Below are 93079 nucleotides of genomic sequence, written 5' to 3'. Positions count from 1 at the left end.
GGAAAGCTTGCTGGACGAGCACGTGGCCGATTTCCAAGCCCTCTTTGGCCGCGTCTCGCTCGATTTGGGCAGACCGAGTCTCGAGTTACTTGCCAAGAGTACCCGAGAACGTCTGGCCGACTATACGCACAACAATGTTGCGGATCCGCACCTCGAGGCGCTGTTCTGTCAGTTTGGTCGTTACTTGTTAATCAGCTGTTCGCGCCCCGGTTCCTTGCCGGCTAATCTGCAGGGTGTCTGGAACCACAGCAATCGACCCGCCTGGGCTGGAGACTACCATTCAAACATCAACGTTGAAATGAACTATTGGCCGGCTGAGGCCGCCAACCTCGCCGAATGTCATGTGCCCTTCATTGATTACGTCGATAGCCTGCGCGAAGTGTATGCCAAAAAGACCCAGAAACATTATGGTGAGGTGCGTGGATGGACGCTACAGACCATGAACAACGCCTGCGGTGTTCAAAGTTGGAAGTGGAATCCGCCGGGAAGTGCCTGGTACGCCCAACACCTATGGGAGCATTATGCCTTTGGTCGTGACATCGACTACCTGCGCGAAACCGCCTATCCCATTCTCAAAGAAATCTGTCACTTCTGGGAGGACCATCTGAAGCGGCGTCCCGATGGTACTCTCGTTACACCAGACGGTTGGTCGCCCGAACAGTACAAGTATGAACCCGAAGAGGGCGTGACCTATGACCAGGAACTCGTTTACGATCTGTTCACCAACACCATCGAGGCTGCCGATGCCTTGGGTGAGGATGAGGAGTTCCGGGACCATATTGCGGCCATGCGGGAGGATCTCTTGAAACCGGCCATTGGAAGCTGGGGACAGTTGAAGGAATGGGAGATCGAACGGGACGATCCAGAAGACAAGCACCGCCATGTCTCACACTTGTTTGCCCTGTATCCCGGGCGGCAAATCAGCATGGCCCAAACGCCAGAACTGGCCGAGGCCTGCCGCGTTTCTTTGAATGCGCGGGGCGATGAGAGTACCGGCTGGAGTCGCGCCTGGAAAATCAATTTCTGGGCCAGGCTTGGCGATGGTGATCGTGCCCATCGATTATTACGGAGCCTGTTGAATCTGGTCACTGGGACAAAGACGATCTACGGCGATAGCGGCGGGGGAGTCTACTCGAACCTACTCTGCTCCCATCCTCCCTTCCAAATCGACGGCAATCTCGGCGCAACAGCCGGTTACTGCGAAATGCTTCTGCAGAGTCACGCGGGCCAGATTCAATTGCTTCCGGCACTGCCTGCTGCTTGGCCGACGGGTTCCGTTAAAGGGCTGTGTGCACGCGGAGGATTCGAAGTGGAGATGACCTGGAAGGACAGTCGACTGACCTCGGCGGTGATCCATTCCAAGTCAGGTCATCCCTGTCGGGTTACCTATAAAGATAAGACGTGGGAATCGGACACCAAGGCCGAGGCAAGTTATCACTTGGATCAAAACTTGAATTCTCAGGAAGGTGGGATATAACTGCTGAGAAACTGAGTGCGTCTGAACTGTCTGATACACCCGTTGAAGGCTCGTTTCTTCAGTCGTAATCCAGAGAGAAATTGTTACACATGCCGCAACGCCAAAGAATATCACCAAGATAAGCACTCCATCCAAAGTCTATTGCTGAAGGTATCCGAATGAGACCGCTGTTTTTTGCATTCACCACAACGGTACTGCTATTGGCTCCGTCGCTTGCCAATGCCGACCAGCGCCCAAACATTGTCTTTTTTCTATCGGATGACCACAGGGCCGATGTGCTTGGGTGCGCTGGTCACCCGGTTGTAAAGACACCCAACATTGATCATCTCGCAGCACGCGGTGAGCGTTTTGAAAATGCCTTTGTCACGACAAGCATTTGCGCCGCAAGTCGCGCGACGCTTTTCACAGGTCTGTTTGAGCGAACGCATGGTTACACGTTCGGCAAGCCTCCGATTTCCGCGGCACACGTTTCAGATAGCTATCCTGCTCAACTGAAAGCAGCGGGCTACCGAACGGGTTTTGTTGGCAAATTCGGTGTTAAAGTGGAAGGCGACCAGCTTGCGATCAACGAGATGTTTGATTCATTCGTAACGGTTGGTCGCGGCCAACAGGGCGTCGGCGAATCGACTCAGCATTTTACGGATATCGCTGGTGACAAGGCGATCGAATTTGTGGCAACCAACGCTGCTGACAAACCGTTCTGCCTGTCAGTTAGTTTCAATGCCGCCCACGCCCAGGACGGCGACAAAACCAATCATTATCCGCACCCAGCCACAGAATCAGAATTGTATGCTGACATAAAGATGCCTCGTCCGGAACTCGATGGAGGCGTCCACTTCGATTCTCAACCAGAGTTTCTACGCGACTCCATGAACCGGGACCGCTACTTCTGGCGGTGGGATACGCCCGAAAAGTACGATCGAAATATGCGGCATTACTTTCGTATGCTTTCCGCCATGGATCGCAATGTCGGTCGTGTCATGGAGCAACTGAACAAACAGGGACTGACCGACAACACCGTCATTGTTTTCATGGGCGACAACGGATACTACATGGGTGAGCGTGGATTCGCGGGCAAGTGGTCTCACTACGAACAATCGTTACGTGTTCCGTTGATTGTTTGCGACCCACGCATCGATGAGGGCGCAGGCAAAGTAAATGAGAACATTGCACTCAATTTGGACATCGCACCAACCCTACTCGATTTGGCTGGAGTCGATATCCCGGCTCGTTTCCAGGGAAGATCGTTAGCCGACCAGAACGATGGCGTGACGCGTCGAGGTTTTTTCTGTGAACATCGTATGCAGAACGACCGCATTCCCAAATGGGAAGGATACCGCGGCACGCGATACGTTTATGCGAACTACTACGAACAAGAGTCTGGTGGTGAATTGTTGCACGATCTGAAAGAGGATCCGAATCAACTGACGAATCTTGTGGATGATCCTGAGTACAACAAGCGATTAATCGAAATGCGAGCCAGAACGGAAGAACTAAGCAAGCAATATTTCAAGGCGAGATCAGAAAGAGTCGAATAGCCAGGAATTGATCAGACGGCATCTTGCTATGATTGTGCTGGTTCAGCGAGACGAAAAAAGGGGAGACGAAAAAAGGGGAAGGGGGGACGAAAAAAGGGGAAGGGGGTAGTTTTTGTTTGATTGGGATGGTAGGTTAATGAAGTCCATGTCCTTTCTGGAGTTAATTGATCATGCCTCGAGTAAAGCGAGCGGATGAAGCCGGCGCGATCTACCATGCGATGAATCGCGGAAATCGCCGCAGCGAATTGTTTCACAAACCGGCAGACTACGAGGCGTTCCTGTGTTTACTCGGCGAGGGACTCAAAAAATACCCGCTGGAAGTGTTTGCTCTGACATTGATGCCAAATCATTGGCATCTTGTCCTGCGGCCTGCAAAAGATGGACAGATGGGGCGCCTACTTGGTTGGCTGACTGCAACGCACACCCTTCGTTATCGAGCTCATTATCACCAGGAGTATCCAAGCCATCTTTACCAGGGGCCGTTTAAGAGTTTTCCAGTTGCGGATGATGGGCACTTCTACGTTGTTTGTCGATACGTCGAGCGTAACCCTTTACGGGCCAAGCTTGTTGCCAATGCAGAAGACTGGACATATGGCTCGCTACAGAGGTGGCATTGCAATAGCGATCAAGAACCGAAATTGCTTTCACCTTGGCCAATCAAACGACTGCCAGGTTGGCTCGCGAGAGTCAACGAGCCTTTGACCACGGCAGAGCTCAAGTCGGTTCGTCAATGCATTAAACGAAATCGTCCGTTTGGCAGTGAAGAATGGGTTGAAGAGATCGCAGATCGGCATGGTTTATGGTCGAGTCTGCGTCCGATCGGTCGGCCGAGAACGAAAACAAAGTCAAAATGAATCAATGATGCAAACAACGAAACAACGACCCCCTTCCCCTTTTGTTTGGTCAACGAAACAACGACCCCCTTCCCCTTTTGTTTCACTTCCCCTTTTGTTTCATGTTTGGCAAACAACGAAACAACGACCCCCTTCCCCTTTTGTTTCACGGTATCAATGGGAACATGGGGAACATGTACCTGTTCACTGCGGATGGTTTGTTTGTGAGCACCTTGTTTCACGACATTCGCGTGCGGCCGAACTGGTCCGCGCCGGTCGCCATGCGGAATATGGACGTCACCGATGTCTCGCTTCACGACGAGAACTTCTGGCCCAGCATGACGCAAACCCCCGACGGCAAGGTATTCGTCGTCGACGGTGGTCGCAGCAGTCTCGTGCGCGTCGATGGGCTCGGCACCCTGAAACGTCTTCCCGATCAAAAGCTTACCGTTACCACAGACGATCTCGACCAAGCTCGTGACTGGTTCGCTCGCGCCGAACTTTCGCGTCAGAAAACCCGCGGTACCGGCATCCTCAACGTACCGTTACGCGCCGCAGCACCGGTTGTCGATGGAAAACTCAACGACTGGCCCGTCACTTCCGAATGGGCCATGATTGACCGGCGCGGTACCAAGGCCAACTTCGACAGCAACTCGCGCCCGTATGATACGGGCGCCTCGCTCTGCATCGTCGGCGACCGTCTGTTTGCCGCTTGGCGTACGACGGAAAAGGACCTGCTCAACAACAGCGGTGAGACGCCAGGCGCGCTCTTCAAAACCGGCGGCTGCCTCGATCTCATGCTGCAGACCGATACCGACCAGCGGCTATTGGTCACGCTCGTCAAAGGCCAGCCTCGTGCAGTGCTCTATCGAGCCAACGTCCCCGGCACCACACAACCCGTCGCGTTCAGCAGTCCCTGGCGCACGATCAACATCGACGTGGTCGAAGACGTCACTGCGCAAGTTGCGTTCGCTACCGACAAAGCTGGCAACTACGAAATCAGTGTTCCTTTGGCAACGCTGCATTGGGCTCCCCAATCAGGCGACATCGTCCGAGCCGACATTGGCGTACTGCGCGGCTCTGGCGGCCAGACGACGCAGCGTGTTTACTGGAGCAACAAAGCGACCGCCATCACCGCCGACGTCCCCAGCGAAGCCGAGCTTACGCCCAAGCTCTGGGGCCAATGGAAAGTACAGTGATTGCCAGATCTTAGGGGCGAAGCGCGAGTTTTGAAGTTGCACGTTTCTCTGAATATCCCGGAGGGAGTGCAGCCATTGGCCGGTGATAAACAAAACGCGATCACCGGTTACCGTCGCGTCTCAAATTGATCGTGAAGGGATCACAGCAAATGTTCGCTGCGATCCTGTCAGGATCGAACCACCGGAAACATCCATGTTCCGGAGGTATTCGCTGCGGTCGACCTCCGGCTAATGGCTTGAATTCCTGCGGAATTGAAAAGTGTGCAATTTCAAAGAAGCGCGAGCGATTGCATTTCCCACATACTTCGTTCACTCGCTCGCGCTTTGTGATTGTATTCGGGTTTGTCACACAGACTCTACGGTCGTCGGCGTGGCTTTGGAGCAGCAGCGGCCAGCGTGCCGGATTGACGCTCGGTGGGAACATACCACTCGTCCAAACCTGCACTGAGTTCCTTGACTTTCTGTGGATTCGTCGTGGCGAGATTCACCTTTTCCTTCGGATCGTCTTTCAGTTTGTAAAGCTGAGGCTCGGCACTAAGAGGCGGATACCTCATCTATCCTAGCGCTCCGTCGTACGTCAGCAGCAGCTTGTCATGGCCCTGGATCACCCAGCGATACTGGAGCGATGCTTGAGGGTTCTCGATGTCGGCAATGTCGTGGGCAAAGGCTTCGCCGAACAGCGTGTCGTGATCGATGGCCTCGCCTGACTGCAATTGCGGTAGCAGATTGAGTCCGGGAAAGTCGTGCGGTCCTTCTGCTTCAGCGGCTGCCAGAACGGTTGGCAGAAAATCAATCGACGAACAAAGTTCGCTACGATCCGCCGGAGGAATTTTTCTTGGCCAGCGGAACATGATCGGCGTTCGTGTCCCCAACTCGAAGGGACTCCGTTTCGATCGCGGTCCGTAGCCACCTGCTTCCTTCGGAATCCAGCCGTTGTCCGTGATGTAAATGACAAACGCATCGTTGGCTATTCCCGCGTTGTCGATGTGATCCAATAGAGTACCGCAGGTTTCATCGAACCATTCGACCATCCCGTCGTACTGGCGATTCGTTCCTGCACTCCCTTCTTGAGGTACTTTTCAAGAAGTCGAGCCGGCGGATTGTGTGGTGTATGGGGCATGACTGGTGCGTACCAAACAAAAAATGGGTTGTCGGTTGGTACGGAGGCGGGCAACGTCACATCGAAGTGATCAGCCGAGTGGGACATTCGTATCGGCAGGGACACGGTCTTGTTCAAGTTCGATGGGTATATGTGCGCGATCTAACGGGATCGCACCGCGATGAATGTTTGATGTCCACTGACGAGATGATGTCGTTGCGCGAGATCGTGGAGAGCTTCATCGGTCGTTGGGATTTCGAGGTGATGTATGAACAGAGGCGAGAACACCTTGGTCTTGAAACGAACCGTGGTCGCCGCAAACAAACGGTGCTCAGAGTCGAGCCTTGTCTATTCGGTCTTTACAGCCTGATCGCCCTATGGTTTGCATGTTTACCTGGCAACCCTCTCAACCGCATCGTTGTAATGTGGCCTGGAAAACGCACGATCACATTCTCCGACGCAGTGGCAACGATTCGTCGCGAAGCGTGGGGCATTTACATAAATCCAACCATGATTTTCAGACCGGTTGTTGATAAACCAAACACCCGTCAGCGAAACTCGCTCATAAACGCGTTCGCCCTGGCCCTCTGACCGGCAAAAAACGAGCTTAACCGCGGGTTTTTCCGAGGTTACCGGCGGCTAGGCCGTGCCGCTCATCATTAACGAGACAGTGCCTAATCTAATCTTTCGCCGAAATAGGAAGATTTGGTAAATGGTTCAGTGGTATGAATACACTGCGCTTCCAATTCGAGGGTCCTCAAGCGACTCCCCAGGCACAAGCATCCGCTACCCAAAAGCCATGTAATCGGTCACTCGTCGGTTTTGACGCCGTTCGAGCGTTCGCGGCTCTTGGCGTGGTTTTGCTGCATGCTTGCGTACCGTACCTACAAAACCCAATGCCAGGTTTATGTTGGTCCGTTCGCGACCAATCTTCCCTTGTGATGGATTGTGTTTTTTGGGGTATTGAAGTTTTTATCATGCCTCTGTTCTTGATGCTCGCGGGGTTCTTTGCGTGGCAAACGCTCTCTCGTCGAGGTGCTCGGCAATTGATCACCACACGTGCGCGGCGATTGTTGATTCCGCTTGGATTTGCGGTCTGCGTGGTACTGCCGATCGAGCTCTACACTTGGGTGTTGGCTTGGGTGGCTGAAGGGATTGTTGAAGCTGTCAAGTTAAAGAGTCTGAAATTTGATGGGGTCGTGGACCGCGACCTATGGGGATTGAGCCATTTATGGTTCATGCTCTATTTATTTTTGTATGGCGCTGCGACGTCGGCGATTGCGGTAGGAGTGGCCCGATCGAGGACCGGTCGATCGATTATTGAGCGGCTAAGTCAGCCTCGGACGCTGTTTGCATGCCTAGTTGGGATTGGTTTTGTGGTCGTATCGATTGCCCCAGAAGTCGTGTGGGGATTTCAGCATGCGTTCGCCCCCGTACCGAGCAAGTGGATTTACAGCGGCACATTTTTTGTCGGCGGACTCTGGATCGCATCGAACGATCCTTCATGGAGTTGGGTGCGAGAGAACACCAAAACCTTAGCGATTTGCAGTGTAATGTTATTGGTTGCAGCGGTCACACTTGGTCGATGGCATCTCAGTAGCGGAGCACTTACGGATACGGTAACCACCGCTTCGCTTTCGGTCGTCACGGTATCGGCTGCGTGGTCGGTGTCGTTGTTTGTATCGGGGCTGTCATTGTCGATCCGTCGGATTCCTCGCTGGTTGGAATACTTTGCGGCGGCATCGTTTTGGGTCTACCTACTTCACCATCCGATTTTGGGGCTCGCCCATTTGGACCTGAAGTTAATGATGCCATCAGTGGGGCCAATTGCAAAAGCGATGATGTCCTTCTCGATCAGTATGACGGTGAGTCTGTTAACGTATGAGGCATTGGTTCGGCGTAGCAAGTTTGGCAAGTGGTTAGGGATGAGTTTCGAATTTGCCGAGCCAGATGCCGCCGAACCTGTAGCCGCCGAACCTGTAGCCGCCGGTTCAGCTCCGCAGGTTGACGCGGCACCGCAGTCCGATGACGCTGAGCATCCCTGGTCGCGCGCAGCGTAAGTTGAACGACGACAAGCCTTTTGATGGGGACGGGAACTCATTCTCACGTTGCGCCGAACCATCCAGTGTCCTTCGGTTCTGTCCGGTTCACAATTTGCCATTGGTCGATCATGATATTGGGCTCGCAGATCCATAATTGCCCCCCGAAACGATACTGTTCATGCCAATGTCACTGGACCCCGATTTTGCCGCTGCTCTCGCCAAACATTCGATGGAAATCGACGAGGCGATCGCGCTGCAGTTGCAGCAATATGTCCAAGTAATGTGGCGATGGAACGAGCAACTGAACCTCACCCGACATACCACTTGGGAATTGTTTGTCAGCCGCGATTTACGTGATTGCCTGCAATTAGCCGTGTTGTTGGAAGAGGGTGAAGAGGTCCTCGATCTAGGCAGCGGAAATGGTATCCCCGGTATCCCCCTTGCCATTTTGCGGCCTGATATCGAAGTTTCCTTGGCCGAATCTGTTGCCAAGCGAGCGAAGGCGTTAAGCGAAATTGTCGGCGAATTGGGTCTACCGGTCGCCGTTTATGGGGCTCGTGGGGAGGATTTGCTCGAAGATTTTCGGTTTTCGACGATCGTCAGTCGAGCGGTCGGCAGTATCGCCAAGTTCTGCCGTTGGGTTGAACCACATTGGGCGAGTGTCGACCGATTATTGCTAGTTAAAGGCCCCAAATGGGTCGAGGAACGTGGGGACGCCCGCCATTTGGGTGCTTTGGCGAATTTACAGCTTCGCCGTGTCGCCACCTACCCGCTCGGTGACGAAGAATCGTCCGAGGGAGTGATCCTTCAAATTTGGCCCTCCGGTGCCCGCGGAAAACGATTCGACTAGCTAACTATGTTTCATTATCTATACTTGGGGGCTTCGCTAGCTATGAGGCCCGCATTGTCTCGGTTTACCCCTTTTCTTTCTCCTTCGATTTCAACTTGCCGCAATGTCGGACTACAACCTTACACACTTAAAACAACTTGAAGCCGAAAGCATTCACATCATCCGTGAGGTGGTCTCGGAATTTAGCAAGCCGGTCATGCTCTATTCGATCGGCAAAGACTCGGCCGTGCTGCTTCACTTGGCGCTCAAGGCATTTCATCCTGGGAAGCTCCCTTTCCCGCTTCTGCATGTCGACACGACATGGAAATTCCAAGAGATGATCAAGTTTCGTGAAGAGTTTGTCCGCAAGGAACTCGGTTTAGACCTTCTCGTTTACATCAACAAGGAAGGTCTCACACACGATATCAAACCTTGGGATGATAGCGAGCGGCATACGGAATTGATGAAAACCGACGCTCTCAAATCCGCTCTCGATAAGTACGGTTTTGACGCGGCATTCGGCGGTGCTCGTCGGGATGAAGAAAAGAGCCGCGCCAAGGAGCGTGTCTTTAGCTTTCGTGACAAGTCACATCGCTGGGACCCTAAGAACCAACGGCCCGAGCTTTGGAATTTGTACAACGGTCGGGTTAATAAAGGGGAATCGATTCGTGTCTTCCCGATGAGCAATTGGACTGAGCTTGACGTTTGGCAATACATTCACTTGGAACAGATCCCGATCGTGCCGTTGTACTTGTCAGCACCTCGAAAGGTGGTCAACCGCGATGGCATTTTGCTGATGCGAAACGACGACCGTATGCCGTTGCTTGCGGGTGAAAAGGAAGAAACCAAGATGGTTCGCTTCCGAACGCTCGGTTGCTATCCGTTGTCCGGCGCGGTCGAGAGCGAAGCGACTACTTTGCCCGAAGTGATTCAAGAAATGTTGTTGGCAACCACTAGCGAGCGGCAAGGCCGCATCATCGACCAAGACGAGGGCGGCGCAGGAATGGAAGAAAAAAAACGCCGCGGATACTTTTAGAAGTTGGAAGGTTGAGGGGAGAAGTTGGAAAGTGGAACGCTATCAACATGTTCCCGTTTTGACTTTTTTCATCATCCTCACTTCGTTTTTCAAGCTTCACTCACCTAACTTCATTCGTCATCCATGTCCCATAAATCTGATCTGATCGCCACCGATATCGAAGCTTACCTGAAGCAACATGAACACAAGCAATTGTTGCGGTTCATTACTTGCGGCAGTGTCGATGATGGAAAAAGCACGTTGATTGGTCGCCTGCTTTACGACAGCAAGATGATCTACGAAGATCAGCTCGCGCAGCTTGAAACTGACTCGAAAAAGGTCGGTACCACAGGCGGCAACTTTGACCCTGCGCTTTTGACCGACGGACTCAAGGCCGAGCGTGAACAGGGCATCACGATTGATGTGGCCTATCGTTACTTTAGTACGGCCAAGCGGAAATTCATTATCGCCGACACGCCCGGGCATGAACAATACACGCGGAACATGGCGACCGGCGCTAGTTCGGCTGACTTGGCAGTGATCTTGATCGACGCCCGTCACGGCGTGTTAACGCAAACCCGTCGGCATAGTTTTATTGTTTCGCTGCTTGGTATCCGGCACGTTGTCGTTGCCGTGAACAAGATGGACTTGGCTGAATATAGCGAAGAGCGTTTCAACGAAATTTGTGATGATTATCGCTCGTTCGCCACACGGCTTGATTTACCCGATTTGCACTTCATCCCGATCAGTGCGCTCAACGGCGACAATTTGGTTGACCGCAGTGAGCACATGCCATGGTATAGCGGCAGCACGTTGATGAATTTTCTAGAAACCGTTTACATCGGTAGCGACCGGAATTTCCAAGATTTTCGCATGCCTGTTCAATTCGTGAACCGCCCCGATTTGAACTTCCGCGGGTTTTGTGGCACCATCGCTTCGGGGATTATTCGTCCCGGCGAAGAAATCATGGTCTTACCGAGTGGCCAAAAGTCCAAGGTAAAGGAAATCGTTACTTACGAGGGGAACCTCGACGAAGCGTTTACGCCGCTTTCGATCACGTTGACAATGGAAGACGAAATCGATGCGAGCCGCGGCGATATGATCGTCCGACCAGGCAATTTGCCCAAGAGTCGTGACCACATCGATGCGATGTTGGTATGGATGGACGGTGCAGCGATGGTGCCCGGTAAAACCTATCTATTCAAACACACCACCCAAACTTTGCCAGGAACGATTGATACTCTGTCCTATCGAGTGGATGTCAATACGTTGCACCGTGAGCCCGCTCCGCAGTTGGAATTGAACGAAATCGGCCGGGTCAGTATTTCGTTGAGCGCGCCGATCCATTTCGATGCTTACCGCCGTAATCGCAGTACGGGGGCGTTTATCGTGGTCGACCGGATCACCAACGCGACCGTCGCTGCGGGGATGATTTTGGACAAATCTGGCGATGACAAAGCCAAGTCGGTCTGGGACGACGATATCAAGGGGACTCAATCGACCGATCCGAACGAGGTTTCGGCGGTGACCGCCGAGGAACGGGCCGCACGGTTTGGTCAGAGCCCGGCAACCGTGTTGCTGACCGGTTTGACCGGTAGTGGCAAGACCGCGGTCGCTCATGCCGTGGAGCGTCAATTGTTCGATGCCGGTCGAGCGGTAGCAATGATCGATGGCGAAATGGTCCGACGTGGACTCAGTCGCGATCTTGGGTTTAGTGCCGAAGATCGCAGTGAGAACCTTCGCCGCGGTGCCCACTTGGCTCAAGCTTTGAATCAAGCGGGGATGATTTGTCTGGCATCGTTCGTCGCACCGTTGGACGCAGTACGGGGCAAAGCAGCCAAGCTAATTGGTGAGAACCAATTCTTCGTCGTTCACGTCGCGACGCCGATCGACGTTTGTCGGACCCGTGACACGAAGGGGCAATACGCCAAAGCCGACGCGGGTGAATTATTAAATTTCCCCGGAGTCACCGCGGATTACGAAGAACCGGCCAATCCCGATTTGGTGATCGATTCGAGCAAACTGTCGATCGAAGAATGTGCCAATGCGGTCGTCGAGTTGTTGAAGAGCAAGTCGGTCATTCGGTAGGAACATTCACCAACGCGAGATTGCTTGAGCCACCGTCGGGCGACGGTGGCTACACGAATTGATCGCCTGGTCCACCGATTGGCGGTGCCTACCGGTATTGCGGCTTATAAGCTCGCCTTGATCACAGCGTCGATGGCAGCTTCGACAAGGGATTGGTCTTCAAGCGAGGACTCGGCAATCGCGTCACCTGATTGGGACACTCGCGTTAGTTCGGAAGTAACTGCTTGCATCGCAGTGTCGACCGAATCATCGCTTGCGAATACGCGTTGTGGTGCTGGCACGCCCTCGGCGGTGGATTCACCGGCCCATACGTCGCCTTCGTCTAATGCGATCACAGTGGCGTCGGTTCGCGTACGGTTGTCACTTGTGCTTGGCACAAACAGGTCGGATTGGGAAACCGATTGCGCGGCGAGTGATTCGCCTTCGGCTTGTACTTCACCAAAGGAAACCGATTGAAGCGCCGCTGTTTGCTGCGAAACGGATTCGCCTTGTGGCGACTCGCCCTGCGCTGATGTGCTGCTCGTTGTCGTTTGGAACGCCACTTCGTCTGATTCGACACTCACGCGGTACAGTCGCATTTGACCGACTTGGCCACGGGATTGAACACGGCGGTCATTTGTCGTCGGCAATGATGCGTTAATCGATTCGGTGGAAGTCGCATTGGTCGTCGAATCGGTCACCGTACGGGTTCCATTGATTGACAGTGTCTCACCGTCGGAGTCGAGCGAAATCGTTGGTGTATCGATTGTGTCCGTTTGCGCGCTTGGTACCAATACCGAACTGGACGCACCCGGCTCTATCGCCACTAACAACGACTTTCGCGGAGTCGAGCCGAGCCAATCACGGATGGAAATAAATTCTGGCAACAGCGATCCGATCGACAAATCGACGGTCGAATCACCATCTTCAGGAAGGCTCGTCACACTCAATTGCATCGGTTCGACGGTGTTGGCAAAGAACGGAATCGATGGAAGTTCGACGGTATAGCTGCCTGGCAAAATGTTTTGGAACGATGGTTGGTCTTCTGCGAACGAGAGCGGCACTTCGACATCGGCGTTCAATGCGTCGGTACCACGAAGAACGATACCGTTGATTTGGGACGCTTTGACACCAAGCTGATCAAACGCCAAATAGATGTTGCGTTCGGAAAAGTCGGACACTTCGATGGTGATCGTTCCGCTGCTGGTTAAACTCGATCCATCATTCACTTGGTAGGTGAACGTATCGGTTCCTGTGAAGGTAGCGGACGATGGCGTGTAACGAATTGTGTTGGTGGCTGAATCGATCCGAACGGACCCACCCGCAGTCGGCGTTCCCAAGTTGGAAAACGTCAACGTTTCGGCCGAATCCACATTGTCAGGCAGATCGGTCAAGCTTAACGCAATCTTTTCTCCTCCGCCACGGTTCATATCGAACGTCGTATTGGTTACCGGCGGAGCGTCGTTGACGGCATTCACGGTAAACGTGACGGTTCCGACCGCCAAGCCGCCGCCTGTGTCACGGATCGTGTAGGTTACCGTTTCGGTACCGTTAAAGTTTGCTTTGGGGGTGTAGAAAAACTGAGTGCCATCGGTGCTGATGCGAACCGCTCCACCTTGGCTTGGGGTTTGAGCCGAATCGATCACAAAGGCTTCGTTGGATGTGTCGCGAGTATCATTGGCGAGAACGTCAAATGCGGCTTCGACAGCATCTTCGTTGATCGTGAATGCATCGCTCACCGCGGTTGGTGGCGGGTCGGCCGGCGCGACCGTGACTGTCACGGTGACTTCGTCCGTCGTTGATCCGTCGGAAACGGTATAGGTGAAGGTGTCGGTCCCGGTAAAGGAAGCGGGCGGCGTATAGATAATCGATTGGTTGTCCGCAGCAATGGTCATTGTTGCTCCGGCAGTCGACGTGCCAACGGCCGACACGGTCAATGACTCGCCCGTATCAGGCGTGAATGTGTCGTTGTCGAGGACCGTAAACGAGTTGTTGATTGATCCTTGGTCGACATTAAACGTATCGTCCACACCGGTGGGCGGATCGTTCACGGGCGTTACCGTGACCGTTACGGTCGCGGTTTCTTGAACGCCTTCGGTGTCACGCACTCGGTAGGTGAATTCAAAGTCGCCGTTAAAGTTCTGATCCACGAAGAATCGAACTTCGTTGCCTTCAAGATTCACCGAACCACCTTGGGTCGGCTGAGTGACCGAGACAATACTCAACGTTCCGGTACCGTTGATTACTGTGTCGTTGGCCAACACATCGACTAGCGTCACACCCGAATCTTCGGCGACCGTGATCGAGTCATTGGCAACCGTAAAGTTTTGACCGATTGCAAGTGTGACGGATCCGTAGGCGACCGTGTCCGCTGAGATTTGGTTATTGACGCCATACAGTAACACTTCGCTGCCGCTCAAATCGGCTGGTTCCGAGCGGATGTTGACCGAGCCGGCCGCCAGTGCTTCCATTTCGATCGTGGCGATCAAGACCTCTTCCAAATCACTTGGCGTTAGCCGGTCCGTTGCCGCGCCCAATTCATCAATCAAACCGTTCGAGAACGTTCCGTTCTGGACGGTTGGGAATCGATCTGAGAAGTTGATCGATGTCCCAGGGACGGGGCGAACAATGGTGCTATCGAACAAAATGTCGGCGAATGCCGCGAAGACACCGCGAAGGTCATCGCCGGTTCGATTGTCGACGCCCGACATGTTAAGCAGGAACTTTTGGCCCACTTGAAGCTTCGTGATCGCGTTGCCCTGCAAGTCGGTGATGGACAGTTTGACTTCGGCCAAAGGTTCGCCGGAGACCTTGATTGTAAAGCTCTCACTGCGTTCGTTGCCCGCTGCGTCGGTCAGCGTAATGTCGACGGTGTTGTCGCCGACTTGTGACGCTGTCGGGGTCCAGATGATTTGTCCGGTAGCCGAATTGATCGTCATGCCCGTGGGCTGCGTGGCGCCCAACGCATAAACCAAACCGTTGCCTTCTTCGTTGTTGATCAGGTCGGTCGTGAACGCGCGACCGACGTTCGCTTGTGTCGCTGCCGTGCTGGTTACCGAGGCGGGGCCGAGCGTATCGTAAGTGACGGTGATTGGCGTCGTTTGGGAACTGTTGTCGCTGCCAATCCGTTGGCGTGCAGTGACGTTGTACGTGCCGTCGCCGAGTGCTGCGATGTTGTTTGTCGAAATCGTGACGGTCGATCCGGTTGCCGCGCCAACCCCCAATACCGCGCCATTGGCTGTGTTGACTAATTCCACCGTGGCACCGGTGGTTACACCACTGACCAAAAATGACAATGTCGCAGCGCGAGTGATGTTATCAGTGTCACTGATGCCGGTGTCGCTGGTGCTGAGCAAATCAAGTCCGCTTGGCGCTGCCACGACATTGTCTTGGAAGGTGAAGTTGACAGTTTGGAAATCTTCTTGCTTGCCGGTACCACTGGTAATCGCACCGACGACTCCCGGTTGCGGGCTCACGCTTACGAGGACAGGAACGGTTCCCGTGAAGCCGGAATTTGGCGTCACGGTAACGAGGCCAGTCGTTGCGTTGACGGTTGCGGTAGCGCCTGTGCCTTGCGCCACAGCGGTGTAGACGACTGCATCTCCCTCGACATCCGTGCTCGAAAGTTGCAACGTTGCTGGTGTTCCGCTTTGCTCAGGGGCGGGCGTGGCGATGGGGTTCAAGAAAGGTTGACTGTTTGAGTTGTCGGCGACGACCGCGACCGTGATCGTTTCCGAAAACGTGTTGCCATCTTGGTCGGCAACGGTGAAGGTCACGTTGGTCGTGTCGGATGTGTTCCCCTTGGCCTTCAACATCACGACGCTGTTTTCGGTATCGGTGAACAAATCGACTGTGTTGATCGAAATCTCGGACGAGGGACGGCCTTGGGAGTCGACCGAATGTTCGCTGATCGCTTCTCGAACATCGTCTCCTTCGACCAATTGGCCGAACACGCTGTGATTGAAGTCGAGGTGCCGTTGAGAACCTTCGGTGATGAAGAACTGTGAATCGTTTGTGTCATCGCCGGCTTTCGCATAGGAAAGCACACCCGTTCCGGTGTGTTGCAAATCGGGATGAAAGTCGTCATCAAAGTCGCCTAGCGTTGAACCGCCCGATCCCGTTCCAGTGGGGTCGCCCGCCTGCAAGACGAAGTTGTCGAGCACGCGATGAAAAATAATTCCATCGTAGAAATTGGCTTCGGCTAATTCTGCCACGCGACCGGTAGCCACCGGGGCGCGATCTTCGAATAGTTCAAAGACCATATCGCCATAGCCGTTCATGTCGATCCGGATCGATCGATTGCCCTGCAGCACGACGGCTTCGAGTAATTCGGGATTGGCAACCGAAACCGTGACCGTCAAAGGTCCGCCGTCGGGATCAAATGCGTCGACCGGGATATGTAGCGGCGCGCCAATTTGGACCGTCTGGTTTCCGATCGGTTCAAAGATCGGGTTTTCACTTTGCGGAATCGGAACTTCACTACGCGCGCTCAACGTCGCTAGCGTCTGTACTCCTTCGAGCCGTGAACCATCGGGGAATTCCCAAGTCGGATAGCTCGTCACGCCTTCGTCAATCGCCAAACTGCTCGGTGTTCGGTCGGAATTGGTCACATCGACAAAGGGCAAATCGTCGGCACCGTCTTCGAAAAGCTCCTTCTGTTGGCTGCACGGTCCGCACCAATAGGCACCGTAAAAAATCGTGCCCGATTGAGTGAGGTCTTTCGCGAATTGGACCAAATCCGGTGCCGCTTCCCCTTCGGCCGTTTGCGCCGTCGTTGTGACCGACATCAGCGAGGATTGGCTTGCCGTAGTGCTGGCCGATGCTCCATCGGTGAACAGCATTTCGATGTCGCCAGCCATCAACTGACGAGGCTCAAGCGACTCCAGCAGTAGCCGGCCTCGTTTGGGAGATTCAGACACGGCGGTTCTAGATAAACCGATTCGATTGATCAAATCACGCAACACATTGCGACGACTGGTCGAGGAAGTCGCAGGAATGTCAGTGTCGGTCGAGCGGGTTTGGGAGTCGCGTCGCATTCGGGTATCTCAAGCGGGCGTGGGGAAAAACGTAGGAAAATTTGCTTCAAAGGAATAATCAGCCCAGTCAAAGCAGAGCCCCGTCGATCCAGAGCGCTGTCAAAGCAGGGGCCTGTCAATGGAAAAACGGGTTTGGCGGATAATCCGTCCATCTGCGTTCATTGGCTATTCCTATTGATTCGTCGGCTATCCTTAACCGTTACGACGAAAAAAAACGGCATAACCCGCAAGCTTTACCAAACGGCACCGCGGCGACCAAATTGCGCCGCGGAAAAAGGAGTCGACAAGGGCCGTTAGCAAAAATCCGTAAAACTCGCGGACTTTGTAACTAGGACGTGAAGAACGTCCGTTTTGTTCCCAATTATAGATAGCTTGGATCGATCTGGAACGATTCCAACCAAAAAGGACTCTGAAGAGTTGCCTTACGCTCGGCAAAAGTGCGCTAATCCGCTCAGCCGTTGCGAATGGCGGCCGAGCGTGAAATCCCAAAACCGCCACCGCCACTCGATGGCGGTAGACGTTGTTCGCTTTTACATTCTAAATAGTCGAGCGGCGTCGACGAATGCAAACCCCACCACTAACGAGCACCATGAAAGTGGCAAAGGTGGATGGTTCCGGAACGGCTGTTACCGTGATGTAGTTCAGGTCACGCAAAAAGGCGACGTCAAGCTCGGTCAGATACTTTCGAGTTCCATCGGTAATAGATGGGTCCATGACGGCTTCCTGCATTGTTCCGTCGGCAATCGTCAAACTCATCGTTCCGTCAGTAATATGAGCACCTCCGACGTCGATCAAACCGATTCCGGTGCCGTTGTTGATCAAGTTCGCTTCGGTGCCGAGCCACGCGGTTCCGCTAGTAAGATCGTTCCAAGTCGCCGATCCGCCGAATCCAATCGCATGAAGCGTTTCATGAAGAGCCACCGTGTAAAAGTCGCTCGTTCCAGACGCGACGGGGGTAGTGTGATCAAAGTGCCAAGAGGTGTCCACGCTGTCGAACCACAAATTGCCCACTGTAGGTCCAAAGTCAAATGAATAGCTGGCCGAGCCTAAGGAACCCGAAGCAGTGTTCATGGTTGGTCCGCCACCACGACTGTGTTGTTCATTGGACATCGCATTGTTGACCGCTGCCTGGAGGGACGCAGCACTCGTTGAGCTACTAGAAGCACCGAACCCAACTCCGCCTGGTCCACCTTGTCCCAAGGTTGGCGGGGCCAAGTTTCGAGCACCAACAAAAATCTTGATCTCTCCCGCACCAAGCGTTGTATCGTTAATGGTTTGCATCGTGCCAGCGGAGGGATGTGTATAGCTGTAACCAAAGTCGAAATTTGCAAAACTGCTCCCATCTACACCTGAAGTCACATCATTGGTAATCGCCCCGATATTGACAAAGTCGATCACTGCGTTGATATCGCTAACGGCTGCTTCAAGAGCCGCTTTGGCGGTGGTGTTTGAGGTAAAGAAGCCGCCATCATTCGAATAATCGATTACGACCTCCGCTTGAGATTGGGAAGTTTGGCCAAGCCAGATAAGTGACGCCAACGCAGCAATAAACAACTGTTTCATCAGAAACGCTCAGGGGAAAGTGAAGAGTAGGGGTGAAGAATACAGACAAAGAAAGTTTAATGGTCGCCAGGCCGCCCTCATGCCAGCTTTGCCTTAGCCTACACGTCTGGCAGCGTCGTTGCAAACTTCCCAAGCACCAGAAACCCCCGTGATGCGCAAGAAATTACAAAATTTCTAAGAAATTCCCTCCCTCAGTGGTCTCAATCGTTTGGTCAATCGAAGTTGGCGGTAGGTGAGGGCCTGTCCCAGCGTAACATCGTTAGGACGGGTTGAGCCGAAGGCGGTTCCAAGACAAAGACGAAAATGCTCTCGATAAACGTCTTGCATCGCCTTGGTAAGTGGCAACTGAGAAAGTGCTAAATGGCTGACGTGCTTTTCGGGCGTCTTGAAGTGAGCTTGACCGTAAGAAGGATTGAGCCAACAGCCGAAGTCGGCGGGCGTCTTTTCGGTCGAAAGAAGCAGCCTTAGTACCCCCACAAGGGCTCGAACAATCATCAGAAACATGGGGGAATTCGCAATCGTCCGGCGTCGGTCCCCCACTGGTTCCCCCATCGGTGACCGTCACCCCGGAATTGATCGAGTTGATGGAGGCGTGGGAATCGATGGATGAGCATGGGCGGGATGATCTGCTGGCCGTGGCGAGAGGTATCACCGCGCGGTAGGGCTGCGAATCGCACAACCACGAACGCGCTCGTGGGGGCGTGGTCGACACCATGCCCGCATGCCCGCTTGGTGATGCTTCCACGAAATTGGGAGATCGAGTAGGTACTACTTTTTCCCAAGCGGTTTGGCTATTCCGAGTGGGAAAGTCACAAAATGTAGTATTGACGCACACGAACGGAGGGGGGGGCGTGAGAATGTGGGGGCGGGGTCGACACCATGACCGCATGCCCGTTTGGTTTTCTATCCACATAATTGAGGATTTGGTATCCCCTCTCCCATTGCGGGTCTTCCCGGGAGCCGGTGGCTTTTCGAACCCCGGTACACACTTGGTCAAAAACTGGCAGAATAGTATCCGTGGGCTAGTCACCCACAATTCTAGCACTGCCGGCTGACCCCGGCGGTATCGAGGGTAGGTCACTGATCCTGACCGCACGATTCACCCGGCCGTTGGCGTAACCTTTCCGCCGCGGCCGCTGGATCGGCCCGCTACGCTGAAAGGATTATCCCAATGCCAGATGACGATTGTGATGCATGTGAATCCATACTGCTAAGTTCGTCTGGTTCACATGAAAAGACTGAGATCATTTTGCGAGCCTGGAAATGTTACAAGCGCCGAACCAGTTTGGTTCGTCAAGAGCAAACGTTTGAAGGTGCGGTTAGTGCGTCGGATGCAATTGACTGGGCCAACAGATTGGGGGTTGCTGATTGTGACATTCCCATTGAGCTCAAATTCTTAAGCATGTTTGATCTGCCTCAAATGATTCGGTCGAGCGATTCCAAAACCACGTATCGTTTTGATGGTGTTGGATGGCGGTTGCGAGGGCATGGATGCGGCACAAGTTTCGATCCAACTTATCGAGTGGATCAATGGGTTTTTTCACACGGTAGTTCATGGATCATGATCGTGAGTGAACGGATTTTTGGGGGAGGCAATAGCGGTACTGATTTTAAGAAATTGAGCTGCGGGCAAGCGGCTAACTGGTTTGCCGAGCGAGGTGAAGTCCCATGTGAGCTTGTTGGGTTTTGCACGATACCAACGATCACTCCGGAATTGCTTGACACTGGTTCCGATGAACAGATTTGTGACACTGACTTACTGGCCCGTGAATTGCAATTCCTTTGTCAATCAACCGACGTAAACCGAAGTGATGTCTTTGAACGATTGCGCCAGATGACCGCAATAGACGAAACACCTGTAACACTTGAACATGATGCAAGCGATTCAAATGCTACCGAGTTTTTTCGTTACAAGTTGATTCTTGCCACGGGGTATACTGAGATTGTACAGATTGAAGTGAATGATCTTTCGTTTGATCCCAGTGACGGCTTCTACATTGAAGTCGTGAGCGGATTGTCGGATTCTACTTTGGCGCGTATATCCCGATGCCTTGATTACTGGTTGAATGACAAAGGCGATCAACGTCATGGCGATCGAGTTCCTCACTCCAATGAAACAATATCACCTGTGCAGGATCCGGTTGTTGAGTCGATCGATCAATCGGCGTTGCCTGATGATTTATACCCTGATGAGTTGCTGATGATTTGGGGCGGGAAACGATACGAACGATTAACGAAGTCTATCGTTAAAGTGCTGCGTGTATTTGTCGATCAATATCGTGCCGGTTTTCCCATCGTTACACTAAAAAAGTTGCGGGATAACGAAATTCATTTTGACGGATCATTTAGGCAACAAGCCTTCAAACTTAACCGAAAAGCAGGACCTAAAATCCACCCGGTTGCTGAATTGATCGAGTCCGTGGCTGATGGCGGAGGATCCTACCGACTAAAAGATCCCGGTTAGTTCCCGAATAGTTCCCGATCCGTTCCCGAGATTGTTCCCCTATCGGCTACGGATACTTCATCACGTTGCTGGCTGACGTTGGCTGGCTTTCTTAATCCGTGATGGAGTTTCTAACATGTCTAAGGACGTGCAAAAAGAATCACCCGAGCTATTGCCACTGAGACGCATGGCGAGCCGATTGGGTGTACCGGCTGCGTGGTTACGTGATCGTGCTGAGGCAGGGGAGGTACCGGCGCTGCGAGCGGGATCCCGATGGTTGTTTCGCCCTGATGTCGTCGTGCCCGTGGTTGCGGCAATGGCGGCCCCTGAGTCGAAAGGGGGTGCCGTATGAGTAAGGCGTCTATTGAGTATCACTATGCATCGGATCGGTGGTTTTTAAGTCGGATCGAAAACGAAAAATTCTATGACTTTGCTTGCGTCGATGGTGACCCCAACGAACTGATTGGAAGGGAGCTGTGCGGATCCTGGCCTAATGGGACAAGCAATTCCCAAATAGCTGACGGGCTGTATTCCGATTTGGTTACTAGCAAGCGGCAAACGGTTGTGGTTCGTGGCTTGCGGTATCGAGTCTGTTCGTTTGCGGCGTTTCATTGCGGCTACGATATGATCCGGTTCGCCCTTGCCCCGGTGCAGTCGATTGCGAAAGGGGGTGCCAAATGAGTAGAAACGAACAACAACGGTTGCTTCATTCGTTATGCGAGTGTTGGCAAGAAATGTCGAATGATGAGCAATCTGATTTGCTGAGTCATGCGAGATGGCTAGCGTATCATTCTAAATTCAGAGGCGGCCCTTTCGATGGGTTACGTGTTGATGATCGGTTCCGAGATAGCTCGTCGGTCTGCATTCAATTTGACCAAAAGCGGGTTGCGGTTTACGAGCTAGATGACAATTCCGGTTCACTAATCTTTCGTTGCATTCAGACTTTCGGTGGAGAGGGTGGATGCTGGCCCGATGTTCGGTTGGCCGATCTGCGAGAGATGGGTGTGAATGATGTAGATGGTGCCCGTGAGTTTGGGGATCGAGTCCTAAACATTGGGCGTCATCACTTTGCCGTGGATGATGCGGTTGGGGCATATTGGTTTGTCGGCGAAAACCTGTTTTCCGGGTGGATGCATGAGGGTGCTATTGCCTGGCGGCAATCCGCCAACGTGTTGTTCGGTTTCAGTCCAAGAGCAAGCAGCGATGCCGATCATTTTGAGGCGGCGTGTCGCTGTTTATGCGAAGGAGGGCCAAACAATGCTAACCCCTGTTGAGATTGATCTGCTGGCGGATGCGTTGGCTAATCGAGTTGCAGAACGTCTAAGTGGTTCGTTTGATCCCGAGTCGCTGATCGATGTGCATGGCGCGGCCGATCTGCTTGGTTGCTCGGTGCCAACGGTTGAGCGTTTAACACGTAGTGGGGAATTGCCCTCGGTGAAAGTGGGGCGATTGCGACGATACCATCGTGGCGAGTTGCTCAAACGAGTGAGCAAGAAAGGGGGTGCCGATCATGGCGAGTAACCGACACCCCAAAGCTAGTTTGCATCCTAATTCTACCATCGATTTTGATGCGATTCCAACGCTATTGACTGAGCGTGACCAGTGGGTTCTATGGCGCGAAGTTGAACGAGATGGCCGGCCGACAAAGATACCCTATCAATGCGATGGCATTACGGAGGCCAAGAGTGATGATCGATCTACGTGGGCGTCATTTGATGATGTTCGTGCGGCCTATGATCCTAATCGGCATAGTGGTGTGGGGTTCGTTTTCGCCGATGACGATCCGTTCTTTGGAGTTGATCTGGATTCATGCATTTTGCCTGATGATGAACTGGTGCCGTGGGCCAATGAGGTGGTGAACTGTTTGAGCACGTACGCTGAGGTTAGCCCCAGTGGAGTTGGCCTCAAACTGATCGGCATTGGGGATCTGCCCACTGAGAAAACTGGCCGGACGTTCCGCAAAGGATTAACTCCTGCGGTCGAGGGCAAGACACCCGAGATTGCGATGTGGAGGTGCAAGCGGTATTTCACCATCACCGGCAACGTATGGGGAAGCACGCGGATTTATCAATGCCCCGGTGTTGCTGCTCTATGGGATCGATTGTTTGCACCGAGCAAACCGAAACCAAATGCGACCAACGGAAAAGTGCAAGCCAATGCATCTAATGACCAATTGCGTTTAGCCGTGGCGGCGATGTGCCGCATGGATATGACAGATGGCAATGATGGATCCCGGCGTCTGTATGCGGCGGCGTGCCGTTGCGTTGGGTGGAATCTGAGCGATCAAGAGGCGCTGCAGGCAATTCGTAGTTATGCATCGATTCAACCGTTCCCAAAGAACTGGCCCGATGGCGAGATTATGCAAAGGGTTCGTGATGCATCCGCTGATGTAGATCGTGGTGGAGAGTTGCGTGAGCGTGAGCAATGGTTGGCAAGTCGAGGTAACAAAATTGCCGGACAACAATTGCCCCCTAGCGCCGATGATCCCTGGTCGGATCCCGAGCCAATCGAACGGCCCGTGGTACCCCCGTTCCCGGTCGAGGTGTTGCCTGAGCCCTTGCGATCTTGGGTCGCTGCGACGGCGGAGGCAACCCAAGTGCCTGCGGATTTGCCGGGGCTGTTGGCATTGGCGGTTTGTGCCGGCGCTGTGGCGCGTCGAGTCGAAGTGGTGGCCGGTCGAAAATGGCGTGAGCCGATTAATCTCTATGTTGCTTGTCTGCTGGATCCTGGCAATCGCAAGTCGGCTGTATTTGCATCTGCAATGCGTCCACTGCGAGCGATCGAGCATGAGTTGATCGAGTCGGCTGGGCCAGATGTTGCTCGGTTGGCTGCGGATCGGCGGATGCGTGAGGCGGAGTTGAAAGAGTTGGAACGGAAAGGTGCTAAGGGATGCGGTGAGAGTCGTGAGGGTGCTTGTGAGTTGGCTGCTGAGTTGGCGGTCGAGCCCGTGGCGTCGATGCCTAAGCTACTTGTGGATGATGCCACTGCGGAGGCGATCGAGATGCATCTGGCGTCCCAGTGTGGTCGTCTGGTTGTGGCCGGATGCGAGGGTGGGTTGTTCGATGTGATGGCCGGTCGTTATTCGTCGGGAATGGGCAACCTCGATTGTTTCCTTAAAGGTCATGCCGGTGATGATTTGCGGGTTGATCGAGTCGAGCGCGGTTCGTTGAATGTTCCCCGGTGCTGCTTGACGCTGGCCTATGCCGTTCAGCCCGAGGTAATTCGAGGGCTGGCTGGTCGTCCGTCTTTCCGTGGCCGTGGTCTAATCGGTCGTTTTCTTTACTCGGTGCCTGAGACGACACTGGGCCGGCGGAGGATCAATCCCGAGCCGGTATCTGAGATAATCGATGCGAGGTACGAAACCATCGTGAGGCGGTTGGCTAGGGTGCCTGATCGTGATGATGGATTGCCTGAGTTGATGAATCTAACCACAAGTGCATCACGGCATTTTGAGGCATGGCAACATGAGGTCGAGGGCTGGCTGGCTGAGGGTGGTCGATTGTTTGAGCTTCGTGATTGGGGTGGCAAACTATGCGGATTGACGGCGCGTTTGGCGGCGGTGATGCATCTGGTGAGCGTCGATGATCTGGAGCCCTGGACGGTTCCCATCGATGAGCCTGCAATCGTAGCGGCGATCGAGATAGGACGTTGGGCAGTGCCCCATGCCGAGGCGGTGATCGGGCTGATGACCGGATCCACTGGGCCGGCGGATGATGCTGTTTACGTTTTGCGCTGGATCCGTGAAAGCGGTTTGCGAGAGTTTTCCCGGCGTGATGCCCATGTCCATGGCCGTGCTCGATTCGACGGTGAGCCTAATCGATTGGATGACGCCCTGGAGTTACTGGTCGATCGTGGTTGGATTCGGCCCGTGACTGAGGATAGTTCTATTCGTCGTGGGCGTCCTGCGAGCCCTCGGTTTTCGGTGCATCCTGAAATCGAGAATGCAGCAACCCGTTCACACAATACACAAAAGTCGGTCGAAGCTGGCCCCGAGAGTATTTCTGTGAATTGTGTGCATGGTTCCTTGCAATCGGAAAAACGGATGCGAGGGGTGCTGTGATGGCTGCGGAATTGTTGGCGGAGCTTCGATCCCGTGGCGTGCTCCTGTCAATCGATGTGGATGGCCGGTTGGCGTTTGACGCGCCGGCCGGTGCCCTTGGTGATGATCTGATACAGCGGATGCGTGCCCAACGTGATGAGCTGATGATCCTGGTCGAGCGATTCGAGGAAAGGGCTGCGATTGTCGAGCATGATGGGGGCCTGAGTCGTGATGAGTCTGAGGCGGTGGCATGGGAAGCGATTGCCACCCCTCGGTTCGTGTCACCGATGATTGGCTATATATGCCCGTGGTGCCGATCGGGTTCCCATCTGATCGAGCATGATGGGGGCCTGCGCTGTGGCCATTGCGATCGTGAGGCGTGGCGGTTCGATGATGATGGTGCGATCGTGCGTTGCGATTGGATCGAGCGGATTGAGGTGGATGTTGGGTTGATTGTGTCGCAACCCATTCCCGAGGTGAAAGTGGTTGCGAGGATCGACGCTGGCGAGCAATTGCAGCCAAACTTGATTACTTAGTCGTGGGATGCGGATCGTGCGTTAGGCGATGGCTGAGCGATCGAGTTTGCATCGTGATTACTGAGGCGGTATTGTGATGGGTGCCACGGCTAGGCTTAGCGGCTGAAAACCGGCACCCATACCGGCCGTCGTGGCGTTTCTTTTTTTATGGGTTTCAACCAATGGGAGTTGATTTAATGGCGAGCGTTACAAAACGAACCAAAGACGGCCGGAACGGTTGGCGGATCCGGTTTTATCTTCACAAACGGCGGCGCGAGTTGTATTTGGCCGGCGTATCCAAGAAAGTGGCGACTGCGGTGGGGCGTCACTGCGATGAGTTGGCAGGAGCCAAGGGGGCGAACACTCGAGCGGCGTCTGAGTCGATAGCGTGGGCCAATGGCACTGATGGGGCCATACGAGAGAATCTGGTTGAGTGGGGGTTGGCCGATCCGATCAATCCAAAGCTGATGAGCGAAGAGGGACGATACCTCGGTGCGTTTCTGCGATCGTACATTGTGGGTCGGACCGATTTAGCGCCACGAACGATTGATAACTACAAGCAAGTGATACGGCTGCTAATCGAGTTCTTTGGTGATCTTCACCCACTGCGATCCATCACCCCGGCCGATGCCGATCGATGGCGGCGCTGGTTGCTTGCGAGAGTCGTCAAGGAAAAGACCGAGACGACACCCGCGAAAACGATGGCGATTGCAACCGTTTCAAAACACTCCAAGCGTGCCAAGACTTTGTTTGCGGAGGCTGTGCGTGATCGGTTATTGGCGGAAAGTCCCTTTTCCGGTGTGAAAGGCGGATGCGAGAGCAATCCTGAGCGTCAATGCTATATCGATTCGGGGGTGGCTGAGCGAGTTCTGAAGGCGTGTCCCGATGCGGATTGGCGAGTGATCTTTGCGCTGGCTCGGTTCGGTGGGATGAGATGCCCGAGTGAAGTCCTTAATTTGAAGTGGACTGATATTGATTGGGCGGAAGGTCGGATACGGATCGATTCAATCAAAACGGGTCTGCGATTCTGCCCGTTGTTTCCTGAACTGGGAAAGGTGCTCGGTGAGGCCCAGTATGTTGCGCCGGATGGCGCGGTGTATTGCGTGGGTCGATACCACGGTGCGGATGCGAATCTACGAACACAATTCAACCGGATTCTGGAGAATGCCGGCGTGGTGCCGTGGCCTAAGTTGTTTGTGAACTTGCGATCGAGTCGGCGAACGGAGTTACAAGAGAAGTTTCCGAGCCATGTGATTGATTCGTGGCTCGGTCATTCCACCAAGATTGCCGAACGACACTATTTGCAAGTGACCGATGAGCATTGGTCCCGAGCTGTCGATTCTCGGTCCCCCACTGGTTCCCCCATCGGTGACGGAACGGCAACCATTAGCAACCATCAGCGCAACAAAAAACCCCGAGAAAAGTCGGGGTTTGATGGTTCGCAATGGTCTGCGAAGGGCAGAATAGTACCCCCACAAGGGCTCGAACCTTGGACACACGGATTAAGAGTCCGTTGCTCTACCAACTGAGCTATAGGGGCGGGTGTCGAGAGAAGCTTCGCTTTCCCTTGATCGACTCGGGGATTTTAGCAACTTCTAGGTTGCTCGCAATGTCAGGTGAGCGGAAAAAATCGTCTGCGTGGGGAAACGGTTTGGATGTTAGTGAATATAGCCTTGAGGGGATAAACGCACCAATTTCGTCCCTTCGTGTTTCCAAAGACCTGTGCGGCTGATCATCTTGCCAATTTGAGTGATCTCACAGGGCAACGGCATCTCCAAAACCTTGTCGGCGTCGGCTTGATTCATCGTCAAAATCAATTCGAAATCTTCGCCGTCGCTCCAGGCATGTTCGAACGGCGTCCTGCCGGTTTTCTCTGATAGAACAATGGCGTCATCGTGAATCGGGATTGTGGCAATGTTCAATTCGATTCCCACGCCGCTGGCCGCACACAACCGATCAAGATCTAACGACAACCCGTCACTAATGTCGATCGCACCGTGAACGTTGACCGAATCACGCAGGATTTGTGCCAATTCGACTCGCGGGTTTGGTCGCAAATGTCGCCCCAAGATACTGCCGCCGACTGCACCCGTGACTAGGACGGCATCGCCTAGTTCCGCGCTGCGGCGAAGCCATGCGGCATTCGGTGGAACGTGCCCTAAAAGTGTGACCGTGATTGCCAACGGTCCTTCGTAGGTCGAGATATCGCCGCCTGCGATTGCGACTTGGAATTCTTCGGCGGCCTGCAAAATCCCCTCGTAGACTTCGCCCGCGATGCGCGTTGCGTTGGTTTTCGGCAGCGACAGCGTAACAAGCGCTGACGTTGGAACGGCTCCCATCGCAGCGATGTCACTCAAGTTGATCGCCATCGATTTGTAACCGACATCGGCCAGCGAATGATCGGGCGCGAGCTGTTGGGAACGAAAATCGGTCCCGTCAATGATTTGGTCAGTGCAAGCGATCAGTTGACCCGTGGGCGGCTCGATAACCGCCGCATCATCCCCAATTCCCACGGAAACTTGTGGCAACGAACGGCAGCGACCGCGAAGGTAAGCAAGAAAGGATTGTTCCATAATGTAAAAACCACGATGTAAAAACCATGATGTGAAAATAGGTGCTCTAAAATGAGCAGCGGCCAGATCTCGTCAGTGTCGTAAAAACGCCCAGCGAAACAGGGAAACCAGAAAACAAATTACCAGGGAAATTCAGAAAGGGATCGTATCGTTTTATTTCGTCTTGGCCATCCGGTACAATACAGTCCGATCAATTCAGATCTTTCTTCCCTCATCATCTTGCGAGGCGTTTATGTCGTCCACTCTTTCCAATACGACCCCGGAAATCCGCGTTACTGAAACCGACTGTTTTATCGACGGCAAATGGGTTCCTGCGATCAGTGGCAAGACGTTCGCCACGATCAATCCCGCGACGGAAGAGGAGATTACGCAAGTGGCCGAGGGTGACGCCGCTGACGTTGACGCCGCCGCCAAAGCGGCGCGCGATGCATTTGAAGATGGCGACTGGGCAAAAATGGATGCTCGGGATCGCGGCAGGTTGCTATACAAGTTAGCCGATCGAATTGAACATGACATCGACGAATTGGCCGCGCTAGAAACACTCGACAACGGCAAACCGATTAGCGAGAGCCGGCATGGTGACTTGCCATTGGTGATTGATTGTCTTCGCTACTATGCCGGTTTCGCGGACAAGATTCACGGCAGCACCGTGCCGATCCGTGGCAACTATTTGTGCTACACTCGCCGCGAACCGATCGGCGTGGCAGGACAAATTATTCCATGGAATTTCCCGATGTTGATGACCGCGTGGAAATGGTCTCCTGCACTTGCCGCAGGGTGTACGATTGTGATGAAGCCGGCTGAGCAAACGCCGTTGACCTGCCTGCGAATGGCTCGGCTGGCGCAAGAGGTCGGCTTTCCCGATGGCGTGATCAATGTTGTCCCTGGCTACGGACCAACGGCCGGTGCCGCGTGCGTCAAGCATCCTCTGATCGACAAGATCGCGTTTACCGGCGAACACCGTACCGCGCAAATCATCACCCGTGATTCAGCCGATACGCTCAAGCGTTTGACGTTCGAACTTGGTGGCAAGAGCCCCAATGTGATCTTTGCCGACGCTGATTTGGATGCCGCTGCAATGGGAGCGTATGTGGGATTGTTCCTCAACCAGGGACAATGTTGTTGTGCCGGCAGCCGCGTGTTTGTCGAAAGCAGCGTCCACGACGAATTTTTGGAAAAACTCGAAAAGTTGACGCGGAATCGAAAGGTAGGTAATCCCTTTGACCCGAACACAAACCAAGGTCCCCAAGTCGACAAGGCTCAGTTCGACAAGATCATGTCGTACGTGGAGAAAGGGCAAAACGAGGGCGCTAATTGCGTCTTCGGTGGCAATCGAGTTGGCGACAAAGGCTTCTTCATCGAGCCAACCGTGTTCGATAACGTCAAAGACGACATGTCGATCGCAACCGATGAAATCTTTGGTCCTGTGCTAAGCGTGCTGACTTTTGATGACAAAGAAGACATGATCCGGCGTGCGAATAACACCTTCTACGGCTTAGCGGCTGCCGTTTGGACCCGTGATATTTCGGTTGCTCATGAATTCGCTCGTCGCGTTCGCGCCGGGACAATTTGGGTGAATTGCTACGACGTCTTCGACGCTGCCGCCCCGTTCGGCGGTTTCAAAATGAGTGGCTACGGCCGCGAACTTGGCGAAGAAGGTTTGCGAGCGTATACGGAAAACAAGACGGTAACCGTGGCGCTGTAACGGCCCACGCCCGTTCTCGTCCCTCCTAGCGATGTTTTCCGCCACTTTCCTCTTCGTCGCCACTGCGGTGGCGACGGTGCAGGTACAACTTGATCGGCACTTCGCCATACGGCAGGTGGTCGCGCAGAACATTGATGAGATACCGTTTGTAATCGTTCGTAAACGCTTTCGGTTCGGTACACATCAGCACAATTGTCGGTGGCTCCGTAGCGACTTGTGTCGCATAGAATATCTTCGGCCGACGATTCTGGTACATCGCCGGCGGGTGTGCATCAATCGCGGCACGGATCACTCGATTCAATACGCCTGTCGACACACGTTCTCGAGCTTGTTTGTACAGCATTGTCGCATGGTTCAATAACGTCTTGACGTTTTTGCCGGTTTGACCGGTGATGAACGCGATCGGTGAGTAGGCGAGTGTCGGAAATTGGGCGCGGATGTAATGGACCCAACGATCGGTGGGGACTTTGCCGTGGTATTGATCCCACTTGTTGATGACAAAAATGCAAGGTTTGTGATTTTCCATCACATAGCCCATCAATTGTTTGTCGACTTTGCTGACGGTCTCCGCGGCGTCAAAGAACACCAATACGACGTCGGCGCGGCGGACTGAACGTTGCGCGCGGTGCATGCCGTAATATTCTAGGTCGGTTCGTTGACTTTTTCGTTTGCGAAGTCCCGGTGTATCGATCGCCATGAACTTTTGGTCGTCCATTTCAAACAATACGTCAACACTGTCGCGAGTCGTTCCAGGGACCTCGCTCACAATCATCCGGTCGTCTTCGCTCAGCGAATTCACAAACGTACTCTTGCCGACATTTCTTCGGCCGACAATGGCGATCTTCATCTCCGGCGCATCGGTATCTTCGTCATCGGTTTGCTCGGGCAAACGATCAACGATCAATTCAATCAATTCGTCGCGGTTGCGATTTTGGGTGGTACTGACACAAACCAATCGCCCGCGACCGAGTCGTTGAAAATCGTCGGCCAGCGCATCTTGATGACCTTGATCCGATTTGTTGGCGACCAAAATCACGGGCCGCTCAATCGTACGCAGTCGCTCGGAAACCTCTTCGTCGAGCGGCATCACACCAGCTTGGACATCAACCACCAACACAATCACGTCAGCAACACTGAGGGCCATTTCAATTTGGTGACGAACGTCCGCGGTCAAATTATCGGCATCTTCGACCCCCATACCGCCGGTATCGATCAGTTCGAAGAAACGATCGCCCGCTTCAATCAGGGTGGTCATGCGATCACGCGTGACGCCTTCGTAATCGTCGACAATGGCCAAACGACGCCGCGCGATCCAATTAAACAGACTGCTCTTGCCCACATTGGGGCGACCAACAATAGCGACGCGAGGGACCGGCATTTCAGTGAACTTAATGAACAAAGGGCGGAAACACTGAATCCTATTCGCATGACGCCGAAACAAATAGCCCTCGTAGACGGTCTCGCCTTCGATTTCGGGGCCCCAGTGGAAGCGGAAGGCGTCGAGACTTTCGGTATCTTTGCAGCAAAGGCCGAAACGGAATTCCCGTTTCACACGCTTCGAGTAGGCCGGATTGTGAGATTGAATCGGGGAATTTGGAACGGGAAAAAGCGCGGCTCTTTGGCAAATGCTTCCCAGTGTTTCGGTTGTCCGTTAGAATTCTCCCCGTGAGCGAATCCAAACAAACGACCGTGCATGCTGATCGGCTTGATCGTGATGCTATATTGTTGCAGGCAGCAGCGATCGCTAGCCATTTGCAGCGTAGCGGTGTGCAGTTCTTGCCGAAATCGAATCCAGAAACCGTCGCAGAAATGGTAAGTCAATTTGCGATTGCGACTCCCGATACGCTGCCCGATTCGCCAAAAGGCGGCTCACCGAAAGCCGGTTCACCTGAACAAGCGACGGGAGAACCGGTTGCTGGATCCACAGTCAACCGCCCAAATGCCTCTGCGCGATCCAGAGCCTCCACACGTCACACTGCCTCGGCAACTGTGAAACCGTCGCATTCGTTACTCGCCGATGCCGCGAAACCTTATCCTGGACCTTCCCTTTCGGTGCCCGATCGCCAAGCGATACTGGATCTCTTGGCTGCCGAAGTAGAAGCTTGTACCAAGTGTCCACAGTTGGTTCGATGTCGAACGAATACCGTTTTTGGCGAAGGCAATCCGGCTGCACGAGTCGTGTTTTTCGGTGAAGGCCCCGGCGCGGACGAGGATAAAACCGGTCGGCCGTTTGTGGGGAAAGCTGGCCAATTACTCACAAAAATGATCGAAGCTTGCACGTTTCGGCGAGAGGACATTTACATCCTCAATACGGTGAAATGCCGCCCACCGGGTAACCGGAACCCCGACCCCGAAGAAATCGTCAATTGCCGCGATTTTTTTGAAAAACAATTGGAGACGATTCGTCCGGAATACATCGTTTGCCTCGGAGCGGTCAGTAGCCAAGCGTTACTCGATTCGAAATTGTCGGTCGGTCGGCTGCGCGGGAAATTTCACGCCTATTTTGGGTCAAAAGTCGTCGTTACCTATCATCCGGCCTATCTGCTTCGAAACCCGGCCGCGAAAAAGGCGGCATGGGACGACCTGCAAATGATGCTCCGTGACGCGGGCATTCAACCGAAACGGTAAATGCTAGCAATAAGGGTGCTTATTTTTCCCCTTGACCGGAATGGGCTGACGGTGACAATTGCGTTCAACACACGGGTGAGCAGCAAGATGTTGTTCACGCCGACGGTAAAGGAATTGCCGTGAAGTGGTCAGAGGACCACAAAAAATCGAATCGCAAACAAATCGCCAATGTGCAGGGAAGCCATCATGCGTCATGCCGTACCCGCGTCCGCGAACCACTACGCCCACGCTTTCTCCGGTTCCAAATTTGCTAACGCTGCGGCAACCCCAGCTCCCGAAGTTGAAACCCATTCGCTTTGCAAGTTAATTCCACACGCCAAGTTTTTTTCTGGCACAGACGTTTGTTTTGACTCGATTGCCTCGGACGTCAAATCGGCAATGCCAGGTCAATTGGTTGTCTATCGCATCGGCCAAGACGACCCCACCGAATTGATCGCCGATGCGATGGCTCGCGGCGCATCGGGTATCCTTACCGAACAAATTCTGCCCTGTCCGCTACCTCAATGCGTTGTTGGCGATGTCAACGTAGCGATGGCCGATGTGCAATCGCAGTTGCTTGATCGCCCCGATCGCAAACTGCTCACGGTCGGTGTCTTTGGGTCGGCTGGCAAAACGACGACTTCGCTACTGGTGTCCCATTTACTTCGTGCGATCGGTCTTCGCACTTCCTACCAAACGGATTTGGGTGCGAGTGACGGGATCGTCCAAGCGAGTCCTGCGGAGGGTGTAGCTACCGCCGCACCGTTGGTCACGTGGCTTAGCGAAGCATGCGACGCGGGAGCGAAGTCGGCGGTGATCGAATTGTCCGAGGAAGCTGCCAAGAGCGGACACTATGATTCGATTGAGTTCGACCTTTTGCTCGTGACTGGATCGACGGTGCCGGACGACGATTTTGGCCCATCGGGATTAGAAAGCGTGCTAGATCGTGTCACTTCGGCGGGTGTGGTGATTGCTTCGGCCGATCAGCCTCGCGTCGTACGCACGGTTCAGGATCATGGTTGCCGAATGCTGACTTATGGTGTTCGAGCCGCGGCGGACATTAGCGCGAAATTGATCGATCAAGAGTGTGGTATGTCGACGTTAATGATGACGCACGAGACGGTCACAGCCGCAATGGAGACACCCCTTTGCGGCGCTGCGATGGCGTCCAACATCGCAGCTGCAGCGACGGTCGGATTGTTGTTAAATCAACCACTTCAAGAAGTCGTTGAGCATCTTGGTCAACTGCGAAGCGTGCCGGGACGAATGCAAGTTTTGTCTTCGTTTGATCAAGCCGATGTGATTGTCGATGCCGCGCGTACGCCGGAGCAGGTAGCATCCACTTTGCGTTCGGCTCGCGCGATGAAACAACCGGGCGGTCGTTTGTGGTGCATCATGGCGATCGACCCTGCTAACGATCCTACTCACTTGGCAATTTTGGGTGGCCACGCCGAACGCTTTGCCAACATGCCGATTGTCACCTGCGTCACACAAGCGAAGGATCACTTCTTGCAAGCGTCTCACGCGGTGCTCGATGGCGTCAAAAAATGTGCTCTGATGCGTTTGGTTGCCGATCAAAAACGAGCGATCGAGTGGGCGTTGGCGGAATCGTCGTCGCAAGACACGATTGTAATCGTTGGCGGTATTCCATCGCGAAACGCACAACAGCAGCGGTCGCAGATTGACGAATTAACGGTTTGGGTTGAGTCGGCACGAGAGAAGGCCGAAAAAAACAAGCCTCGTCAATCGGCTGCATGCGAAAATGAGCCTAAAATTTTGTCGATTTTCGGAGATTGAATTTGGGGGCTAGCCTTCGACGATCGCAAAGCCAAGTGTCTCTGCGATTTCTTCGAGCAGCTTGTTTTGGATTCGTTTGCGCAGAAACTTAAGAAACGGCAATTGACGCGTGATTTCAAATAACAACGATACTCGCGCGACCGCGAATAGCAGATCCGTTTGCTCGTCAATGCGGCAACAGATCTGGGCACCAATATAATTGGTAAACACAAACGGCTCGACCGATACCACGTCTTCGCTGCGGATTTGGTATCTTGCGGAGATGCCTTCTATTAGCAGTCGACGGTTTTCTTGGTCCATATAGATAAGGACGAAGTCGTCACCGTCAATCGAGATTGCTTGTTTCGTGAGATCACCATCTGATAATTCTGCGGAGCGTACTCCAGTGGCCGAAGCGTATCGGCGAAGTTCGCTGCCTCGATCGCCAAGGAACATCGACACCAGTTGTTTGTCAAAGAGCGATGGGGCAAAGAAACATCCGACGCCTAGAATTCCGCAGAGCGAGCCAACGACCATTGGCAGGACGCTTTCCATAAACGGCCCTTCTTTTTCGACTAACGATGTCAGCCAAACGGCCAAACCGAGCAGTGCAAAACCAACGACCAGAAAAACCAGCATGGCTTTACCAGGGGTAAAGCCAACGACGGGGCGAGCGGCGATGGGCAAGCAAAACGATTTTGGGATCGTGAAAATGTCATCGGGAATAGCGTTTGGAAATAGCTCCAATGAGGATTGAATTGCGGGGTATCGGAAATCCGCTTCCCAGGTTTTTGCAGCCATGGAATTGTTTGTGTTGACTGTGAGCGTTGAGCAGGAACGTTGAGTTGATGACGTGATTATAGCCCCGAACGAGGGACGGTTGGTGTCCGACCTTGTGAGTGCGCGGAGCAAGCCCCCGGCACGAGCTATTCGACTCGTTCGACTGTTCCGATCCCGTGTCCATTGCCGATTTGGTGTTGCAAGAGGAAAAGTTCTGAACAACAGCACGAGTTGGTCGACAGTTTGGCCGGTCGACAGTTTGGCCGGTCGACAGTTTGGCCGGTCGACAGTTTGGCCGGTCGACAGTTTGGCCGGTCGACTGTTTGGCCGGTCGACAGTTTGGCCGGTCGACAGTTTGGCCGGTCGACTGTCCGTACGCATCCCCTGCTGTTAACCTACAATACGAGCAACGACGGAAAACACATCCTGATTGTCTATAAAGGTCTTCCCACGCATGATTACTCTCGAAGGTTTCGGCAAAGATTATGGCGACTTTACCGCGGTCGACAGCATCGATTTGCAGATCGAAGCAGGCGAGACGTTTGGATTCATCGGCCCCAATGGGGCGGGCAAGAGTACGACGATTCGGTTTCTAGCGACCCTGCTTCGCGCTTCACGTGGTCGTGGCGAGGTCGCCGGATGTGATGTGATGGGTGATCCGGTCGGAGTTCGGCAAGCAATCGGCTACATGCCCGACAACTTTGGTGTGTATGACGGCATGCGAGTTTGGGAGTTCTTAGACTTCTTTGCAGTCGCCTACCGAATTGGAAAAACGGAACGCAAAAATATCATCGCCAATGTTCTCGAACTATTGGACTTGGGGCACAAACGCGACGACTTTGTGAACGGGTTGTCGCGAGGAATGAAACAACGGCTGTGTTTGGCAAAGACTCTCGTTCACGATCCGCCGGTGTTGATTCTCGATGAACCCGCCAGTGGTTTGGATCCGCGCGCTCGGATCGAAGTAAAGGCACTCCTAAAAGAACTTCGCAAGATGGGGAAAACCATTCTCATTAGCAGCCATATTTTGACGGAGCTTGCCGACTGTTGCACCTCGATTGGGATTATCGAACGAGGGCAATTGTTAATGAGTGGTCCGATCAGCAGCGTCTATCGCCAAATTCGACGCAATCGAATTATCGAAATCGAATTTTTCGCCAATCAAGATGCGGGATTGTCGATTTTGAGAAGTTGTCCTGCGCTGCGATCGGTCGAACAGGAACCAGAAGGTCGCGTGATTGCGGAATTGGATGGCGACGACGAAGTGGTCGCAAGTTTGATGGAACAGTTGATTCGCGAAGGGGTTCGAATGCGATCCTTCAATGACCGCGATCCAACCCTCGAAGACGTCTTTATGACGGTTACAAAAGGGTTGGTGACCTAGCCTGTTGAATGCACACTCTGTTACGAGTTTGCCGGCGTCTCGCTGGGACGCTCCATGGAGTCCTTCGGATTCGCGGGTGCGTCCATGTACGGATTCGTGTGCATACTCGGTGGATTTGGGGCTGCCATGCCAGGGATTACTTGGCTGCCACTTCGACCGCTTTGACGTTTGTCCTGGATTCCCGGAGCTAACCGAACAGGTGTCAAGTCAACGGGGATCTCGACCATTTCCGGTTCCGCCTCTTGTACACATGGTGTCGCTCCGCACGTTGGTTCATCCGGAGTGGGAATCTCGAACGAGATCTTTTCGCAACCGGTGCTGATCGCAAAGGTGACGACGACTAAAACGGCAAAAACCATCGATCGGTTTCGCGGAAATGGTCTCGAAGGATGCATGGAAATCTATTTGGATAGGGCCGTGGGCGAGCTGTGTGAGCGAATTTGCGGCTAGGAAAGCTTAGGTCGCAGTTCTTCCCAAGGGTTGCCAAAAAACCGAGAGCCAACTCGAACCGAATGTGTAGGGCGAAACAGAATCGCTATGACCCGTAGAAACCCATCTCAAAATGCGTTTGTCGGATGTCGAGGGCCCACGGTTGCAGATAATGTTAACTGAAATCGGTCCTGTTTCAATCGCCATTTGTTTGCGAATCAGCGGACCCACTGTTTGGTCGAACCAGCTACATGTGTGTTCAGGAATTTCGAGCGGTTGGCCCTTTTTCGGTTGGCCCTTTTTCGCCTCGGCTTCGAAACAACCGAGATTGTTTGATATGTTCGCGCAGGTGTTGGCGGCACTTTGTGGCGAACGCTTTCACTTCGTCAGTTCGGTAATCGGGATACGTCCATCGATGGTCGGCCCACCGGCGATGGACATAAGTCAAAGTGACCTCCGCAAATATGCCATCGCGTAAATAGATGCGATGGTCGCGATCCTTCGTTGTCGCCAAAACCAATTTCGCTTGAGTCACATAACCGCAATCCAAGTTCAAAGGACGTGGTTCGCAAAAGTCGTGGTCGTTGGAACATGCTTGTTCCCATTGGTTCGTCGTCGTCTTCCAATCCGCTAGCGGTGCAGGATCGCATGGAGGTCCCAAAGCGACAATCGTCTTTTGTAGTCCCTCGCCCATTTGCTTTCGGTAGTATCCACCTGCCTCGAACGGCATTAAATCAGTTGCAACGTGAATTTCGCCCCACTGTTGGTTCAGTGTCTCGATCGCCCATTGACGAGCCTGTGGATGTCGGGAAATGACCGCACAAATTCGGATGACGGGTTCAACCAATTCAATCTTTGCCATTGTTTGCCTCTCCTGATGCTAAGCAACCTAATCGTGCTACACTTTAACGGGCATGCCGATTTGTTGCTATTCGGCCCTATTCATTCTCACTAGCCAAAACTCAACCATGCACCCTTGGATTGCCGACCGTACCACGACCTTTGACAGTAGTGGAATCCGCAAAGTTTTTGATCTTGCGGCGAAGTTAAAGGATCCGATCAATTTGTCGATCGGTCAGCCTGATTTTGACGTTCCCGACGAGGTTAAAGAGGCTGCGATTGAGGCAATCCGAAACGGAAAAAACAGCTATTCGCCGACGCAAGGAATTGGGCCCCTGCGTGAGGCACTTCGCGAAGAAGTGCAAGCGAAGTATCCGCATGAGGACCGAGATGTTTTTGTCAGCAGCGGGACTAGCGGTGGGTTGATGTTGGCGATGTTGTCGATGATCAATCCGGGTGACGAGGTCATCTATATGGACCCGTTCTTTGTGATGTATCCCGCACTTTTGAAAATGTGTGGTGGGGTCGCGGTACCGGTCGACTCGTATCCTGATTTTCGGCTCGATGTCGAGAAGATCAAGGCTGCGATCACGCCACGAACAAAAATGATTCTGGTCAATTCACCCGCCAACCCGACGGGGGTGACTGCGACGGCGAGCGAATTGAAAGCGGTCGCACAATTGGCAGCCGAAAAGAACATCGCAGTGCTTTCGGACGAGATCTACAGCCGGTTTTTCTATGACGGCACCTTTGCCTCTCCCGCTTCGTACAATGACCAAACGATCGTGATCGATGGGTTTAGCAAAAGTCACGCAATGACCGGTTGGCGAGTTGGCTATGTTCATGGACCTAGCGAGATCATTCGAACGATGTTAAAGATTCAACAGTACTCGTTCGTTTGTTCACCGCAGCCGGCACAGTGGGGAGCGCTGCGCGCGATGGAAGTGAGCCTTGATGGCCATATCGAGGCTTATCGCAGGAAACGCGATTTCGTTTACTCTGCCCTTGCCGATTGCTATGAGATCGCTAAGCCAGGGGGCGCGTTCTATATGTTCCCCAAAGCACCGACAGATAGCGGCGAGGCCTTTGTTGAACAAGCGATCAGTCGCGGTTTGCTGATCATTCCGGGCAACATCTTCAGTGCCCGAGATAGTCACTTTCGAATCAGTTTCGCGGCAAGTGACGAACAGCTAAAGCAGGGCGTCGATATCTTACGCTCGCTGGCCGGCGTGTGACGGTAGGGCGTGTGACGGTAGGACGCCAACCAGCAGCGCAAGTTCGTTGTCTTCCATTGGGGCAACCTGTTCACTGCGCCAAATCGTTACCCGGTCGATTGGGACCGGGATTATGTCGATTGGGACCGGGATTATGAGGTAGTCCACGGTTATTTCCCGTGGCTATTCTCCATCGTGGCCAACGTTGCTACGAAGTGCGTACTGGCCGGACTTTCTAAATGCATCGCGGCGAATAATGGCAATCAGACCGTTGAGCGTCCGCGTGGGGGCGACTGGGGTGGGGGGCACGTTCGGTTTCTCAACCGTGGATTCCTGAACAAGGCCGCGTGGTTTGGCAATGTCAATGAGAGCGGGCATGGTGTCCCCTTTGCGGGAGAATGACGAATGAGAAGAAAAGACGAAGAGAAAAAATTTGGCTTTTGGTTCCCAATTTGAACAAATCGGGAAACCAAAAGCTGCTTATGGATAGTACGCGTAGCCTCCAAAATCATGCCGCACAAAAGCGATGCTTTTGTCTCTGTTTTTATCCTGCTGAGGTGGCGGTTTGTTCAGGTTTGGCTGTGCCGTTGCAGCGCGTTCGTGATCTGTGTTGCCAGCGAAACGCTCGGCTCGACCGACTTAGCCAGTCGGAAAGATAGCCAGTCGGGAAGAGTGGCGGGTCAGAGCGTCGAGGTTTGGGCACGCGAGGTTTGGGCACGCGAGGTTTGGGCACGCGAGGTTTGGGCAGTCGAGGTTTGGGCAGTCGAGGCGATCGGCAATCGCTTATAACAGGTTGCGGAGCCAATTCGATCGCGATCCAAAATATGTCCCATTCCGGTAAGCACTTCGCTGCATCCAACGAACAACCGTCCGTTTTCGGAGAGCCGATTGGAGAGCATTTCAAACGTGCGAAGTGGGTCATCACCAGAAAAATAGATGACGACATTGCGACAGAAGATGATGTCGAACAATCCGTCGGGTTGCCGTCCTGACAGGAGGTTGCCGATTTCGAATCGGACCAAGCGTTTCACCTCATCATTGATTTGCCATCCATCGCCAACACGCTTAAAAAAGCGACGTTGTTGGCTGTCACTGATGCCGCGTCGAAGTTCATGATCTTGGAAAATTCCTGTTCTAGCCTTTTCGACGGAGTTAGGCGAAACGTCCGTCGCGACAATGGAAATATCCCAGGTGCTAAGGTTCGCAACGGACTCGATTAGCGACATGGCAATGCTATACGGTTCTTGCCCAGTGCTGCACGCTGCTGACCAAAGTCTCAAACGTTTCCGTCCTCCTTTGGCTTGTGTTTGGATTTCAGGGATGATGTGTTTTGTTAGAGCCTCGAATGGTTGCCGATCACGAAAGAAGAGTGTTTCGTGAGTGGTCAAGGCATCGACGATTCGGTCGCGAATGTATCCGCCACCTGAGGCTTTGGAGAGTCGCAAAAGCTCGCCAAGTTCGGTTGTGTCAAGTTCGCTCATCAGGCCACGCAGTCGGTTCTGTACCAGATACGTTTTCGAAGGCGATAATGTGACTCCGCACCACGCTCGCAAGTTGTCGCAAAGTTCAGAGAAATAGACGTCAGCCGTGATCATGCTAAGGCTCCACACTGCGCGGAAGATGCCGTGTTCGTGCCAAGCCGAATGATGCCATTTTGGATTTGGTCGAGCGAAAGAATGTCGTCAGCTAGGTCCGATTCAATCACTCGTCGAGGCATTCCGTAGACGGTACATGTTGCCTCGTTCTGTGCCCAAACACATCCGCCCTGTTTGGCGATTAGTTCGGAGCCCGCTGTTCCGTCGCTGCCCATTCCGGTCATCACGATGCCTAGAACACTCCGCCCATAGTGGATGGCTGCTGACTCGAATAGATAATCGACGCTTGGTTTGCAATTGTTGACCGCCGGGGCATCATTCACTTCGATTTGGCATTTGGGTCCGGTCTTGCTGACTCGCATTTGTTTGCCGCCGGGGGCGATGTACACCGTGCCTGGTTCGATTGGGCTGCCGTTCACGCCCTCAACCACATTAACATGGGAAATACGGTCAAGGTCTTCGGCCATCGTACGAGTAAAAATGGGCGGCATATGTTGAACGATCATCACGGGAACGGAGAGATTGGCTGGCAGTTCAGGGATCAGAGTCCGGAGCGCCTTTGGGCCACCGGTCGAAATGCCGATGACGATCGCTTCGAGCCGATCACTTGGGCGTCGGCATCGAGACTTGGGGCGTGTGTCAACCTCCGTCGTCGGTTTAAGCGTCGAAATTTTTCGTGCGGTCAGGCTTGGTGAAGCGGCCACGGAGGATGACGGTCGTTGGTGCAGAACCGCGATACGCTGTTGCAATTGCGAGTGCAATTCCTTTGCATTAGCACGCGGGTCGTCGTGGCTCGGTTTAAGAACAAAATCGAACGCGCCGTTATTTAACGCCTGTGTCGTGACACTTGCACCTCTTTCGGTATGCGAACTGACCATGATCACGGTCGTTTGGATTCCCGCATCGCGGAGCGCAAGAAGTACCTGCAAACCGTCAAGACCAGGCATTTCCACATCCAACGTCACTAGATCAGGTTTGTACCGTTTGATCTTCTGGACAGCTGACAAGCCATCTTTTGCGATGCTAATGACTTCAACATCTTTGATCTTTGCCAAAGAGTCTCGAACGGCTTTTCGAAATACGATCGAATCGTCAACGACGATGGTACGAATTGCCATGATTGTCAATTCCCGCAATTGCTACAGGGTGTGGAGGCTGGGTCTGGGCTAGGGCGAAAAACGTCCCTCTGTGGTCGCTTCCGGTCACGGTTGGGGATCGGTTGGGCATGTTCATTGTTGACTAAATTGCCGGCGATCAGTCTTGATGCATAGGCATCAGCAAGAGTCACGTCTTTGGCGTCATCTCTTGCTTAAGATTCCGGTTTGCAAGATTGCACGTGCCAACACCAATCAACGAGGTTTCTAGGCGGCTTCCGTCTCGCTCGATTGTTCAACGACTTCGAGCAATTTTGTGGCATTCAAGATGACAACAAGCTGTTCGTTTCGCAAAACCACGGCATCAATCAAACGACGATCAACGGATCGAACATTCGCGGGTTTTTGCGATAATTCATCTTGGTTCACGGTCAGTATGTCTGACACTTTGTCAACCAACACGCCGATGCGTTCTCCACCAATATTGAGCACTAAGTTGCGTCGATCCTTGGGGGCGGTGTCGGCGGCAATGCGTAGTATTCGATGTGGGTCGAGGACGGTGACAACGTCACCTCGCAGATTCACGACGCCGTGAATCATCGGTGAGGCACCAGGTACCTTGGTTACATCCAAGTGAGGATTGATCTCTTGGACAAATGCAATATCAATTCCAAATGCCGTGTCACCTACTGAAAACGTGACGAGTTGGCGGACGTCTTGAGCCGTCGTCGCAGCTTCATTGCTTGTGTTATTCACTATTTTTGGACTCCGGAAGTGTGTTTGGTGATACTGGCGAGTAGATCAGGCTTGTTCATTTTGACTTGATAGTCATCGACGCCAGCTTCTCGGCCACGTTGGACCGACTCTTCGTCGGCGAGGCTTGTCAGTGCGATAATCGGAAGTGTTTCGAATCGACCGTCGGCGCGAACGCGGCGCGTCAATTCGACGCCGTCAAGCTCTGGCATTTCCACATCGGTCAGCAGCAAGTCATACTTGCCTGGGTGTTCACTTAGGGAAGCCCAGCCCGCTTCGCCATGTTCGAAACTTGATACTTGGTAGCCTTCCTCTTGCAGCATCCTGGATAGGAAGTTGCGGAAGAACGGACTGTCTTCGCAAACCAAAATCGAGGTGTTTTCTCGTTTGGCTTGTTGATCTTCGGCGTGAGAGGAAAACCACTCTGGACGCGCGATCTGAGTTAATCCGTAAAGGTCAAGTAGTCGCGTCGGACGCTCATCGATGACCGCAATTCCTGCTACACCGTCGGCACGGCAAGTGTCGTCGCCAAACAGCAAATCACATTTGCGGATATCGTAAAGGTTCGGTGCAATTAGTCCTACTTCGTGGCCGTATACTTTGAACACGATCACGTGAACGAACTTGGTCTCGTCCACGCTGTTGACGGGGACGACTTCATCGACGCTAACCAGCGGAAGTGTGCCGCCTCGGTATTGCAGGACTCGATGCTTGCCGACCCGTTCGATCGCCTCGTGAGCGACTCGTTCAATTCGGCTAACGATATCCATCGAAATGGCGAAGTGGTCTTCAGGGCCAACCGACAACAACACCAACCGTTGAACATCGGTTGTTGTTTTTTCCCCAGCACTGGATGTTTCGGTCTGTTCACTGGATTCGCTGTCACTAGTCAGTTTCACTTGGCTCGAAATGCCCGCGGCATCTAAGATCATTGCGACGCGGCCATCTCCGAGAATGGTTGATCCGGCCAACAGGGGTAGATTCGACAAGTGCCGCCCAAGCGGCTTGACGACGATTTCTTCACTGTCGAGCACTCGATCCACTGCCAGTGCAAATTGGCGACGGCCTGCTTCGACAACCACCAATTGGCATTCTTGTTTTGACGAACCTTCTTCGCTTGGATCGGTCTCATCGATGAGCTTCAGCGTGTCTGAAACCCGAACCAAGGGGATCAGGTTCCCGCGGAGCCGGAGCACCTCGGCTTGGTTGACTCGTTCGATCCGCTTCTCGCGGCCATCGGTTTGGACCAATTCGACGATGTTGGTTTGCGGTAGTGCATATCGTCGGTTGTCGACCGAGACGATCATGGAGGGCACAATTGCCAGTGTGAGTGGAAGTGTGATGCGAATCGTTGATCCTGAGCCCAATTCTGATTCGATTTCGACGGCTCCACCAATCTGTTCGATATTGGTACGGACCACATCCATCCCGACACCACGCCCGGAGACGTTCGACACTTCTTTTGCAGTCGAAAATCCTGGAGCAAAAATTTGGTTGATCGCGTCTCGATCGGTCAGTTGCTCTGCCGCTTCGGCGGAGAGCATTCCTTTTGCAACTGCGATTTCGCGAAGTCGGCTTGGATCCATTCCTCCACCATCATCGACGATTTCAATCACGACTTTTCCAGCCTGATGGAAAGCGCGAAGTTCGACCGTTCCCACGGCCGGCTTTTGCGCGTCGATTCGATCTTGAGGCAACTCAATTCCGTGATCGCATGAATTGCGGACTAAATGTGTCAGGGGGTCGGCAATTGCCTCGACAATGGTCTTGTCGACTTCAACGTCGTTCCCTTCCATCTTCAAGTTGATTTGCTTGTTGAGAGATGCGGAGAGATCGCGAATCACGCGTGGAAACTTGTTGAACACGTTCCCGATGGGTTGCATCCGCGTCTGCATGATCGTCGTTTGCAGTTCCGTCGTCACCTGGTCAAGGCCGTTGGCGATCGCATCGAGATTGGTGCCACTGCGAGACTGTTCGTTAAGGGCGCGGAGCAATTGGTTGCGACTGAGGACCAACTCGCCTGCAAGGTTCATGAGACGATCGAGAACACGCACTCCAACTCGAATTGTTGCTTCGGCTTGGGGGCTAGTTGTTTTTTTGGGAGAGTCGGGGCCGTTGCCGTTTCCGGGAGCTTTTTTGGCTGCGGGTTTAGACGGGGGCGATTTCGACTTTGATGTTTCGGTCGCCGCAGGCTTTGCGGTGGTGCCAACGTTTACCGCATCGTTCACTGCGGATTCAACCGACTCAAGCGATGCTTCCGCTTGCGCGGCTTGTTTCTTTGCGGGGGCCGCTTTGCGACGGCGTTTTGCAGTCGCGGTCTTGGTCTTCGTGGTTGTCGTCTTCGTGGTTGTTGCACTGGATTTGCTGTTGGCAGCTTTCCGTGCACGTGTTTTGCGAGTTTTGGTTGCTGTTGCGGTGGGAGCTGCTTCGCATGATTCTTCTGCGTCGACCATTTGTTCGGTTTGTGCTGCCTTGTCCGAATTTACGGTTTCGTCAGTCGATGATCCGGCTAGGACGGCGTCGAGTTGTTCGCACAATGCGGTGTTGTCGGTTTCGTTACTTGTATCGATTGATTCGATAAGGTTGCGAAGGCAATCGGCCCCCTTGAGCATCACATCGACGTTGAAAGGATCAGGGATGAGTTGATGGTCGCGGACTTTGCCGAGAACATTCTCAAGGCGATGTGCGACTTGGTTGATCTGTGTAAGACCAAGAAAGCCGGCTGCACCTTTGACCGAGTGTATCGCCCGAAAGACGTTATTCACCAAGTCATCGTCAATCAATTCCCCCATTGCTTCGATCTGCAACAATTGCATTTCGATGCCACCGAGATGCTCTCTCGCTTCTTCAACAAATTCGTTTAGTAGTTCTGTATCGTCCATCTAGTTTGTCCCCCCTTAGCGTTTGCCTCTTTGAACCATTCAATAGGTAACCTAAGAAATTGTGTTGTGTCTGATAAATCGGCAAATTTTGCCAACATTGCATTGCTTTGCTAACTGGCATTATTTGTGTGCTATCGTTGAGTAAGTCACGTAGCGGTTCGCGGGCTGTTTACACACAAAGAGAGTATTAGGATTCTACCAATGAAGGTACTGTTGGTTGATGATTCAGGGGTAATGCGAAAGATCATTGCACGGAGTCTAAGTAGCCTGTGGATCGACGAAGTTGTTGAAGCAGGTGATGGAGTTGAGGCGCTCAAGGCCTTTGGCGATGGCAACGGTTTTGATCTTGTGCTAACCGATTGGAATATGCCGAACATGAATGGCCTTGAATTGGTGCAAGCCATTCGAAGTGCCGGTCATAAGGTGCCGATCATGATGATTACGACGGAAACCGAGAAGACACAGGTTGTGAAGGCGATTCAAGCCGGAGTAAACGACTACTTGGTTAAGCCATTTGACCAAGACATGTTGCAGATGAAACTGACACGTGTCCTTCCTAACCCTGAGGCGGTTTAGTAGGTCGGATTGTTCAATCCAACATTTGATCTCACATTTTGAAGAGTTATTGGGGCTCTCGGTAGCATCAAGTGCAATAGAGTTATTTGCTTATTTTAAAGGTTGGAATTGATGGCACTATGCATCGATACGGAAACTGCGGTAATGGAAGCTGCCAACGGATCTCTTGGTGAAGTGTTCGAGATGATGGTCGGTGAATCACTGACTCCATTTGGAACCTGTGATTCGCAAAATCCGCTGAGTGAATCAAACAAAGGAAATGCTGACGACGATGTGTCGGTAGTTGTTGCAATCTCGGGCGATCTGAACGGTTCGGTCAATATTTGTCTCGACAAAGATTCGGCATTCCGGTGGGCGCGGCAATTGATTGATCATGAAACGGACACGATGGATCAAACGGTTGTCGACGCTGTCGGTGAGCTAGGCAATATGGTGGTTGGCGGAACCAAGCGACGTCTAGCCAGCTATAACTTGACGATGTCGCTCCCGAGCGTGGTTCGCGCTGGCGTGGAGTGTTTGGAATTCCCATCACACATCAAGCCCGCGCGATTAGATTACCAATACGACGAGCATCGTTTGGCAATCGTTGTGGCGCTTAGTAAGCAGGGTTAGTCCCAAACAAGCTTCGCGTCGCGATCGTGGATAATCGCTTCGGATTCTCAACGCACCGTTTGGGACGAGTGCGTTGTTTCTTTTTAGTCGCGGAATTTTCGTGAGCGGGTCGAGATGCCAGTGAGTCGCTGGTCCGGTTGTTTTTTCGGATTGGGATTGTTCCGCAAGGGGTGACACTTGATTTGAATTGGCTGTGGATGCACAGGTTTTTTAGTCGAGAACGGTCTGCTAAATTGGTCGCTTCCATTTTTGCCACTCGATGAAACGACTCGTGTATGCCCCGCATTGCATTGCCAACTAGCGAAAATTTGGATTGGGCTTGCGAGCTTCTTTCGGTGGGCGAATTGGTTGCAATTCCCACTGAGACGGTTTACGGGTTAGCGGCAAATGCTTGGGATGCCGATGCGGTAATGAAGATCTTTGCCGCCAAGGGACGGCCGGCTAACAACCCATTAATCGTTCACGTTGCTTCGATTGATCGAATGGGTGAGGCATGTGCAATGCCTCTTGCGAAGCCAATTCAAACGCAACTTAACGCGATTTCTGATCTTTGGCCCGGTCCGATGACGGTCGTCTTACCACGCCATTCTCGGATTCCCGATTGTGTCACGGCTGGGTTAGACACAGTCGCTGTTAGAATTCCCTCGCATCCGGTCGCGTTAGAACTTCTGAAGCGGTGTCCGTTTCCGATCGCGGCCCCGAGCGCGAATCGGTCGAACTACATCAGTCCCACAGCGGCGGAGCATTGTCAAAGTGGTTTAGGTGAATCGGTTTCCTTGATTCTTGATGGCGGAGCGTGTCCGTTTGGTGTCGAATCGACGATCATTGCGCTCGAACCCGAAGGCCCGCGACTACTTAGGCCAGGTGGAATTTCGGCAGAAGCGTTGTCCCGTCGTTTCGACATTTCGCTTTCACAATTGACTCGGAAACGGGGGCAGGCCGATCGTATTGAAGCACCTGGGATGATGCGAGAACATTATTCACCATCGAAACCATTGCTACTCTTGTTCGCTCCGCCGGCTGAGAGGGTGCCGCCTCACACGGGGCGAATTGCGTTCGGGCCAATTGCTGCCGAAGAGGCTGCGAGGTACGAGGTTGTCGAAGTGTTAAGTGAAACGACTGACTTAGCGGAAGTCGCCCGAAATTTGTTCGCTGCCCTTAGGCGAATGGATCAAGCCGCGGTTCAAGCGATTCATGTGGATACCTGCCAAAGCGTCGGAGTTGGTCGAGCGATCATGGATCGTCTCGGCCGTGCGGCAGCAAGAGATTCATCCTAAGAATGCAAGTCGTTCGAATCGCCGACGTGAAATGAGTATGACGGTTATCCGTTGCTGCATCTTCTCAGCGGAATTGGTCAATTGCACTGAGGTCGCGCCCCTGGCAACGGCTGTCAACACGGACGGGCAACCGAGCTTTATCGTTGGACGGGGATTTCGTAGTTGAGGATACGGTGGCCGTCCTGTTCGCTGGCACGAAGTAGTAGCGTTGTGCCAAGTAAGTCTGCGGCGTCGGGGAGGTAGAAGTCGCGGCGTGAAACTTCACCTGGTTCGATTTGAATAAACCGTCGTTGGTACTTTCGGCCCGAGTGTGGAAAGAGGATACAGTCGTACGATTGTGGCAACCGCGAATGGTTTAGCATTTCTACTTCGACTTGTAATTGGCCACCTTCCAAGATCCGCGTCGCTGCTCGGAGTTCCAATCCGACCGGGCCAACGGTGATTTCTCGGTAAACAGTAAATCGCTTTGGCGGCACGGTTTGTTGCTCGAAATTCAATGCCAGTTCGTAGTCGCCCACTTTGGCACTGTTGCCTAGCACAACTTCGAATTGGGTTTTTGTGTCGTGGCCACCGAGTAATTCCCATTCGATGCTTGGCTCGTCGAAGGACCACGCCTCGGGGGCACGAATTTCGAGGCTTCCGGCCAAGCCATCGCGAGTCGGGTTAGCAAAACTCACGTCAAGCGGTTGGGCTTGGCCGAGCATGCTGTCGATTTGCGTTTGTTCGACTTCCACGGACATTCGGAATGCCAAATTTTCGGGGTCGACATTCACGAGGAAGATCGGGAGTCGGCCGATCTTGATACTTTGAACGTGGCGGTTTTCAATCGTTTCGACTTCCAAATCTTCGGTTCGGCCCCAAACGTTGATTGCTTCGACGTCGTCGCCAAGGTAGATCTTTTCCTCGCATGGTGTTTCGGACCAAACCATCAGCACGGCGCGATCTTGTCCCGCGAAGACGATATTGTTGGCTTTGGACCGAAGTCGCAACGATCCAACTTGGCGAAGGCTGCCAATCAACTGCGCTGTGGTTCGCCACGGCAGCAGCATCATCGTGGGGCGGCTATCGGAGGTGAGTAAGCCGTTTTCAGGGTCGTGCGGGTTGCTGACGAACGCGGCTTGAACCCGATGTTTGCGAACGGTTGCCATTCGCAGAACCATGTCGAGGATTCGCGAATCGCGTTCGTAGTGAGACTTGGCGGCGGGGTTCAAGACAATCCATGTTTCGGGGCCGCCTGCGTAATTCGTGTCTCGACTCAATTCCAAGTAGGAATCAATTTCCTTTGACGTTAATTCCGGCGTACCCGACCGGCAAACCGCTTGCCATGACGTTTCCGACTTGGGGAGTACCGGTTCGGTCCAGGGCCAACAAATAGCGATTTCGAGGGGTTGGCCATAGCCTTGAAGTCCGGTGGATATTGACGAAATCGATTCTCGCAAACGACTGCGTCCGAGGAAGCTGTAGTCGTCATCGGCACCGAGTTGCCATTTTCGGACTTTCAAGGTAAGACGCGTCATGACGGGTTCGAGCAGCGGATGCCAAACGCGAATATCCCGAAAGAATTCGGACGCAACGGTGTCTCGGCGACTTCTTAGATCGTAGAGTGGAATTTGGTCTTCACGCGGTACGTCAAGCATCCCTACGGTTTGGATTTCGCTGTCCTGCAATCGGGTACAGATGTCAACAATTCGGCTTGCCGCGTGGTCGTCATCGGGGGCAACCCAGCAAGGGAATTTAACCCAATCAACACCGATTTGTAGCAGCCAATTGACGAGGTCGCGTGAAGCGATGTAATCATTTGACGGGGCGGCCGAGTCATTTTCGGTGGCCGTGATAACGCCTGAGGCGCCGAGCCCGTGTGGGACTTTATCGCCTTGCGGCAACGTCCAGCCGAAACAACCCGGGACTCGCGTGTCGACCAGTGGTTCGATGACCGCCACATTCGTTTCGGTGGACAACGATGAGATATGTTTGCCCTCCAAAAATGCCGTGACACGATAAAACCCAGGCCTCATCCGTGGCAAAGTCCAATTGAATCGCATGTCGAGAAGTTGTTTCGATTCTTTGTCCGTTGCCGATTGCATTTGAATCGAATCAATCGTGATGGTCCGCTCGCGGATTGACGTCGCAATGTCGGCGCGTTCAGACGCGAGTTTTTTTCCGTTGACATCGAAAAGTTGAAAGTGAACTTTTGATGCGCCCGTCGGAAGTCCCAAAACAATTGCGGTTGCAACCACGCCATGGCCATATTCGTAGACCCCAAGCGGTTCGTCGGTGATCAATTGCAATTGGGGGAACGGCTCAATGCGAATGTCATCGAAGCCGACTGTGCCGCGAATGTCTTCGAGGCCGTCTTCCGCTCCTTCAACGATTAAGCGAACGAACATGTGTGTGGCGTGGTTGGGAGCGCGGACGTTGTTGATTACCAGTTCTTTCCAATTTGTCGCGCCGCTGACCGGTTCGGTGGAATGGACTTCGACTTGTTGTCCGTCTTCGTCGATAAATACAAATTCGACTCTCGCCGAATCGTGTACTAGGTTTCGCGTCATCACGCGAGCGGACAAACGGTATTGGTAGACGCGGCTGGTTTTGACTTTGTCGCTTTGCACCATCGCCAAGCCGCCGTCGAGTTCGACTTCCAAATATCGATCGGAGACAAGGTCGGCGAAGGATGGGGGAAGCGGCGGGAGGCTATCGAAGTGTTGCCGCAGATTGGGCCAGTACCGGATGACCTCGGAATCAAAGTGGCGGCCTTTTTGTTCGACGGATTCGTCGTGCGGTGAAATGCCAATTTTGACGTATTGTGGGTATCGGCTACCGACCTTGCGCTGCCAATTATCAGGCCAATCGTCATAGTTATTATCGATCGATCGACTGAAATCCCATACGTAAGCCGTTAGGGCTGTATTAGATGGCTGTGGAATCCGGTTGTCGGAAGTGTCGGTAATCTGAGCGTGCGCAGGAGTTTGTTCGGCCGAAGATTTTTCGGACGAGGTTTCTGCGACTGCGTTTGTCGTGTTAATTGCCAACAAAACAATCGCAGCAATAAAACAACAACGTGTCATGAGGACCCTGACCGAGTAACGTCGTTTGGTAAGTGTGTTTTCGTTTTGTGGACGGTCGCGTAAACTACCGCCGTGACGAGAAATCATATTGTGTTTAGAAACGAGTAGACTTCTGTGGCTGAAATCAAAGTAGCGGTGCGAATCGACTGTTTGCCGGTAAAATTGCCCAAGGCGTTGCAGTTGGCGGCGGCGACGGGGGCAACTGGAGTGGAAATTGACGCGCGTAACGGCATCCGCCCTTCGGAATTATCGGACACTGGCTTGCGACAATTGCGGAAAATGCTGGATGATCTGAATTTGAGGGTTGTAACGGTCCGATTTCCAACCCGACGCGGGTATGACAATCCCCAAGATTTGGACCGGCGAGTCGAGGCGACCAAGGCGGCAATGAAGTTGGCATACCGGTTAGGGGCACGTGTTGTCATTAACCAAGTTGGTAACATTCCCGAAGATTGCGAAGATCCGCGGTATTCATCCTTGGCCAGTGTATTGGAGGATCTAGGTCGCTTCGGGGCTCGCGTGGGCGCCTTTTTAGCTGCGGAAACCGGGACCGAATCGGGCGAAACGCTCGCTAAATTGATTACATCAAGTGATGATGCTTACATTGCCGCAGCGTTGAACCCAGGGCAATTGATTATCAATCGCCATAGTCCACGCGAGGCGATCGTGGCGTTGGGGGACCGAATTCACGCGGTTTGTGCCGTCGATGGAGTGATCGACTTGGCTGCGGGGCGGGGGGTCGCTGTCCCGCTAGGGCAAGGAACCGCAGATTTTCCAGAACTCTTGTCACTGCTCGAGAATTTCCAATATCGAGGCTACTTTACCGTTGGTCGACGGGAAATGTCGCCGGATACGGTTTGGGATGAACTAAGCCAAGGCGTAGAGTATTTGCGTAATCTCTAAGTGCATTGGTTTAAAACGTATTATACTCAGTCTTTAACGACTCCCAACATCGCTCAACCTCTCTCAAAGCATGACGCAACCTCAAGATATTGACTCGGCTCACGGCACTTCCTCGATCCATTTGGGGATTGATGTCGGTGGGACGGACGTGAAATTGGGTTTGGTCGATGGTAATGGGGCGATTCTTGCCGAAGATCGAACGCCAACATCCGGATTAGGAAATCCGACAGCAGTCTTTGAGTTTGCTCACCAATTCGCAGATCAGCAAATGCGAGCGAAAAATCTGGCCGGAGTACGGCTTTGTGGAGTGGGTTTGGCCGTACCGGGAGTGCTCGATACACAAGTATCCGTGATCCGCGAAGTGGTTAATTTGCAGGGTTGGCTTGGCGTGCCGTTGAAGGAAGAATTGGAACGAGTGTTCGAGTTGCCATCGGTTGTGATCAACGATGCAAATTCGGCGGCCTACGCTGAGCATTCGCTACGTGGTTTGGGGAATCATTCCTTGGCCTTGGTTACCCTTGGCACGGGGGTTGGCTGTGGCATGGTTATCGCTGGCGATCCGTTTGGTGGCGACCACGGCTGTGCGGGTGAGCTTGGGCACATCACGATCGACTTTAGTGACGAAGCGCTACCGTGCACATGTGGGAGCCGCGGGCATTTGGAAACGTATGCTGGCAGCGGAGGCGTGATGAACCGGATGAAGTCGGCATTGAAAGACGGTGCTGACTCATCGGGAGGTTCGATTTCAGTGACGGAAATTACCTCGCCTCGCGAAATCGCTGCGGGTGCAGAAGCGGGTGACGCAATTTGTAAAAGAGTGATTGCCGATACGGCATCCTATGTCGGTCGCGCGATTGGATTGATTGGGCAGACCGTTGATCCGGCAGTCGTATTGCTAGGCGGAGCGATGACCTTTGGAGGCAACGAACGGCGTGTGGGACGCGAGTTCTTGGAGACGGTTCGTCAAACGGTGCAGCAAACAACGCTTGTGCAGGTCGGCGAGAACATCAAGATTGAGTTCGCAACGCTTGGTAATCAAGCGGGCATGATCGGGGCTGCGATGGTGGCTCGGCACCAAGGAATCCGCGATCAGGAATTGCGCCAGCAAGGAATCCGAGACCGAGACTTGCGTGACCAGGCAACAGGCCCTGCGGCACCAGGGGATCGGGATTCGCGAGAGAGCGTTGTGCGAGATTCGGTTGTCACACGCGAGTGACTCTCTCGGCTATACTGAAGTCGCGTAATGGCGTTGCTTTGGGGCCTCGAAAGTGGCGTCCCAAAATGCGTTTGTTTGCGGAGCAAAATCCGGATCTTCGAGCTCTGCTGAACGAGAGTGCCCTGTTTGACGAGAGAGAACCGCTTTATCGTCTAATCGCATAGGTTCTCCGTTAGTGGCAGGTGCATTTGCAATTTTGCGGACCCGAAGATGACTCTGGCGTTACTGAAACTCTAACTTTTTCTGTGTTCATGCCAACAACCACTGACCAACCTCTACTAAGTCCCGAACTTCTTGGGCGTCTTGAACGATTGGAGTTGGTTTCCCGAAAGGTGTTTCGCGGTCGGATGAAGGGAGAACGCCGTAGTCGGCGGAAAGGAGAAAGTGTCGAATTCGCTGACTTTCGCCACTACGTCGCTGGTGATGACTTGCGTTTGATTGATTGGAATCTATACGCCCGGTTGGATCAGTTGTTCTTGAAGTTGTTTCTTGAAGAAGAGGATCTCCATTTCTTTGCGTTGGTCGACGCGAGCGAATCAATGAATTTTAGCGACCCTTCGAAGCTCCGTGTCGCCAAACAGCTTGCCGCCGCGCTCGGGTATGTCGGTTTATGTCGAGCGGACCGAGTCAGCGTTTCGGTGCTCGGACCCGAAGGAGGCCGTGCGCCGGTGCTGCGCGGACGAGCGAGCCTTTGGAAAATGCTTGGCTACCTCGACTCGGTCGAAAGTGGGCACAACGTTTCGCTGCATGACGGCGTCAAAGATTTTTCGATCCGCACGACAGGAACAGGCATTGCCGTTTTGTTAACGGACTTGATGGACAAGCAAGGTTACGAATCGGCTCTAAGGATGTTGATTGGCCGGCGGATGGACGTGTTTGTGATGCATATACTTTCGCCGGAGGAACTGGATCCGCCATTACGTGGCGATCGAAAACTAATCGACGTCGAAGACCGTGACGAATCGGAGATCACGATCAATGCTTATGTATTGCAAAAGTACAAAGAGACCGTTCATTCGTTTATTCGCGATGCGAAACAATTTTGTTCGCAGCGTTCAATCGTCTATATTCCGGTGCGGACCGATACTCCCGTGGAAACGATTGTGACACAGTATTTGCGTGAGCGAGGCGTGGTGCGATGAGTTGGATCTCGACGCTAACACCTTGGCAATGGGGATTAATGGGGCTGGTTCCCATCGGAATCATTCTGTTGTACTTCTTGAAGCTCCGCCGCGAACCGGTGGAGGTGCCAAGTACCTATTTGTGGATGCGCACGATCGAGGATTTGCATGTCAATAGTCTACTGCAACGACTTCGCCGAAGTTTGCTTTTGTTGCTGCAGTTATTGGTAGTGGGTTTAGCTGCTCTTGCGCTGCTAAGGCCCGGGGTGCGAGGCGAAATGGCGAGTCAGGGACGCTTGGTGTTTCTGCTCGACGCGTCGGCGAGCATGCAAGCCGAAGATGTCGACGGATTCGCGAATCGATTCGCGAAGGCAAAAAGTCTAATCGGCGACCGAGTGGAAACAATGACCGATGACGAAACGGCGATGTTGGTTTCATTTAGTGATCGGGCGGAGGTTTTGCAGTCGTTTACGACCGATCGGCGTCGCTTACGTGACGCACTCTCACGAGCGGTGGTGACGAACCGGCCAACCGATGTTTTGGGGGCTCTGAAAGCAGCCGATGGATTGGCGAACCCACGTCGAACCAGTCAAGCAGGGGACGTCAACGATGTGCAAGTGGCCGATGCAAAACCCGCCGATTTATTGCTGTACAGTGACGGTGGCTTCCAGAATGTCACGGAATTTGATTTGGGGAACCTCGTCCCTGATTATGTAGCGATTGGAACGACGCAGCCGACTAATTTGGCGATCACGGCGTTTTCTGCGGAAAGGAATGTTGAGAAACCATCGGAGATCCAAGCGTTTGCGACGGTAGTCAATTTGGGAGAAACCGATGCTTCGTCTTCCGCAACGTTGACACTTGCGAACGAGCTTTTAGATGCCTCGAGTGTCGATTTGCCAGCTGGAGAGCAGGTCGGATTGTCGTTCGTGTTTGAGAGTGACGATGCGGTATCGTTAACTTTGACCCTCGACATCAAAGACGATTTGCCGACGGACAATGTCGCCTACGCGGGACTGACACCGTTGAGGACGGTTTCCGTTTTGGTCGTGTCGCCTGGGAACACACCGCTCGAATTGGCCTTGAAAACTCCCAAAGCGGCAAAGATATGCCAGTCGCAATTTGTTTCGCCGTCCTATTTGCAAACCGAGCCATACTCGAAACGAGCGGCGGCGGGGACGGATGATTTGATCATCTACGATCGTTGTGTGCCGAGCGAAATGCCGATTACCAATACGTTTTTCATCGGCTCGCTACCACCGGGGGACGGGTGGAAATGGACGACCGGTCCGACAGGCGTCGTGTTGATCGACTTGGACCGAACACACCCATTAATGCGATATCTGGAATTGTTCTCGTTGCTGATTTTCCAAGGTCGAGCGATCGAAGGGCCGCCGGGGGCGGTGGAGTTGTTAGGTGCAGATGTTGGCTCGATGATGGTTTTGGCACCGCGCGAAGGCTACCAGGATTTGCTGCTAGGGTTTGAGTTGTTGAGTGAATCGGAGGATGGTGGTACTGACACAAATACGAATTGGTACGCCGAGCGATCGTGGCCGGTGTTCGTGTTAAATGTGTTGAGGTATTTGGCAGGAGCAGCCGAAGCGAGTGGCGCGCCTTCGTTCAAACCTGGGGATACAGTACGCTTGCGTTTAGAGAGTGCATTGCCGAAAGTTGGTGTGCAGTGGAATGGCGGCGGAGCGACTGAGATCGATTCGATGGAAGTTCCAGTGGGGGCATCGGGTGTCACTGAAATTTTGAAAACGGACCGATTGGGGAACTATCAAGTGAAGGCAGGTGATCGCGTGGTTGATTTGTTTTCGATCAATTTGTTTGACGCGAGAGAAAGCAAACTAGCGGCGGCCCAGGCGGTGGAGTTAGGTTATGAGTCAATCGAAGCGTCTACCGGTGGGGTAGAGAAACGGAAGGAATATTGGCGATGGCTGCTAATGGGAATGTTAGCGTTGTTAGCGACCGAGTGGTGGGTGTATGCAAAGCGAGTGGGATAGGCATTGATGGACGTATCTGAATCTACTGAATCCCCAATCGATTTGAACCTTGTCCGTACGGATTTGGCGAATGAACGAACATTGTTGGCATACGGTCGCACAGCCCTGATGGTTTCGGGAACAGGCGTCACGCTAATCAAGTTCTTTGCCGACAGCCAATCATTGCGGATTCTCGGTTGGTTTTTTGTCCTCGTGGGACTCATCGTCGGCGTAGTCGGATCCTATCGATTTATCACGCTGAGTGCCCGATTGCATCGGGACTAGAGCATTGATACGGAGGACGTACCCGATGGCCAGCTGAAACCTGATGGCCAGCTGAAACCCGATGGCCAGCTGAAACATGATGGCCAGCAAAATGGGGCTTCATGTTCCGCCAGCGTTCCCCTCGCCTAATGGTTGCAGCAAATCACTCAGCGAATGTGCTAGACCGTTTCGTAGGCCTCGGCTAAAGCGCCGATCACCGAGGCTTGGTCGCCGCATTGTGAGAAGGAAAATCCAGCCAAGTTGCGGAAACCGTCGAGTGCGTGTTTTTTGTACGACTCTTCCGCGATCCGTGCATAACGCTCTCGCATCGCTGGTGACAAATCGCAAACGCCACCGCCGATGACTAACAAATCTAGGTCACCGATGTAATTGACCGTTAACATCGCGATGCCGAGCGCCGCCGCTTGATCGTCAAACAATTGGACGGACAACTCGTCGCCTGCGGCGGCGTATTCGCGAAGTTTCCGTGCTTTATCTTTGTCGGTGCCGTCTTGGAAATTAAGTGGATGATCTTTCCATTCGGGCAGCGTCAAACGATAACCAAGCTGATGCGTCAGAGCCGTTAGCGAAATGGCTGATTCTGCCGTGCTAAACGCGTTTCCGACTTTAAGTTCTCGGTCGTGTTGGTGACGGAACGCATCATAGGGCAAAAAGACGTGTCCGGCGTGACCGGCGCGTCCTTCGCGACCGCGGACGACTTTGCCGTCACGGACTTCGCCCCCACCGAGGCCGGTGCCGACGGCGACGAAAAACAAGGAATCAAGTTGGTCGGGTTGGTGATCGTTTGGGTCCAACGCCGGGGCGTCTGCCCAAACCAGCTTCTTGCTGCGGACCATGAATTCGCCCAAGGCGGCCGCTTGCCCATCCCCAAGGTAGAAAACGGGGACGCTATAAGGTGCTTTGGATAATCGCTGTTGCAGCATTTCGCGGATGCCGCAATTGACCCAATCGGGGTGACGCAAGTTGGGGCTAGGACGCAAAATGCCGTCCAGTGTCGCCGGACCGGGTGTCGCAATGACGGTAGAGGAGACATCACCGAGCGTGGCACCGAGACCGGCTAATTCCCGCTCGAGGTTCACCGCGATATCTTCGACCGTCGCCACCGGGCCTTCGGCAGCACGGGTAGCAAATTGGTCGGAAATGCGGACAACTTCACGACGATCATTCCCAACCGCCACCGTAGAGGTGGTGCCTCCAACATCAATACCAACAAAAAACGACACCGATGAATCTCCTGGACAAACAACAGTAAGTGGAAACAGGGAGCATATCATTCCAAGTGAATTCTAGCGATATGCCTATAATCCGGCCGTTTGCGGCAAACCGAACATGACGTTCATATTTTGGATCGCGGCTCCACTTGCACCCTTGGCCAGGTTGTCGATGGCAGATACCAAGATCAACCGGTTACCCCCGTCGCGGGCCGTCATTTGTACGTGGTTGGTCCCCGAGACATGCTTTGTCGCGGGCAAATGAGCTACGGGTGTGACAAATGGACATTCAGCGTATTGCTGTTCCCAACACGCCATCACTTCAGCGGCAGTCGATTTCTTTGGTTTAACGTAAATTGTCGACAAGATTCCTCGGTCCATCGGAGTCAGGTGGGGAGTGAAAAGTAGCGACAAAGAGGTGCCGCCGATCCGATCGACCAAGTCAATCATCTCGGGCTGGTGTCGATGGCAGCCGACACCATAAGCGGCGATCGATTCGTTGACTTCGCAATACAGCGTCCCCACTTTTGCCGACCGGCCTGCGCCACTGACGCCACTCTTGCTGTCCACGATGACGTCGTCGGTTTCAATCAAACCGGCCGCGACCAACGGAGCTAAAGGCAGAATCGCAGAGGTTGGGTAACAGCCGGGATTGGCAACCAAGTCGGCATTGGCAATTTCGTCGGCAAAGAATTCGGGGAGCCCATACACGGTGTTTCCGATCCGCTCAGGCCACGGGTGAACGACGCCGTACCACTGTTCGTAAAGATCGCGACTCGAGAGCCGAAAGTCGGCGCTAAAGTCGATGACGCGGGTTCCCTGTTCGACCAATTGCTTACAGGTTTCGGCCGAGGCGCCGTGAGGTAGGCAGGACATCACGACATCACATTTCTCAGCGATCTTAGCTGCGTCGAGTGATTCGATCGTAACATCCCATCGGCCTGCCAGCGAAGGGTGGATTTCGCTAATCGATTTTCCGACCTCGGCGCGACTGGTTGCTGCCACCACTTTTGCTTCGGGGTGGGCAAGCAGCAAGCGAGCGACTTCCAGCGCCGTGTAGCCGGTCGCACCAATGATTCCGACTCGAATGGGCATTCGTTGTTCTCTTGAGATTGGGGTGGATCGCCAGGCGATCAATCGGGTGTGGGGGGCAGAGATCGCTTTTTACGCGAAGCAACCTACTTTGGACGTGATATTTGCCACAAATTTTTGAGCCAACACGGAAGATCGATGGATTGTCACTCGCGAAGAACCAAGGCTAACGAGAGCCAAGGCTGGTGGCTTACTGCATCACCATTGGCGGCTAAAGCATATACTCTTCGGCAGCTTCTCGTTCGGTGGCCGATTGTTCGTACATGTCTTGGATCAATTGCTTGTCGCAGTCGCGTTGTTGCACTTTTCGCCGGGCGAACATCTTCGCTTGTGTTTTAACCATCACCTCGGCGGGTAGCAACGCCGTTTGGCCGAATAGGCGAGCGTAATTCACAAAGCTGGGGACATTGGACGTTACAAAGCCATAAAGCATACTGCATACTCCGATCGTCTTGCCTGTAAAGATACTGGTGTTGATCGCTGACTTGGAATAGTCGCCAATGACACATCCAAAGAACTGCATCCCGGTCGGTAATTTGGTATCGCCATACTCCATGTTGATTTTGCCGTAGGTGTTCTTGAGATCGCTGTTACAAGTCCCCGCGCCTAGGTTGATCCAACTGCCTAGATAACTGTGCCCCAAGAACCCATGATGCTGTTTGTTCGTGAAAGGTTCGATCACCGACGCTTCGACTTCGCCGCCGATCTTGACGGTGTGGCCTAACGAAACACCGTCCTTGAGTGCCGAATGCTCAATCACTTTGGTTCCTGCGCCAGCGTGCAGTGGGCCTTCGAGGTAACAGAATGGGCCAACCTTGACATTCTTTTCCAACAAAATCGGGCCGTGGTCGACGTTAATCGAAAGGTATTCGCCCAATTGGACCCCTTCGTCAACAAAGACACCGTCGCGGAGTTGTCGGTAATTGCCATGAGCGATTCGCCATTCAATCGATTCCTGCATTTCGTTCATGTGCCATGACACGACTTCGTGTGGCCAATGGAATGCCGGTGGCGACGTGGGAGACCGAGGCAACGAATCGGATTGGGCGAGCAAATGGTCGGTAAGCGTCGCTTGGGCATCGGGCTCCAATTCGGCTCGTTTCGCTGCCAAGTCGGCTGCCGACCAACGAGCCAACAAGACACTGCCGTCCTGGTCATCCACCATGCAGAGCGAACGGGTCTCGCCAGCAATTTTCGTTAACACCTTGTCCAACGCCACTCGCGGGACCAATCGTGCATTGACCAGCAACACACCATCGTCGTCCGCCAGCCACTGCTCGTCGATTGAGGATGGGACCGGGGCGAGGTCAAAGTCGAGCCGTTGAATCTCATTCAAGAACCGTCGCACCGATCCGTAGATCGCACAGCCACTAAGTGGGCCGCTGGAAGCCTTGGCAAGCTGCTTCAACCGATCGACTAAACGGAGACTGGCGCATGTCACCGAGTAAGCGGGACGCGATTGGGTGATGGGTGCAAGTTGTTGAACCCGGGAATCTTCAAAGCAAATGATTTGCATTTTGATAAGTCGGTGAAATGGAATCGAATGGGAAGAGGTTGGATTGTGACGGTTGCACAGTTTACCGCAAACGAGCGGTCGCTCTCAGCCCCCAAGTCAGCCTCGTTACAGTGCTTTTTGGCATCGCCGAATTAGAATCGGGGGGTATGGCACACTGGACCGCTAATCTAATCCGATTTGTTCTACTGGCGAGCGTCGTCTTTTCCAAAAACGCTGTCGCGGCCGAACCTTCGCCACCGAATTACGCTATCGGACAATGGAAGGCCAAGCTCGGCTCGCATGACTATGCCGTTCGGCGAAATGCCCACTCATGGTTGCTCGCCAAATCGAATGACGATACCGAGCGAGACGTCTTGATGAAGCAACTCGGGCAAGGACTCTTCGATGCGGACCTTGAAGTTCGCCTTCAATGCCAGCGATTGCTCGACGATATTCGCCAACAAGCAATGGATCTCCAAGTGGCCCGTTTGCGCGATGCGAATTTCGATGCCGCTGAGGTGAAACTAAACGGGTGGACCGAGTTCTCACGTATCGTTGGCGACGATTCATCGAGTCGCGATTTCTACGCCAACCTGTATGACCGCTATGCGGCTCGGATCGATCGAATGATCGAACGTGAAGCGAGTGCGGAACCATCCGTGAAAACTCGCTACCACGCCAATCATGATTCCGACGTCGCCAATCGGACTTACTCGATCCATAGTGGTGACATCATCGCTTGGTCCCTTCTGCTGTTTGCTGATTGTTTGCCAAAGGACCGCAAATTGGCGACAAAACAAACAATTTCGCTTACATCCCAGCGGATCATGTCGTCGCTTTCGCACAGTGGGTTGGGGCCGACTCCAACTAAGTCGGACGAGGTTGACGTGATTGCGCGGTTAGTCGATCAATGGTTAAGGGGTCATTCACAATCGGGTAACCTCAACGATCAGCTCAAGATCGCGATGCGGTATCGCTGTACTGAACTGGCAGCGGAGCTTAGTGTTCAGATATTGCGCGAGCCCGGTTTTCCGCCCGCATGGCAGGCTACCGCGATGTTGGCGGCGACCGCATTAGAACCTGGTTTGGAACGCTTCACCGCCGGGCCAAGCGATCAAGTGAAAGGCTCGAAGCCAAACAAAATCGAAAGTTCATTTGACCTTGATGCGGTTCTCCTCTCGCGGCTTTCCGATTCGCGAACCGCATACGCTTGGCAGCTAATTCCATCGCGAAAAGCGACGCTGCACACTCTGGTTTGTGATGTGGCGATGGCTTCACTATTGCATCGACGCCAAATTGATCCGCGGTTGGCCGGGTTCGAGGAGTTACAGGCTCACCCATGGTTGCTTTTCCGTGACCATAGCCTTGGGTTTCGCGATGAAAATTCGCGAATGGTCGCCCACCATAAGGCTCGCGAGCTGATCGAATCACTAAATGTCTCGGAGCGGAGTGGTAAATAGACGGCGAGATTCGATTGGGTTCAGCGACGATGGAGTCCCTTTTTAGGCTGCTCACCGAAAAAGATCCTGCCACAATACCCATGTATCCCAGATATTCGTAACTTGTGTAAGCGTTACGTCTTAATAGTTGCAAAACATCCCCCTTTTGGTGTGGAGCGACTTGCCCGAATGCAATTGACCGCTACCTTGATAGGAGGATGAGTCCGTTGTTGCCGCGTTCAGTGGACTTGTGCCCGCCCCCCCAACCTACCGAAACATCTTCCTCAGCAAATCAACTCGGCGAACACACGGGTCAGTACAAATGTTGAATGCTCTAAATTTTGGGAATCCGAGACGAACGGTTTTCGGTCTTGTTGCGATAGCTGTTATTGTGTGCACCCCTTCGCTCGTTTCGGCTGCCGATTGGAGCGACACGGTTTTCCCGATCAAGGCGCATGACTTTGGGACCGTAGCAGTAGCAGCGAAGACGGAATTCCAATTTCCTGTGAAGAATGTCTACTCGCAACCCATGCACATTCAATCGGTTCGAACCAGTTGCGGATGCACGACGGGGATCGTTGGAACGGAGTATATCGAACCAAATCAAGAAGGTTTCGTCACGGCTCGGTTTAATACCGGCACTTTCCGAGGCAAACGCGGTGCGACGGTAACGGTCGTGATCGATCGACCATTTTATGCCGAAGCTCGCTTGGTCGTAAACGGCTATATCCGTAGTGATATGGTGTTCCATCCCGGCGAAGTTAGTTTCGGCAAAGTCACACAAGGTGAGTCCACGACCGAGAAATCGACGGTGATGTACGCCGGACGCGACGATTGGCAAGTGGTCGATTTGATCAGCAATCACACATGGATGATGCCATCGTACAAACAAATCAGCCGTGGCAGCGGTCGAGTCGACTACGAATTGAGCGTAACGATCCGCGAGGACGCGCCAGCGGGCTATTTCCAAGACGAACTGATTTTGGTGACCAATGACCGTTCGATGCCACGCGTTCCACTTCGGGTTGAAGGGCAAGTGGAAAGCTTGCTGAACATTTCGCCGCAATCGATTGCATTTGGCGGGGTGAAACTCGGCCAACCGATTTCAAAACGTTTGGTGATTCGTAGTCAAGAGCCCGTGATTATCGACTCGATTGAGTGCGAAGGGTGGGAGGTGAAGTTCGTCAAGCCAACGGAACCGAAAAAGACGTTGATTTTGGACACGGTGTTCACCGCAGTCTCTGCGGAAGGGTCCCAACGAAAGCCGGTGGTTATTAAGACCTCGGGTGCGAAATCGGTCGAAGCCAAGGCGCTTCTAACGGCCGATATCCGCGAAAATTAGGTTGGAACTCACAATGTTATTGACGTTCGTAAGATGTTATTGACGTTCGTAAAAGCGTGAGATAACGGCGCCGTTTCGACAATGATCACTATGGTGACTCATGTTGGGTCGCTGGCAACAATTGCATTTGTCGTTGGTGCTCGTAAAGTACCACCCCCACTGTGGTGGCGAGGTTTAGACTGCGAACCTTGTCCGTGGTCGGAATTCTTAGCGACCGCGGATCATCGCGGTCGAGAATAGCGTCAGGCAACCCTGATGATTCACTCCCAAAAACGAACACGTCTCCCTTTTCAAACTTTGCATCCCAAATCGTCGTTTTGGCGAACCTTGAAAAGAAAAAGAACCGTCGCTGGCCCAATTGGTTGGTTAGGTCTTCCCAATTGATGGCGTCTTGCAGCATCAAATGTTGCCAATAGTCCAACCCAGCACGGCGGAGTCGCTTATCGTCGAGTCGGAAGGCGGCCGGGCGCACGATCCACAGCTTTGCACCGGTTGCAACACAAGTGCGGCCAATGTTTCCTGTGTTTTGCGCGATTTCGGGTTGGTATAACACCACGTGCGCGGTTGGCAAATTCGCTATACTCTGGGCTTCCATTACTGGCTGAACTCCCATTACTGGCTCCACCCTCGATCGCTGGTCGCCACTATCCGTTGACTCTCGTATTTCTTGATTCTGATTCATGCCGATCCAAGTCACTTGTCCAAAATGTTTCAAACGGTTTCAAGTCAGCGAGAAGTTCGCTGGTAAGAAAGGTCCGTGCCCGAGTTGCAAGAACACCATAACGGTTCCGGACAAGAACGAGGAGGTCGTAATCCATGAGCAGCCCGATGATGCACCGAAGGACCGGAGCGGTCAAAGCGTCCTCAAACCGATCGCGCGAGTCGAAACCAACGTTACACGAAAGGGCTTGATCTTTACGATCGTTTCGGTGTTGGTCGTCTTTGCCGTCGCGTTAGGTTTCCGCTTGGCAGGGGGGGATAGTGATGCCGGGCCTCCGCTTTGGGCGAAAATCATTGGATTGGTTGCGTTGGCCCCGCCATTGGTTTGGGCCGGCTATTCGTTCGTGTATGACCAGGAATTGGAACCCTATCGAGGGGACGAACTGAGAAACCGCGTGATTCTCTCGTCGTTACTTCTGGCGCTGGTATGGATTGTGTACGCGTTCGTTCCATCGTATGTCTTGGAACTCGATCATGCCGCCGAGATGTCCTATACCGTGTTCGGAATCATCTTCTGCGTGATGTTGGGGATCGGGGCTTTTATAGCAGTGGCGACGTTTGAGTTGGAAGTTATCGGCGGTTTAACGCTAGCCGGTTTGTATTTTTTGACGGTAGTATTGTTAGCGCTCGTCAGTGGTGTCACGTTGGCAGGAATCTCACCAGCGGTTTAGACGCGGCAATCCAATGAGCGGTAATATGCTTCCCGAAGTCACCCAATTGAATCAAGCCTCGTCGTTGGTTCGAATCCCACCCGCCGATGGGGTCCCGTTGTCGGCTCGTGTTCGACGAGTGATCGATACGGCGCCGATGCGTCGACTTGCATCTATCAGCCAACTGGGCATGGTCTCGCTTGTCTATCCCGGCGCGACTCATTCTCGTTTAGAACATTCGCTTGGTGTCTATCTCAATTCGCTTCGGTTGCTGGCACGTTTTGCAGAGGACCGATCCGCGTGTGCGATGCTGACATCCGAAATGGCGGAGGCGTTTGTTTTGGCCGCACTATTGCACGACGTAGGACATTGGCCGTTTTGCCACCCGATCGAGGATATGCGATTGCGGGGACTTCATGAGCACGAATCGCGAGTGGCCGATTGGATCGAAAATTCGGAACTCGCGGATTGTATTGACCAAGATTGGAGCTGTGGCGTTGGCGATGTGATCGATTTGCTTGAACCGAAAAAGGCGTCAAAGGACGTCACCCCCACGAAGGCAGTAAGGTTTCTCCGCAGTTGCCTAAGTGGCCCGATTGACATCGATAAAATTGATTATTTACAGCGAGATAGTTTGCACGCTGGGGTCCCCTACGGTCGCAACTTTGATGTCGGGCGATTGATTAGTTCGATGTGTGTGCATCCACTACAACAAACACTTGCGATCGGCGATAAAGGACGGACCGCGGCGGAGATGATGGTGTTCGCTCGTTATGTCATGTTTAGCGAAGTCTATTGGCACCACACCGTCCGATCGGCCACTGCAATGTTGCAACGAGCGGTTTTTTCGATTCACCATCGTCAGTCGCGCTCGCTTGAGCTTGAATCCACTTTCAAATTGTCCGATGCAGATTGGATCGCTCAGTTACAGTCGCTTGTTTCGAACTCGGTGGGCGATTCTCAAACGAACACGGCGGAATTGGTCGACGGCTTGTTCGGTAAGACGCGCCGGCTTTATAAGCGGGTTGCAGAGTTCCATTCGATGAGCGGCGATTCAGGCCAAAGCCGTGAGGGCATTATGGAGCAAAGCGTCCACCGGAAAATCGCTCGACGTCCCTATTGGTGGCTGGTCAAATGCTCCGAAAAATTGGCGGACCGATTGACGGACTTAACTGGCCAAACGATTCAGTCCACCGAGATTCTCGTCGATGCCCCACCCGCGAAATTGGAAGTGGATATTAATATCGATGTGATTAGCCAAGCCAATCTTGGCGTCGCCAGCGCCGAAACGCTCGCCGACGTTTCACCTGTGGCCCGTGCCTTGGCTTTTCAACAATTCGACAACCAAGTCAAACGAGTGCGTGTTTTTGTTCACCCTCAAATTCGGTCCTCTGTAAATCAAACGATTCCCACTGCGGACGCATGGACAAGTCTTCTTCTTGATGCGATCGCAGAAACTGATAAAGAGCTTATTTAGTGACACAACCACCAAACATCGTCGTGTGCGAAGACGCCCAAGCCGCATCTCGCAAAGTCGCCGAGATTATCATCGCGACGATCGCCGAAAAACCCGCTTCCGTTTTGGGATTGGCAACCGGTTCAACGCCGATTCGAACTTACGAATTATTGGTCGACGCCTTCCGAGACGAACGGGTCGATTTTTCCCAAGCGACCTCCTTCAATTTGGACGAGTACGTCGGTCTTGCTCCGAAGCATCCACAAAGCTTTCGTTGTTTTATGGACGACCATTTGTTCAAACATGTGAATTTTTCGCCGATGCGAACTTACGTTCCCGATGGTTCGGCAGCAGACCCCGCGGCGCACGCGAAGTTGTACGACGATGAGATTCGCATGGTCGGTGGGGTGGATTGCCAATTGCTTGGAATTGGGCACAACGGACATATCGGGTTTAACGAACCTGGGTCGTTGCCTGATTCGAGAACGTCGGTAGTCGATTTAGCAGAACTAACGATCCGCAAGAACGCTCGCTTTTTTGACTCGGCCGATCAAGTTCCCAGGAGAGCGATTACGATGGGCATCGGCACGATTCTCGAATCGCGGCACATTGTGCTGCTGGCAACCGGGAAGTCGAAAGCGAAGGTCGTAGCTCAGGCATTTGAGCAATCGCCGAGCGTTGATTTGCCTGCATCGTGGCTTCAAACGCACGACCATGTGACGGTGGTATTAGACAATGATGCCGCTACCGTTGAATAGGGAAGGGCATATGGCTGACATAGACGTCCATGAACTCGCGGTCCTCGCTCAACCCGAAATGCTCGATGCGGTTGCAGACGTCCAATATGCGAGAGTCGATGTCTTTGGATGAAAGTAGCACGGTCTTTGCGCCCAGTAGCGCGGTGTTTCCCATCGCGATGACCTTTTGTGGATCGAAAGTCAATAACCCCAAACGAGTCGCGTTTGGAATGTCCAAATAGTTTCCAAACGCTCCACAAAGGAAGACGTCGTCGACGTCCTCGACTTTTCGATCGAGTTGGCCTAGTAACATTTGCACGCCAGCCGCGATTGCTCCTTTGGCGAGTTGTAATTCTCGAATGTCGCATTGATGAAGCGATATCAGGTCGTGCAAGTGCATTCGTTGGTTGCCGTCGTGATTCAATTTTCCGGAAGGCTCCACCCGTCCAATTTGCAATGCACATGCCACGGCGTCGATCAATCCGCTTCCGCAAATCCCCTTTGGTTTTCCGCCACCAATGACGTGGCATTGGAACTCGGACGCTGTTTTGGGGTCAGCTGTGTCATGGTCGGCGATATCGACTCGATCAATCGCCCCTTGGGCGGCCCGCATTCCCATTTGGATCCGTGCGCCTTCGAATGCAGGACCCGCAGCGGTCGCTGCACACAGCATGCGTTTCCCGTCTGAAACGACGATCTCGCCGTTGGTGCCTAAATCAATCAAGACTTGAAGCCGCGTTGATTGATCCATCCGTGTCGCGATCACACCGGCCAACACGTCGCTTCCGATAAATCCACCGAGGCAGGGCAAGAAATGAATCTTCGGTGAACCAGGGACGTTCCACCCCAATTGCGCTGCGGTAAAGGTTTCTGCACCTAACCGGCTCGGTTTGAACGGACAACTCGCAAGCGGCGTCAGGTCGATACCACAAAAGAGGTGGTGCATGACGGTATTGCCAACAATGGCAACTTCGGCAAACACGGCGTTTGACAAGTTGGTCTGTTGAACAAGTTCCTCGACCATCTCGCCAAGCCTACGGCGGACTAACTGTTGCAGTTCATTGTCACCATTGTCGTTGACGCCATAGCGAACGCGACTCATGATGTCGGCGCCATGAACGGCCTGGGGGTTCACGTCGGATTGAACAGCTAAGACATTACCCGTTTGCAAGTCGACCAATTGCGCCGCGATAGTGGTCGTCCCCAAATCGATTGCAATCGCCAATCCATCGCGCGGCGTGACTTCGATCGCGGATTCGTCCAACAAGACACTGGCGTCCCACTGGGCCATTTGCAATGTCACGTCATCGGTAACAATGCTTTGGCACGCGAGCCTCCAACCTTCGTCGACCGCCGATTGACCTAGAAGATCGACTTCGAGTGGGTTTGCATCGAGGCAACCGCCTAAGACTCGAACGCGACATTTGCCACAAGTGCCACCGCCACCGCAAGGAAATTCGAATCCGCAATCATACAGCGAGTCTTCTAAGCAGGAACCAAGGGGCACCGAAAGCGTGCGGTCGGATGGTTTGAGGGTTATCTTTACATCACGCATCGGATTCGCACGCTAAAGGTATCGATTCAGACCCTGGATGTAACGATTTACGAACCCGGGTGACGGTCCATGCTAAGGACGGACCCATGTTTTGCCTTCCTTATAGCGGTTCGCACGATCGATGACGATAGCATCCTTGCTGGTGGCAATCACCTTGTCGAGTGCCGCATCAAATTCTTCCTTATTAGGCTCTCGCACGGACCGGTGATGTGCAAGTTCCACGATCGCCAAGCAAGCGTTTTCCGCAAATTTCGGTTGATCCGTGTATGGCAACAGGAACCGCAATGTCTCGGGAATCCGGATCGCTGAGGTTCGGCTCAGTGCGTATTGGATTTCCGTGTCTCGCTGGCACATTCCAATCGCTTGTTTGAGTAGATCTAGTTTTTCGATGTCGTCTCGGCCGTCTGCCAATGGCGCGACTCGAATCAGTGAACGAAGCGCACTTAATTTGTGGCCCGCGTGGACATCGGACTTAATCTGTTTGATCAATTGTTCTGCTACGGAAGCATTTGGCCAATTGCAAAGTGCTCTCACACCCATATCGTGTTTCACTGCGTCCGAGTTTGCGATTGCCGACTCGATGATTGCCAATGCATCGTTGCCACCGATACGTCCGAGAGTCGAAAGCAAGATGACTTGGTCGGGTCCCGAAAACCTTGGCATCGCATCGAGTAACGGTTTCGCTTGTTGCTCCGGTCGCTTGATACGTTGGCACGCGATCATCACTCTTTTTTCCGCCGTTTCACGCTCTTTCCCGCGTTGGGCTGCCATGACCCCCTTTAGCATCGCAGCAATGTCATCAGGCCCCGCAAGTTCGCTTAGTCCAGTCATCGCTGCTTGGCGGACGACGGCAGAAGTGCTGACGGTGGCGTCGAGCATTGTGGGGATCGTATCGAGTGCCCGTCGTCGGGCCAACACTCCGATCAATTTCGCTTGCATCTCCGGTGCAGATGTTCGCAGCTGTGCTACAATTGCCGCTGGAACGGTGTCTCCTTGCAATCGAATCAGGCTTTCGCTTGCGGCCTTTGCGAGTGTGTCGTCGCTTCCGGCGATCTGTCCGGTCAACATCGGGACATCCTCGACATTGCCAACTAAACCGATCGCATTGATAGTGGCTTCGATGACCGCTGGATCATCCGTCGATGAAAACAGTTTGATCATCGCAGGGCGTGCCGACGCATCCCCGCGTGCGGCCAATGCCCGCAACAATCCGACTTGTCCATCCGCGGGAAGCTGCTGCAATTGTGCCGCGAATTTCTGCGTGCTTGTCTCTCCCGGTGCTTCGCTGCGAATCTGTTCTAGCGCCAAGGCCCGCACATCTGAATCCTCGTCGGCCAGCAATTCGAGAATCAGCGAGACTAACTCGCTATTGGCTTCCTGTTCGGCATGCCCCACGCGAAGCGAGGCGAACAAGGAGAAGAACGCTAAAAGGAAAACCAGAAAGTGGCGGGTAGGATTCATCAGGGTAGGGGATTGGTTTTGGAAGGATTTAGTTGCAAAAAAAGAACGTCGCCTTTCGTTGATCGAAAGGCGACGTTTTGAAAAACAAGTCTACTTGCCGGCACACGCTAACATGCCGCGAGTGACGGCCAGTTTGACGTGCTTGGCGGGCGAGTTGGCAAGCAATCCTTTGTAAAGCTTCATCGCTTCGCCTTTGTTGCCTTCGGCCAACATCGCTTCGGCACAAGCTAGCGATCCATCGACCGCGGCGATTTTCACCGACTCGTCACTCGGTTTGGCTGTACCGAGTGCTTTTGCCGCGGTAACCGTTTGGATATCGCCCAACGCAATCGCAGCGGCGCGAGCCACTTTCGTATCCGAATCGCCGAGCAAGGGGGCAAGTTGGGCTGCACTGTCGGCATCTTTCCGTGCGCCCAAAGATCCAATGACGCCCACTTTCAAATTGCCACTGACGCTATCCAAAGCATCACGTAGTGACTTAGCCGCTTCGGGTGCTTGGATTCGTTCAAGCGCGTAGCGCGCCATGTGCGAAAGGTTTTCATCGGTTAGGCATTTCGCCAGAGCAGGGACGCATGCTGCGGTACCGATTTGCATCAGTCTGCGACAAACCACGTCTTTTGCATCGCGAGACGCGTCACTGTCCAAGACAGCCGCCAATGCTTTTTCGAGTTCGCTTCGGGCCGCGCCGTCGTCGGCGGATGATAAGATCGCTTCGTCAATCGCTTTGACGGGTGCTAGGTCGCTGCCCCAATCGTAGGTCTTTAGGGCTTCAAGAGCTTGGTCCAACATAATCGAAATCCTCAGTGTTTTTTTAGTTTATTGAATGCGAATTGAAAAGGTCTTTTTACAGGGTCCACGGTTCGCGGCGTGCGCGATCGAGGAACCGATTGGCTTCGGCGTCATCTGGGAATTGCTGCGCCGCAGCATCCCATTTGAGCGACCTTTTCAATTGGTAGGCGATGATGCCTAGATGACTCACCGCCACCGTGTTGATACCAAACTCAATATCGCGAAACGGTTTCTCGCGAGTCTTTACGCATTCGATAAAGTCACCGTAAATGCCTCCGGTGCCTTTGTAGCTTGGGAGAGGTTTCGCATCGATCTTTTCACCCGGCGTTCCTACCACCACCATGTTTCCGGTGTTGGGTTTGTTGTGGGTCAATTCTTTGCCGCCGGGATAACGGAACGTCAAATAGTTCTCGTCTTCGTGATAGACAACCTCTTCGGGTTGCAATTCTCGCACGTCGATCGCGAACGTTGCACCACCGAAATGGTGAGCGCCCCAGTCGGTCATGCCGCCACCGGAATAGTCGATATAGGAACGCCAGCTACCACCGCTGGTGCCAAAGTTGCCGTCACAGCGAGCCTTGTTGTAAGGTGCCCATGGTGCAGGTCCAAGCCAAAGGTCCCAATCGATCGTGTCGGGCTGTGTTTCGGCTGGCAAGTTGCAGTCTTGTGATAGTGGGCCAACGTTAACGTTGATCGATTTGATCGTTCCGAGTTCGCCGTTCCAGCACGGTTCCACGGTTTTGCGGTAATCTTGAAGAACACGTTGGCTGCCACCCGATACGACGCGAGAATAGCGACGAGCCGCTTGGACCATTGCGGGACCTTCGGCGAGGGTGCGTGTTTCCGGTTTCTGACAATAGACATCTTTGCCGTTTCGGCAAGCTTCGATCACCATCAAGGCATGCCAATGATCGGGCGTTGCGACGTGTATCGCGTCAATGTCGGTACGCCCCATCAGTTCACGGAAATCGTTGTACTCGGTACAGTCGGTGTTTTGGTATTTGTCGTCGACTTTCCGTTTCGCTTCCTCGCGGGCATTCGTGCGGACATCACAAACGGCAACATATTGAACATCTTTTCGGCCCAAGAATGCACCTTGGTCGCCACGTCCCATGTTACCGATGCCGACGCCTCCCATGACGATTCGGTCGCTTGCTGGTGGCACGTCGTCTGCGCCAAGTGCGTTGGAGGTGATGACGTAAGGAGCGGAAATTGCAGCACCGGCACCCAAGCTGGTCTTCTTAATGAATTCGCGCCGAGACGAATGCGGGGACGAATTGCGCAGCGATTTGCTGTTATTACCCATATTTGGACACTTTCACGAGTGAAAAAGGAGGGAAGGGGGAAGGGGGATCCATGTGATAAGGGATCTCAAGTTGATGGAGTCTATGTTTAACCCAATGACGCTTCTATGTCGAGTGATCTGCCATTCGAACTGACAATTCGACTCAAATTTGTCTCGTGCAGAGTTTTGCGAGATAACTTGGTCTTGTCTTGCCTCCGCAAGGCGAAGCTTGCTATTAACGATCCATGGAGTTTCCGCTGGTGAAGGGATTCCCCAAAATCGGCGAAAAATAGACGTATCCCGGAATCGGGTATTCCAACAGCCCGTAAACAGGAAGAGTGAACAAACGATGATGGCACGCGCTTTGGTGATCAGTCTCCAACGGGCAACCACGCGGTTGGCTCATGCCCAATCCCTGCTTGCTCAGTTGCCGCTTGTTGCAGAGATTTTGCCAGCGGTGGATGGGGCGGCAATGTCAAAGCAGGAAATCGACGCGGTTTACGCTCGGCATCTGCATCAACCACGCTATCCGTTTGAACTTCGCGTCGGAGAGATCGGTTGTTTCTTAAGCCACCGAAAGGCATGGCAAACGATCGTTGATCAAGATCTCGATGCAGCTTTGGTCATGGAGGATGATGTCTTGATTGACGGCGAACCGTTTGAGCGAGCGATTGACTTTATCAAGGCACATGCACCGCGAGACAGTTATGTACAATTGCCGGTTCGCCAGGTACCACGAGATGTGATTTCGATTGCCGCATCGGGGGCACAGCGGATGCTATTGTCGACGATCACGCCGCTGCGAACATCGGGCCAATGGGTGACACGGATTGCGGCCAAACGTCTACTGGCGGCCACCGAACGTTTCGATCGTCCGGTCGATACCACATTGCAAATGCACTGGATCACCGGTGTTCGCTGTTTAACGCTTGATCCATCCGGGATCACTGATTTGACGACCGAATTGGGCGGCAGCACGATCGGAGTGGGAAAAAAGAAACGGCTGACGTTTGAAAAAGTCTCGCGTGAGTTTAGCCGTGCCTACTACCGCGCACAGATCGCTCGGTTATCCGCAAAGGCGGCGGGCTAGCCCGTCTGCTGGCGTTGTTAGGCGGGTTATTGGCAGGATCCGCAGCAAAACGTCTCGAGCCCCGTATTGAAGCTCGTCTTGAGGCTCGTGTCGGGACACTTGGCTCCGGTGGTACGGCCATCTATGTGCTCGCTACCGCGATTGCCCGTCGAGGGTTATCGAAAAAGTCGCTCTTTCCACGCAACATTTCCCCCGTGCGCTCGACAACACTGCTGTGGCCGTTTGCTCAACTCGATAGGCCGCACGACAGCCTTCTCGATTTACTTTTCAACTACTTCGGAACAAACCCATGAGCGACCGACGAAATTTACTTTTCGGAACCCGCGGCTCGGACGTTGAAAAATTGCAGATGATGCTAAATCGTTTCATCGATCCGCGGCCTGACATTACGGTCGACGGAAAGTTTGGCAACGGAACGAAAGCGACGGTGGCAAAGTTTCAAACCCAAGCGAACCAATATCGTTCCCGAAAGATCATCGGTGAGAATCTCGATACCGACGGCATCGTCGGCCCACTGACTTGGAAGGTACTCGATTGGTACGAAGAAGATGACAAGAAAGGTCGAGAGCGGGATTCGGGGTTTGCTACGTTGGTCCGCAACGGTGGCCGCAAAGTGCCGCATTTCCGGCAAGGCGATCCCCAATGGGGCTCGATCAAGTTGGGCAACAAAACGATCGCTTCGAAAGGTTGTGCGATGTGCTCGGTTGCAATGTGTTTGGCATATTACGGACACGACATCAACCCAGCAACGTTGGACGCATACCTTGATGCCAACAACGGGTACTCGGGCAACAACTTGTATTGGCAAAAGGCGTTTGATGCAGGGCAAACGCCTGGTTGTCGAAAGCCGAGGTTGACTTGGCCAAACTATCGTCGACGAAGCGACTTTATTGACACAATTATGGAACGATTGTGGCAAAACTTGCCAACATTAATCGGCGTCGATTATGGAACGAGTGGCGATGGACTCGAGGATCATTGGGTGGTGGCAGTTGGATACAATCAGAAGGACATCATTATTAACGACCCTGCGATTGCGGCTGGCAACGGTGCCGCAAATCCCAGCCAAGAGCTCACGCATCTTTACGATTCGAGACGTCGCGGCGGGTTGACTCCGGTAAGACTTTGTTTGTTCGAAGTGTAGATAAAAGTCGCAATGGAGATTTGCTCTATTTGGACTTGAAAGACAGTATCCGTTGGTCGATCGGCAATTTGTTTTTCAATTTTTAAATCGCTTCAGGCAACGATTCCTGAGAGCGGAGTTTCCGAGAAGCGTGCAATGGCATCCAGACCACATGCCGCTGAGCGGGGACCTTTGCAAGTATGCTGAGGCAGACACCAAGCCTGACTAACCGCGAAAGTCGCCGACTCATTTGTCGGAGGAACCGCATAGAAAAGCGAAGTTAGGCTCATAAAAAAAGGCGAGGCCGATCCCGAAAGACCGACCCCGCCTCGCACGGGGGGACGCTTTTATATCTGGTGATGTTAAGCTTGTTGAGTGGCGTCCCGCTGTAGTGCAACCCCCCGCCGTGTACAATGTTTTTGATGCAACATGTTTGGCGTCGTCGCGTTGCTGTTACACTTCTAAGAGTAGTTCAGCTCCGAGGGTTTGGAAGGAAAGCTTCATCCTTTTCGATGACTTTCGCTGCGTGATTTGGCGACGAGTTGGGGTCGTGCCGGTCGCAGCGATCACGGCATATTTGCCTTTTTGAAAAATGACCGTCGCGCAACCTGCTAGCCCTTCTGTTTATTTAATGTGACTGTCCGCAAGGAGACCTGCGTCGTGACCGCTACTGAGACTGAGACCGCATCGATGTCGCTGCCGGAACCGTTGGATCTAATTGCAGTGGGGGCTCATCCAGACGATGTCGAGATCGCTTGTGGTGGCACTTTGGCAAAGTTGTCCGGAAAAGGCTACCGGATTGGGATCATCGACCTGACCGACGGCGAACCGACTCCCCATTCGCCTGGGCCGACCGTTCGGCTCGAGGAAGCCGAAGCGGCAGCAGCGGTTCTCGGAGTGCATAAACGGATTCAGCTCGGATTGTCTAACCGCCGTCTTTTCGATTGTTTTGAATCACGCGTTGCCTTGGCGAAAGAGTTTCGGCGATATCGTCCCCGTTTAGTGATTGGCTTTGGCGAAAAGACGCCGATGGCGTCGCCCGATCATTGGCAAGCGATGCAAATTACTGATGCAGCCGTTTTTTACAGCCGGCTTTGCAAATGGGACGAGTATTTCCCGAACCTGCCTGTCCATTCAATCCGCCGACAATTGTATTACCGCTTAGCGGTCGATCCCGACACGATCGATGGAAACCCGTATCACCAAATTGTCGACATCAGTGATACGATCGAAGCAAAAATTGAGTCGATTCTGTGTTACAAAACGCAATTTGAGCACAAGCCGAATATCGTCAACCGGGTCCGCTCCGCCGCAACCGTCACGGGCGCGGCCGCGGGCGTCTCGGCAGGTGAATCATTCGCAGCGGCCAAGCCATTCGCGGTCGACGACTTGATGGTTACCCTTGCGCTCGGCCCCGGCACAACCAATTAATATCGCAGGAGCAATTGGGCCGGTTGAGCAATTGGGCCCGTTGAGCAATTGGGCCCGTTGAGCAATTGGGCCCGTTGAGCAATTGGGCCCGTTGAGCAATTGGGCCCGTTGAGGTGGCACACGCGAATTTTCCCGGTCATCATGTCCGCGCGATGATCGGAGCGTAGGTTGGTAATTGTCGGTTCGATAAAACCGACATCTGTGGCGTTGTGTAGATTGGGGGTTTATACTGAACCGTCCCCGTTGAAATGTAAGGGGTGTGATGAGCACCTTCTTGATCCTGCCTTTGATTCGATTAACGACACTGATAGATCGACAACGCTGATCGATTGGCAACGCTGGAACGAACGATTGCCCGCGTAGAGAATCATGAAAGGTCATGTACCGAGGCGGGGATACCGCGCAGTTACAGCTTCTTTCGTTATACCGGAGTGTTTCGCAAATGGACCGTCGTAATTTTTTGGCTCGTACCGCTGCTGCCGCTTCGCTTGCGGCGGCTGGTTCTCGACTTCATGCGGCATCCGATTCCAAACCTCGCCGGGTTGGATTGATCGGTACGGGTTGGTATGGCAAGTGTGACTTGTTGCAACTGATGAATGTCGAGCCAGTGGAAGTGGTGTCGCTTTGCGATGTCGATTCACGTTTGCTATCGGAAGCAGCTGATTTGTTCGAGGCGCGTCAAGTATCGAAGAAACGCCCTCGAGTGTACGCAAGCTACAAGGATATGCTGGCCGAAAAGGATTTGGACATTGTCTTGATTGCGACCCCCGATCATTGGCATGCGTTGACAATGATTGCTGCGGTTGAATCGGGGGCGCACGTTTATTGTCAAAAACCGACTGGCGTCGATGTGCTGGAAAGCAAAGCGATGTTGGATGCGGCGCGGCGGACCGGAAAAGTTGTACAAGTCGGCACCCAGCGACGAAGCACGCCGCACTTGATCGAAGCGAAACAGCGGATCGTCGACGCCGGTTTGTTGGGAGATGTCGCTTTTGCCGAAGTCTGTTGTTACTACCACATGCGGTTACGTGAGAACCCGCCGACGATCGCGCCGCCCGATTACCTCGACTATGACCAATGGGTCGGGCCGGCACCAAAGATTCCTTTCAATGAATATATTCATCCACGTCGATGGCGTGCCTACATGGAATATGGCAATGGTATTGTCGGTGACATGTGTGTCCATATGCTTGACATGGTTCGTTGGCAAATGGGATTGGGATGGCCGAACCGAATCACCAGTTCCGGTGGCATCTTGGTTGATACCGAATCGATTGCAACCATTTCGGATACGCAAACGGCGACATTCGATTTTGATGACATGGATATTGTTTGGACGCACCGTAGTTGGGGGAACGCACCCGATCCCGAATATCCTTGGGCGGGCATCATTTATGGATCCAAGGGAACGCTGAAACTCAGTGTCCAAAAGTATGACTTCATTCCACACCGTGGTGGAAAGCCGTTACATGGCGATGCGGTGATCGAGACTCAAAAGTATCCGACGGACATCTCCGATGTAAAAGATTGGAAACTTGAGTTGCATGTCGCATCGGCGATTCGAGGTCATATGCGAGATTTTCTCGATGCAATCGACCACGGTACAAAACCCATTGCCGATATCGAGCAGGGCCACATTAGTAGTGCGTCATGCATCATGGCGAACAATGCGATGGTGCTTGGGCGAACGTTCGACTTTGATCCGGAAACGCATACGGTGTTGGGCGATGAGGAAGCGACGAAGATGCTGAAGAGGGCATACCGAGCTCCCTATGTGCATCCGGCAACGGATTCGTGAGCGCCCCCAAATTGGCATGATGGGTTTACCGGGCATTTTGTGAGCAACCATCACGATCGGCATGGCCCCACTTTGGAATGCTTGCATGAATATTCTCTGGGGGAACGACGATCACTGTATTGTTCCAAAGGAGCGGAAGCGAATTGCGTTTGCTCTTGTGAAATGATTTGTGAAGGAAGGATTCCTCACACCTAAATATTCAATCCCGATCCCCATCCAATTCCACGAGGGCACCATGCTCGTCCTTTCCCGACACCGCGATGAAAGCATTATGATTGGCGACGATGTTGTCGTCACGATTGTTGATATCCGAGGCGACAAAGTTCGCTTAGGGATTGAAGCTCCGCAGTCGATCCCCGTCCATCGACAAGAAGTTTACGACGCGATTCAACGAGAAAATCGCAAAGCATCCCAGACCGGTACGGGCGCAACCAAGGATGTGCGACCCGGTAAAGGCCAACAATAAAGGCCTAGGCTACGGTCAACCTTAGGGTGCTTTCTACTAGCGGCTCGTCGTTCCCCCCCCCGGCGTCCGCGTATCATGTTTGGTTCGCTCCATCGTGCTAGAATGAGTCTAGTCGTCGTATTAGTGGTGATATTCGGGTTTACACCACACTATCGATGGAGCGGGCCCGCGTTCGTTCACGCGAGGTTTCTTGATTGTCGGTTCTATGATCGTCGTCAAATAAGCCGCCACGATCAAACGCCTATAGAACCCAACATCTCTTGTCTAACTTCCCATCGCTTCCTGCGTGTTCTAGGGTTAATCCGTTTGGCGGCCGGCTCACTGAGATTCCGCTCACTGAGATTCCGCTCACTGAGATTCCGCTCACTGAGATTCCGGCTCACTGAGATTCCGCTCACTCAATGCTGTGAAAAAGCGTTTCGTTCAGAGCGGCATTCTTCGCGGGGGATTCTATTGAATGTTGTCATGCAAGCGGCATGATATTGTCGCCGGTTTTTGCTCACACTTGTTCAGTCAATGTGGTCGAAATCGCGGTTGCGTTTGGGGCACCGTGGCAAAAGGTAGGGGTTATGCGCTTCTTAAGGAATCTGTTGCCCCCAATCGGGAGAAGCAGCACAAATTCTCATTAGATTTTGTGTCGATAGCATATTAATGACCGATGTTACTTAAGACGAATAAGCCTACCAAACTACGAGTGACCGACGTTCGGCCACACAAATCGGGCAGCGTCTGTTTCGCCGGTCCGTCGCGGCCGGATCCAAATTTAAATTAGCGATTCGCCGCACAAAATAAAGGGTTTATCAAACCATGACTAGAATTAATACTAACGTCTCGTCGCTTGTTGCTCAAAACCGTTTGAACCAAAACAACAACGACTTGCAAACCGCCCTAACACGTTTGAGCACTGGTCTCCGTATTAACAGCGGTAAAGATGACCCTGCTGGTTTGATTGCAAGTGAAGCACTGAGAAGTGAAATCGGTAGCTTCAACAAAGCGATCAGTAATACTAATCGTGCAAATCAAATTATCACGACTGCCGATAGTGCTCTTGGTCAGGTCAGCTCGCTTCTCAGCGACGTCCGTGGCTTGGTTGTCGAAGCGGCTAATACGGGTGCACTGAGTGACGACGAAGTTGCGGCGAACCAGTTGCAGGTTGACTCGTCGCTGGAAGCGATCAACCGTATTGCTCAAACCACGACTTTCCAAGGCCGGAAACTACTTGATGGCGGCCTTGACTTTATCACCAAAAGCGGCACGAACGCAACCAACATTAAGACGTTGCAAATTGACCAAGCAAACCTTGGTGCGACTGGTAGCGTTGACGTGACCGTCGACATCTCCGAAGCTGCAACGAAAGCCAGCGTCGATATCGAAGGTTTCCGTGCCACCGCTGGCGCCGTTGATGGTGTTCAGGCCACCGGCAAAATCGAATTCTCGAAAGAAGCAACGCCTGCTGTACAATCGACGACGGGTACGATCTCAACTGGCGGTGCGGGCGACTTCACATTGACTGCTAAATCCGGTGGTTCGTACGCTGATGACGCTTTTAACGGATACGCTGTCGTAATCGATACGGTCGCCAACGGCACGAATTCATCGATCGCGATTGATGATACTGGAACCGGCACGGTTACGATCACTCTTGAAGAGGGTGAGACATTAGCAACGGCCGCGACCGATTTAGCTGCTCACGCCGACATTGCTTTCGCTAGCATTGGCGCGGTCAATGTCGCCGGCACCGATGCCGACCCGACTGCCGGAACGTTTGCTTCGGGAGCCGCAGCAATCAATGATACGGCTGCGATCGATATTACTAGCACGCTCGAAGACGACGCGTTCAATGGAACGATTACATGGGTCGAGGCCGATGGCACGACGACGCCGACTGCGGCTTTCGATAGTGGTACCAATACATTGACGGTAACTGTCGAAGACACGGATGTCGTGGATCTTGATGCTGTGACGACTGCCATTGACGATCTGGCGGACTTCAGTGCTGTTAAAACGGGTGCGTTACCCGATTTTGATGCTAACAATGCCGCCTATGCGAACCCAACGATCACCAACCTAGCCGGTGGTACCGACGAATTGCTTGCGGGTGTTCAAGCCGACGTGGTCTTTGAACTCAGCGGTACAAACGGCTCGGAAGTGTTCAACGTTTCGGCGGGTACAACGCTCGACCAACTTGTTTCGCAAATCAACTTGGTGAAAGATGCAACTGGTATTGAAGCGGCTGCTGACGGAACGCAGCTTGAACTTCGCAGCACCGAATACGGCCGCGACAGTGTGGTTGACCTTCGCGTGATTCAAGAAGGTGCCGGTGGAAATTTTGCCAACGGTGCCCGATCGGTTGGTACCGACGTGAAAGCGTCGATCAACGGTCGCGAAGCAACAACCAAGGGCAACAAGATTTCGCTCAACACGGCGACTTTGGATGTCCAGCTTGAATTGGAAGCGGATCAAACCGATACGTCGACTTTCTCGATCACCGGTGGTGGTGCCTTGTTCCAACTTGGTGCCGACGTCGTCAGCAACCAACAAGCTCGTATTGGTATCGGCAGTGTCAGCTCGGCTCGTCTGGGCGGAACCGCTGGTAAATTGTTCCAACTCGGTAGTGGTGGCAGTGCATCGCTTTCGAATGATGCAAACGCAGCAGCCGAAATCGTGACGCAAGCGATTGACCAAGTGACTGGCCTTCGCGGTCGTCTTGGTGCATTCCAAGCAACGACTTTGGAAAGCAATATGGTCAGTTTGAAAGATACCGTTGCTAACCTGCAAGAAGCAGAAAGCTCGATTCGTGACGCCGACTTCGCACAAGAATCGGCAGCACTGACACGTGCTCAAATTCTGACTCAATCGGGTACCAACGTATTGTCGATGGCCAATCAGAATCCACAAAACGTCCTCTCGTTGCTTCGATAATCTCGACCGCAACTGACATGACGATCATTTGATAGCGTTCGGCCGGACGCGGAGCAATCCGTGCCCGGCCGTTTGCATTTGAGTCAACTCGATCCCTACGGATGGACGATGATAGCCATTGGAGTTCCGTTTTTAGGTTTGTCCGACCAGTTATTTACGTCAAAGCAACCAAACACAAGAAACGCGTTTTAGCGTGAACTCCAAAACCCCCTCCCCCCACGTATTTAGAATTATCCTATGGGCCGACTACAATCATCGGTTGGATTGGTCACCGGGACCAATATCGTAAGCACCGTCGACCAACTCATTGCCATCAGCGCACAGCCACGCGATCGGGTTGTCGCGCGCACGGAAACGTTGGTCTCACGCCAGCAGGCGATTGCCGAATTGACTGCCTCGGTGATTGGCGTCCAACTTTCAGCCGCCAGGTTGAGTAGTTCCGCGGTCTTTCAAGCGAAAACGGCGGATTCCTCTAATTCGGACGTCATTTCCGCTGCCGCAGGCAACAATGCGGAACCGGCAACCCATGTCGTTCGGACCATTCAAAACGCGGGGACGCACGACGTTCGATCGCTCAAACGATTCGATGACGTCGAAACAGCGCTCGGGTTTGCTGGCACATTATCGATCAATCCAACAGGCAGCTTCCTCGACGATTCCGTTTCGCTCGCCGATTTGAATAACGGCCGGGGGGTAGAATCGGGTACGGTGCGAATCACCGATCGCGCGGGAAACTCGTCCGAAATCAATTTCGCTGACGCTCGAACGATCGACGACGTGATTACGGCGATCAACGATGCAGACATCGATGTTCGTGCAACCACCGAAAACGGTGCTCTGAAGCTTATCGATTTGACCGGTAGCACAGCGAATAATCTAAAAGTGGAACAGCTTGGCGATGCCGAGACGGCTGCCGACTTGGGGCTTTGGGGTATCGACGAAGCACAGAATGAAGTCACTGGAATCGAACTGGATTTGCCGGACGGAGTCAGCTCGCTCCGTGGAGCCGCACTAACCGAACTTAACGGCGGCAGCGGTCTCGATCCATTGACCAACCTTGACATCACCTTGTCGGACGGGTCGAGTGCGAGTATCGACTTGTCGAGCGCGACAACCACTAGCGAGATCATCGAAGCAATCCAAGGTTCGGGCCTAAATCTCATTGCAAAGCTAAATGATTCGCGAACTGGTTTCCAGCTTCGCGATGTCTCGGGCGGCGCCGGCGATTTTGAGATTTCTTCGGTCGATGACACCGCTTCCCAACTCGGGCTCGAAGCGACCACAACGGATGATATCGTGGTCGGCAAAAGCTTGAACCGTCCCACGGTCACTCATGATACGCTAATTGCCGATCTCAACGCCAACAAAGGAATCAGTCGCGGAAGCTTTACGATTACCGATAGCGCTGGTGCGGTATCCGCGGTCAACTTGGCCTTCGACGAAATCGAGACCGTTGGCGATTTAGTCGACAAGATCAATGAATTGAGCGTTGATGTAACTGCGTCGATTAACGAAAAGGGCGACGGCATTGCGATTGTTGATAACGCGGGCGGCGAGGAGACTCTCGAAATAGCCGACTCGGCATCGTCCACACTTGCCACTGAACTTGGCATTGCTGGAACGGCAACCGAACAAACGATCGGCGGTGCGAGTGTGTCCGCACTCGTCGGTACGCAAGCCGATACGATCGAAGTCACCGCTGATGACACATTGACGACGTTGGTCGACAAGATCAATGAAGACGCACGCTATGGGACTGCGTCGATTCAAACGAATGACGACGGTACCTATTCGTTACGTATTCGAAGCGATACGGCGGGTGATGCTGGGAAATTGGCGATTAATGCAGAAGGGTTTAACCTCGATTTGCGAACGCAAACGCGAGGCCAAGACGCCTTGATCGCCGTATCGACCGATGGGGCGCCCGAGAGTTTTGTGGCGTCGGCCGACGGTGTCTTTGACCTCGCCAACACGGGTGCGGCGTCGACCGATATTGGGCGTTCAACATTGCTGTCTGAACTGAACTCGGGCCGCGGAATTAATCTAGGCAGCTTCACGGTTGAGGACAGTGACGGAAACGTCAGTGCCGTCAACCTTCGAACCGAGGAAATCACAACTGTCGGAGGCTTGCTTGATGCGATCAATAGTCTTGGTATCAGCGTTTCGGCATCCATCAACGAGGACGGCGACGGAATCTCCATTGTCGATACAGCAGACGGCGAAGGAACACTCGAAATCGTAGACGCTGGGAACGGCAAAGCCGCCTCAGAACTTGGCATTGCGGGGACCGCTACGACCGAAACCATCGGTGGTGAAGAGGTCTCTGCGCTGATTGGACATAGCGAAAGTCAGACGAGTTCGTCCGATGGCGGTTTGGTGCTAACCCTCAAAGAATTGTCGACCGACCCCGTGACGATCAAGGTCACCCAAAACCCCGCGTCGGCAACCACAGCCGTCAAGACATTTGTAGATCAATACAACAACTTGGTCGATAAGATTGACTCGTTGACATTCTACAACGCCGAAACCGAAGAAGTTGGTTTGTTGTTTGGCTCGAGCGAGACGTTGCGAATCCAAAACAGTTTCGGGAAATTGTTTTCCAGTTCCGTCATACAAGCCGGTGAATTCAGTTCGTTGGGGCAAGTCGGTATTCGCATCAACGATCAAGGAAAACTTGAAATGGATGCTGAGAAATTAACAGAGACACTCGAGGGAAATGCGGCTGCAGTGGATGCATTTTTCTCAACGACGGACACCGGACTTGCCGGACGCGTTGACGACTTGACCGAGCGTATCGCGGGAGTGGACGAAGGTTTGTTGTTAAATCGATCGTCGACATTGGCTGAACAGGTTGAACGCAACAATGAACGCGTGGATGCGATGAATGAGCGACTTGAAAATGAACGAGAACGCTTATTGACGCAGTTCTACCGGACCGAAGAAGTGATATCCAAGCTGCAATCAAATGCATCGATCGTTTCCCAAATCGAACCGATTTCATTTTACAGCGACAGTTAACTACTAAATATTGACTTTTTCATTGCATGGAGGCAATTAAGTCTATGTCATACACTCATTCACACGCTGCATCGAATTTTCAGCCCAGCGGCTATACTGGCCCGCGACGTCGAAAGTCGGATGAGTATCTTGATTCGATGATTCGAAGCGCGTCGCCTGGTCGTTTGCGTTTGATGTTGCTCGAACGATCCGTTGAAGTCGCGCGAAAGCTTGCGGAGGACTGGCGAAGCGACGATGGGAAGAAAGGGTCGAACGAGCAATCGCTTCGGCTGCTCGACCTGATCACGGAGCTTCTTTCGGGGGTCACATCAGACGAAGGTGTGTGCGGTAAAATAGCAGACCTGTACGTGTTTTTGTCGAAACATCTGATCAACGCGGAACTTTCCAGTGACGCCGATGCGATTGACGATATTCGTCTCGTTTTGGAAGTCGAAGCGGAGACGTGGCGGTTGGTCGTTGCAAACGAGAACGGCGCGGTTTCGCAGGCCGCAACGGCTTCAGGCGGATTAAATCTGCAGGGCTAAACATTCGGGATGTTTCGATGTCACGGGACGCTCTTCGTGTTCCCGGCATTCTTCGTGTTCCCGGCATGTTGAGTGCCTGATGGAATGTGACGGATCGTTAGTATCAAGCCAACGATTTTCATGTGTTCCAAACCTAAAACCGAAGGCATCGCAACGACCTCGGAAGAATTTCTGATGCGGCGAGCGACGAGACTCTCGTCGCGTTTCTCAATCGACGGGCTCGAGCTCCGCGTGGTAAATGACCTGAAACCATCAGGCTCCATTGCGATTCAAGTCATGCGGATTGCATCCCGGTTTTCGCTGCTAGCTCGCATGCCAAAGTTCGAGCGTCTTGTGCATGTGAATTGCGACGGCATATCTCGCCCCCTTCATCGGGCTGCCAATCGGCTACAATTAGCCGAATGAGCTTTCGCCAGCAGAATCTCGTTGACGTGTTGTCGGAAGGTCTGCGAGCGAAAGGATGCATATCCCCAGCCCCCTTTTCTTTCCAATCCTTCCAACCGACGTGGAGCTGCGATGCGACTGTTGCTGTTGTTACTGGTATCCCTTTGTTCGATTTCATGCGTTTTGGCTGAGAATCCGCCCGGGTTCCAGCAACTTGAAATAGGTGATTCAGCACCTGACTTTTCTTTGCCGGGAATTGATGGGCGAAATTGGCAATTATCGGATTTTTCGGAATCGAATGTCTTGCTCGTCTACTTCACTTCGAATCATTGCCCGGTGTGCCATGCTCACGACCCGCGATTGATGACGCTGGTCAAGGAACTTGGGGGCAAAAGCGTTTCGATCGTTGCCATTAATCCGAATTCCGGCGACGGGCTTCGACTCGATGAACTTGGGTATTCAAAGTACGACGACAGTTTTGAAGACATGAAACCGTACGCCGAAGAACATGGTTTTACGTTTCCGTATTTGTATGATGGCGAGACACAAGCAACTGCGAAACGCTATGGATGTCTCGCGACACCGCATGTCTTTGTTTTTGATGCCAACCGAACACTTCGTTACCGCGGACGATTCGACGATTCGCGTTATCCGGATCCCACCACGGTGACTAAACAAGACACTCGCGATGCGATTTTGGCTTTGCTTGAGGGTTCCTCTGTTGCGGTTCCCATAACAAGACCGTTCGGATGCTCCACCAAATGGCGGGAAAAGATCGTTCAAGTCGAGCAGGACAACCAACGTTGGGAAAAAGCCGAAGTCACTCTCGATGGCATTGACGCAAACGGCGTCGCGGGGCTGGTGGCAAACGATACCAGTAAATATAGGTTGTTCAACGTTTGGTCGACCACGTGTGTACCGTGTGCGGCCGAGTTCCCGGGATTGGTGCGTGTTTCGCGACGGATGGGAATGCGCGACTTTGAGTTGATTACGATCAGTACCGATCTGCCGAAAGATCGCGAGAAAGTAGTCGCGTTCTTGGACAAGCAAAGGGCTGCTTTGCCACGTTCGCTTCAAGCCTATCTAAAATCAGAGGGACGAACATCGAACAACTATCTTTACACCGAAGCGACGATGGACCCCCTGATCGAAGCTCTGGATCCGATGTGGGAAGGCCCCGAGCCACACACGGTATTGGTCGCACCGGGCGGCAAAATTGTATTTCGTCACAATGGGTTGATTCGCGAAGAAGTGCTGCTGAAGAAAATTCTCGATGAGATCAGTGGAGCCTATCAGCCTTAGCTCAAAAACTCGCGCTGTATTGGAAATAGCTGGCCTCGCTTCCCGACGTCGCCGGGGAACGAGCTCCAGCCGCGTTTACTGTGTTTCCCTATGGCGCATCCGACGCGTGATCTTTCTGCGGTTCCGCGACTGTTTGTGATTCGCTCGACGTTTCGCCAAACACTAACTTCAATTTTTCCAAACCAATATCGACGACCATCAGCGGTTGGTGCGCTGGCATCTTAATTTGGGTAGCAAGCTCGTTTGTATTGCTAGGCACTTCCTTATCGAGCACCGATGCCAGTTCGTGACCATCGTCAATATCTAAAGCCATAAAATCGAGCGTTCGTTTTCGCACACGTGGGTTCACAGGCGAAAAAGTGGATCGAGCACGCGACAACAATACCGCAGGTGATCCGCTTGGTTGATGCACGGTGCATCCCCACGCTTCGTCAAACTCTTTTTGCCACACGACTTCTCCGCTATCGAGTGAAATGCAAACTACGGCATTGGACGTTTCATGTTGGTTGCTTTGGCGAGTGTGCAGCATCGGTGCCGGTGCGATATCGTTTTCTTTCGCACGCCGCTGGGGAAGCAGAATAAAACGATCTGCCATCACCATTGCATGCAGTCCCACCAAATCCTCATAGGCGGGTAGTTCCACGTCGCTGACCACTTTTGCGGAAACCAAATCCCAGACGCATGCTTTTCCCTCGGTATCAAGCATTGCCAAGTAGCGTCCGCCAACGATACGACCGTAAGATGCCGGAATATCAATTGTCGTCCGATTCGCCTCGGCGGATTGTCTTTGTAGCACGATTTGATCGGCAAATGGATCATAGAGTAGAACCAAGTATTCACGATCAATGTCGTCGGTGGGGTGATAGGATAGCACGTACTTTCCTTGTCCACCCCAAATGAAACCATGGTGCCATGGTGCTTGGCGAGTGATCTTTCCATCGAGGCTATTGAAGAATACGATTCGTCGTTCATCCTCGGAAACTACTGCGACTTCGGGACCATTCGATAGCACAATGCCATTTGTCGGTGCCGCTGCGTTCCGCCATATCGATTCACCCGAATACAAATCCAGGGCCATCAGTTCACCGCCCTGCAACGCGAAAACCCGATCACCAAGCAAAGGGCCGAGACTGAATTGTGGAACCGTTGCAGACGCAGTGGCCCCTCGAATGCGATATTGGAATACTTGGTCGCCAAATCGAGTTGTATTGCTACGCCGACTCAATAGCGCGGTGCCGTCGGTGCTGAGGTTGTGTTCCCACATGACACTATCGCCTTCCTGGGCGATCAAACGCTGCAAATCGACGCCGACAATCGAACTCGGTGTGACGATCACCATTGCCCCGCCAGCGATTTTTGCTTCGTTTTGGCCGATTTCGCGTTGCCTCGCCTCGGACATTGTTGCAATACCGTGCGAACTGCCGAGCGGGTTGCGCAGCGCCAACGGGAACGCCCCTTCGCTGACTAATTGCCAATCGCGAAACTGTTCACCTGATAACACGGTTGTCTGCGAAAATTGTTGCTGTAGCGACATCGACGAACGCATTCGGCGCGGCCTTGGTTCCCATTGAACGGTTGCAGAATCAGGCCATTCGAATTCGCTATGGAAACGCATGACTGCCTTGCTAATCTCGTCGAGAAGATTCTGGTCGGGCGCATCGTCTCGACCGCGAATCAGAGCAATGATTTTCGCCGCGTCTTTGCCAAAACGTTCGAACGAAAAAATCTTCGCCAAAGCAAGTAACCGGGAAGTCGGAAGATTGGCGATCTCACGATCCGTCGCCAACCTCGCATGGACATGCAATCCGTAGGCACGCAACCACTGTTCGTCCTCTTGGTAACGATTGGACAATTCGGTGCGCAAACGCTCGGAACCACCAAACGCACCAAATTGGGCGGCCAATCGCTCGAGAAGGCGGTCCGATGCATTTAGGTTGGGGGATAACGATTCTTCAACCAACGCATTGACCGTCTCTGTCAATGCTGCGTCTTGCTGCGTATCGAGGGCACTAACGATTTCGGCTGAACGTGCTGCAATCCAAGCGTCGAGTGAACAATGGCGGCTCGGCTCTGAAATAATCCGTGTCGCGGCGTCTTCGACGCCCGATTCCGATGCCGCTAGCGAAGATAACTCTAATAATTGACTTGCTGCTAAATCGTATTGGGTTCTCTGCAAAGCCGCTCGTAAGCGAAGGGCAAGCAATTCGACGCGTTGATCGGGTTCATAGATCAATTGATCCAATGTTTCCACCATCTCGCCATCGACTTCGGGCGATTCACGCAGTGCATCAAGCATCGCCGCTACCGATAACATCAACACCTCATCATTGTCCGGTTCCGCTTTGCGTGCTTGGGCAAGCAGTTCTAACGCTTCTTGACGTTTCTCTTCTTGAAGCATTAGCTCGGCCTTGCGAATCATGGCCTGAGTGTCGTCCGGATTTTCTTTGAGTGCTCTTTCGACCTTTGGCCCAAGGGAGACTTCGCCGTAAGCAACCGACAATGTCGTTGCCGCTTGCGAGATCAATTCACCATCGACCGCAATCAGATTCCCTAATTGGAAATTGACGTCACGACGATCCATCACCGATCCATCTTCGAGTGACACCTTGACGATTTGGTTGGTTGTCGTTGGCAACAAATAGGTGGAGATTCCAAACACGCCGCGTCCGGAAATGAGCTGACCGACTGACAGCAAATCCGTTGGAGTGTTCCATAGCTTGTTGCCTGTTTGAAGATCGTACGCACTCATTTGATTGCTGCCGACTAAGAAGAACTTTCCGTCACGAATGCCTGCAAGAGTGCGTGAGACGACACGTTCTTTGGGTTCAAAAACTTCTTCCCCGGTCAGTAGATTGAAGCTTAGTAGTTGGTTTGATTCGATTGGTGTAAGGAGTACCGAGCGATCGGCGGCGATGGCGGCCCCGCTATACCATCGCTGCATCAATTGCGTGGACCCGACGCTATTGTTACCACGAGTGTTCATGCCCCGGATCAAGTCGTCGTTTCGCGGGTAGGTAGCACCCCATCGGAGCATGCGGTCGACCAAATCAACTGCGACACACGCGCCGGCGCCCGTTGGGCAAATCAGCAAACCTTCATGGTAGCTGGGCGTGGCTCCACCGACGCGGCGAATCGGGTCGGTATCGATGGCACCGGTTTCTACCGCAACCAAATGTTGACGCCACAGTTCACTACCGCTTGCGGGATCGAGACAAATCAATGAAATGTCGCCAGCAATTTCAGCCATCACATAAAGTCGCCCCTCGAGTGGCAGTGGCGGACCGAGGAAGAACGCATCGGACATGGTCGACGCGAGGTCTTCGCCTTTACCAATTCTCCAAAGTAAATATCCTTCGGTAGCCAAATCGAGTGCGACAAGTGTATTGGATCCCGTGTCCGATGGCCGCGTTCCCTGCATTCCCATGATGGGGCTGAACATCGCCATTTCAATCTTGCCCAAATCATCGAGCATAAAGACCCGTTGACCGTCGCTGGTGATTTGGCCGTAAGGCAAATCGTTCCAAACGCGTTGGCTCAACATCTCGTTAACCTGTTCTTCGCCCGGGATCGAATCGAAATCGATTGTCTCTGTGTCAAAGTACTTTTCGGTCGAGAACCACGGGTACATCCAAACGCGTTTTCCGGTGGTAAAGTCGACGCCGACAAGTCGCTCGGTGGTTCGCATCAGCAACTGCTTGCCAACGCGAATAGGGGTCCAACTTGGTGGTGGCAGTTGGCCGCTCGAAACCATCCTGCTAGCAAGTTGACGGATCGTTCGCGTCTGTCGCGGACTGGCGGTCGTGTCGAGTGTCCATCGCTCGTTCGCAAGCGGAGATTCACCAATGCTGCGATCATTTCGGTGCGGCTTGTCACCAAACATCGCATAGTTGATGTCCTCCACATCCATATCACGTCCGTCTTGAAAACGGGAATCGAGCCAATTGGCTAGCTCTTCCTGGGCCGGAAGCGTCTCGGATTTCCCATGAATTGTCACCGTGTCAATCGTCACATCGGAGGGATCAAATTCTCGATTGGCTAAATGGCATGCTTCGGCATGCAAGACCTTTACCGATTCCCCGGTACGTGCGATTGCATCAGCAGAGTTGACGAATTCATCGAGCATCAACGAAGCGGATAATGGACGTCCGGCGAACAGATCCCGCTTTGCCAATAATAATGAAGCGTCGTATCCCGCTTCGGTATGCAGATACATTCGACGGACTGCAGCCACGGTTTCCCAATCGCGAGACGCCGAGGCATCATCGAGCATTTTTCGAGCGAGGGGGCCGTAGCGAAGTTGATACGTGTCGCGGGCTTGCCGTGGAAGCGAGCTGAGAATTTGACGTGCGCGATGGAATAAACTTTCGCGAGCCAATTTTGGCGAACCGGCACCGTCGGCATCAAGAAAAAAATCTTGACCGTTTAGCAGTGCGTCTTCTGAGTCGCCGCCTGCACGCTGCAGCAGATTCCCCAAGCGAACGACCGCTTCGCTGAAGTTGTCGTTTTCAATCGCTCGTTCGGCGTCCCGCAATTGTTGCTGCAAATTTCGCGGTGCGTCGATAAATCGTCCTGACTGCGTGCTCGCGATCGGACGGAAAAAGCCTTGCGCCAGTGCTTGTTGCGTATCGATCAAAATCATGGACGCAATGATGAATCCGAAGAAACACCTAGCACGATTCCCAGTTGAAATATCGGTCACCGTCAATCCTATTGAAATGAAACTTTTGAGGGAATTCAGGCGGTCGCCTGCTTCACACTTAGCTCGAAAGCCAAGCACTCGTTATTGTAAGAATATTGACGCCGTTGACTTGGGCAAATCGGCGATATCAAGCAAATGAACACAGATTTCTCATTCACTGTCATATTCAGTCTCGAAATGGCTCCCTCGAACGCTGCGGCACAGCTATGCTAGGACGCGTGATTCCCTCCCCTTTTGGTGCAGCTTCAACAAATGATTTGCATAGAAATACGGTTCGCTATCTCACCCTGCCTTCGCCAAGGATTGCTTTTCTACGCATTGATTTGCAGTTTGAGTCTCTACCTTCCAGCGGTAGACGCCAAACAATCGCAAGCAGAGGAATCTCAATACGATGCTGCTTTTGAGCGGTGGGAATCGATTGGCTCGCGACTGAAAGAGCCCATTTTTCGCGATCACGTCAAGGCGAAATGGATCGACGAAGCGAAAGGCCAGTTCTTCTATCGAATCGAGACGGGGGAGGATGAAACACGGTTCGTCTTTGTCGATGCGCAGTCCCGTTCGCGGACCGAATTTGAAAATTTCGAACAAATGACGCAAGCGATCCGCAGCGAGTTACCCGAGTTTGCCGCCACGCAAAAACTGGATTCGCTGACGCCCAACACGCGGATTCGCCGCAGCCAAAATGGGGGCGATCGAACCGACATCCGATTTCAAAACGACACCGATCGGACGCTGATCTACAAATGGATCAACAGCGAAGGCCGTTTTGTGGACTATGGAAAGGTCGATCCGCAAAAATCGGTATCGATCAGTACGTTCGAGGGTCATGCGTGGGCACTTCAAAACGAGGCCGGCGAAACCATAGCGGCGTTTGTCGCCGATGTATCGCAGCCGTTGGCGATCATCAACTCCGATACCCCAATACCGATGCAAGAAAACCGCAGCCGCGGTCGCCGGGCAAACCGGGCGAGCAGCCCGCGACATCGGTCCCCCAACGCGTTGTGGCGAGTTAACTACGAAGACAACAATATGGTCTTGGTTGATGAGAACTCCGGTGAACGGACCATCCTGACGACCGATGGGACAACGGATTGTGTCTACAGCGGCAATGTTTGGTGGTCGCCAAATTCAAAGCATTTTGTTGTGATGAAGACCGAACGTGTTGAAACGCGAAAAATTCCGATCGTCGAATCTTCACCGGATGGCTCGATCCATTCGAAGTTGATGATGGTCGACTACGCTAAACCAGGGGATCCGCGAGATCATCCGCGCCCGGTTCTCTTTGATGTTGAAAATCGAACTCCGAAATTGATCGAGGATTCGTTGTTTCCGAATCCGTTTTCCATCGACAACCTGCGTTGGCATCAGGACGGAACGTCCTTTTCGTTTGTTTACAACCAGCGTGGCCACCAAGCGTTAAGGGTTATCGCAGTGGACGCGGAAACGGCAATACCGCGAGCGATGATCGACGAACAAAGCAACACGTTCGTTTGCTATTCGCACAAACAATTTCTGCGTCGACTCGATAAGACGAACGAAGCGATTTGGATGAGTGAGCGGTCGGGTTGGAATCACTTGTACCTTGTTGACCAAAAAACCGGCCAAACGATCAACGCAATCACCAGTGGCAATTGGGTGGTGCGATCGGTGGAACGAGTGGAGGAAGAGAAACGCCAAATATGGCTTGTCGTTTCTGGAATCGATCCCGACCAGGATCCCTATTACCGGCATTTAGTTCGCGTAAACTTTGATGGAACGGATGTGGTACGACTGACGTCCGGGGACGGCGATCATAGCTGGGAATTCACCTCCGGAAATCGTTACTTGATCGATACCTATTCGCGAGTCGATTTGCCGCCGGTGACGACACTACGCGACGCCGACACGGGGAAAGAAATTTGCCAGTTGGAAACGGCTGATGCATCGAAGGTGCTCCAAACGGGTTGGCAATACCCTGAGCGGTTTGTTGCAAAGGGACGCGACGGGGAAACAGACATCTATGGAATCATCATTCGTCCTACGAACTTTGATCCAAGCAAACGGTATCCTGTGATGGAATCGATCTACGCCGGGCCCCAAGCGGCTTTTGTACCGAAGTCGTTTGGACGTCAAACAGGCATGCAGAAAATGGCGGAATTGGGTTTCATTATTGTCAAAATTGATGGGATGGGGACGAGCTATCGAAGCAAGGCGTTCCATGATGTTTGCTGGCAGAATCTCGGCGATAGTGGGTTTCCAGATCGGATTGCTTGGATCCAGGCAGCCGCGAAAGAGTATCCAGAAATGGATTTGTCGCGGATCGGAATTTGGGGAGGATCAGCCGGTGGCCAAAGTGCGCTGCGGGCATTGATCGATCATGGTGATTTCTATCGTGCGGCCGCTGCCGATTGCGGATGCCACGACAATCGCGTCGACAAAATGTGGTGGAATGAACAATGGATGGGGTATCCCGTTGGCCCACATTACGAGCAAGAATCAAACGTGACCCAGGTCCACAAGATGCAAGGCGACCTCATGCTGATTGGTGGCGAGCTTGATACGAATGTGGACCCGGCCAGCACCATGCAGGTGGTCAATGGGCTCGTCAAGGCAAATAAAGATTTCGAGTTCCTATTGATGCCGGGCGTCGGTCACGGAGCAGCCGGTCATCCATACGCCCAGCGACGTCAAGCCGATTTCTTCGTTCGCAAATTGCTTGGGTTGGCGAGATAGCGGAGCCGTCA

Annotated in this window: 69 protein-coding genes, 1 tRNA gene and 1 pseudogene; 45 read left to right on the top strand and 26 right to left on the bottom strand. The window is 53.1% G+C overall.

Annotated elements, in window-relative coordinates; all coding sequences use genetic code 11:
* From CA13_RS02345 to CA13_RS02330, 4 genes are all read left to right on the top strand, one after another.
* The coding region (locus tag CA13_RS02345; protein WP_419193845.1) for a glycosyl hydrolase family 95 catalytic domain-containing protein at positions 1-1477 on the top strand (1477 nt) is incomplete at its 5' end.
* Between the two features lie 158 nt (positions 1478-1635).
* A complete protein-coding gene (locus CA13_RS02340; RefSeq protein WP_146394417.1) occupies positions 1636-3015 on the top strand; it encodes a sulfatase family protein in 1380 nt (459 codons plus the stop codon).
* A gap of 170 nt (positions 3016-3185) precedes the next feature.
* Positions 3186-3869: a transposase gene (locus tag CA13_RS02335; protein WP_146394416.1), complete on the top strand. Its 684-nt coding sequence runs from the start codon at positions 3186-3188 to the stop codon at positions 3867-3869.
* Positions 3870-3970: 101 nt separating this feature from the next.
* Positions 3971-5047: a hypothetical protein gene (locus CA13_RS02330; RefSeq protein ID WP_419193844.1), complete on the top strand. Its 1077-nt coding sequence runs from the start codon at positions 3971-3973 to the stop codon at positions 5045-5047.
* Positions 5048-5403: 356 nt separating this feature from the next.
* On the opposite strand, the gene CA13_RS34555 is transcribed toward CA13_RS02330, so the two are convergent.
* A complete protein-coding gene (locus CA13_RS34555; RefSeq protein ID WP_419193843.1) occupies positions 5404-5601 on the bottom strand; it encodes a hypothetical protein in 198 nt (65 codons plus the stop codon).
* Positions 5602-6078: a sulfatase-like hydrolase/transferase gene (locus tag CA13_RS34550; RefSeq protein ID WP_419193842.1), complete on the bottom strand. Its 477-nt coding sequence runs from the start codon at positions 6076-6078 to the stop codon at positions 5602-5604. It lies immediately after the preceding gene.
* Between the two features lie 260 nt (positions 6079-6338).
* Between CA13_RS34550 and CA13_RS02320 the strand changes: the two genes are divergently transcribed.
* The 5 genes from CA13_RS02320 to cysN all read left to right on the top strand — a co-directional run bounded on the left by CA13_RS02320 (position 6339) and on the right by cysN (position 12120).
* Positions 6339-6737 (top strand): hypothetical protein, encoded by a 399-nt coding sequence (locus CA13_RS02320; protein ID WP_146394415.1) that lies wholly within the window; start codon positions 6339-6341, stop codon positions 6735-6737.
* Positions 6738-6871: 134 nt separating this feature from the next.
* Positions 6872-8206 (top strand): acyltransferase family protein, encoded by a 1335-nt coding sequence (locus CA13_RS02315; RefSeq protein ID WP_146394414.1) that lies wholly within the window; start codon positions 6872-6874, stop codon positions 8204-8206.
* A gap of 166 nt (positions 8207-8372) precedes the next feature.
* Positions 8373-9038 (top strand): 16S rRNA (guanine(527)-N(7))-methyltransferase RsmG, encoded by a 666-nt coding sequence (rsmG, locus tag CA13_RS02310; RefSeq protein WP_146403322.1) that lies wholly within the window; start codon positions 8373-8375, stop codon positions 9036-9038.
* Between the two features lie 103 nt (positions 9039-9141).
* Positions 9142-10053, top strand: a complete 912-nt coding sequence (gene cysD / locus CA13_RS02305; protein ID WP_146394413.1) for a sulfate adenylyltransferase subunit CysD — start codon at positions 9142-9144, stop codon at positions 10051-10053.
* Positions 10054-10176: 123 nt separating this feature from the next.
* The gene (cysN, locus tag CA13_RS02300) at positions 10177-12120 is read left to right on the top strand and encodes a sulfate adenylyltransferase subunit CysN (protein ID WP_146394412.1); all 1944 of its coding nucleotides are present in this window, start codon (positions 10177-10179) and stop codon (positions 12118-12120) included.
* Between the two features lie 104 nt (positions 12121-12224).
* Here the strand turns inward: cysN and CA13_RS02295 are convergent, their stop codons facing one another.
* The 3 genes from CA13_RS02295 to CA13_RS02285 all read right to left on the bottom strand — a co-directional run bounded on the left by CA13_RS02295 (position 12225) and on the right by CA13_RS02285 (position 19193).
* Positions 12225-17135 carry a tandem-95 repeat protein gene (locus CA13_RS02295; protein WP_146394411.1) on the bottom strand — a complete coding sequence of 1637 codons (4911 nt, stop codon included), beginning with the start codon at positions 17133-17135 and terminating at the stop codon, positions 12225-12227.
* Positions 17136-17672: 537 nt separating this feature from the next.
* A complete protein-coding gene (locus CA13_RS02290; RefSeq protein WP_146394410.1) occupies positions 17673-18698 on the bottom strand; it encodes a PEP-CTERM sorting domain-containing protein in 1026 nt (341 codons plus the stop codon).
* Positions 18699-18872: 174 nt separating this feature from the next.
* Positions 18873-19193, bottom strand: a complete 321-nt coding sequence (locus tag CA13_RS02285) for a hypothetical protein (RefSeq protein ID WP_146394409.1) — start codon at positions 19191-19193, stop codon at positions 18873-18875.
* A 676-nt stretch (positions 19194-19869) separates the two neighbouring features.
* Between CA13_RS02285 and CA13_RS02280 the strand changes: the two genes are divergently transcribed.
* From CA13_RS02280 to CA13_RS02245, 8 genes and pseudogenes are all read left to right on the top strand, one after another.
* Positions 19870-21162 carry a hypothetical protein gene (locus tag CA13_RS02280; RefSeq protein WP_146394408.1) on the top strand — a complete coding sequence of 431 codons (1293 nt, stop codon included), beginning with the start codon at positions 19870-19872 and terminating at the stop codon, positions 21160-21162.
* Positions 21163-21277: 115 nt separating this feature from the next.
* Entirely contained in the window at positions 21278-21493 is a 216-nt protein-coding gene (locus CA13_RS02275; protein ID WP_146394407.1) for a hypothetical protein, read from the top strand.
* Complete coding sequence (locus tag CA13_RS02270; protein ID WP_146394406.1) at positions 21490-21822, top strand: hypothetical protein; 333 nt, start codon at positions 21490-21492, stop codon at positions 21820-21822. Before CA13_RS02275 ends, CA13_RS02270 begins: the two co-directional genes overlap by 4 nt.
* Positions 21819-22415 (top strand): hypothetical protein, encoded by a 597-nt coding sequence (locus CA13_RS02265; RefSeq protein WP_146394405.1) that lies wholly within the window; start codon positions 21819-21821, stop codon positions 22413-22415. Before CA13_RS02270 ends, CA13_RS02265 begins: the two co-directional genes overlap by 4 nt.
* On the top strand, positions 22399-22662 hold the full coding sequence (locus CA13_RS02260) for a helix-turn-helix domain-containing protein (protein ID WP_146394404.1): 264 nt from the start codon (positions 22399-22401) through the stop codon (positions 22660-22662). Before CA13_RS02265 ends, CA13_RS02260 begins: the two co-directional genes overlap by 17 nt.
* Positions 22652-25201: a DUF3987 domain-containing protein gene (locus CA13_RS02255; protein WP_146394403.1), complete on the top strand. Its 2550-nt coding sequence runs from the start codon at positions 22652-22654 to the stop codon at positions 25199-25201. Before CA13_RS02260 ends, CA13_RS02255 begins: the two co-directional genes overlap by 11 nt.
* Positions 25201-25716 (top strand): TubC N-terminal docking domain-related protein, encoded by a 516-nt coding sequence (locus CA13_RS02250; protein ID WP_146394401.1) that lies wholly within the window; start codon positions 25201-25203, stop codon positions 25714-25716. The genes CA13_RS02255 and CA13_RS02250 overlap by 1 nt, the downstream gene beginning before the upstream one ends.
* Before the next feature lie 161 nt (positions 25717-25877).
* A pseudogene (locus CA13_RS02245) lies at positions 25878-27005 on the top strand (tyrosine-type recombinase/integrase); the annotation flags it as partial.
* Between the two features lie 157 nt (positions 27006-27162).
* Here the strand turns inward: CA13_RS02245 and CA13_RS02240 are convergent.
* Positions 27163-27235 (bottom strand) — tRNA-Lys (locus CA13_RS02240).
* Between the two features lie 118 nt (positions 27236-27353).
* Positions 27354-28268, bottom strand: coding sequence for a thiamine-phosphate kinase (locus CA13_RS02235; protein WP_146394400.1), 915 nt, complete (start codon positions 28266-28268; stop codon positions 27354-27356).
* Positions 28269-28500: 232 nt separating this feature from the next.
* Between CA13_RS02235 and CA13_RS02230 the strand changes: the two genes are divergently transcribed.
* Positions 28501-29973: an aldehyde dehydrogenase family protein gene (locus CA13_RS02230; RefSeq protein WP_146394398.1), complete on the top strand. Its 1473-nt coding sequence runs from the start codon at positions 28501-28503 to the stop codon at positions 29971-29973.
* Positions 29974-29998: 25 nt separating this feature from the next.
* On the opposite strand, the gene der is transcribed toward CA13_RS02230, so the two are convergent.
* A complete protein-coding gene (gene der / locus CA13_RS02225) occupies positions 29999-31351 on the bottom strand; it encodes a ribosome biogenesis GTPase Der (protein ID WP_146394395.1) in 1353 nt (450 codons plus the stop codon).
* 287 nt (positions 31352-31638) lie between these two features.
* Here der and CA13_RS02220 point away from each other — a divergent pair, with 287 nt between their 5' ends.
* Both CA13_RS02220 and CA13_RS02215 read left to right on the top strand, forming a co-directional pair.
* Positions 31639-32601, top strand: coding sequence for a uracil-DNA glycosylase (locus tag CA13_RS02220; protein WP_419193841.1), 963 nt, complete (start codon positions 31639-31641; stop codon positions 32599-32601).
* 186 nt (positions 32602-32787) lie between these two features.
* Positions 32788-34377, top strand: a complete 1590-nt coding sequence (locus tag CA13_RS02215; protein ID WP_419193840.1) for a Mur ligase family protein — start codon at positions 32788-32790, stop codon at positions 34375-34377.
* 9 nt (positions 34378-34386) lie between these two features.
* Here CA13_RS02215 and CA13_RS02210 read toward each other — a convergent pair whose 3' ends face one another.
* Positions 34387-35157 (bottom strand): MFS transporter, encoded by a 771-nt coding sequence (locus tag CA13_RS02210; protein ID WP_146394392.1) that lies wholly within the window; start codon positions 35155-35157, stop codon positions 34387-34389.
* Between the two features lie 433 nt (positions 35158-35590).
* Between CA13_RS02210 and CA13_RS02205 the strand changes: the two genes are divergently transcribed.
* On the top strand, positions 35591-36520 hold the full coding sequence (locus CA13_RS02205) for an ABC transporter ATP-binding protein (protein WP_146394389.1): 930 nt from the start codon (positions 35591-35593) through the stop codon (positions 36518-36520).
* A gap of 20 nt (positions 36521-36540) precedes the next feature.
* Here the strand turns inward: CA13_RS02205 and CA13_RS02200 are convergent, their stop codons facing one another.
* Both CA13_RS02200 and CA13_RS02195 read right to left on the bottom strand, forming a co-directional pair.
* Positions 36541-36915, bottom strand: a complete 375-nt coding sequence (locus tag CA13_RS02200; RefSeq protein ID WP_146394388.1) for a hypothetical protein — start codon at positions 36913-36915, stop codon at positions 36541-36543.
* 293 nt (positions 36916-37208) lie between these two features.
* Entirely contained in the window at positions 37209-37811 is a 603-nt protein-coding gene (locus tag CA13_RS02195) for a DUF4416 family protein (protein ID WP_146394386.1), read from the bottom strand.
* 106 nt (positions 37812-37917) lie between these two features.
* Here CA13_RS02195 and CA13_RS02190 point away from each other — a divergent pair, with 106 nt between their 5' ends.
* Complete coding sequence (locus CA13_RS02190) at positions 37918-39024, top strand: pyridoxal phosphate-dependent aminotransferase (RefSeq protein WP_146394384.1); 1107 nt, start codon at positions 37918-37920, stop codon at positions 39022-39024.
* A 162-nt stretch (positions 39025-39186) separates the two neighbouring features.
* Here the strand turns inward: CA13_RS02190 and CA13_RS02185 are convergent, their stop codons facing one another.
* The 5 genes from CA13_RS02185 to CA13_RS02165 all read right to left on the bottom strand — a co-directional run bounded on the left by CA13_RS02185 (position 39187) and on the right by CA13_RS02165 (position 45327).
* The gene (locus tag CA13_RS02185; RefSeq protein WP_146394382.1) at positions 39187-39381 is read right to left on the bottom strand and encodes a hypothetical protein; all 195 of its coding nucleotides are present in this window, start codon (positions 39379-39381) and stop codon (positions 39187-39189) included.
* Positions 39382-39683: 302 nt separating this feature from the next.
* Positions 39684-40598 carry a CheR family methyltransferase gene (locus tag CA13_RS02180; RefSeq protein WP_146394380.1) on the bottom strand — a complete coding sequence of 305 codons (915 nt, stop codon included), beginning with the start codon at positions 40596-40598 and terminating at the stop codon, positions 39684-39686.
* Positions 40595-41716: a protein-glutamate methylesterase/protein-glutamine glutaminase gene (locus CA13_RS02175; RefSeq protein WP_146394378.1), complete on the bottom strand. Its 1122-nt coding sequence runs from the start codon at positions 41714-41716 to the stop codon at positions 40595-40597. The genes CA13_RS02180 and CA13_RS02175 overlap by 4 nt, the downstream gene beginning before the upstream one ends.
* A 243-nt stretch (positions 41717-41959) precedes the next feature.
* Positions 41960-42448 (bottom strand): chemotaxis protein CheW, encoded by a 489-nt coding sequence (locus tag CA13_RS02170; RefSeq protein WP_419193839.1) that lies wholly within the window; start codon positions 42446-42448, stop codon positions 41960-41962.
* The gene (locus CA13_RS02165) at positions 42448-45327 is read right to left on the bottom strand and encodes a hybrid sensor histidine kinase/response regulator (protein ID WP_146394374.1); all 2880 of its coding nucleotides are present in this window, start codon (positions 45325-45327) and stop codon (positions 42448-42450) included. Before CA13_RS02165 ends, CA13_RS02170 begins: the two co-directional genes overlap by 1 nt.
* Positions 45328-45528: 201 nt before the next feature.
* Here CA13_RS02165 and CA13_RS02160 point away from each other — a divergent pair, with 201 nt between their 5' ends.
* From CA13_RS02160 to CA13_RS02150, 3 genes are all read left to right on the top strand, one after another.
* Positions 45529-45903 carry a response regulator gene (locus CA13_RS02160; protein WP_146394372.1) on the top strand — a complete coding sequence of 125 codons (375 nt, stop codon included), beginning with the start codon at positions 45529-45531 and terminating at the stop codon, positions 45901-45903.
* Positions 45904-46014: 111 nt separating this feature from the next.
* The gene (locus CA13_RS02155) at positions 46015-46515 is read left to right on the top strand and encodes a chemotaxis protein CheX (protein ID WP_146394370.1); all 501 of its coding nucleotides are present in this window, start codon (positions 46015-46017) and stop codon (positions 46513-46515) included.
* Between the two features lie 275 nt (positions 46516-46790).
* Entirely contained in the window at positions 46791-47792 is a 1002-nt protein-coding gene (locus CA13_RS02150; RefSeq protein WP_146394368.1) for an L-threonylcarbamoyladenylate synthase, read from the top strand.
* Positions 47793-47929: 137 nt separating this feature from the next.
* Here the strand turns inward: CA13_RS02150 and CA13_RS02145 are convergent, their stop codons facing one another.
* The gene (locus tag CA13_RS02145; protein WP_419193838.1) at positions 47930-50857 is read right to left on the bottom strand and encodes a hypothetical protein; all 2928 of its coding nucleotides are present in this window, start codon (positions 50855-50857) and stop codon (positions 47930-47932) included.
* Between the two features lie 114 nt (positions 50858-50971).
* On the opposite strand from CA13_RS02145, the gene CA13_RS02140 reads away from it, so the two are divergent.
* The 5 genes from CA13_RS02140 to CA13_RS02120 all read left to right on the top strand — a co-directional run bounded on the left by CA13_RS02140 (position 50972) and on the right by CA13_RS02120 (position 56367).
* Positions 50972-51760 carry a sugar phosphate isomerase/epimerase family protein gene (locus tag CA13_RS02140; protein ID WP_146394364.1) on the top strand — a complete coding sequence of 263 codons (789 nt, stop codon included), beginning with the start codon at positions 50972-50974 and terminating at the stop codon, positions 51758-51760.
* 70 nt (positions 51761-51830) lie between these two features.
* Positions 51831-52976, top strand: coding sequence for an ROK family protein (locus CA13_RS02135; RefSeq protein WP_146394362.1), 1146 nt, complete (start codon positions 51831-51833; stop codon positions 52974-52976).
* A gap of 251 nt (positions 52977-53227) precedes the next feature.
* The gene (locus tag CA13_RS02130) at positions 53228-54118 is read left to right on the top strand and encodes a DUF58 domain-containing protein (RefSeq protein ID WP_146394359.1); all 891 of its coding nucleotides are present in this window, start codon (positions 53228-53230) and stop codon (positions 54116-54118) included.
* A complete protein-coding gene (locus tag CA13_RS02125; RefSeq protein WP_146394358.1) occupies positions 54115-56103 on the top strand; it encodes a vWA domain-containing protein in 1989 nt (662 codons plus the stop codon). Before CA13_RS02130 ends, CA13_RS02125 begins: the two co-directional genes overlap by 4 nt.
* A 6-nt stretch (positions 56104-56109) precedes the next feature.
* Positions 56110-56367, top strand: coding sequence for a DUF202 domain-containing protein (locus tag CA13_RS02120; RefSeq protein WP_146394355.1), 258 nt, complete (start codon positions 56110-56112; stop codon positions 56365-56367).
* 158 nt (positions 56368-56525) lie between these two features.
* On the opposite strand, the gene CA13_RS02115 is transcribed toward CA13_RS02120, so the two are convergent.
* From CA13_RS02115 to CA13_RS02105, 3 genes are all read right to left on the bottom strand, one after another.
* A complete protein-coding gene (locus tag CA13_RS02115) occupies positions 56526-57590 on the bottom strand; it encodes an ROK family protein (RefSeq protein ID WP_419193837.1) in 1065 nt (354 codons plus the stop codon).
* Positions 57591-57665: 75 nt separating this feature from the next.
* Positions 57666-58673 (bottom strand): N-acetyl-gamma-glutamyl-phosphate reductase, encoded by a 1008-nt coding sequence (gene argC / locus CA13_RS02110; RefSeq protein WP_146394351.1) that lies wholly within the window; start codon positions 58671-58673, stop codon positions 57666-57668.
* 208 nt (positions 58674-58881) lie between these two features.
* Positions 58882-60186, bottom strand: coding sequence for a putative sugar nucleotidyl transferase (locus tag CA13_RS02105; RefSeq protein ID WP_146394349.1), 1305 nt, complete (start codon positions 60184-60186; stop codon positions 58882-58884).
* A 146-nt stretch (positions 60187-60332) separates the two neighbouring features.
* On the opposite strand from CA13_RS02105, the gene CA13_RS02100 reads away from it, so the two are divergent.
* Both CA13_RS02100 and CA13_RS02095 read left to right on the top strand, forming a co-directional pair.
* Positions 60333-61625 carry a hypothetical protein gene (locus CA13_RS02100; protein ID WP_146394347.1) on the top strand — a complete coding sequence of 431 codons (1293 nt, stop codon included), beginning with the start codon at positions 60333-60335 and terminating at the stop codon, positions 61623-61625.
* 370 nt (positions 61626-61995) lie between these two features.
* A complete protein-coding gene (locus tag CA13_RS02095) occupies positions 61996-62946 on the top strand; it encodes a DUF1573 domain-containing protein (protein ID WP_419193836.1) in 951 nt (316 codons plus the stop codon).
* Between the two features lie 88 nt (positions 62947-63034).
* Here CA13_RS02095 and CA13_RS02090 read toward each other — a convergent pair whose 3' ends face one another.
* A complete protein-coding gene (locus CA13_RS02090) occupies positions 63035-63628 on the bottom strand; it encodes a tRNA (cytidine(34)-2'-O)-methyltransferase (RefSeq protein WP_419193835.1) in 594 nt (197 codons plus the stop codon).
* Here CA13_RS02090 and CA13_RS02085 point away from each other — a divergent pair.
* From CA13_RS02085 to nagB, 3 genes are read left to right on the top strand one after another with little or no spacing between them, the layout of a single operon-like run.
* The gene (locus tag CA13_RS02085) at positions 63627-64337 is read left to right on the top strand and encodes a zinc ribbon domain-containing protein (RefSeq protein ID WP_146394342.1); all 711 of its coding nucleotides are present in this window, start codon (positions 63627-63629) and stop codon (positions 64335-64337) included. The two genes, CA13_RS02090 and CA13_RS02085, sit on opposite strands and share 2 nt — an antisense overlap.
* Before the next feature lie 13 nt (positions 64338-64350).
* Positions 64351-65793 (top strand): HD domain-containing protein, encoded by a 1443-nt coding sequence (locus CA13_RS02080; protein ID WP_419193834.1) that lies wholly within the window; start codon positions 64351-64353, stop codon positions 65791-65793.
* Complete coding sequence (gene nagB, locus CA13_RS02075; protein WP_146394340.1) at positions 65793-66530, top strand: glucosamine-6-phosphate deaminase; 738 nt, start codon at positions 65793-65795, stop codon at positions 66528-66530. The genes CA13_RS02080 and nagB overlap by 1 nt, the downstream gene beginning before the upstream one ends.
* On the opposite strand, the gene CA13_RS02070 is transcribed toward nagB, so the two are convergent.
* The 4 genes from CA13_RS02070 to CA13_RS02055 form a co-directional block, all read right to left on the bottom strand.
* Entirely contained in the window at positions 66517-68064 is a 1548-nt protein-coding gene (locus CA13_RS02070; RefSeq protein WP_146394338.1) for an ASKHA domain-containing protein, read from the bottom strand. The two genes, nagB and CA13_RS02070, sit on opposite strands and share 14 nt — an antisense overlap.
* 72 nt (positions 68065-68136) lie before the next feature.
* Positions 68137-69525, bottom strand: coding sequence for a HEAT repeat domain-containing protein (locus tag CA13_RS02065; protein ID WP_146394335.1), 1389 nt, complete (start codon positions 69523-69525; stop codon positions 68137-68139).
* Positions 69526-69615: 90 nt separating this feature from the next.
* On the bottom strand, positions 69616-70314 hold the full coding sequence (locus CA13_RS02060; RefSeq protein WP_146394333.1) for a HEAT repeat domain-containing protein: 699 nt from the start codon (positions 70312-70314) through the stop codon (positions 69616-69618).
* Between the two features lie 55 nt (positions 70315-70369).
* Positions 70370-71620 carry a Gfo/Idh/MocA family protein gene (locus tag CA13_RS02055; RefSeq protein WP_146394331.1) on the bottom strand — a complete coding sequence of 417 codons (1251 nt, stop codon included), beginning with the start codon at positions 71618-71620 and terminating at the stop codon, positions 70370-70372.
* Between the two features lie 328 nt (positions 71621-71948).
* Between CA13_RS02055 and CA13_RS02050 the strand changes: the two genes are divergently transcribed.
* From CA13_RS02050 to CA13_RS02010, 9 genes are all read left to right on the top strand, one after another.
* A complete protein-coding gene (locus CA13_RS02050; protein ID WP_146394328.1) occupies positions 71949-72689 on the top strand; it encodes a glycosyltransferase family 25 protein in 741 nt (246 codons plus the stop codon).
* Positions 72690-72978: 289 nt separating this feature from the next.
* Positions 72979-73833 carry a C39 family peptidase gene (locus tag CA13_RS02045; RefSeq protein ID WP_146394326.1) on the top strand — a complete coding sequence of 285 codons (855 nt, stop codon included), beginning with the start codon at positions 72979-72981 and terminating at the stop codon, positions 73831-73833.
* Positions 73834-74472: 639 nt separating this feature from the next.
* Positions 74473-75243 carry a PIG-L family deacetylase gene (locus CA13_RS02040; RefSeq protein ID WP_473087438.1) on the top strand — a complete coding sequence of 257 codons (771 nt, stop codon included), beginning with the start codon at positions 74473-74475 and terminating at the stop codon, positions 75241-75243.
* Between the two features lie 442 nt (positions 75244-75685).
* A complete protein-coding gene (locus tag CA13_RS02035; RefSeq protein WP_146394324.1) occupies positions 75686-77041 on the top strand; it encodes a Gfo/Idh/MocA family protein in 1356 nt (451 codons plus the stop codon).
* A gap of 235 nt (positions 77042-77276) precedes the next feature.
* The gene (gene csrA / locus CA13_RS02030; protein ID WP_146394322.1) at positions 77277-77507 is read left to right on the top strand and encodes a carbon storage regulator CsrA; all 231 of its coding nucleotides are present in this window, start codon (positions 77277-77279) and stop codon (positions 77505-77507) included.
* Between the two features lie 807 nt (positions 77508-78314).
* Positions 78315-80429, top strand: coding sequence for a flagellin N-terminal helical domain-containing protein (locus CA13_RS02025; protein WP_146394320.1), 2115 nt, complete (start codon positions 78315-78317; stop codon positions 80427-80429).
* A 237-nt stretch (positions 80430-80666) separates the two neighbouring features.
* Positions 80667-83447, top strand: a complete 2781-nt coding sequence (fliD, locus tag CA13_RS02020) for a flagellar filament capping protein FliD (RefSeq protein ID WP_146394318.1) — start codon at positions 80667-80669, stop codon at positions 83445-83447.
* Positions 83448-83491: 44 nt separating this feature from the next.
* Positions 83492-83971: a flagellar export chaperone FliS gene (locus CA13_RS02015; RefSeq protein ID WP_146394316.1), complete on the top strand. Its 480-nt coding sequence runs from the start codon at positions 83492-83494 to the stop codon at positions 83969-83971.
* A 516-nt stretch (positions 83972-84487) separates the two neighbouring features.
* Entirely contained in the window at positions 84488-85657 is a 1170-nt protein-coding gene (locus tag CA13_RS02010) for a redoxin domain-containing protein (RefSeq protein WP_146394314.1), read from the top strand.
* Positions 85658-85745: 88 nt separating this feature from the next.
* On the opposite strand, the gene CA13_RS02005 is transcribed toward CA13_RS02010, so the two are convergent.
* Positions 85746-90356, bottom strand: coding sequence for an outer membrane protein assembly factor BamB family protein (locus CA13_RS02005; RefSeq protein WP_146394312.1), 4611 nt, complete (start codon positions 90354-90356; stop codon positions 85746-85748).
* Positions 90357-90608: 252 nt separating this feature from the next.
* On the opposite strand from CA13_RS02005, the gene CA13_RS02000 reads away from it, so the two are divergent.
* A complete protein-coding gene (locus CA13_RS02000; RefSeq protein WP_146394310.1) occupies positions 90609-93068 on the top strand; it encodes a prolyl oligopeptidase family serine peptidase in 2460 nt (819 codons plus the stop codon).
* Positions 93069-93079 lie beyond the last annotated feature (11 nt).

It is taken from the genome of Novipirellula herctigrandis (assembly GCA_007859835.1).
Lineage (GTDB): Bacteria > Planctomycetota > Planctomycetia > Pirellulales > Pirellulaceae > Novipirellula_A > Novipirellula_A herctigrandis.
The sequence above is the reverse complement of the archived record's forward strand: the minus strand, read 5'-3'. Positions and strand labels throughout refer to the sequence as shown.

Excerpts from the sequence above, each read along its gene's own strand:
- CA13_RS02215 (WP_419193840.1), top strand. The coding sequence starts at position 32,788 with ATGCGTCATGCCGTACCCGCGTCCGCGAACCACTACGCCCACGCTTTC.
- CA13_RS02010 (WP_146394314.1), top strand. The coding sequence starts at position 84,488 with ATGCGACTGTTGCTGTTGTTACTGGTATCCCTTTGTTCGATTTCATGC.
- CA13_RS02155 (WP_146394370.1), top strand. The coding sequence starts at position 46,015 with ATGGCACTATGCATCGATACGGAAACTGCGGTAATGGAAGCTGCCAAC.
- CA13_RS02265 (WP_146394405.1), top strand. The coding sequence starts at position 21,819 with ATGAGTAGAAACGAACAACAACGGTTGCTTCATTCGTTATGCGAGTGT.
- CA13_RS02285 (WP_146394409.1), bottom strand. The coding sequence starts at position 19,193 with ATGATTGTTCGAGCCCTTGTGGGGGTACTAAGGCTGCTTCTTTCGACC.
- CA13_RS02235 (WP_146394400.1), bottom strand. The coding sequence starts at position 28,268 with ATGGAACAATCCTTTCTTGCTTACCTTCGCGGTCGCTGCCGTTCGTTG.
- der (WP_146394395.1), bottom strand. The coding sequence starts at position 31,351 with ATGCCGGTCCCTCGCGTCGCTATTGTTGGTCGCCCCAATGTGGGCAAG.
- CA13_RS02260 (WP_146394404.1), top strand. The coding sequence starts at position 22,399 with ATGCTAACCCCTGTTGAGATTGATCTGCTGGCGGATGCGTTGGCTAAT.
- CA13_RS34555 (WP_419193843.1), bottom strand. The coding sequence starts at position 5,601 with ATGAGGTATCCGCCTCTTAGTGCCGAGCCTCAGCTTTACAAACTGAAA.
- CA13_RS02025 (WP_146394320.1), top strand. The coding sequence starts at position 78,315 with ATGACTAGAATTAATACTAACGTCTCGTCGCTTGTTGCTCAAAACCGT.
- CA13_RS02275 (WP_146394407.1), top strand. The coding sequence starts at position 21,278 with ATGTCTAAGGACGTGCAAAAAGAATCACCCGAGCTATTGCCACTGAGA.
- CA13_RS02015 (WP_146394316.1), top strand. The coding sequence starts at position 83,492 with ATGTCATACACTCATTCACACGCTGCATCGAATTTTCAGCCCAGCGGC.
- CA13_RS02185 (WP_146394382.1), bottom strand. The coding sequence starts at position 39,381 with ATGCCCGCTCTCATTGACATTGCCAAACCACGCGGCCTTGTTCAGGAA.
- argC (WP_146394351.1), bottom strand. The coding sequence starts at position 58,673 with ATGCCCATTCGAGTCGGAATCATTGGTGCGACCGGCTACACGGCGCTG.
- CA13_RS02335 (WP_146394416.1), top strand. The coding sequence starts at position 3,186 with ATGCCTCGAGTAAAGCGAGCGGATGAAGCCGGCGCGATCTACCATGCG.
- CA13_RS02045 (WP_146394326.1), top strand. The coding sequence starts at position 72,979 with ATGAGCGACCGACGAAATTTACTTTTCGGAACCCGCGGCTCGGACGTT.
- CA13_RS02070 (WP_146394338.1), bottom strand. The coding sequence starts at position 68,064 with ATGCGTGATGTAAAGATAACCCTCAAACCATCCGACCGCACGCTTTCG.
- CA13_RS02205 (WP_146394389.1), top strand. The coding sequence starts at position 35,591 with ATGATTACTCTCGAAGGTTTCGGCAAAGATTATGGCGACTTTACCGCG.
- CA13_RS02125 (WP_146394358.1), top strand. The coding sequence starts at position 54,115 with ATGAGTTGGATCTCGACGCTAACACCTTGGCAATGGGGATTAATGGGG.
- CA13_RS02200 (WP_146394388.1), bottom strand. The coding sequence starts at position 36,915 with ATGCATCCTTCGAGACCATTTCCGCGAAACCGATCGATGGTTTTTGCC.
- CA13_RS02280 (WP_146394408.1), top strand. The coding sequence starts at position 19,870 with ATGCCAGATGACGATTGTGATGCATGTGAATCCATACTGCTAAGTTCG.
- CA13_RS02330 (WP_419193844.1), top strand. The coding sequence starts at position 3,971 with ATGTTTGGCAAACAACGAAACAACGACCCCCTTCCCCTTTTGTTTCAC.
- CA13_RS02290 (WP_146394410.1), bottom strand. The coding sequence starts at position 18,698 with ATGAAACAGTTGTTTATTGCTGCGTTGGCGTCACTTATCTGGCTTGGC.
- CA13_RS02165 (WP_146394374.1), bottom strand. The coding sequence starts at position 45,327 with ATGGACGATACAGAACTACTAAACGAATTTGTTGAAGAAGCGAGAGAG.
- CA13_RS02080 (WP_419193834.1), top strand. The coding sequence starts at position 64,351 with ATGAGCGGTAATATGCTTCCCGAAGTCACCCAATTGAATCAAGCCTCG.
- CA13_RS02150 (WP_146394368.1), top strand. The coding sequence starts at position 46,791 with ATGCCCCGCATTGCATTGCCAACTAGCGAAAATTTGGATTGGGCTTGC.
- CA13_RS02250 (WP_146394401.1), top strand. The coding sequence starts at position 25,201 with ATGGCTGCGGAATTGTTGGCGGAGCTTCGATCCCGTGGCGTGCTCCTG.
- CA13_RS02100 (WP_146394347.1), top strand. The coding sequence starts at position 60,333 with ATGGCACACTGGACCGCTAATCTAATCCGATTTGTTCTACTGGCGAGC.
- CA13_RS02120 (WP_146394355.1), top strand. The coding sequence starts at position 56,110 with ATGGACGTATCTGAATCTACTGAATCCCCAATCGATTTGAACCTTGTC.
- rsmG (WP_146403322.1), top strand. The coding sequence starts at position 8,373 with ATGTCACTGGACCCCGATTTTGCCGCTGCTCTCGCCAAACATTCGATG.
- cysN (WP_146394412.1), top strand. The coding sequence starts at position 10,177 with ATGTCCCATAAATCTGATCTGATCGCCACCGATATCGAAGCTTACCTG.
- CA13_RS02295 (WP_146394411.1), bottom strand. The coding sequence starts at position 17,135 with ATGCGACGCGACTCCCAAACCCGCTCGACCGACACTGACATTCCTGCG.
- CA13_RS02065 (WP_146394335.1), bottom strand. The coding sequence starts at position 69,525 with ATGAATCCTACCCGCCACTTTCTGGTTTTCCTTTTAGCGTTCTTCTCC.
- CA13_RS02230 (WP_146394398.1), top strand. The coding sequence starts at position 28,501 with ATGTCGTCCACTCTTTCCAATACGACCCCGGAAATCCGCGTTACTGAA.
- CA13_RS02035 (WP_146394324.1), top strand. The coding sequence starts at position 75,686 with ATGGACCGTCGTAATTTTTTGGCTCGTACCGCTGCTGCCGCTTCGCTT.
- CA13_RS02130 (WP_146394359.1), top strand. The coding sequence starts at position 53,228 with ATGCCAACAACCACTGACCAACCTCTACTAAGTCCCGAACTTCTTGGG.
- CA13_RS02190 (WP_146394384.1), top strand. The coding sequence starts at position 37,918 with ATGCACCCTTGGATTGCCGACCGTACCACGACCTTTGACAGTAGTGGA.
- CA13_RS02145 (WP_419193838.1), bottom strand. The coding sequence starts at position 50,857 with ATGACACGTTGTTGTTTTATTGCTGCGATTGTTTTGTTGGCAATTAAC.
- CA13_RS34550 (WP_419193842.1), bottom strand. The coding sequence starts at position 6,078 with ATGGTCGAATGGTTCGATGAAACCTGCGGTACTCTATTGGATCACATC.
- CA13_RS02105 (WP_146394349.1), bottom strand. The coding sequence starts at position 60,186 with ATGCAAATCATTTGCTTTGAAGATTCCCGGGTTCAACAACTTGCACCC.
- CA13_RS02210 (WP_146394392.1), bottom strand. The coding sequence starts at position 35,157 with ATGGCTGCAAAAACCTGGGAAGCGGATTTCCGATACCCCGCAATTCAA.
- csrA (WP_146394322.1), top strand. The coding sequence starts at position 77,277 with ATGCTCGTCCTTTCCCGACACCGCGATGAAAGCATTATGATTGGCGAC.
- CA13_RS02055 (WP_146394331.1), bottom strand. The coding sequence starts at position 71,620 with ATGGGTAATAACAGCAAATCGCTGCGCAATTCGTCCCCGCATTCGTCT.
- CA13_RS02050 (WP_146394328.1), top strand. The coding sequence starts at position 71,949 with ATGATGGCACGCGCTTTGGTGATCAGTCTCCAACGGGCAACCACGCGG.
- CA13_RS02090 (WP_419193835.1), bottom strand. The coding sequence starts at position 63,628 with ATGAATCAGAATCAAGAAATACGAGAGTCAACGGATAGTGGCGACCAG.
- CA13_RS02060 (WP_146394333.1), bottom strand. The coding sequence starts at position 70,314 with ATGTTGGACCAAGCTCTTGAAGCCCTAAAGACCTACGATTGGGGCAGC.
- CA13_RS02085 (WP_146394342.1), top strand. The coding sequence starts at position 63,627 with ATGCCGATCCAAGTCACTTGTCCAAAATGTTTCAAACGGTTTCAAGTC.
- CA13_RS02255 (WP_146394403.1), top strand. The coding sequence starts at position 22,652 with ATGGCGAGTAACCGACACCCCAAAGCTAGTTTGCATCCTAATTCTACC.
- CA13_RS02340 (WP_146394417.1), top strand. The coding sequence starts at position 1,636 with ATGAGACCGCTGTTTTTTGCATTCACCACAACGGTACTGCTATTGGCT.
- cysD (WP_146394413.1), top strand. The coding sequence starts at position 9,142 with ATGTCGGACTACAACCTTACACACTTAAAACAACTTGAAGCCGAAAGC.
- CA13_RS02320 (WP_146394415.1), top strand. The coding sequence starts at position 6,339 with ATGTCCACTGACGAGATGATGTCGTTGCGCGAGATCGTGGAGAGCTTC.
- CA13_RS02160 (WP_146394372.1), top strand. The coding sequence starts at position 45,529 with ATGAAGGTACTGTTGGTTGATGATTCAGGGGTAATGCGAAAGATCATT.
- CA13_RS02135 (WP_146394362.1), top strand. The coding sequence starts at position 51,831 with ATGACGCAACCTCAAGATATTGACTCGGCTCACGGCACTTCCTCGATC.
- fliD (WP_146394318.1), top strand. The coding sequence starts at position 80,667 with ATGGGCCGACTACAATCATCGGTTGGATTGGTCACCGGGACCAATATC.
- CA13_RS02270 (WP_146394406.1), top strand. The coding sequence starts at position 21,490 with ATGAGTAAGGCGTCTATTGAGTATCACTATGCATCGGATCGGTGGTTT.
- CA13_RS02195 (WP_146394386.1), bottom strand. The coding sequence starts at position 37,811 with ATGGCAAAGATTGAATTGGTTGAACCCGTCATCCGAATTTGTGCGGTC.
- CA13_RS02175 (WP_146394378.1), bottom strand. The coding sequence starts at position 41,716 with ATGGCAATTCGTACCATCGTCGTTGACGATTCGATCGTATTTCGAAAA.
- CA13_RS02000 (WP_146394310.1), top strand. The coding sequence starts at position 90,609 with ATGATTTGCATAGAAATACGGTTCGCTATCTCACCCTGCCTTCGCCAA.
- CA13_RS02180 (WP_146394380.1), bottom strand. The coding sequence starts at position 40,598 with ATGATCACGGCTGACGTCTATTTCTCTGAACTTTGCGACAACTTGCGA.
- CA13_RS02315 (WP_146394414.1), top strand. The coding sequence starts at position 6,872 with ATGAATACACTGCGCTTCCAATTCGAGGGTCCTCAAGCGACTCCCCAG.